The following is a 99,912-nucleotide window of genomic DNA, read 5'->3' as shown; positions in this document are numbered from 1 at the left end:
GGGCGAATCTAGCAGGGAGGGGGGGGGGGTTGGGGGAAGGGGGGGGGAGGTGGGTTTGGGGGGGGGGGGGGGGGCCGGGAAAACGAAGGACCACCCCCAACCCCCCCCCCGCCGCTGCGCGAGGGTCGAGGCGGATGCGAGGCCCGCTCCCGATCCTGTCCGGCATGACCACACGAACCGAGAACACCGACCACCCGGGCCGGTCCGGGGCCGATGCCCCGCGCGGGATCGTCGTCACCGGCGGCGGCACCGGCATCGGCCGGGCCACCGCCCGCGCCTTCACCGCGCACGGGGACCGGGTGCTTGTCGTCGGCCGCACCGCGGCCACCCTGGCCGAGACCGCCGACGGGCACCCGGGCGTCCACACCCTGGTCGCCGACCTCACCGACCCGGACGCCCCGGAGCGGATCGTCGACGCCGCCGTGCGCGAGCTCGGCGGCATCGACGTCCTCGTCAACAACGCCGCCGCGCTGGGGTACCGCCCGCTCGACGCCCTGGACCGGGCCGAGGCGCGGCGCCAGCTCGACACCAACCTGCTGGCGCCGGTGCTGCTCACCCGGGCCGCGCTCGTGCCGCTGGCCGCACGCTCCGGCACGGTGGTGAACATCGGCTCGGCCGGCGCGCTCGGCCTGCGTTCCTGGCCGGAGAACAGCCTGTACGGGGCCACCAAGGCCGGCCTGGACTTCCTGACCCGGTCCTGGGCCGTCGAACTGGCCCCGCGCGGAATCCGGGTGGTGGGCCTCGCGCCCGGGGTGACCGACACCGCCCCCGAGCCGGCGCCGGGCGGCCCGGGCGCCGATCCGCAGTACGCGGCCTTCCTAGAGCAGACCGCCGCCCGGACACCGAGCGGCCGGGTCGCCCGCCCCGAGGAGATCGCCTGGTGGATCGTCCAGCTCACCCGGCCCGAGGCCGGGTACACCAACGGCCTGGTGGTGCCTGTGGACGGCGGCCTCTCGCTCACCTAGACCCGGGCCGACCACCGCCGAACCGCCGACCACCGCGCCCGCCCGTCCGAGAGGGGAACGCCCAGATGCGGGTCCTGTTCCAGCCGTTCGCCGCCGCCACCCACGTGGCCGCCCAGGTGCCGCTCGCGTGGGCGCTGCGCGCCGCCGGGCACGAGGTGCGCGTCGCCACCCAGCCCGACGCGGCGGAGTCCATCGCGCGGGCCGGCCTCACCGCGGTGCCGGTCGGCGAACCGCTGTACGTCGCGGCCAAGATGAACCCCGACGAGACGGGCCTGCCGGAGGAACTGCGCGACGACGCCTGGCTGCGGGTCCTCGATCCGGGCGAGATCCGCCCGGCCCGGCTGTCCGCCGACCACCTGCACGGTGTCTTCGCCACCTGGACGCCGCTGGTGCACCGCAACACGGTGCCGGACCGGATGATCGACGACCTGGTCGCGTTCGCCCGGGACTGGCGGCCGGACCTGGTGGTCTGGGACACCATGACCTTCGCGGGACCGGTCGCCGCCCGGGTCTGCGGCGCCGCCCACGCCCGGCTGATGTTCGGCCTCGACCTGGTCGGCCTGCTCCGCGAGCGCTATCTGGCCGTGCTCGGCCGGCGGCCGGCCGAGCTGCGGGACGATCCGCTGGAGGAGTGGCTGGGGCAGGTCCTGGAGCGGTACGGGATGACCGGTCCGGGCCGCGGCTTCGACGAGGAGCTGGTGGTCGGGCAGTGGACGATCGACCCGGTGCCCACCTCCCTGGCCCTGCCGCTCCGCACGCCCCGCGTCCCGGTCCGCTACGTGCCGTACAACGGCCCGGCGGCGGTGCCCGGTTGGCTGGACGAGGCGCCCCGCCGGCGCCGGATCTGCCTCACCCTGGGCGTCTCGTTCCGCGAGGTGGTCGGCGGGGACCAGGCGTCGGTCGGCGACCTCCTCGCGGCCGTCGCCGACCTGGACGTGGAGGTGGTGGCCACGCTCGACTCCGAACAGCTGGCCTCCATCGGGCCGCTGCCGCCGAACGTGCGCGCGGTGGACTTCGTCCCGCTGAACGAGCTGCTGCCGAGCTGCTCCGCGGTCATCCACCACGGGGGCGCCGGCACCTTCCTCACCGCGCTGGCCCACGGGGTGCCGCAGGTCGTGGTGCCGGCCCGGATGTGGTGCAACACCCCGCGGGCGGAGCGGGCCCGGGCCGCCGGCCTGGCCCTGACCTGCCCGCCGGAGAAGCTGACCCCCGGCCGGCTGCGCGCGATGGTGACCAGCGTCCTGGAGGACCCCTCGTTCGCGCGCGCCGCGGCCCGGGTGCGGGCCGAGCTGCTCGGCACGCCGGCCCCCCGGGAGCTGGTGCCGGTCCTGGAGCGCCTGGTCGCCGAGCACCGCTCCGGTCGGTGCCGCAGCTGGACGTGACGTACCGTCGGAGGGGAAACGATCACGGCTCCCCCGGTTGAGGTGAACCGCCCTTGAGGACCCACATCCCCTATCTCCTGGCCGTGGCCAGCACGGTGGCGACGCGCCGGGTGGACGAGCGCCTGCACCACTACGACCTGACGGTCCGCCAGTACGGCCTGCTCACCCAGCTGTCCCAGGAACCCGGGCTGACCATGGCGGACCTGGCCCGTCAGCTCGGCATCGCCCGGCAGTCGGTGCACCGGCTCGTCGACGAACTGGTCGAGGCCGACCACGTGCGCCGCCGGCCCGGAGCCGACGACCGCTCGCGCCGGCTGGAACTCACCGACACGGCCCGCTACATGCTGACCCGGATCGACGGCCCGCTCGCACGGGTGGAGGCGGACCTGCTCGGCGACCTCGACCCGGACGAGGTCGAGACCCTGCGCGAGCTCCTCCAGCGGGTGCTGGCGCACGCCACCGACGACGAGGCGTGGCTGCCCGCCCGGTGACGCCCCCCGACGGACGGGGGCCGGGAACGGGGGTCGAGAACGCGTCGAGGAGGGGTCGAGGCCGCCTCCCTACGCTCGCCCCCATGCGAGTGCTATTTGTGACCGTGGCCGCCAAGGCCCACTTCCACGTCCAGGTGCCCTTGGCGTGGGCGCTGCGCGCCGCCGGCCACGAGGTGCGCGTGGCCAGCCAGCCCGACCTGCTGGACACCATCGTCGCGGCCGGCCTGCCCGCGACCGCGGTGGGACCGCCGCTCGCCCAGGAGGAGTCCGTGGCGGAGCTGCGGCGCCGGCAGGAGCGGGCGGCCGAGCGCCTGACGGACCCGCCCGACGCCCAGGAGCTCATGCGGATGACGGAGGACCGGCCCGAGCACCTGACGCCCGACTTCCTCGACGGCCTGTTCACCGTGATGACCTCCGCCATCTTCCAGAACTTCTCGGCCGAGGAGACCGTCGACGACCTGGTCACGCTGGCCCGGCGCTGGCGCCCCGACCTCGTCGTCTGGGACACCCTGCTGATGGGCGGGGCCGTCGCCGCCCGGGCCGCCGGCGCCGCGCACGCGCGCCTGCTCTACGGCCTGGACCTGGTGGGCACGATGCGGCAACGGCACCGGGAGTCGCTGACCGCCCGGCTCGGGGAGCTGCGCGAGGACCCGCTCGCCGAGTGGCTGGACTGGACGGCGGCCCGGTACGGCGGCGGGTTCAGCGAGGACCTGGTGACCGGTCAGTGGACCCTCGACCCCGCGCCGGCCGCGCTGCGCACGCCCACCGACCTGCCCTGGGTGCCGGTGCGGCACATCCCGTACAACGGGCGGGCGGTGCTGCCGCCGTGGCTGCTCGAACCACCGCGCCGGCCCCGGGTCTGCCTGACCCTCGGGATCTCCTTCCGCGAGGTGATGGGCGGCGAACGGACCTCCGTGCCGGTGCTGCTGGAGGCACTGGCCGAGCTGGACGCGGAGGTGGTGGCGACCCTGGACACGGTGCAGCTGGCCGAGGCCGGCCCGTTGCCGGACAACGTGCGGGCGGTGGACTTCGTCCCACTGGACGCGCTGCTGCCGTCCTGCTCCGCGATCGTGCACCAGGGCGGCTTCGGCACCGCGCAGAACGCGCTGGTGCACGGCGTCCCGCAGGTCGTCGTCCCCAACGACCTGTGGGACCTGCGCCCCCGGGCGGAGCTGATCGAGTGGTCGGGGGCGGGAGTGCGCTGGTCCGGCACCGGCCCGCTGACCCCGGCGGGGCTGCACGGGCTGGTGACCCGGGTGCTCGACGACCCGTCGTTCGCGCGCGGGGCGGCGCGGCTCCGGGACGAGATCGGGGCCATGCCCTCGCCCGCCGATCTGGTCCCGGTCCTCGAAGGGCTGACCCACCGGCACCGGCGGGCCGCCTGGACCGGCTGAGCCGGCCGCATCGGCACCCGGCCCCGCCGTCAGCGGGGCCGGTCCGGTTCCTCCCGGGGCGCCGCCGACAGCGCCTCGGCCAGCGCCTCCCGCCAGGGCCGGGGAGGCGGGATGCCCACCTCGTGCCAGCGGTCGTGGCCGAGGACGGTGTACCGCGGCCGGGGGGCGGGGCCGGCGACGGCCGCCGCGGGCACCGGCCGCACCAGACCGGGATCGGCACCGACCAGCCGGAACACCTCGCGAGCCAGCTCGTACCAGCTGGCCCGGCCGGCGTTGGTGGCGTGGAAAACGCCCCGCGCGCCCGGGGTCCGGCCGAGCGCGAGCAGCAGCCGCGCGACGTCCGCCGCCCAGGTCGGCTGCCCCACCAGGTCCGCCACCACGTCGACGGTCCGGCCGGCCCGGGCCCGTTCGGCCATCACCCCGACGAAGCTGCGGCCGTGCGCCCCGTGCAGCCAGGCGGTGCGGACCACCGCGCCGAGGTCCGGCAGCAGTGCGAGGACGGCCCGCTCGCCCGCGGCCTTGCTGCGCCCGTAGGCGTTGCGCGGGGCGGTCGGATGCCCCTCCGGGTACGGGGAGTCGGCGTCGCCGGGGAAGACGTAGTCGGTGGACAGGTGCAGCAGCCGGGTGCCGTGCCGGGCGCACAGTGCGGCCAGCTGCCGCGGCCCGTCCCCGTTGACCCGCAGCGCGCGCGCCTCGTCCGCCTCGGCGGCCTCCACCGCCGTGTAGGCCGCGCAGTTGACCACCAGGTCGGGGCGGTGCCGGGCGAAGGCCTCGACGAGCGCGTCGGGGTCGGTGACGTCCAGGGCCCGCCGGTCCAGGGCGACCGCGGTCACGCCCCCGGCGGCCAGCGCCGCCGTCACCTCGTGCCCGAGCAGCCCGCCGGCCCCGGTGACGAGCCATCTCGTCGGGGGCGGAAAGGGCGTCTTGGGCCGGCGGTTGGCAGGGTGCGAGGAGTTCACCCGGCCGAGCGTGCCCGCGCCCGGTCGAGCATCCGGCGACATGCCCTGGTCGCCCCCGGACCGTCCGCTCCAGCGGTCGTCGACCGATCGGTGACCGGGGCCGCCCAGACTCGGACGTCGAGATCCCGATCCTGGAGGAGCGATGGCGCTGTTCGCGGTCCTGGCGACCCAGTCCCCCACCGGCATTTCCGCCGACGACTTCCGCCGGCGGCTCCCCGAAGGCTTCGCGTACATCAAGGAGTTGGTGGACAAGGGCGTCATCCGACACAACTGGATCCGGGTCGGCGCCTCGGGCGGACTGCTGATCTACCGGGTCGACTCGCACGAGGAGCTCAACACCCTGCTGTACGGGAACCCGCTCAGCCCCCACCTGCGCTTCGAGGTGATCCCGCTGGCGGAGGTCGGCGGCTTCGACCCCAGGGCCTTCGAGTCCACCACCTTCGAGTCCGCGGCCGCCGAGCGGCTGGCCGGCTGACGCCCCGGGGCGTCAGCCGGCCAGCAGCGCGCGGGCGAGGGCGCGGTAGAAGGCCAGGACCCCGGCTTCCTTCGGGGACAGGTGGCCGCGCTCGGCGAACCGGGAGCCGGCCACCCGCTGGACGGCCTCCATCCCCAGCCGGTCCTCCCGGTTCACCACCGCGGCGCTGCGCGCGTTCTCCTCGCGGAGCGCGTCCAGGCCCTGGCCGTCGAGCGCGGCCGGATGCATCAGCACCCCGCCCCGGACCTCGATCCGGTCGATGGCGAGCGGGATCATGCTGATCCAGACCACCGAGTCCCCGAACGCCGCGAGGCTCGCGGAGGGGAACACCGCGCAGTTGTACATGGTGGCCCGTTGATCGGCGCTGAGCGGCAGCGCCGTGGACGCCAGCGGTTCCCGGAACGGGCTGAGCAGCCGGGTGACCCAGCGGGACTCGGTGCGCACCTCCATCGCTCCGCCGGGCGGGGTGATCAGCGCGACGGTCGTCGGGTGGAGCCCCATCGCGTGGTAGTTCTCGTGGGCGTTCTGCACCGCGATCTTCCAGTTGCACCACCACACTTCGGTGAAGCCGGTGACCGGCGTCATCTCCGTCAGCCGGTAGGCGGCGAGTTCCTCGCCGATCCGGCCCAGGTGGGGTGCCAGGGGCTCGGCATCCGGGTCGGCGTTGACGAAGACGAAGCCCTGCCACTCCTCCACCGACGTGGGCGGGCGGCGAGCGCCCGTAGCGGACCTGGCACGCAGGACCCCGTCCTCCTCCCTGGTCACGGTGACGGGCCGGCCGGCGGGCGCGAGGGTCACCGACGCGCCCGCCTCGGCCAGGTCGCCGAGGTGACCGGCCAGCAGCCAGGACCGTCCGAAGACCCGTTCGCGTTCGGCCGCCCACAGCTCCGGCGACGTGAAGGCCGCCGGGGACAGGCTCACCTGGGGGGCGTCCTCGTCCAGGTACCGCCCCAGCTCCGCCACGATCTCCGTGAGCGTCATGCTGCTCCTTCTCCCTTCCGATGACGGGCCGTGAGCCGTTCGATGACGGTGACGGCCTCGTTCGGTGTCGGCATCTCCTGGATCTCCCGCCGCAGCCGTCGTGCGTGTTCGGCGAACGACGGCTCGTCGAGCACCCGCGCGACCGTCTCCCGGAAGCGGTCGCGGGTGAACGAACGCAGCGGCAGGGCGGCGAGGTTGCCCTGTTTCTCGTACTCCTCACCCATGGCCTCGGTGACCCACTCCCAGCCGGTGAGGAGGACCTGGGGCACGCCGTGGAATTCGGCGGTGGCCTTGGTCTGGTAGCCGGCGTGGTGCACGACGGCCGCACAGGTCGGCAGCAGGTCGTGCATCGGCACGTGGTCGACCACCCGCACGGTGCCCGGGAGCCGCGGCAGGTGGGCGCGCTGCCGTTCGGAGAGCGCGGCGACCACCTCGACGTCCAGGTCGGCCAGGGCGTCCAGCATGCCGGCGAGCACCGCGTCGAGGTCCCACAGGCCGTAGCCGCCGTCGATGCTCACCCCGAGGGTGAGGCAGACCCGGGGCCGCGCCGGCGGCTCACGCAGCCAACGGGGCACGACGGAGCGGCCGTTGTACGGGACGTAGCGCGCGGGGACGGTGGGCACGCCCAGGTCCTCGCGCAGACCGGCCGGGCGGGTGTCGACGGTCCACTGGCCGGTGAGCACCGACTCGTCGAAGCGGGCCGGCGCGCGCAGGCGCTCCAGGGTCCAGTCCAGCCATTCCGCCGTCGGGTCCTCGCGGTGTTCGGGCGGCTGCTCGGCCGCCAGTCGCAGGAACTCCCGACGGGTGCCCAGTTGCATGGCCAGCTCGGGGCCGGACACCACGCGGGCGTGGGCCGCCCCCACCGTGAGCGCGGCGACCGGACCGGCCAGGCACAGCGTCTCCCAGATGACCAGGTCCGGCTGCCAGTGCCGGGCGAAGGCCACCAGCTCGTCGATCAGCCGGTCGCAGTTCAGGCGGGAGTTCAGGGCAGGGACGATGACGCTCTCGTAGCCGAGCTGGTCCGCCCAGGTGTCCTGGCGGTCCGGCTCCCGCTGCTGGTCGGCGGTGCCGAAGTGGGCGATGGCCTCCTGGTGGAACGGCCCGAGGCCCTCGTACCACGGCGGGCAGTCGAGCGGGACGGCCGTGATCCCGGTCCGGGTGACGGTCTCCACCACGTCGGGGACGCAGGCGGCGCGGACCTCGTGCCCGGCGGTGCGCAGCGCCCACGCCAGCGGGGCGAGCAGCTGGAAGTGGCTGCCTTCCAGCGAGGCGAACAGGACCCTCATCGGCCGCCTCCGCCCGTCGCGGCCGCGGTGGCCCGGACCGGCACCCGGGCCGGTCCCCGGGTCAGCGGCGCCCGGGGGCGGCGCACCGCGGGCCCGGCGGGGCGCAGCTCGGCGTACCGGGCTGCGAAGGCGGCGAGGGTGCCCTCGGCCAGGGCCCGGCGGAACGGGGCGAGATCCTGGCCGTGGTCCTGGCCGTGCCCGTGACCGTCGCCGATCAGCACCGCCACCCGCTCGCCGGCGGCGATCCGTTCTCCGGCGATCGGCACCTCGGCGCGGGCCACCAGCGGAGCGATCCACACCGGCGGCCGTTCCCGCAGCGCGTCCGAGACCGTCGGGCCGACCGCGGCGGGCGGCAGCGGGAACCGGGCCCGGAGCAGGGTCCGGACGATCAGGTCGGCGCCGGTGCGGGCGGCGGCCACCACCGTCGCCGGTACCGGGGCGCCGGGGACCGCGGCCAGCAGGGAGCGGAGCGCGTCGGCGGCCGCGTGCAGGCGCCGCGTGGTGTCCAGCCGCTGGGGGCACACCGTCGCGTCCAGGGCGGTGCCGCAGGCCGTGACGGCCCGCGCGAACCGCTCGTGCTCGTCCGCGGGGATCCCGCACGCCTCGGCCAGGGCCGCCGCGACCAGCGGTTCGGCCACCTCGGTGACCAGGTCGAACTCCGGCCCCAGAGCATCCGGTAGGCGGACCCGGACGCCCTCGGGCGGGGGCACCGGCCCAGCCGGGGGCGGGCCGTCGCCGTCACCGGGCAGGACCGGCGCGGGCGCGAGGCGGGGGTCGGCGAGCAGCGCGGCGCCCATGGCCGGATCCCCCGTCACCCACGGGCCGGTGGCGGAGCGCCACAGCGGTCCGACGGCGCGGACGCGCTCGCGCAGCGGCCCCGGGTCCTCGTCCACGTCGCAGAGCAGCGCCGCGTACGGGTCGCCCTTCATCCGGTGCAGCCAGAGCAGTCCCTGCTCGTGCTGGAGCCGCTCCCCGAGCCGGGCCGGCGCCGTGGTCACGAGGCGCCGCCGGGACCGGCTGCGATCAGCGGGAAGAGCTCGCCGTCGACCGGCGCGCCCGGCTCCAGGTGGGCCACCGGGTGGTCCTGCACCCCGGGGCGGTAGGTGGCGTCGGAGTCCATGTAGACGGCGGCGAAGGCGAGCCGGCGCTCGCCGTCGGTGTTGACGGCGGCCATGTGCACGGTGCGGAAGTCGTGGAAGACCACGTCGCCGGCGCGCATCGGAACGGCCACCCGGGGGCTGAACGAGAACTCGGGCCAGACCTCCTCCATCGGCCGGTAGTCCTGGAACCCGGCCAGGTGGACCTGGCGGTGCTCCGCCGGGCGCCGGTGCGAGCCGGGCACGTAGACCAGACAGCCACGGGCGGCGGGCACGTCCACCAGCGGGATCCAGGCGGTCAGCGTCCGGGTGAGGCCCGCGAGCGGCAGGCCCGGCTCGTCGTCGTGGACCACGGTGGGCAGGTGGACCCGAGGCTCCTTCTTCAGCACGTCGGTGCCGTAGAGGCGCAGCGGCCCGCCGGCCAGGGACTCGGCGAGCCCGGTGACAGCGGGGTGCAGGGCGAGCCGGCGCAGGTCCGGGTGCTTGCGCCAGGCCGCCTCCACGTAGTGGACCTGGGCCTGCTCCTCGGAGGCGCCCCAGGTCTGCGGGCCCTCCTCGGCGAGGAGTCGGTCGGCGGCGGCTCGGAACACGGCCACCTCGTCGGCGGGGAGCACGGACGTGAAGTGGACGAAGCCCTGGTCCCGGTAGCGGCGCAGGGCCTCCTCGGTGGGCCGCCCGGCCTTCGTCAGATCGGTCGTTGTCTGCATCTGTTCGGCTTCCTGGATCGGGTGGGCGGAGGCAGGGATGGCGGGCCGGGCGTTCAGCCGAGCGACTCGGCGAGCCGGGCCACCGTCTCGGCGGGGGTGGGCATGGCGAGCAGTTCGGCCCGGACCTGCCGGGCGTTCTCGCGCAGGCGGTCGTCCCGGAGCAGGGCCCGGCACTCGGCCGCGCCGAGGGTGGTGGCCTCGGCCACGAGCCCGATGCCCCGGGCCGGCAGCAGATCGGCGCCGGTCTGCTGGTACGAACCGCGGGGGATGACGCACTGCGGGATCCCGGCGGCGGCCGCCGTCAACAGGGTCCCGCTGCCCCCGTGGTGGACGATCGCGGCACAGGTGTCCAGGAGCTGGTCGAGCGGGGCCCACTCGACCAGCCTGACGTTGGACGGGACATCGCTCAGGAGCGCCGGGTCGCCGCCGCCGAGCGTGACCACGAACTCGGCGTCCGCACCCCGGGCGGCCTTCAGGAACGGCTCCAGGATGGCGATGCCGCCCCACTGGGCCTCGATGGTGCCGAGGGTGACGGCGATCCGCGGCGCCCGCGGGCGTTCCGTCAACCAGCCGGGCAGCACGGCCCCGCCGTTGTAAGGCACGTGGCGCAGCAACCCGGCCCCGGGGGTGCGGCGGTCTTCGGGGAGGAGCGCGGTGAGGCTCGGCGGGAGGGTGGTGAGCGCGACCGTGGCCGTGGGTTCGCCGGTGACGCCGTGGCGCTCCCAGTGCGGTGCCGTCCCGGCGCGGAGCAGGGTGCGCAGCCGGGCGCCGCTGTCGTACGACCCGAGCCGGGGCTCGACCAGCGGCACGCCCAGCGCGGCGGCGACGAGCCGGCCGGCCGCCTGCAGGGGTGGCGCGACCACCAGGTCGGGTGACCAGTCGTGGGCCGCCGCGAGGACACCGTCCACCATGACCCCGGAGACCCGGGCGAAGAGCGTGGCGAGTTCGGCGTCGTCGGGGTCCTCCGCGAACATGGGGTGGTCCGTGGGAACGCCATCCCCGCTCTCCTGGGGCAGGTAGACCGGCAGGTAGTCCAGGTCCGGGGTGACGTCCACGACGTCGAACCCGGCCTCGGCCGCGGCGAGGCTGAGCCCTCCGGTGGCGTAGCGGACCCGGTGGCCCGCGGCGCGGAAGGCCTGGGCGAGGGGGATGGTCGGGAAGAGGTGGCCGAGGCCTGGGGAGGTCACGAACAGGACGCGCATGCTGCTCCCAGGTTGGGTGTCGGATCGGTCGTCGTCGGGCGCGGTGCGGGTGTCACGGGACCACCGGGGCGGTCCCGAGGAAGAGACCGCGGCCGGCGTGCGGACCGGGGACGTACGTGACGTCGAGGCCGGCCGCGCGGAACGCGGCCTCGTAGGTGGCGCGGGGGAACAGCGAGATGCGGTGGGTCTCGGTGAAGTGCCGGACGCCGGTGCGGGCGTCGGCCACCACGTAGTGCACGTCCATCCGGCAGGCGTCGCCCGCCCGTGCGGAGTGCGAGACCCTGGCGATGGTGCGCCCCGCCACGGTGGCGACATCCCCGGAGACGTATCCGTCGAGGTAGGTCTCGGGGAACCACCAGGGGTCGACGGCCACCACTCCCCCGGACGTCAGGTGCCGGGCGAAGGCGGCCAGGGCGGCGTGGAGTTCGGCCGGGTCGGTGGCGTAGCCGAGCGACCCGAACAGGCAGGTGATCACGTCGAAGCGGGTGTCGAGCCGGAAGTCGCGCAGGTCTCCGGTGTGGACGGGAACGTCGGGCAGCGCCCGGCGCGCGGCACGGACCATCGGCTCGGACAGTTCGAGACCGGCGACCCGGTCGAAGAGGCCGGCGAAGTGGCGCAGGTGCGCCCCGGTGCCGCAGGCCACGTCGAGCAGGGAGTCGGCGTCCGGCCGCAACGCGCGCACCCGCCGGGTGAGGTCGTGCGCCTCGGCCGCGTAGTCCTTGCCGCGGCTCTCGTGGATGAGGTCGTGGATCTCGGTGAGGTCAGCCCCGTACATGAACGGGATCGTCGGAAGCCGCGCTGGAGAAATCGCCCAGGGCGGATGGAGGCGGTGCGCGGCGGCGGCGGGGCCGGGTCCATCGCGATCCGACCGGTTCACGAGTGCGCGCGGCCACCCTCGGCCGGAACTGGACGAAGCCGGACCGAGGGGAGGGCCGACGTGGACATCGGGGAGATCACGGCGGAGCTGGAGCGGTATCTGGGGCCGGATGCCGAGGATCTGAGCCTGCCGCCGGCGGCGTTCACGTCGCCCGAGTTGTGGGAGGTGGAGCGGCAATTGGTGTTCGGTCGCTCCTGGGTGCTGGTCGCGCACGTGGACGAGCTGACGGAGACCGGGTCCTACGTGTCCCTGTCAGTGGCGGGCGAGCCGGTGGTCGTGGTGCGTGGCGAGGACGGCTCGCTGTACGGGCTCTCGCCGGTGTGCCGGCACCGGCTGATGCCGGTGGTGGAGGAGGGCGCGGGGCGGACCGACGCCTTCACGTGCCCCTATCACCTGTGGCGCTACGCTCTGGACGGCCGCCTGGTCGGTGCCACCCACATGAAGCGCAATCCGGCCTTCGACCCGTCCACGTGCCGGCTGCCCGCCTTCGCGGTGGAGGAATGGCAGGGGTTCGTCTTCGTCAACCTGGACGCCTCGGCCGAGCCGCTGGGGCCCCATCTGCGGCGAATCGGCGAGGACCTGGTCAACTACCGGCTGCCGGAGCTGACCCAGGTGGCCGGCTGGACCGAGGAATGGCACTGCAACTGGAAGATCGCCGTCGAGAACGCGCATGAGAACTACCACGTCATGGGCTTCCACCCGGAGACCCTGCAACCGACCACGCCCGGGGGCGCGCGGACCACGGTCCGCGCGGACTCGCCGTGGGCCGACAGCATGCGGGTGCGCTACGCGGAGCCGCTGGAGCCGGTGGTCCTCGACCTCACCGAGGAGGAACGCGCGCACCTGTACGGCTTCTTCGTCTTCCCCTCGGGCAGTCTGGCCGCCTCCGGTGACATGGTGATCTGGCTCAGCCTCCTTCCGACTTCCATCGACCGCACCCTGGTACGGGGCGGGGTGCTGATGCCCTCCGCCCTGCTCGACGGCCAGGACCGCGAGGCCGTGCGGAAGGAAGCGGAGGCGTACGCCTCCCGGATCAACGGCGAGGACCGACACGGCCTGGAGGCAGTCCAACGAGGCGCCGCCTCGCGCTTCGCCGAGCGCGGCCACCTCTCCCCCAAGGAGCCCGGTGTCCTGCTCTTCTACCGCAGCCTGGCCCGCGCCCTGCTGCGTGACGACGCCGACTGGCCCGGCGAACTCTGCCCGCCCCCGGAGAGCGTGGCCCCGTCCCTCCCGCCCCGTCCGTGAAGGCAGGAAGGCCGCAGCCCTGCGGGCAGTCCCACCGGGGAAGACCTGTGTCGTAGTCGAGGACTTGAAATCTTCCCGGTTTGCGGATCGTAGCCGTAGTCGACGTGCACGAGTCTCGTCGGTCACGACGACTTGTCGGGCTTCTGAGCCGCGACCAACAACGACGGATCACGGTGCAGTTGTGCATGGTCCCGGTTGTGGGGCCGTGAGAGGTCAGCCTGCGGCGAGGGCCATCTCGAGGTCGGCCCGCGAGAAGGTGCTCATTGTGTTCTCCGGCGCGTTGCGGACGAGCTGGAACCTGCACCAGGTGCGAGACCTTGCCCACGTCCCCGTGGGTGTCGGAGACACGCGAACCCACCACCGCCCGAACCGGCAGCAGCGCTGTCACGCTGCTCACAGGAGGTCCCCTACGGCCCAGGCCGGCATTCACCCTCGAACACCCCACACTCGAACGGGTGGACCTTTTTCGAAAAGGGGTCGTTCCGCTGGAGGATCGACTATCTGGTGGCCAGTCGGAAACTCGCGGACACCGCCGTCAAGGCCTACGTCGAGCGCGCAGCCTCCCACGCGGAGCGCTGGAGCGACCACGCACCGGTGACGGCCGTCTTCGACCTCGACCAACTCCATTAATTATTTGCGAAGTTCGGGCAACTGGCTTCGGCTGCTGCGGTCGTCGCGCGACCTGCCGGGAGCGATGACCGCAGCTGCTATGGCCCGCGAATGGGGCTTCGCGGTGATCGCCATTCCCTGAGTGGAAGTCAGTTTCTTTTTCGGGAACGCGTCGGTTTGTAAAAGTCACGATCGGGCGGCCAGCGTACGCACAGGCCTTCGCAGAGCCGTGCCCCCCCGAAGGCCAAGTGCGCTCTCATCATGGGAGTGATCAAGGGCCTCAGGAGCTCCCTGCGAGCCCCTGCCTTCCTACTTCGACCCGCCGGTGATGGGCGCACGCTTCGTCCAGGACCGCATCGTGGCGGAGGGTGAGGAGGTCTGGTCCCTGCTCGAAGCCGGGGCCCAGGTCTACGTCTGCGGCGACGGCGCCCGCTTTGCCCCGACGTACGGGCCGCGTTCCGCGCCCTCCACCTGAACCACACCCCCGACGCACGGGAGAACGACGCCAAGACGCGGCTCCAGTCACTGAACTACGCCGGCCGATAAGTCCAGGACGTGTCCGCCGCTCGCCGAGGTACGAGGCGCCGGCGCACGGTGACTTCGGCGGGGAGGTGAGTGCGGGGGCGGTCGGCCGGGGACTTGTCGGTGGGACTCGCTAACGTTCCTCTCCTGATCATCAGTGCGAGGAGAGGGGCGGGGCTGTGCGGCGCTGGGAGTTCGTCGAGGGCGGCTCGGACAAGTTCTGGGAGGCCGCGGCCGACGGTGCCGCGGTGACCGTACGGTACGGGCGGTCCGGTACGGACGGGCGGGAGCAGGTCAAGGCGTTCCCGACCGTGGAGGAGGCGCAGGCGCACTTCGCCAAGGTGGTCGCCGAGAAGGAGCGCAAGGGCTACCGCGAGATCGGTGCGGGGGCGGGTACGGAGCCGGGTGCGGCGGCGGATCCGGTGCCCGTGGCGCAGCCCGGCGTGTCCGCGCCCACGGCCGAGGCCGCCGGTCCCGAGGCCGAGGACGAGGACGTCTTCGTCATGCCGGACGCCTGGCGTCGGGCCCTGATCCCGCGCCGGGGCGGCATTCCCCGGAAGCCGTCCGCGCCGGGGAAGGGCCCGGTGACCTCGTACCGCGACGGGCTGCGGCAGATGGGGGACTGGCTGGAGCAGACGCTCACCTCGGAGCGCAGTGACCCGGAGCTGGTCGCGGCCGCCCGCGCCCACCAGTCCGGCAGCCGGGACCCGGTCGGTGCGGCGGTGCTCGCCGCCGTGTTCTCGTCTCCCGGCAACAACGGGCTCCGCGTGGCCGTGGACGCCTGGGTGGCGGAGTTCGGCCTTCCGTTCGCGGCCAGGGCCACCGTCGAGCTGTTCACGACGGCCGTCGAGACCGACTGGATCCACCAGAGGTCCGTCCACCCCCGTGTCCGGCGCGGGGCCAACCAGAGGCACGGTGCGTACCGCCCCGCCGCGGACCGGGTCCGGTCGCTGCTGGCGGCGTGCGACGAGGAGACCCACCGCGCGGCGGTCGAGGCCCTGGCGGACTGCCGGAACAATCTGACCCGCCTGGTGGTGGCGGCGTACCTGGCGCCGTCCGAGACCGCCTGGGTCGAGGAGTGTGTCGCGTCGGGCTCCCGACTGGCCGTCGTCGAGTGGTCGATGCTGCTGTGCTCGCTCTCCTCGGCGGAACTGCTGGAGAAGCTCCCCTCGCTGCCGAGCCTGGGCTATGACGGGTGGTCCACCGAGATCATCGCGACCGTGGCGGAGGGCCTCGGCGGCGACGTGGCACCGGTGATGCTGCACGACCTGACCACCAGCTACCACCACAAGGACGGCAAGAAGCGGATCCTGGAGGCGCTCGCCGAGCTCCCCTCCGACGAGGGTTTCCGGGGGTTGCTGGCCCAGCAGGACGGCATCAAGTCCACCCGCGCCGCCCTCCTGGCCGGTCTCCGCCGGTTCCCCCGGCGTGCCCTGCGCCTGCTCGCCGAGGCCGCGGTGGCCTCCACCGACCCGGCCACGCAGCAGCTCGCCCGGCAGCTCCTCACCGGCCACGTCGCGGTCCACCGCGCGACCGCGCTCGAACTGCTGCCGGAGCTGACGCCGGAGCAGGCGGCCCTGGTCGAGCCGCTCACCGACCTCGGCGAGCGGGTGCCGGAGGTCGGCCCCGACTCGCTGCCGGAGCTGTTCACCAGCCCGCCGTGGACGCGGCCGCGCTCCGCCGGCAAGCCCCGCGTGCTGACCGGCCTCGCCGTGCCGCAGGAACCACAGATGCGGTGGCTGCCGGGTGAGCGCGAGGCGTGGGCGGCGACCTCCGAGTCCTGGTACACGAGCTGGTCGGACGAGGACTGGCAGCGGGTCGCGGCCACGATCCGGGCCAGGATCGGGCAGCCCGAGGGCGCGCGGCTGCGCGGCGGACAGCACGCCGAGCTCGCACTGTTCGCCTACGGCGACGAGGAGTTGGCCCGGCCCCTGCTCGCGCAGTGGCGTGCCGGTGAGCGCATCTGGCACTCCGGGGACTCCCTGCGCCGGGTCGCCGCCCGCTTCGGCACGGACGCCGTCGAACCGATCCGGGCCGCCGCGGTGGGGAATCCGGCCACGCACGCGCCCCTGCTCCTTCCGTACCTGGACGCCCGGGTGGCCGAGACCATGACGGACTGGCTGGTGCGCCTCAAGTCGGCCGGGAGCACCGCCCGTTCCTGGTTCGCCCGGCACGGCGCGGACGCGGCCCGGCTGCTGGTACCCGCCGCACTCGGGAAAGCCGGGGCGGCCCGGGCCGGAGCCGAGCAGGCCCTGCGAGTGATCGCCGGGGCGCACGGCGCGGCGGCGGTGCGCGCGGTGGCCGCCGAGTTCGGGCCGAAGGCGGAGGAGGCCGTGGGCACGCTGCTGTCGGCCGACCCGCTGGTGACCGCGCTCCCGGCGAAGCTGCCCCCGCCCTACGACTGGGCGGAGCCGGTGATGCTGCCGCAGCTGCTGGTGCGCGGCGACAAGGGCGCCCTGCCTGCCGAGGCGGTGCGGCACGTGCTCACCATGCTCGCGCTGTCGAAGCCCGGGGCGTTCTACCCGGGCCTCGACGAGGTGGCCCTGCTGTGCGAGCCGCGGTCGCTGACGGCCTTCGGCTGGGCGGTGTTCGAGCAGTGGCGGCTGGCCGGTATGCCGTCCCAGGACGGGTGGGCGCTGCACATGCTCGGCCGGTTCGGTGACGACGGGACGGTCCGCCGGCTGACGCCGGTGCTCCGCGCCTGGCCGGGCGAGGGGGCGCACCACCGGGCGGTGGACGGCCTGGAGGTGCTGGCCGCCATCGGCACCGACACGGCCCTGCTGCACCTGCACGGCATCGCGCAGCGGGTGAAGTTCAAGGCGCTCAAGGCGCGGGCCCAGGAGAAGATCGCCGAGGTGGCGGCCGGCCTCGGCCTGACCGGGGAGCAGCTGTCCGACCGCCTCGTCCCGGACTTCGGGCTGGACACCGACGGCACCACCGTCGTCGACTACGGCACCCGGACGTTCACGGTCGGCTTCGACGAACAGCTCAAGCCGTACGTTCGTGACGCGGACGGCACCCGTCGCAAGGACCTGCCGGTCCCGGGGGTGCGGGACGACGCCGAGCTGGCGCCTGCCGAGCGCAAGCGTTTCGCCGCGCTGAAGAAGGACGTCCGCACGGTGGCGGGGGACCAGATCCGGCGCCTGGAGGAGGCGATGGTCACCCGGCGGTCGTGGACGGCGGAGGAGTTCGATCAGCTCTTCGTCGGGCATCCGCTGCTGTGGCACCTGGTGCGCCGGCTGGTGTGGCTGGCCGAGGCGGACGGCGCCACGACGGCGTTCCGGGTCGCCGAGGACCGCACCCTGGCGGACGTCGCGGACGAGGTGTTCGTGCTGCCCGCCGGGGCCACCGTCCGGCTGGCCCACCCGCTGCTGCTCGGTGCGGAACTCGCGGCGTGGTCGGAGCTGTTCGCCGACTACGAGATCCTGCAGCCGTTCCGTCAGCTCGGCCGCCCGGTGTACGCGCTGAGCGACGAGGAGCGGGCCGGCCACCGCCTGACCCGCTTCGAGAACGGTCCGGTGCTGCCCACCACCCGGCTGGTCGGCATGGAACGGCGCGGCTGGCAGCGCGGCGAGCCGCAGGACAACGGCGTCGAGCGCTGGCTGTCCCGCCGGGTCGGGCCCGACCTCTACGTGGTGATCGCCCCGGAGGAGGGCATCGCCGTCGGCATGTTCGACTCGTACCCCGAGCAGCGCGTGGAAACGGTGTGGCTCGACAGGCGCCCGGGAGACTACTGGACCCACAACCGCACCTTCCCGACCTTCGCCGAGCTCGACCCGGTGATGGCCTCCGAGGTGATCGCCGACCTCACCGAGCTGACCACGCTGTGACCCCTCGCCACCTCACCGACGACCGCCCGGGAAAGGCCGCAGTGACCACGAACACCGCCGAGGAGGAGCTCCAGCGACCGCCCACCGAGGTCCGGTACGCGAAGGAGCTGGCCGCGCTGCGCGCCGAGGACCGCGACACCACCCGCCGGGCTGGAAGCTGACCCTGCGCGCGGCCCGCCGGTTCATCGTCGGCGACGGGACGGCAGGTCTTCCCGGATACCAGGACCTGCAGACACTCATCGACGATTGCCTGCGTCGCCACGGTCGTTCTGGAGATCAAGCCCGCCAGCCGGGTACCGCTGCCGCAGTGGCTCACGGGCCCGGCGGCCCCGGCCGCCGTACTCGCGCGGGACCTGCTACTTCGGACGCTGTTCAGCTGTGTGGTGGACGCCGACTTCCTCGACACCAGCGCACACTTCGCCGACCTGCCTGTCGCACTTCGCGAGGGCACCGACATGTCCGCTCTCGCCGACCGCTTCGAGAAACGCCGCCGCCCCGCCCTTGCCGCCCGCCCTCTCCGATCGACGACATCCGCCGGCGCATCTAACGAGCAGGCGCCGGACACCGCCCGCATGTATGTGCTCCACTTGTCCCGGTGCGTGCTGCGACCCCGCTTGGCCAGGAGTCTCCTGTGTGCTCTTGGCCGCAGCGCAGGTATCGGCGTCAACGTTTGGTCAACCCCCCTGCGGTCGACTCCCAAAGTCCACTCCGCCCGCGCGAAGACGGCCGGACGACCATCTGGACGTGAGAACAGTCCAACAGGCCTGCTTCGGCTACCGGAGCTTGTGGCGATCCAGGTGTCGTCGAAGATGAAGGATCTTCGCGTGAGTGGATTTCAGCCGGGCGACTGTGAGCTTGGCAGGGTAGCGGTGGGCTAGGTTCTCAAGCTTGCGGACGGCCGCGGGGTCGGTTTTGGTGTCGTTGTCCTGGTAGCCGTAGGCGATGTGGACGGTGGTGCCGCGCTTGAGCCGGTTCTCGCGTTCCTGATCGAATAGTTCGATGTAGCGACGGTACTGATCGTCGGCGGCTTGCCTGTTGCTGACGAGGGTGCCCTCTTCCATACGGTAGGTGCGGTCGGGGTCGCCACGAAAAGAGAGCCAATTGATGGTTCAGGTCCGCGAGGTGTGTCCAGGGGCGCTCGTGGATCGGCAGCAGGTGCTGCTCCGGTCCCGGCCGGTGAGCGAGGCGGCACAGGCCTCGTTCCCAAGCGCTTGCCTATGCTTCCTCCACCGATGCGCTGGCACTCGGCCCGAGGGCCGATCCCTGCTGGCCCGAATCACATCGTCGCACCACCCCGACGATAGCCCGCCGGATCAGCTCCAGGCAGACCGAGGTACACCGCTGCGTAGCCGTAGGACAGCACGCTCTGCCCCTCCAAGCCGAACAGGTGCTCGAGGAGGCGGTTGCGGCCTGCTTCGAGGACGCTTCCTTCCTCCTCGGCGCAGTCCTCGCTGTCCCTTCTCCAACGGCGGCCACGTCGACAGCGGCTGGGCCGGCGGCGAGGGCAAGTCCCGTGCCGTCACCATCTGCGCCCCCTCGAACAACCATTTTCATCAACGTCATCATGCGCTACATCGGCTGTTTACGCCGGGCGCCCCCTTCCCCGGACTGACCCGGAAATCATGTCGGCTCCCTCCGAATTCGGAGGGAGCCGACGCGCTACCACAGCGGGGCTCTATGCGCCGAAGGTCTCAGGCTGCCACTCGATGCATGTGGGACGCTGTCCACCCGAGATGAGGAACTCCCTGACCGCGACCGCCTGGCGGACGAGCGGTATCGGGATCTCCGAGTGGTCGGCGAACTGGGTCATGTTCGACACGAGCCCCAGGCCGAGGCTCTTGTCCGCACTGACCATGAGCTGGTGGTCGGGGAACCCCGTCGGATGCGGTACCCGGTCCTGTGAGTACACCTCGGCCAGAGTGCAGCACTCGTCCTCCCCGTCCAGGAGGTCATCAACGAGCGCGTCGACGCCCTCCGGGGTAGTGATGACGACCGGAACCTTCCCGTGGCCCTTCCGGTACCTTCGACGCCCTCCGTCAGTATTCGTTCGTCCATTTTGCTTTGTTCCTTTTGTGCGCCTTGCTCCGCCAGCCGTCGCGGCAGGCCGAGTCCGGCCAGACCACCACCAGATCCTTGTCGTCGAGCCGACAGTCGAGAATCGCAGCGCAACCGTCGTGATGAAGCCTCAGCCCCGAACGTGACGGCGCCGCCTCTCTGCAGCCCATGGGGGTGTGGAGAGGCGGCGCAGTGCGGTTTGAGAGTCGATCAGAGGTCGGTTCGCAGGGTGACGGCTGCGGCGACCAGGTCGTTCAGTCGATGGAACTGCTGCTTGTCTTCCTCAGCCTTCGAGAGCCACAGGAGGTAGGAGCCGTCGTTTTGCTGTCGGATCCTCAGCTGGCTGGGCTGTTCGTAGTAGGCGTCCTTCGCCAGGACCAGCGTCCACATCGAGAAGAACGGGAACATCTCCGCAAGGCTCGGCTCGGCGTGCAGTTCGGTGAGGAGGTCCCGGTAGTTCTCGAACTGCGGATTTCTGAAGAGAAGCTCCCACATGACGGCCTCCGGATTTCCGTCCTCATAGCCTTGGCTCAGCCTTGAGTAGGTCATGAAGGGGAATCTGTCAGAGAGCTCCTTGAGAGTGACTCCCTGTTGCCAGAACGCAGCAATTCTGGCGGTCTCGACAATGTCGGGGGTAGTTCCGCTAGCCGACGTCAGTAGCCCCCGCCCACCGCTCAGAGTAATAGAGAACCCTCGTTCTTCGAGTAGGAGGTTCACCTTCACCCGCCTGCCGGTCACCTCGAATGCCGCTACCTGCGGTGTCCAATCAGGAACTGTCGGACGGGACTCGCCTCCGAGACTGATGCCGCTTTCGGCGGCGATCGCAAGGATGGCGGCCGTCAAACCCCCGAACCTAGTAAGCTCCGGATAGTATCCGGACGGGTTGGCGCCGAACTCACCACTCTTGTCGGTCATACAATTCTCCCTTCACGCCTGTACTCACACGGGTCAACGTTATTCTCGTCGGGGCGGCCGCTTCCAGCGATCGCCCCGACAGGAAGAAGGCTAGTCAGCCCACTCGAAGATCCAGGCCTTCTGCCATTTGGATTCTTGCCACTTCGGTTCCGGGATACTGATCGACTTCCCGCTCTCGTCGTAGAACTTGAACTTACTCCACGAAACTCGCTCGCCGATTACCGCCCTGGCGATCCACGACATCTCCTCCTGCGTGGCCGTGGCGCCCACTGACGCTCCACCAAGGCCGGTCACCGCCATCTTCTCGAAGTCTTTGTCCTCGAATCCCTTCATGCTGACATGGATATCGACCGAAGGATCGTCGATGGCCTTACGGACGTATCCCCTCCAAGTATCCGCATACTCCGGCTTCATGAAGTGCGTGAAGCCCTGCTTCTCGGCCCATTCGGCAGTATTGGTCCACTGATAGCCAAGTGCGACCGCAGTGTTGCAGTTGTGGACGAGGACCGGGGTGTGGCCCGCCAACACGTAGAAGGTGTGGAGGTCGGCGACGGTGAGGTTGTAGGCGGCCTGAAGGCCCTCCCAGTACCTGGTCGCTCCGACGGTCGCCTGCCCCCCGGAGAGGGTCAGCAGGGAGTCCCCGGCCTGCAGACGCGAGGCATCGATCCAGGCACGCTTGGTGGGGTTCCAGAAGGGGTGGCTGCTGGTGGCGGTGAGTGAGCCACCACCGGCCAGGGTGACGGCCGTGAACTGCCGGTCGTCGGGCGTGTAAATGGTGGCATCGACGCGCCGCGGTCCTGTCAGGGACTCCGAGGGATCGGTGGACAGGACCGTGTCGCCGGTCCGGACGGCTTCGATGGGTCGGGCAGAGCCGTCCGCCATGAGGACGGGTGTTCCGGCCGGGAAGCTGTTGAGGCAGGTCGGGGGAACCCTGGTGACCAGCTTCTTGACGAACTCGACAGCCTTTTCGCCCCAGGCGCCGAACTTCTTGCCCCACTGCGCGAACTTGGCCATGGCCGCGCCGTCGCCGGCGATGGGGATCGCGCCCATGCAGGAGGTGATTGCCTCCGCCTTCTTGCCTTCGATCGCGTAGTAGGCGCAGTTGATCAGGTCAGCGATGTCAGCGAGGCCAGGAGCAATGACGCCGCCAGCACCTCCGATGACGTCCAGGGTGAGGTGGATGCTCTCGGAGACAAGGCTGTAGATGAAACTGGCCTTGTCCTTCTGCTCCTTCTGCTTCTTGATCTCCTCCTCGATCGCCGAGACCTGGTCCTGCTTCTCCTTGGCCGCCTGCTCGTCGACAGCCTTCTGCTCGGCGGCCTCCTGCTGGCGCAGCCTGTCCGCCTCCGCACGTGCCTGTGCGAGGGCGTCCTCCTTGGCCTTCTGCTCGGCTTCGTACTTGGCCTCGTAGGTCCCCCACGCGTCCTTGGAGGCGGCCTCGGCTGCCGTCGCGTCCTTGCCTGCGGCTTCGGCCGACGCCCGGGCCGATGCGGCGGAGGCGTACGCGTCGGAGGCGGAACGTCGAGCCGCGCCTGCCGACTGCTCGGCCCGCCTGGCCGAGTACACGGCCGACGCCGCGTCGCGGCGGGCCGAGGCTTCGGCCCCAGCGGCGGTCTTGGCGGCCCCGGAGGCCTTGGCGGCGGAGAGCTGGGCTGCGTCGGCGGCGGCCAGAGCCTTGGCGACGTGCTCGGTGGCGGTGTTGGCCGATTGCTGGGCGGCAACAGCGTAGCCGCCGGCCTCAGTGGCAGCGTCGCGGGCGAGGGCAGCGACGCGCTGGGCCTCGGCGGCGTTTTTCTGGGCTGTGGCCGAGGCCGCGGTAGCCTCGGCGATCAGACCCTTGACGTCGGCGATATGGACGGCCGCCAGGTAGTCCTTGCGCTGGGCTGTGTACTGGCCTTCGGCCACGAAGGAGCGCAGCTTCACGGCAGGGCCTTCGAGGGCGATCTTCGCGGCGGCCTTGAGCTCGGGCTCGGTGTTCGGGGCGTCCTCGAGGCGGGTGGCGACGAGGCGGTCGTCAGCGCTCTGCGCGTCGGTGAGGCCCTTGTCGAGGAAGTCGCGCAGAGCCTCGGGGGTGTTGATGCGCAGCGCGGCGTCGGCGGCCTCCTTGACGGCCTGGCCGGCCTTGTCGGTGAGGCGGGTGATCGCCACGCGGTTGTCGGGGGCTTCGGCCGTGTACTGGCCACTGGTCAGGAACGTGCTGATCTTGGTGGCGTCGGCGGAGTTGAGGGCGTCATATGCCGCAGCACGGACGGCGGCGTTCTCGGAGTTGTAGAAGAACTGCCGGGTCTGGTCACGGTCATCCTGGGCCTGCGCGTCGGCCCGTGCGGACTTCAGGTAGGAGACGACGGCAGCGTCCGGACCGGAAAGGGCTGCCTCGGCGGCCTTCTGCCCCCAGGTGCCGGAGATCTTCCGGGAGAGGATGGCGAGCTTGCGGCCGTCGGTGGCGACCTGCTCCGGGGTGGCGCCCGGCTGGTTGACCGCCTGGGAGAGGCGCTCGGCCTCGGCCTTGGCCTTCTGGACCTCCTGGCGTGCCTGCTCGGTCTCCTTCTGCTTGCTCTCCTCGTCCGCCTTGGCCTTGCGGGCTGCCTCGGTGGCGGCAGCGGTGCGGTTCGTCAGGTCCTCCGCCTCGGTGCGGCGGGCCAGGTCCTGGACCTGGTTGGCCTTGTCCACCGCGTCCTGGGCTTCCTTGGCGAAACCGGAGGCGGCGGCGGCGTGGTCGGTTGACTCCTTGGCTGCGTTGGCGCTCTGTCCGGCGTGATCGGCGGCGTCCCGAGCGGCCTGGGCTGCCGCCGTCGCGTGTTCGGCTGCGGTCTTCAGGAGGCCCATGGCGTCCTGGGCCTTCGTGGCAGCCTCTTCGGCCAGCTGCCGGGACGCGGTGGCCGCGCGACCGGCTTCCATTGCCTGGCGGCGCGTTGTCGCAGCGGCGCGCTTGGCCTTGTCCGACTGCGCACCGGCGCTGTCGGCATAGGCGCCTGCCTGGTCGGCCGAACCGGCTGCCGAGTCCGCGTTGAGCTTGGCGCTCAGCGCGGCTCCTGACGCTTCCTTGCTGCTCGTGGAAGCACGGTTCGCCTGGTCGAGCGCGCCTTGCGCTTCGGCTGCGAGCTTGGCTGCCGCAGCGGCGGCATCGGCGTCCACCCGTGCCTGGTGGGCCAGGGTCGCGTCACCCGCAGCTGCGGCTGCGGACGTACGGGCGCGCGCGGCAGCCCGCTGGGCGGCCGCGGCAGCAGCGGCAGCGTTCGAGGCCGCGTACGCCGCGTTGCGGGCGGAGGCGTTGGCGGCGCGCGCGGCGGTGACAGCCGTCTGCGCCGCCGTGCCGGCGCGCTCAGCTGCGTTGGCGGCCTTGTTGGCGGCCTCCGTGGCCTTGGCCGTGTCGTTGCCGGCCTGCTGGGTCTCGATCGCGGCCCGCGCGGCATCCGCCTTAGCGGTCTCCGAGTTCTTGACGGCCGTGTTCTTGGCCTCGGTCGCGGCGGCCATCTCCTGGGCGGACTGAGCGCTGGCGTCCTTCACCTGCTGGGTCAGCTGCGCGATGCTCGCGCGTTCCTGGTCGCGGCTCTGCGCGATGTACTGCCCGACCGCGAGGAATTCGCGTACGTCCTCGATCGTTCCGTTGAGTGCGGCTCGCGCCGCCGCCTGGACGTTGGAGCCGCCCACGCTGAGGATCTGGACGAGTTTAACCCGGTCGTCGGCGTCCTTGGCCGTGTACTGGTCCTCGGTCAGGAACCTTTGGACATCGTCACTGTTGCCGCGCAGTGCGGCATCACCAGCAGCCTGAAGGCCCCGGCCCGCTCCCGTCGCCGGGTCGGTGATCCGCGTCGTCATGATTCGCTGGTCGGTCTGGAGCGCCGCCTGCCAGCCGGTCTGCAGGAACGTGCTCAGATCTGCGGCACTTCCTTCGATCGCCTTGTCCGCCGCCTCGCGGACCGCCGGTCCGCCGAGGCTGGAAATCTGCGTGGCAGCGAGCAGGTTGTCCGAGTGCTGAGCCCCGGCCAGGTCGTACTCCAGGAAGCGCTTGACGTCCTGATCGGAACCGGCGAGCGCGGTCTCTGCGAGCGCATGAACACTGGAGCCTCCAGTGAGCCATGCCTGGACTGCGCGCTCGCGGTCGCTCAGCTGCATCTGCCCACCGACCGGCGCATCGGCGGCAGCACTCGGAAGACCGGCCCCCACGAGGCCAGCCGTAAGAGCAAGCGGAAGGAGGCTCAGGGAGAGCCTACCGAGCAGCGGCGGCCTGCCCCTTCCTCGTCGAAGTGATCGGGCTATCGGATGGTGCACCAGGGACCTCCACTGTTGATGTCGACCAGATCATGGCCACGGCGGAGTTTACCGGGAAATTACACCCCAACAGAAAGTATGCGAAGCAGCAGAGTTAAAAGCCTAGATAGACAGCCAGATATTCCACCTGGCCATATGTCAGCAAATCTACCTGCATCGGCAGCAAGCGCTCAATTTCACCAAAATCATGACATCATCGCAGGTCAGAGCAGCTCAAGAGTTGTCTTGACGTCAGATCATCTGGTTCGATGAAGGCTCCTCCCCCAGATCCACAGGGGGGGGAGGCGTCATTCCTTGGGGGCCGACCCATTGGTCGACCTGATGCATCGTCAAAATCTTTGGTTCGCCCACCATTCAGACTGGACACCCATTTGTTGGGCTACCAGACAGGGCATGAGACATTAAGAAAAAGGATTAGGTATGGCAAAGAGCATCCCCCGCTGGCTGGCCGCCGGCGCTGTCGCGGTGACCGCAACACTGGGCGCCACTGCACTCGCATCGGCAGACGGCACCCCCGAGGACAGCTCGTCCGCGCCGGTGGCGATCGAGGACTTCAACCACCCGGGTGCGGCACCGTTCCCGAACGTCAAGCTGCTGCGCGGGGACGGCCACATCCTGCTGTCCGACTGCACCATCGACGACCAGATCAGCGTGCTGAGTAAGGCTCTGCCCAACGAAAAGGGCAACCAGATCTGCTTCCGGGCCACCAGCAGCACCGGCTACCTCGCCCTCGAAGTACCCAACGCGTACCGGATCCGCACCGATGACTACTCGGTCAACGCCAAGCTCACGACCGTGGACGGTACCGAGAGCGTCGACATAGCCAAGGGCACCGCCGCCTCCGTCGGAATCGGCAGCGGCACCGGCACCGGCAAGCCCGCCGCCCTGCTCGAGCTGCGCATCACCGGCTGACCCGCGTCGGCATCGCTCCCTACCAGCCCCGCCCACCGTCCCGATGGAGTCCCAGGTGACCCACCAACCCCTCCGCGACGCCTGGAGGACCGATCGCACCACCGCACGCCGGTGGCTGGCCGCCGCCGTGACCGCCACGGTTCTCGCCGCAGCCACCACGATCGCTTCCGCCGACACCGCCCCGCCGCCCGCCGACAGCTCCGCCGCGTCGCCAGCCGTCGAGGACTTCTCCTACCCCAGCGGCGCCGACATCACCAAGGTGAAACTGCTGCGCGGCGACGGCCATGTGCTGCTCGGCGACTGTGCCAAACCCTCACAGATCCAGGTCTGGACTCGGGCCCCAGGCAACCCCGACAACAAGGTCTGTTTCACCGTCGCCGGCACATCCGGAACGCTCACCTTGCAGCTCCCCGATGCCTTCGCCGTCCAGACCAACGACGGCCGCTCGCTCCGGGTCGGTCTTACCGTCGGTACCACCCCGCAGAGCGTCGACGTCCCCAAGGACGGCTTCAAGGGGATCGGCGAAGGCACCAACGGCAGCCCGACGAACATCGTCGAAATATCCGTCACCGGCTGACCACCACCGCCTGCAGCTACCGCTCACATCTGGACGGGCGATCTTCTCAATCGTTCCGACCGCTGGCGGCATCAAGCGCGTCGCGCCAACAACAATCGGCGACACCACGCGCGTGTTCGCCGTCGGCAGTGCCGACGAGATCTGGACCGCCGACAAGACGGCCGACGGCAGCTGGACCACCTTCTCCCCCGTCACCGGCAGCGCCGTCCAGAGCACCGCCGCCGCCAGCACTGAGCGAGTCGACCCGTACCCGTTCTCTGCGAGGCCGTCAGCGCGAAGCCGGTCGCCCCGCAGGCTCCCACGCACTTACCCGAAGGACCATCCCCATGTCCCACAAGAACCCCTCCCGCTCCTGGCGGACCGGCATAGTGGTCGCGGCCGCGACTGCCGGCGCTCTGGCCACCGGCACCCCGGCCAGCGCTGTCCCCGGCGACGCCGCCGCCAACGGCTCCTACGCTTTCACCGCACGTCTGGTGATCGGCGACAACCTGCGTGCCTGCACCGGCACGCTTGTCGACCGCAACTGGGTGCTCACCGCCGCCTCCTGCTTCGCCGACGACCCGGCGCAGCCGCAGGCCCTGGCGGCCGGCGCGCCGAAGTGGAAGACCGTCGCCACCGTCGGCCGCACCGACCTGACCACCACCGGCGGCAGGACCGCCGAGGTGTCCGAGCTGGTGCCGTACGCCGGCCGTGACCTCGTCATGGCCCGCCTGGCCACGCCCGTCGACGGCATCGCCCCGCTGGCGGTCGCCACCGCCGCGCCGACCGCCGGGCAGACGCTGCGCGTACCCGGTTACGGCCGGACCAAGGACGAGTGGGTACCGCTCAAGCTCCACACCGGCGTTTTCTCGCTCGACACCGTGGCCGCCGCCGGCCTCGGCACGACCGGCACCGGCGGTGCGGCGATCTGCAAGGGCGACACCGGTGCCCCCGTGATCCGTGAGACGGGCGGCAAGGCCGAGCTGGTCGCCGTGGCCTCCCGCTCCTGGCAGGGCGGCTGCCTGGGCGTGCCCGCCACCGAGACCCGCACCGGCGCCTACAACACCCGCGTCGACGACATCGCCGGCTGGGTGCAGCAGACCCGTGCGAAGGCCCTGGGCTGGAAGACCCAGGCCCTGGTCCGCAGCGACAACAACCTCTACTTCGCGTCCCGTCTCTACGACGGTTCCTGGACCCCCTACGAGGACGTCCAGGCCGCGGCCGGCAACATCGGCGGGGTGCGGGCCGTCGCCACCGCCGGCATCAACACCTCCACGCACATCATCGCCCTGGGCGGTGACGGGCACCTGCACTACGCCATCCGCAACCTGGACGGCAGCTGGGCGCAGCGCTTCGTCGACCTCAACATCGCGCTCAACGATCTCGGCAACATCACCCAGGTCTCCATCTCTCCCATCGGCGACAACCTGCACGTGGCCGTCGTCGCCGACGACTTCCTCTTCCATACCGTTCGTAACGGAGCTGGCCAGTGGGGTGCCTTCGGTGTGGTCACCGATGTCGCGGGCCCGTTGAAGGGCATCACGTCCATCTCCGCCGCCGGGGCCGCCGGCGGTGACCTTCACATTGCCGCCGTGTCGGGCGGGAAGATCTACCACACCCTGCGCAACGCCGGCGGGAACTGGGGCGCTTGGGGGTCGGTCGCCGACGCTGCCGGTGCTACCGCGCCCGTGACCGCCGTCGCCATCTCCCGCCAGAATCTCGATCTCAACCTCGCGTTCATCGCCAGTGACGGCCAGTACCACACCCTGCGTTGGGCCAACGGCAGCTGGCAGCCCGTCGCCTCCCTCGGCGGCGTCATCGGGAACGTCACGGGCACCAGCATCAGCGCCGCACCCGTCGACACCGACGCCGTGTTCGCCATCGCCACCACGGACAACAAGGTCCTGCTCACCGCCCGCCACAACGACGGCACCTGGGCCGCCCCCGAGAACCTCGACCTCACCGCCATCCCCGGCAACCACACCGGAACCATGATCACCAGCAGCCTCTGATCACCACAACGTCAAGCAAGGCTCCGGTGGGTAGGGCCCTGGTTCTACCCACCGGAGATCTTGGTCTCACTCACTGGCGAGTGGCTCTCGGCAAGTAGGCCGCCGAGCGCAACCGCGAGGCAGTTCACCATGGAGAGGAAGGTCGGTCGCTCGGATCCGAGGTCAGCTGCGGCTGATCGGCTATCGCCTCGGGCGCCTGCCGGCTCATCGGGCGAGTACGACCTGGAGCTCGGTGTCCTCGCAGCCAGCAGCGAGCCGGTGCAAGGCTTCAGCCTCGCGTTGATCAATGCTCAAGTCCTAGCGGGTCTTCACGACGACCCAGTCGCTGACGTACGTGCAAGCAAAGCCCGTTGCCGGGGGCATCCAGTCCGCAGGGTCCTTGTCGGCTTCCGAGCGGTTGCTGCTTGCGGAGACCAGCAGCAGCTGGGGGCGGGTGACGTCGTTGGCGAAGGCCTGGCGCTGCGCGGTGGTCCAGGCCCAGGCGCCGGAGGCCCAGGCCTCGGAGAGCGGCACCAGGTGTTATCCGTACCTCATTGCGGGGTGCCGGCACCACCGACCGTCCCGACCCCACCGATATCGAGCGTGAGGAGTCCTCCATGACCGGATTGCCGGATCACCTCCAGAAGGCAACCCGATCCCGCAGCGAGGCAGCGGAAGAGCGGTCCCGCGCTGCGCTCTCGGGCCTCGTCAAGACCGGGAAGCCGATCAACTTCACCGCTGTTGCCGCGCCGCGGGCGTGAGTGAACGGGGCTGTCCAAGACGGCCCCGACGCCGTGATCACACCAGCCACGGCCGTGATCATCCCACCTTGGTGCAGGTCCACCGTGGGTTCTGTCACCCCCACGGCGACCTGTCGGCCAAGCGCCGGTACCACCAGAACTGCGTGCGCCACTGGCGCCGGTGCGCGAAGGGGTCCGGCAGAGTGCGGCGCAAGAACACCGCATCCAGAGGCTTCACAAGTCGGCCGAGCTCGACACGAGCCCGTTCTGGCAGCCTCTCCAGGACTTCCTCCAGCACATCGCGTGCATGCCTGACGTCGCCGAAGGAGCACCCGGAGCAGGAGCACACCGCCTCCTGCGGGTACAGCGGGCTTCTGCCCGGTGGGTGCAGGAACTCGCGGTAGCGCCGCAGTGCCCGGTCGGTGCAGCCCGGGTAGATGTAGAAGCTGGGGTTCAGGTGCTCGACCCGGTGCACGGCCAGGCTCGCCCCAGGCGAGAGTCCGTGAATTCGGAAGGGCGGGACTGGCCCCCAGACGCGGGAGACCGGTCGTTCAGCGCGCAGCGCGCGTGGCCGTCTACGCGGCATCGGCCTTTCGACACATGCTCACGGGAGCCATGATGCCAGGCACGACTGTCCCGCCGCACCCAGTTACGACCCTCTGCAAACAGCCCCCAGGCCCGTGAGGAAAGTTACGGGACATCCCTTAGGGCTTGCGGAGGAACAACGTGTTGCTTCCCGCTTTGCGGCTCGTTGGTCTGGTATGGGCGTATTGGAGAGGGCGAGGTCTCAACTCGCATCCAAGTTTGTGCATTGCTGCCGCATCTGGACGAGCAGCAGCGCCGTCTGACGATAGGAGCCGAGGCCCGGGCGCTGGGACACGGCGGGATCCGGGCCGTCGCCCGCGCGGCGGGCGTCAGCGAGGCGACCGTGTCCAAGGGCGTGACCGAGCTGGAGTCGGGCCAGGCCCCGTTGGGGCGGGTGCGCCGGCCGGGCGGAGGGCGCAAGCGACTGGTCGAACTCGACTCCGGGCTGCGGTCGGTGCTGCTGGCGTTGGTCGAGCCCGATGTACGCGGTGATCCGATGTCGCCGTTGCGGTGGACGACGAAGTCCACCCGCCGCCTGACCTCGGAGCTGACCAGACAGGGCCACCGGATCTCGGTCGACACGGTCGCCGACCTGCTCCGCGAGGAAGGCTTCAGTCTCCAGGCCAACACCAAGACCCTTGAAGGCACCCAACACCCAGACCGCGACGCGCAGTTCCGCCACCTCAACGAACAGGTCCGCGAGCACCGGGACGCGGGCCAACCGGTGATCAGTGTGGACACCAAGAAGAAGGAACTGGTCGGCGAGTTCAAGAACAGCGGCCGCGAGTGGCAGCCCGCCGGCGAGCCGGTGCGGGTCAGCGTCCACGACTTCGCCGATCCCGAGCTGGGCAAGGCCGTCCCGTACGGGATCTACGACCTCGCGGCGAACGCCGGCTGGGTCAACGTCGGCTGCGACCACGACACCGCCGCCTTCGCGGTGGCCCCGATCCGCCGATGGTGGCACGGCCAGGGCAAGGACACCTGCCCGCAGGCCACCCGCTTGCTGATCACCGCGGACGCCGGGGGCTCCAACGGCCACCGCACCCGGGCCTGGAAGATCGAGCTCGCCGCCTTGGCCGCCGAAACCGGGCTGACCATCACCGTGTGCCACCTGCCGCCGGGCACCTCGTAGTGGAACAAGATCGAGCACAGGTTGTTCTCCCACATCACCATGGACTGGCGAGGCCGCCCACTGACCAGCCGCGAGGTCATCGTGCAGACCATCGCCGCCACCACCAGCCGCAGCGGACTGCGCGTCCACGCCGAACTCGACACCGGCAGCTACCCGACCGGCGTCAAGATCGGCGACGCGGACATGGCCGCGCTGCCGCTTACTCGGCACGCCTTCCACGGCGACTGGAACTACGTCCTCCACCCTGCGCTGGTGGGCGTGTCCCCTGCCAAGGAGCATGTTCCCGGCGTCGCCTGGGACCAGGCCACGCTGTCCGATCCCACCCTGACCGGCATGTCCCAGCACGACCTGGACGTCCTCACCGCCAGCCTGGCCGCTCTGCACGAAGCACAACCCGGCGCCGGGATGGGCCGCCCGCCCCGGCTGCCCTTTCCCGAGCAGGTCCTGGCTACCGCCCTCCACCTGCGGCTCGGCCTGCCCGCAGAACCCCTCGCCGTGCTGTTCGGCAGCAGCCGGAGCGCGGTGCACCGCACCTTCCACAAGATCAGGCAGCTACTCGACCGGCACGGGGCCGAGATCCCGCCCGCACCATCCCCGCCCACCGCCCTGGCCGCCATCCACGCCCGCGTCGTCACACAAGGACGTTAGCCCAACTCCGCCACAAAATCAGCGTGTTAATTATCTGCAAGCCCTTAGGACGGCTCAGCTGGGAAGCCGAACGACGTGTAGACCTGCCACAGCTCGCAGCGCCCGGTGGAACCCACTACTCGCCCGACGAGGGACGGGCGTCGCGCATCGGCGGCGACCCGTTCAACAATCTCGGTGGCACGGGTCGAGACTTCGCCAGGATCTCCCGGCCAGATGATTGGCAGACCTTCCGCCGCTCCGAACTCGTCCTCCAGGGCAAGCGCGTCGTCCGCCGGGACCTCCGAGAAGGCGTAGAGGCACTGGTCGACATCGTCCGGATCGAATCGAGTGGCCAGCGTCCGGAAGTACCACCACGCCCCATGTCCAGTGTCCAGGCGAGCGAAGCCTTCCCGAGGACCGTCCTGCCAGTCGAAGATCGCGACCGCCTTCATGATGGGGCCTTGGTCCGAGGTCATCGCTTCTTCCTTCCGAACGCCCAGTTGAACGCGCCCTGAGCCTCTGCCTGAACAGGTTTCGGGAGAACGACGGTGTGGCGCATGTGTCGGCCCTTGTCGGTGTGTAGCGCAGTTCGAAGTGTGCCACGATCGCTCCCTTTGCGGCCGTCGAGGCGTCCGCGGGATTGTTCGACAGGGCCGCGCTGGACTCCGGCACGGTCACCGAAACCCCGTAGGGCAGGCGGCCAGTCGCCTCCGCCTCGCTGGCCATGCGCTCCAGACGACCTGTGCTCTCCCAGCTCGTGCCACGGCGGACGAAGACGTCGTCCATCGAGCAGGTACAGGGCAGGTTCTGCCCAGGTCGACCGCCCCCACAGTTGTGGACGAGGACCGCGACGTCGCCTACCACCACGAAGTACGCGTGGGTCTGCTCGACACTCAGGTCGTACGTCCGCTCGTGATCGTTGAAGGGAGTCACCCCTGTCACCACGACAGTCCTGCCGTCCGTGGTGCGCAAGCTCGTCCCGGGCGCGAGATCGGCCGCCTCCACCCAACGGTCCTGCGAAGCGCTCCAGAACGGGTGGTTCCCGGTCGAGGTCAGGTCCTCGGTGCGATCACCGTCAAAGACAACGATCCGGACGAACGCCTTGTCGCTTCCGGTGGTGATCACGTCGGTCACCGGCGCCGACATCCCCGCCGTGCCGCCCCCGTCTCCTGGCCTCACCTCGTCACCCGGCCGAACCTCGGAGATCCTCTTCCGGGATCCGTCGGCCATCACCACCTCAGTGTCGGCCGGGAAGCTGTGGCACACCCCAGGCTCCAGCCGGCTCCGAGGTCGATGGACATCTGGTTGGGCATCGGCGCCCCGGTCTCCTCCCCCACGCTCCGGAAGCCGTATGTCAGGCCGTCGGGCTCGTCATGGACCGCCTTGTTGCCGTCACCGCACGCCGATTTGAAGGCACACGCATTGATCATGACGCCCACATTGTGAAGCGGCGGCCCGCCGAACTGTCCGGGTCCGACGACATCCACTGCCCACAGGCCCTCGATCAGGTCCTCGAGGTCGTCGTTGCACGCCGGCCCGATGGAACGCCTCAGCTTTGAGCGTAGATTCGGTCAGGGCATCGTCTTCCGGCCTCGCAACGGGATGGGCGCCCACGGTAGAGGGGCAGGGCGCAGTCCGACCACGTCCTCAAGCGGCCCGACGCGGTAGCCGGCCCTGAGCATCTGGTCCCAGGGCCACCATGGAAGCACTTGACGGCTTTGTCGACCGCACCGACGTGTACGCCCTCTCAGGAGCACGGGTCGGTGCGCGCCACACCGGGGAGGAGATCCTTCCACCGGGCCTCGGTCATCCTGTCCGGCAGCGACCGGCAGAGCATGGCCGGCAGCTCCTTCCCGAGGTCCATGGGCACGATCAGCACCGCCACGTCGAGCGCCTTGAGAACATCGGAGTCGAAGGCCAGCAGCGCGGCGCCGTCCTCGGGGGTGAAGCCCAGGACGGACAGGGACCCCAGGTCGAGACCGGCGATCTGCCGGAGCCCCTCGGTGGATGCGAGGAGTTCGGCACCCTCCGCGCTGGCCTGCCCGTCCCCGGACGGCATGCGCCAGACCGTCAGTGAGCCGCCGCCCTTGGACTTCCAGCCGACCAGTTGCTTGTGCTCGCGGTCCGCCACGAAGCCCGAGACGCCCACGAGGCCGCCCTGGAGCGCCACCGGGCGGAGTTCCGGCAGCTCCAGCAGAGCCGGCCGCCCCTTCTCGCTCGCCATCGCCAGCAGCCGGTCCGAGAGCAGAGCGTTCGTCTGGCCTTCCCCGGCCGTGGTGCCGAGCACCCGAGCGCCGTCGCCACCGTCCGAGGAGGACCAGACTCGGACCGTCTTCTCGCCGATCGTGATCCTGCCCGGGCGGGGGTCCAGCAGCGGCGCGGTGACGAGCAGCCACCCGCCGTCGGTGTTGTACAACGACTGCGGGGGCTCGGCCACCTGGGCGGTGCGGCGTGGTTGCCGTGGATCCGTCACATCCCAGAACTGCGCTTCCTGCGGCCGCAGCAGCGCCACTGAGTGCGGTCCGGTGAACGCGAGCGTGATCTGGTCTCCGGCCCCGCGGATCGTGCCCACCTGCTGCGCCTGGTCGAGTCGCTCGATGTCCCAGAGGCCGACGTCCCCCGACTCCGGCCGGTGCAACGCGAGCAGCCGGCTGCCGGGGCCGAACGAGAAGCCCGGCGAGGCCCCGTCGTCGGCCGTGCTGTCGAACTCCTGGCCGGGCCGGAGCTTTCCGCCTGTGAAGTCCCAGAGCTTCAGCTTCTTCCCGTCCCGGTCCTGGCTGATCAGTGCTTCCCGTCCGGGCAGGAACCGCGCCCTCACCCATGGTTCGGGCAGGGCGGTGACCAGTGCGGGAGCGGTCGCCACGGAATCGCCCCCGGTGCGGCCGACCTGCCAGATGCGCGCCGCCCCGGCGCCGGCGCTCGTGCCCACGTAGTACCGGCCCTCCGAGGACAGGATCGAACCGGCGACCTCACCCTCGGCCGAGGCGAAGTCGGGGGCGGAACTCGGCAACGGGTTCCACAGACGGATGCCGCCGTCGTACCTGCCCACCGCCAGGCCCCGGTTGTCTGCCCGGTAGGCGACCGACTGCACCGCGAAGGGCGGCAGGGGCACCTTGTCCCGGTCACCGGGCTTCAGGGTGGCGAGGTCCGGGCGGGGCCCGAGCGGGCGTACGTCCTCCGAGGGCAGCTCATGGGCGGAAGAGAGGTCACCGTCCCGCTGGACGGCGAACAGCCGAACGCGGCCGTCCCATCCCGCGGCGGCCAGGTACCTGCTGTCACCCCGGAAGGACAGCGAAGGAAGAGTCTGCTTCAGTTCGAACGGGCTCAAGGTGTTCCTCGGGTGGTCCCGGTCCGTGATGTCCCAGGCCTTCACGCCGGTGTCGATGCTGCCGCCCGCCAGGGTCCGCCCGTCCGGGCTGATCGCGACGGACATCGCGAACGTGTCCTCGATCAGCGTCGCGGGGGTGGCCGTCCGCTGTTCCGTGAGGTTCCAGAGCCGGACGTTCCCTCCCCTCATGCCCACGGCCAGCGTGCGCCCGTCCGGGTGGAAGGCGACGCAGTTCAGGGATTCGGCCCCATCGGGGCCCGCGGCGCGTTCGGCGCGCGGCCGGCTCGGGTCGGTGAGGTCCCAGAGCACCAGCCCCTGGTCGGTGGCGACCGCGAAGGTCCGGCCGTCCGGGCTGACGGCCGATCCGTAGGCCATGCCCGATTCGGCGGGCACCGCCCTGGCCACCTCCCGTGCGTGGTTCGGGTCCGCCATGTCCCAGACGTAAAGCTGCCGGGCCGCCTGGGCGAACAGGTAGCGACCGTCCGGACGCCAGCCGATCACGGCCGTGCCATCGACCTGGAGGACCTCCCTGACCCGCGGATGGACCGGATCCTCGACGTTCCACGTCCGCACGGTGCGGTCCGCCGAGGAGCTGGCGAGCGTCCGGCTGTCCTTGTCGAAAACGAGGTTGAGGACCGCCTTGGTGTGTCCCTCCAACCGTACGGGCGCCGGTGTGAGCGCCGATCGCAGCAGGGCCGACCTGGCCTCCACGGTCGGCGACGTCCGGAACGCGGCCAGGCTCAGCTCCATCGCGGCCGCCGGGTCGGCGGACCGCAGGGCGTCCGCCACGGCGGCGATCTGCTTCGAGCGGACCTCGGAGGCACGGGTGTCGGCGAGATCGCGCTGGAACCACGCGATCACGAGGGCCGCCAGCACGGCCATCACCAGGCCGATCGCGCCGACGCTGAGGGCGATACCGCGCCGGCGTCTGCGTCGCTCGGCCTCGACGCAGGCCTCCAGGAAGTCCCGTTCGAGGGCGGTGAGGGCAATTCCCGCCCCGGGCCGGGCAGAGTCCGACAGGGGACGCACCTGGGCAAGCTGGTCACCCTTGACCAGGTAGTCGGGCTTGCGGTCGTGCTCCGACCAGCGCTCGGCGAGCTCGGCGAGCCGCTGGTGGGCGAGCAGCTCCGCCTTGAAGTCGCGCAGCCACGACCCGAGCAGCTTCCAGGCCCTGAGCAGGGCCTCGTGGGCGAGCTCCGCGCCGTCCTGGTTTCGGACGACCAGCCGGGCCCTGGTCAGCTGGTCCAAAACCTCGCTGATCATCTGCTGCTCGGCGCCGGGCCGCCCGTCGAGCAGATCCACCGGGTCGATCCGGCGGCGGACCGCCTCGCCGTCGGGGCCGATGCTGACCATACGCAGCAGCAGTTCGCGCAGCACCGCCCGGTGCGGCTCATCCAGGGCGTCGTGCAACTGCTGGGCGGTGAGCCGGACCGACTGCCAGATCCCGCCGGTGCGCTGGTAGCCCCAGAGGGTCAGCACGTGACCACTGCGGTTCACCCAGGTGTTGTGCAGGGCGTGTGCCAGGAACGGCAGGGCCTCACCGAGCGGCGGGACCTGCTCGTCGTCACGGCCGTGCCGCAGATCGTGCAGCAGCCGGTCGGTGAGCCCGTCCTCCAGCGTCAGGCCCGCCTCCCGGGCCGGGCCCTCGATCGCGGCGCGCAGCTCCGCGGGGCCCAACGGCGGCAGGTTGAGGACTCCGTGCTCCGCCGCCGGGTACAGGGCCGGGTGCGAGACCGCACCGTAGTGGTCGGCCTGCAGGGCCAGGACTACCAGCGGCCGGCCTGATCCGTCCGGTGAGCCGCCGGGGCCGGCGAGCAGCTCGATGAACCGCTCGCGTTCGGCCTGGTCCTCGCAGCGGGTGAACACCTCCTCGAACTGGTCGACCACCAGCAGTCGGGGCGCGTAGTACCCAGGGCGTGCGGTGGGGAAGACCCCTTCCGAGAGCATCCGCAGGACGTCGTCGGGAGCCCGGCCGGTGGCCTGCGCCCAACGCCCGGCGAGCAGGTCCAGCGGACGCGCCCCGGGAGCCGCGAGCAGCATGACCGGCCAGGGCACCTCCCCGGGGCGCAGCGCCCTGCGGTCCGCCAGCCCGGCGAGCAGGCCCGCCCTCAGCAGCGACGACTTACCGGCGCCGGAGGCCCCGACGAGGAGGAGCGGACCTCGGCGCCCTGGGGAGCAGACCGCCTCGATCAGCCGCTCGGTGAACTGCTCACGGCCGAAGAAGTACCCGGCCTCCGCCGCCTTGAACGCTCCCATGCCCGGGTACGGGCATGGGCCGGGGGCGGGTGGCAGCGGGTTCCATTCGGGCCGTTCCGGGTAGGCGCGGTTGCGGGTCAGTACCGCGGCGCCCATCGGGCCGTCGCTCTGTAGACGCGGGCGGGCGTCGCCTTCCCAGGGCATACCGCTGAGCGCTTGGTAGATGCTGTCGAGGGTCAGGTCGGGAGGGCCCGTCGGGTCCCCCTCGGTCAGCAGGCCGAGCAGCCGTCCGCTGAAGAGCGTGTGCGGCTGGCCGGGCGGCGAGTAGGCGAGCGCCATGCGGGAGGCCGCGCTGAGCAGCACGCTGCCTTGTGGCCGGGGGTGGACGAACGGGTCGCCCGGGCTGCCGGCAGGGACGGCGGCCCTGCCCGAGTAGCAGCAGTCGAGCACCACGATGCTGCCGTGGCGTGCGTTGCCCAGCAGGTCGGCGAGGGTTCGGTAGGGCACCGCGTGAGCGACCGACTGGTCGGACTCGCTGGCCCAGGTGGCGAGGTGCAGGTCTTCCTTCGGCCCGAGGATGCCGTGGCCGGCGTAGTACAGCAGCACCACGCCCTCCGCCTGCTCGACCAGCCGTTCGACCATCGCGACCACGTCGGAGGACGAGGCGTACGGCGAGACTCGGTGGATGCGGTCGCCGGTTAGGCCGCAGAGGTCCCGCAGCGCGGCCGCGACGTCGTCGAGCGTGGTCTCCACGGCGGGCAGCGGTCCTAGGAGGGAGCCGGCGCGGTGGGCTGCGGTGCCGATCAGGACGGCGTGCGCGCCCGGTCCGAACAGCCGGGATGGCCGGACGGTCACTGTGCGGGCCCCGTGCCGGCGCCCTCGGAGTCCGCGGACGGGGACGATGGGTCGAGCGCCGCCGTCAACTCGCGCGTCAGGTCCATGAGCTGTTCTGGCGTCAGGTTCTTCACACGGCTGGCGGAGAGGCTTATCCGGCTGCCGTCCGGCCGCGTGATGGTGATGGTGTGACTGCCCCTTCGAGTCTGCACCCAGGCGACCACCGCTCCGGCGAAGACCGAGGCCACACCCCCGGGTTCGAGCAGGGCGACCAGTGCTTCGGTGGCCGCGCCCATGCTTCCGGGCTCAGGGGGACTCACATCCCGGCCGACCCTGCCCCGCAGGGCCGGCGTCTCGCCAAGCCAGCGCCGCAGCCCGTGGATGTCGTTCGCCCCGACGGCGCGTCCGTCCGGCTCATCGCTCCGAACGGTGATGACGATGCGCATGATTCCCCCAGAGCATGTGCGATTCTGACACCCGATCAGCGTGCCCAGGCTACTTCGGGTCGGAGTCCGGGAACAGTACGCCCGGCGGGTCGCGCACCGCCCCTGAGCACGGCACGCTGCTGTCGACCAGCCCCTCGGCCAGAACCCGTGGACCGGCCACGAGCTCCTGGAACTGGCCGACGGCCTGCCGCCCGGAGTGAGGCACGCCGCAGCGGCGGCTGCGCAGAAGATCGGGCGAAGGGACCACCCGCGCCTACAGCCTGCGACCCACGCCCCGGCCGCGACCCGCGTCGGCCCGGTAACCACCGGGGGCGGCCTCGCCGTCGAGCCGTTCGAGCGCGAGAACGACGGCGCAGGCGCACACCCCGACCACGACGGAGTCCGGCTGACGCCTCGGCATGGCGTCGGACCGGAAGGTAGTATCGGTTTCCGCACTGACTGACTATCAAGTGCACGCTATTCATTGGACATTGCTGTCGGGGGCGTCAGCCGACCCCTCAGCTGGGGGCGACGTGGGAAGTCGCGCCGAGCCGCGCCCCCCTGTGCCCCACCCTCCGCACCGGAATCGACCTCCGAAACCGGTAAGAACCAGAAAGCGTCCATTGGTTACCATCGCACATTCCGAGCTCGACGTCTTTCCACTCTGCCTCGGCGGCAGCGTCTTCGGATGGACCGTCGACGAGCGGACATCCTTCCGCGTCCTCGATGCCTACGCCGCCGCAGGCGGGAACTTCATCGACACCGCCGACTCCTATTCCCAGTGGGCCCCCGGAAACACGGGCGGGGAGTCCGAGTCCATCATCGGCAACTGGCTGGCCGCGCGCGGTCAGCGGGACCGTTTCGTCATCGCCACCAAGGTGGGCCGACTGAACGGACTGTCCGGGCTCACGGCGAAGGTCGTCCACCAGGCGGTGGAGGAATCCCTGCGCCGTCTGCGGACGGATCATATCGACCTCTACTACACGCACGCGGACGACCCGGAAACTCCCCTCGAAGAGACCCTCGCCGCACTCGACACGCTGATCACGGCAGGGAAGGTGCGCCATATCGGTGCCTCGAACATCAGCGGCCCCAGGCTGGCCGAATCCCTTGAGGTCTCGAAGCGTTCGGGGCTCGCCTCGTACGTGGCGGTCCAGCCTCCCTACAACCTCATGGAACGCGAGCCCTTCGAGAGTGGGATCGCCCCGGTCTGCGAGCGCGAGGACGTCTCCTGCGTCCCGTACTTCGCCCTGGCGCAGGGCTTCCTGACGGGCAAGTACCGCGAAGGCGCACCCGCCGTTCCCAGCGTCCGCAGCGCCGCGGCACGACCGTACGGCGAAACGCCCCGCGGCCGCACGGTGCTCCGGACGCTGGACACGATCGCCGCCGAGCACGGCACCGCCCCCGCCGCGGTGGCCCTGGCCTGGCTGAGGGCGCAGCCCCATGTCGTCGCTCCGCTCGCCAGCAGCAGGACGCCCGAGCAGCTCGCCGAACTGACCCCGGGAGCGACCCTGGAACTCTCCCCGGCCGAGGTTCACTCGCTGGATCTCGCTTCACGGACCACCGCGGCGGACCACCATGCGCATGTCGGCTGAAGGAGGAGAATCCGCCGTGACCCTCACCCCCCACACCGCCCTGATCGGATTCGACGCCCTCAAGTCGTTCATCTCGGTAGCGCGCGATGAATACGAGGCCTGTACCCCGCAGGAACCACCCTCCTGTTTCGCCCTCCTGCTCGGCACCGTCGACGACGGTGTCGCGGCCGTCACCTCGGTCCAGTTCGCGACCAACGTCCGTGCCACCGACCCGATGGCGCTCGAAGAGTTCTCGACCTCCATAGAGCCGTGCTTCGGAAGCGCCTACCGAAACCCCCGCCGGGGATTCTGGTGCAGCTCGCAGGATCTGCTGCGTATTCACCGGCAGGCGGACCGTGACGGGGTCGAGATCCTGGGCTCCATTCATCTGCATCCCGACTGGCACCGGATCGGCCCACCCGAAGAGCGAGGGCTGCGAATAAGCGAGAAGCCGACACCGATGGACCGCTACATGTTCGACAACAGTCGGTACCCGGTGAACATGATCTGCTATCTGGAATCCGGCCCACAGGGGGTTTCCGCCGCACTCGCGGCATGGGGCCCTCCCCCTGAGGACGAGGTCGCGGCGCCGTGCCCCCGCCTCCTTCTGAGGTTCAGCGTGTCCTGAGGAACGGCAGCAGCCCGGTCGGCGTGGTCGCCGTGGCCTCGTGCCCGGCGACCGGCAGGGTGACCCGCTCGTCCCGGATGAACGTGTCGTGCCAGAGCATCATGGCCCCGATCCGGAGGCCCGACACCGTACCGCCCGCTGCCTGGGGGCCAAGGCGCCCGGCACAGCGGTCACACCGCCGCAGGAGAAGAATCAGAAGATACGCTGGCAAACCCCTCACATCCCCCAGTCTCTCGGAAAGATCCGCCCACTGAGGTGAACCTGCCGGAGACCCGGCTGCGTGGATACGCCTGTAGGGCAACTGCAGAGTGGCCCTACGTTCACTCAGCCATCCGGTAATGAAAGGGAGAACCAATGATGAAGATCCTGTTCGCCATCCGTGACGCGTCCTTCGCCAAGAAGAGCCTGAAGGCCAGCGCTTGGTACGTCTGGTACTAAGCCGACTGATCGGTACCTCCGGTACCTGAACAGCTGATCCGTCCCCGCCCCTGCCCCCTCGCGGCCTCCGCCGAGAGATCGGGCCCGGGCGGGGACGGAGACCGGCCCCGGCAAAGTCTCGGAGACATCACATGGCACTCTCCCCCGCCTCCGCCCGTTCGCGAAACACCGTGCTCTCCCCCCGACTTGAGGCCCTGCTCAGGGACCATCTAGGTAAGGACGCCGTCCGGCTCGAACCCGACACGATCGGGGTCGCCGGGCCCGAGCTCACCGACCGGATCCTCGCCGCCCGGCGCGCCACCGAGATCGAACGGCCCACATTCAAACCGCTGCACGGACGTTCGATCACCCGCACCGAGGCGTCCTCGGTGACGCGGACGATCGGCAGCGACGTGCGCGAGGCGCTGAAGGCCCCGCTGCCGCAGAACATCGACCTGTCCGGTCCGTGGCCGCTCACCGGTCATCTCTTCCTGCGCGACCTCATCCTCGGTCGGGACCCGCGCCGGCTGCGAATCCTGATGAGCCGCAACCTCGAACTGACGCCGCTGCTCACCTGGTTGGTCATCTCGGTCGGCGCCGCACTGCCCGGTAGGCCCAAGCCCGGCGACGACCTCACCGAACTCGGCAAGCTCACCGCCAAGGCGGCCGACTACCAGGATCGACGGTACGCGCTGGGCATGTACCGCCGAGCCGCCGCACCCGTCTGCTTCACCATCTCCACCCTGGTCGCGAACGCGCTCTGGCTCGGCTCGCCGTTCAACGACAGCACGCCGAACCGGAACATCATCCTCGAGTCACTGCGCATGCTGCCGCCGTCGTGGAACATCCTGCGCCGCGCATCGCCCGAGTACCCCGCTCTCGATCCACGGATCGGTGCGGGCGACGACGTCCTCGTCCTGCCGCTGCTCTCACATCGCGACCCGGCGCTGTGGGAGGCCCCGGACGAGTTCCGCCCCGAGCGCTGGGACCACCTCGACCCGGACAGCACTCCCGGCTACCTGCCGTTCGGGCACTCCTCCGAACGCTGCTGGGGCCGGCACATGGTGATGCCGCTCGCCGAACTGCTGCTGGACCAGATCCGGGCAGCCGGCCTGGTCGTCGACCCCGATCAGCGGACCGCCAAGGTGCCGCTGCTCGGCCTGCTCGGCGTCAGCGAGGTCCGCGTCCTGAAGGCACGCGATGCACGCTGATCACATACACACCGAACACGGCGTTACCGAATCGGAGTTCGCCGACGGCCGGTTCTACGCCGACCCGCACACCGCGTACCGCCGCTGGCGCACCGAGGGTGGCGCCCGCAAGGTCCGGTTCGGCGGCGCGGCCGGACTCGAAGGCTGGGTCGTCACGGGCCACGCCGAGTGTCGGAGCGCCCTCGCCGACCCCCGGCTGAGCAAGAAGGCCGTCACCGAGGCGTTCGCCCAACACGTCGGGAACTCCGAGGGAGGCCCGGGCCGCGACCTGATGACGCATATGCTCAACTCCGACCCCCCGGAGCACACCCGACTTCGCAAGCTGGTCCAACAGGCTTACACCGGGCGGCAGGTGGCGACCCTACGACCGATGGTCGAGCGCCACGTCGGCGCGCTGCTGGACCAGCTGGACGGGCTCGACTCGGCCGAGCTGATCAGCGAGTTCGCGCTGCCGCTGCCACTCGCGGTGGTCTTCGAGCTGTTCGGCGCGCCGCAGGCCGAACGGGAGAACCTCCAAGTCCGGGGCAACGCGGTCGATGCCGGCTCGGACGACGACGGCGGGGCGGACGGCGACGGCGGAGCGGACGGCGAGGTCTCGGTGGAGACTGCCGAAGGCATGGCGGACTACCTGCGCGCCCTGGTCGACCACAAGCGCACCCACCCGGGCGACGACCTGATCTCCGAACTGCTCGCCGCCCAGGCGGGCGGCGACCGGCTGACCGAGGCCGAGATCACCTCGATGGCGTTCCTGCTCGCGATCGCCGGCCACCAGAGCACCGTCAACCTGATCGCGAACGGCATCCATGCGTTGCTCGGCCACACCGAACAACTCACGACGCTGCGTGCGAATCCGGAGCTGCTTCCCGGCGCGATCGAGGAAGTCCTGCGCTACGAGAGCCCGTTCAGCATCGCCTCGCTACGCCGCACGACCGAGCCGGTGACGATCGCGGGCACCACGATCCCGGCCGGCGAATTCGTCCAGATCGCGCTGCTCGCCGCCAACCGCGACCCGGCCGTCTTCGCCGACCCCGACCGCTTCGACATCACCCGCCCGGACGCCACCCGACACCTCGCGTTCGGCCACGGCATCCACCATTGCCTCGGCGCACAGCTGGGCCGGCTACAGGCCGAGGTCGCGTTCAGCGAACTGCTGCGCCGCTTCCCGGCCCTGCGCCTGGCCGAACCGGCCGCCGCCGCGCAGTGGCAGGAAAACCCAAGGCACCGGGGACTGCTCAGCCTGCGGGTGCTGCTGCACTGACGACGGCAGGCGGGTACCGCCGGAGCGCGCGGGCGCTCCGGCGCCTCGGCCGCCAGGGGCACCACGCCGGCCGAGGTCCACCTCGAAGGCCCGGGCATCCACGGCCTCACGGCCGTGCTCCTCACCTGAGCCGGCGGCGTCGGCACGTACCCCGCGCGTACCCGGCGCCGAACCGATCACGTGGGTCGCATCCCACGACGCGGACGCCACCGGCGCGTTGCTCTTCGCCGCGACCAGGATTTCGGCCGTCCCGACCCGTGCCAAGGAGCCACAGGCGTCCGACCGAGCGAAGCCCAACCAGCGGACCATGGAGCGGACGAAGGCACTGGCGGAAACCGCGAACCTGATCGCCCGTGCCCGACGCAAGGCCGCGGCGGCCGGCCGAGCCCGCTCCCTCACCCCGTCTCACCCTGCCGCCGCTGCTCGCGCTCCTTGAACCGGAGCTCCGGTTCCTCGTGCCGGCGAGCCGCGTTGCTGCCGTCCAGCTGACCGGCGAAGGCTCGGTAGGCGGCCGGCAGCAGAGCCTCGCGGTCGGCGGGCTCCGTCGAGGCGATCGCCCGGAGCGCCTCGGCGGTGCCGTCGTCCGGTCCGGTGCAGGCACGCTGTCCCCCGCCCGTGGGCAACCCCCGCCCGGCCACCCGCCACCGGTGCGCTGGAGCTGGTGCGGGCCGACGCGGCACGCGGCGCCGTGCTCGACTTCGAGCTGCTGCGCGGCTGGCGGCAGCACGGACTCGGCACACCCGCGCCACCGCCGCTCGGTGACCGCCGCAGGTACGGGAGCGCCGCCACCCGCTCGGGTCGAGCGGGGACGTGCCGGAGGCACCGCACGACGTGCGGTGCCTCCGGTGCAGCGGACGTGGCGCGGGGTCAGGCGCTGAGGAGGTAGAAGCCGCCGTGGCCGGTGCAGCCGGCCCCCCATCTCGCTCTCCGAGGCCCAGTGGTCCCTGACCATCACCATGCTGGTCGGAGCGGTCACCACCCCGGTGCTCGGTCGTCTGGGCGACGGACCGCACCGCCGTACGGTCACCCTCACCGCCGCCGCCGTGGTGGTGCTCGGCAGCGTGCTGGCCTCGCTGCCGCTCGGCTTCGGCTGGCTGGTCGCGGGGCGCGCGCTGCAGGGGGTCGGGCTCGGACTCACCCCGCTGGCCATCGCCACCGCACGGGACAACCTTCCCCCCGCGGCCTCCCGCTCGGCGGTCGCGCTCCTGTCCATCACCACCGTCGCCGGCGTCGGCCTCGGCTACCCGATCACCGGCCTGATAGCCGAATCCTTCGGCATCCACGCGGGCTTCTGGTTCGGCGCCGTGATCAGCGCCCTGGCCCTCCTGCTGGCCGCCCTGGTGCTGCCCCCGACCACGGACCGTGAGAGGCGCCCACTGGACGTGCCCGGCGCGGTGCTGCTCGGCCTGACCCTGGTCGGCCTCCTGCTCGTGCTCAGCGAGGGCGAGACCTGGGGCTGGGACAGCGCCCGGCTGCGGACGGTGGCGGTCCTCTCCCTCCTGCTGCTGGCCGGCTGGCTGTGGCACGAGCTGCGCACCGCCCACCCGCTGGTCGACCTGCGCTCGCTGCGCAATCCCGTCGTCCTGACCGCGGACGTGGCCGGGCTGGTCGCCGGCGTCGGGATGTACCTGCTGATGTCGCTGGTGATCCGCTACGTCCAGACCCCGACCGCCGCCGGCTACGGCCTCGGCGCCTCGGTCGTGGTCGCCGGCCTCGTCCTGCTGCCGTTCTCGGCGGCCAGCCTGCTGTCCAGCAAGGTGGTCCCCGGGCTCGCCCGGCGCACCTCCTCCGCCCTGGTGCTCCCGCTGGGCTGCGCGGTCTCGCTGGTGTCGGTGCTGCTCTTCCTGTCCGCCCGCGACCACCTCTGGGAACTCATGGTGGTGATGGCGATCGCCGGACTCGGTGTCGGCTGCACCTTCGCCGTCATGCCGGGGCTGATCGTCAACGCGGTGCCGGCCCACGAGGTCGGCAGTTCGGTCAGCTTCAACCAGGTGCTGCGCTACGTCGGCTACTCCACCGGCAGCGCGCTGTGCGGCGCCGTGCTCCAGGCGCACACCGCGCCGGGACGGCAGCTGCCCACCGACAGCGGCTACCGGGACGCGGCGCTGATCGGCTGCGCGGTGTGGGTGGTGATCGGCCTGGCTACGATCGTCCTGCCGCGGCTCGGTGCCGCGACCGGCTCCCGGAAGGGTGCGCGCGTGGACGAGGGGCTGATCGTGGAAGAGAGCATCGACGACATGGTTGTCGGCGGGAGCGAGGCACCCGTCCTGCGGGCCGGGGCCGAGCGGTGACCGACGCCACCCCCGAGGCCGGCGCCACTCCCGAGGCCGGCGCAGCCCCCGAGGCCGGCGGGTCCGCCGCCACGAACGGCGGCGGACCGGGGTCCGCGGCACCCCGGCGCCGCGACGCCGCCCGCAGCCGGGAACTCCTGATCCGGGCGGCGACGGAACTCTTCGCCGAGCGTGGATTCGAACGCACCACCATCCGGGAGATCGGCGACCGGGCCGGCGTCGACCCGGCGCTGATCGCCCGATACTTCGGCGGGAAGACGCAGCTCTACCTGGCCGCCGTCCAGATGGAGCTGGGCGACACGGCACCGGCCGACCTCCTGGAGGAGGACCGGCTGCGCGGCCTGCTGGAACGCTTCTCCCGGCGCGGCCCCGGCCCGACCTTCCAGGCCGCGGTGCTGCCCGGCGACAACACCGAGGTGCAGCGGGCAGCGCGCACCTACCTCCACGAGCGGCTGGTGCAGCCGCTGCAGGACCGCTTCACCGCCGAACAGGCCGACCGGCCCCGGCTGCGGGCCGAACTGGCGGCGGCGGCCTTCGCCGGGATCGTCCTGGCCCGCACGAGCGGCGCGTTCGGCGAGCTCGCCGAGGCCGACTCCGAGGACCTGCTCCCCCTCCTGCACGACCTGCTGGCCGCGAGCCGGCCCGCCCGGTAGACCGTCCGCCGCTCCGAACCTCGCCGCGGGCGGCCTGCCGGGCCGCCCTCGCCGCTCGCGCCCTGACCGCGCCGGGCGGTCCGGACCGCCGTGACAGGCGGTCCGGCGGTCGGCCTGTCGGTGGGCCTCGCTACTGTTCCTCCCCTGATCAAACGTGTCGAGGAGAGGGGCGGAGCTGTGCGGCGCTGGGAGTTCGTCGAGGGCGGCTCGGACAAGTTCTGGGAGGCCGCGGTCGACGGTGCCGCGGTGACCGTGCGCTACGGCCGGTCCGGCACCGCCGGGCGGGAGCAGAGCAAGGAGTTCCCGACCGCGGAGGCCGCGCAGGCGCACTTCGCCAGGACGGTCGCCGAGAAGGAGCGCAAGGGCTACCGCGAGACCACGGCGGGCGCGGCGCCCATCCCGCCGCCCATCGCCCGGCCCGTCGCGCCGACCCCGCCGACCGCCGCCCCCGAGCCGCCGGACGCCCCGGACGGCCCGGTCGACGAGGACGCCTTCGTCCTGCCGGAGGCCTGGCGGAGGGCCCTGCTCCCCCGCCGGGGCGGCGTCTCCCGCCCGCCGGCCGCCGCGGTGAAGAACGCGGTGGACGAGTACCACGCCTCGCTGAGGCGGATGGACGACTGGCTGGAGCAGGCGCTCACCTCGGACCGCAGCGACGCGGACCTGGTGGCGGCCGCCCGCGCCCACCGATCCGGCAGCCGGAACCCGGTCGGCGCGGCGGTGCTGGCCGCGCTGTTCGCGGTCTCCGCCGACAACAAGGTCCGGACGGCCGCCGACGCCTGGGTGGCGGAGTTCGGCCTGCCGTTCGCGGCCAGGGCCACCGTCGAGCTGTTCACGGTGGCCGTCAAGACCGATGGGAACGGCTCACGCGCCCTGAACCCGCGCGTCCGACGCGCGGCCGTCCGGACGGTGGCGGCGTACCGCCCCGCCGCGGATCGTGTCCGGTCGCTGCTGGCGGCGTGCGACGAGGAGACCCACCGCACGGCGGTCGAGGCCCTGGCCGGATGCCGGACCGACCTGGCCCGCCTGGTGGCGGCGGCGTACCTGGTGCCGTCCGAGTCCGACTGGGCCGAGGAGTGCGCGACGTCGGGCGCGCGGCTGGGCTCGGCCGAGTGGTCGATGCTGCTGTGCTCGCTCTCCTCGGCCGAGCCGCTGGAGAAGCTCCCCCAGCCGCCGAGCCTGCACTGGGACGGCTGGTCCACCGAGATCATCGCGACCGTGGCGGAGGGTCTCAAGGGCGGCGCCGCGCCGCTGCTGCTGCACGCCCTGGCCAACAACCACCTCTACAGCGACAAGCAGAAGCACCTGCTGAACGCGATCGCCGAGCTTCCCTCCGATCAGGGCTTTCGGGGGCTGCTGGCCCATCAGGAGAACGGCAAGGCGGCCCGTGGAGCCCTGGTGGCGGCCATGCGCCGTTTCCCCCGGCGTGCGCTGCGCCTCCTCGCGGAGGCCGCGGCGGCGACCGCCGATCCGGCCGCGCAGCGGCTCGCCCGTCAGCTCCTCACCGCCCACGTCGCCGCCCACCGCGCGACCGCGATCGAGCTGCTGCCGGAGCTGACGCCGGAGCAGGCGGCCGTGGTCGGGCCGCTCACCGATCTCGGCGACCGGGTGCCGGACGTCCCGACCGGTTCGCTGCCGGAGCTGTTCACCAGCCCGCCGTGGACCCGGCCGCGCTCCACGGCCAGGCCCCGCGTGCTGACCGGCCTCACCGCGCCGCAGGAGACGCGGCTGCGGTGGCTGCCGGGTGAGCGGGAGGCGTGGGCGGTCTCCGAGTCCTGGTACGCGAACTGGTCGGACGCCGACTGGCAGCGGATCGCCGGCACGATGCGGGCCGCGGACGGGCAGTCCGGCGCCGCGCGGCACCGTTCCAACCGGCACGAGGAACTGGCGCTGTTCGCGTACGGCGACGAGCAGCTGGGCCGTCCGCTGATCGCGCAGTGGCGGGGCGAGGAGTACATCTGGGACGCCACGGGCGCGCTGCGCCGGGTCGCCGCCCGCTTCGGGCCGGACGCGCTCGGGCCGATCCGGGCCGCCGCGCTGCAGAACCCGGCCGCGCACGCGGCGCTGCTGCTGCCGTACCTGGACGCCCGGGTGGCCGAGACCATGACGGACTGGCTGGTGCGCCTCAAGTCGGCCGGGGACACCGCCCGTTCCTGGTTCGCCCGGCACGGCGTGGACGCGGCCCGGCTGCTGGTTCCGGCCGCGGTCGGGAAGGCCGGAGCGGCCCGGCGCAACGCCGAGCAGGCCCTGCGGCTGATCGCTGCCGCGCACGGCGCCCCGGCGGTGCACGCGGTGGCCGGCGAGTACGGGCCGCAGGCGCAGGAGGTGGTGGGCGCACTGCTGTCGGCCGACCCGCTGGTGAACCTGCTGCCGGCGAAGCTCCCCCAGCTCGGCGACTGGGCGGAGCCGATGATGCTGCCGCAGCTGCTGGTGCGCGGCGGCGAGGGCGCGCTGCCCGCCGAGACGGTGCGGCACGTGCTCACCATGCTCGCGCTGTCGAAGCCCGGGGCGTTCTACCCGGGCCTCGACCAGGTGGCGGAGGTGTGCGAGCCGCAGTCGCTGACGGCCTTCGGCTGGGCGGTGTTCGAGCAGTGGCGGCTGGCCGGTATGCCGTCCCAGGACGGGTGGGCGCTGCACGCGCTCGGCCGGCTCGGTGACGACGGGACGGTCCGCCGGCTGACGCCGATGCTCCGGGCGTGGCCGGGCGAGGGGGCGCACCACCGGGCGGTGGACGGCCTGGAAGCGCTGGCCGCGATCGGCAGCGACGTCGCCCTCCTCCATCTGCACGGCATCGCGCAGCGGGTGAAGTTCAAGGCGCTCAAGGCGCGGGCCCAGGAGAAGATCGCCGAGGTGGCGGCCGGGCTCGGCCTGTCCGGGGAGCAGCTGTCGGACCGGCTGGTGCCGGACTTCGGGCTGGACGCCGACGGCACCACCGTCGTCGACTACGGCAGCCGGACGTTCACCGTGGGCTTCGACGAGCAGCTCAAGCCGTACGTTCGTGACGCGGACGGCACCCGCCGCAAGGATCTTCCGGTCCCCGGGGTGCGGGACGACGCCGAGCTGGCGCCTGTCGAGCGCAAGCGTTTCGCCGCGCTGAAGAAGGACGTCCGCACGGTGGCGGGGGACCAGATCCGCCGGCTGGAGGACGCGATGGTCACCCGGCGGTCGTGGACGGCGGAGGAGTTCGATCAGCTGTTCGTCGGGCATCCGCTGCTGTGGCACCTGGTGCGCCGGCTGGTGTGGCTGGCCGAGGCGGACGGCGCCACGACGGCGTTCCGGGTCGCCGAGGACCGCACCCTGGCGGACGTCGCGGACGAGGTGTTCGCGCTGCCCGCCGGGGCCACCGTCCGACTGGCCCACCCGCTGCTGCTCGGTGCGGAACTCGCGGCGTGGTCGGAGCTGTTCGCCGACTACGAGATCCTGCAGCCGTTCCGTCAGCTCGGCCGCCCGGTGTACGCGCTGAGCGACGAGGAGCGGGCGGGTCACCGCCTGACCCGCTTCGAGAACGGTCCGGTGCTGCCCACCACCCGGCTGGTCGGCATGGAGCGGCGCGGCTGGCAGCGCGGCGAGCCGCAGGACGCGGGCGTGGAGCGCTGGCTGTCCCGTCGGGTCGGGCCGGACCGCTACGTGGTCCTCGCACCGGAGCACGGCATCGCGGTCGGCATGCACGACGTGTATCCCGAACAGCGCGTGGAGACGGTGTGGCTCGACACCCGCCCGGGCGACTACTGGACCCGCAACCGCACCTTCCCGACCTTCGCCGAGCTCGACCCGGTGATCGCCTCCGAGGTGATCGCCGACCTGACCGAGCTGACCGAGCCGACCACGCCGTGACGGCGCACCACCTCGCCGACAGCCACGCGAACCACCCCGGGAGGGCCGCCATGACCACCACCGCCGAGGAGCAGCTCCAGCGGCCGCCCGCCGAGATCCGGTACGCCGAGGAGCTGGCGGCGCTGCGCGCCGAGGACCGCGACCCGCGCCCGCCGGGCTGGGAGCTGAGCCTGCGCGCCGCCCGCCGGTTCGTCGTCGGCGACGAGAAGGCCGGCATCGACCGCAAGTTCGTCGGCGATCCGGCGCTGGTCGAGCGCGCCCTGGTGACCCTGGCCACCAACCGCGGCCTGCTGCTGGTCGGTGAGCCGGGCACCGCCAAGTCGCTGCTGTCGGAGCTGATCGCGGCGGCGGTCAGCGGTACCTCCCGGCTGACCGTACAGGGCGGCGCGGCGACCACCGAGGACCAGATCAAGTACTCGTGGAACTACGCCCTGCTGGTATCCGAGGGCCCCTCCACCCGCTCGCTGGTGCCCGCGCCGATGCTGCGCGGCATGGCCGACGGCCGGCTGGTCCGGTTCGAGGAGATCACCCGCTGCCCGCTGGAGGTGCAGGACTCGCTGCTGTCCCTGCTCTCCGAGCGCGTGGTGGCGATCCCCGAACTGGACGGGCCGGAGGGGATGGTCTTCGCCAAGCAGGGCTTCAACGTGATCGCCACCGCCAACACCCGCGACCGCGGGGTGAACGAGATGAGCGCGGCGCTCAAGCGCCGGTTCAACTTCGAGACGGTCTTCCCGATCCCCGACCTGGACACCGAACTCGCCCTGGTGGAGGCCGAGTCCGCGCACCTGCTGCGCCGCTCCGGGGTGGCCGCCGCGCCCGACCGGGACCTACTGGAGGTCCTCGTCACCACGTTCCGCGAGCTGCGGGCCGGTGAGGGCGGTGACCGCCTGTCCGCGGTGATGAGCACCGCGGAGGCGGTCTCGGTCGCCCACGCGGTCGGGCTGCGCGGCTGGTACCTGCGCGGCGAGGCCGGCAACGCGGCCGACCTGGTCGCCAGCCTGGCCGGCACCGCCGCCAAGGACAGTCCGGAGGACCTGGCCCGGCTGCGCCGCTACCTGGAGCAGCGGGTCCCGCGGCGGCGCGGCCCGCACTGGCACGCCGTGCACGAAGCCCGCCACCTGCTGGCCGGCTGATGCCCGCGGTCTTCCTCGGGGTCCGCCACCACTCCCCCGCCTGCGCCCGTCTGGTGGCGGACACCGTCCGACGGCTGCGGCCCGCGTACGTGCTCGTCGAGGGGCCGGCCGACCTCAACGGCCGCCTGGACGAGCTGGCCCTCGGCCACGAACTGCCGATCGCCGTGTTCAGCCACTACCGCGACGCCGAGCGCACCGCCACCACCTGGACGCCGCTGTGCGACTACTCGCCCGAGTGGGTGGCGCTGCGGGAGGGCCGGGCGGCCGGCGCGGAGGTGCTCTTCGTCGACCTGCCGTCCTGGCACCCGGCGTTCGAGCTGCGCGCCAACCGGTACGCCGACGCGGAGGCCCGGTACGCCGAGGCCACCGCCCGGCTGTGCTCGCGCTTCGGCACCGGCTCGGTGGACGCCCTGTGGGACGGCCTGTTCGAGGTGGCACCGGCGGACGGGCTCGCCGGGCGTCTGGACGCCTACTTCGACCTGGTCCGCGGGGACGCCGAGGCGGACGAGGGCGACCGGGCCCGCGAGGCGTACATGGCGGCCTGGATCCGCGCTGTCCTGGCCGAGGCGGGAACACGGACCGTGCTGGTGGTCACCGGCGGCTTCCACACCCCCGCGCTCCGCACCCTCGCCGAGCGGCCCGCGGAGGTGCCCGGCCGGCCCGCGCTGCCGGCGCCGCGACCCGGCGCGGTGTCCGGCAGTTACCTGGTGCCCTACTCGTTCCGGCAGCTGGACGCCTTCGCCGGCTACCAGTCGGGCATGCCCTCGCCCGCCTACTACCAGCGGCTGTGGGAGGACGGCCCCGAGGCCGCCGCCGACCATCTGCGGCAGTCCGTGGTGTCGCGGCTGCGCGGGCGCCGCCACCCCGTCTCCACGGCCGACCTGGTCGCCGCCGCCGCGCTCACCGGCGGCCTGGCCGCGCTGCGCGGCCACCCGGTGCCGGCCCGTACCGACGTGCTCGACGGCCTGGCCGGCGCGCTGGTCAAGGACGACCTGACCCAGCCGCTGCCCTGGTCGGAGCGCACCCCGTTGGCGCCCGGCAGCCACCCGGTGGTGGTCGAGATGGTCGCCGCGTGCAGCGGCTCCCGCACCGGGCGGCTGCACCCCGGTACCCCGGCCCCGCCGCTGGTCCACGACACCGCCGCCCGGCTCGCCGCGATCGGGGCCACCGGCACCCGCCCGCTGACCTGCGAGCTCACCACCGAGGACGGTCTGACGGCCAGCCGGACCCTGCACCGGCTGCGCGTCCTCGGCGTGCCCGGCCGCCACCGCACCGCCGGACCCGCCCACGGCGCCGACCCGGTCACCACCGAACGCTGGGAAGCCGGACCGGACACCGGCCGCGACGCCGCCCTGATCGAGGCGGGCGCGTACGGCGCCACCCTCGACGAGGCCGCCGCGACCGTCCTCGCCGAACGGGCCCGTAGCACCGGGCCCACGGACACCGAACTCGCCACCCTGCTCCTCGACACCGTGCTGTGCGGCGCCACCGCCCTCACCGACCGCCTCCTGACCGCGCTCACCGCCGTCCTCGCCCGCCACCCCGACCCGGGTGCCCTCGGCTCCGTCCTCGCCACCGCGCTCGGCCTGTGGCGGCACGACCGGGTGTACGGCACCGCCCGCAGCCCGCTGCTGGCCGCCGTCATCGACGGCGCGGTCGCCCGCGTCCTGTGGCTGGTCGAGGGCGCGCACGGCCGCTCCGGCACCGACCCGGCGCGCCTCGCGGCCCTCGCCGCCGTCCGCGACGCGCTGTGCCACGCCCCCGACCTGCTCACGGTCACCCCCGAGGACGCCGCCGCCCTCGCCCTCCGCATCGCCCGCGACCCGCACGCCCCCGCCGACCTGCGCGGCGGCGCCCACGGCCTCCACCTCGCCCTCACCCCCACGGCCGATCCCGACCTCGCCTCCGCCGCCCTGCACGCCGCGGGCGACCCCGGCGCGCTCGGCGACTGGCTGGCCGGCCTGTTCGCACTCGCCCGGGAGGAGGTCACCGCCGACGCGGGCGACGGCTCCCTGCTGGCCGCCGTGGACTCCGTCCTCGCCGAGCTCACCGACGCCGAGTTCCTCATCGCCCTCCCCGCCCTGCGCCAGGCCTTCGCCTGGTTCCCGCCGCGCGAGCGCGAGCGGATCGCCCGCCGTCTGATCGAGCGTCGCGGCCTGCGCGGCTCCGCCCGCGCCCTGCTCCGCACCACCGCCGACCCCGTGCACCTGGCCGCCGCCCGCGCCCTGGAGGAGAACGTGACCGCCCTGCTCGACCGCCACGGCCTGCGAAGTGCCCGGTGACCGCGCCCGAGCCGGCCCCCGCAACGGCACCCGACCCCGCCCTGGAGCGCTGGCGCCTGGTCCTCGGTTCCCCCGCCGAGCCCTGGACCGGCAGCCCGGGCGCCGACGGCGCCGCCCGCGACGCCGCCCTGGAGTGGCTGTACGGCCGCGACGAGGACCTCGACCGCCGCGGCATCCGCGGCGCCGGCGCGGGACCGTCCCGGGTCACCGCGGTCGACTGGCTGGACGACATCCACCGGCTCTTCCCGCGCGAGACGATCGAACGCCTGGAGCGCGACGCCGTCGAGCACTACGGCATCGACGAGATCGTCACCGACCCGACCGTCCTGGAACGGGTCGAGCCGAGCGCCGCCCTGCTGCGCGCCGTGCTCCGCACCAAGCACCTGATGAACGAGCAGCTGCTCGGCCAGGCCCGCCGCATCGTGGCCGCGGTGGTCCGGCAGCTGATGGAACGCCTCACCCCGGAGCTGCGCCAGGCGTTCACCGGCGCCCGGTCCGCCCGCCCGAGCCGCCGCCCGCTCGCCCGCGACTTCGACTTCCGCCGCACCGTCCGGGCCAATCTCGGCCGCTACCGTCCCGCCGAGCGGCGGATCCTGATCGAACGCCCGCACTTCCACTCCCGCACCCGCCGGCACCTGGAGCAGTGGCAGCTGATCCTGCTCGTCGACCAGTCCGGTTCCATGGTCGGCTCGGTGATCCACTCCGCGGTCACCGCGGCCTGCCTGTGGAGCCTTCCCGGCCTGAAGACCCATCTGGTCGCCTTCGACACCCAGGTGGTGGACCTCACCTCCGACGTCACCGACCCGGTGGAACTGCTGATGCGGGTCCAGCTCGGCGGCGGCACCGACATCGCCCGTGCCGTCGACTACGCGGCCGGTCTGGTGGAGAACCCGCGGCGCACCGTCCTCGCGGTGGTCAGCGACTTCTACGAGGGCGGCGACCGGTACCGGCTGCTGCGCACCGTCCGCTCGCTGACCGGGCAGGGCGCCACCGTGCTCGGACTCGCCGCACTGGACGAGGAGGCCGCCCCCGCGTACGACCGCGAACTGGCCGGGCAGCTCGCGGACGCCGGCGCGCACGTGGGCGCGATGACGCCGGGGATGCTCGCCGAGTTCGTCGCCGAGCGGCTCGGCCGATGACCGCCGCGACGCGGGCCGATCTGCTCGCCCTGGACACCGACACGCTCGCCGCACTCGCCAATCGCGGCCTGGTGAAGCGCGCCGCCCGCGAAGTCGCCGCGGGCGACGGGCCGGTGCCCGACCTCGACCCGAACGGCACGCTTCGCGGCACCTGCCCGGACGGCAACTCCGTCGTCCTGCCGCCCGGCACCGGGCTGGACGGTGGCAGCTGCACCTGCGGCGCCCCGGGCGTGTGCCGCCACCGGATCGCCCTGGTCCTCGCCCACCAGCACGCCGCCGCCGACGCCCCCGCACCACCGGGTCCTCACCCCGGCCCCGCCACCCCCGCGCCCGCCCCCGCGTGGTCCCCCGGCGCGTTGGACGACGAGGCGCTGACCGCCGCCGTCGGCGCCCGCGCCGTGGCCGCCGCCCGCCGGACACTGGAGCGCGGTTATGCCGCGCGGCTGCACCACGCGCGCCCGGACGATCCGCAGCCGGTCGCCGAACTGGCCGCCTGCACCGTCCGGTTCCCCGTCCCCGGCGAGCTGGGCTTCGCGGTGACCGACGCCGCACAGGACCGCCGCGGCGAGATGATCGCCCTCGCGGTCTGGGCCTTCCGGGCCGCCGACGGCCGCCCGGCCGTCACGCTCGGCGGCCGTCCCGAGCCCGATGCGGGCATCCCGCCGGTCCTGGACGCCGCCCTCGGTCTCGCCCGCGAACTGCTGCTCGACGGCGCCGTGCACGCCGGGCCGGTCCTCACCGCCGACCTCCACCGGGTGCGCGAGGAACTCGCCGACCGTTCCCTGCACTGGCCGGCCGGCCTGGTCGCCGACCTGATCGGCCAGCTCGACGCGTACGCCGCCCGGTCCGCCGACCACCGGCCCGAGGAGCTGGCCCTGCTCCTGGCCGAGCTTCACGCCCGTCACCGCGCCGCCGCCCGCCCCGGCGCGTCCCGGTCGGAGGTCCTCGGTGTCCGGGAGACCGCCGAGACCCCGCTGCGCCGGATCCGCCTGACCGCGCTGGGCTGCCGGATCCGCGGCACCGCAACGACCCGGTCCGCCGAGGTCTACCTCGCCCACCCCGCCGCCGGCACCGTCCTGGTGCTCCGCCGCAGCTGGGACGTCCCGGCCGACGGCCGTCCGCCGACCGGGCACGCGCTGGCCGCCCGCCGGATCGCCGGCCACCGCCTCGACGCCCTCGCCGCCGGCAACGTGGTCAGCGAAAGCGCCGTCCGCAGCGCCGCCCGTGAACTCCGCCTCGGCCGCGGTCGGACCGCCGCCACCACCGTCACCCCGGTCGGCGGCTCCTGGACCGACCTGCCCGCCCCGCTGCTGCTCACCGACCTCGACGCCCACCTGCGCACCCTGGAGGGCCGGCCGCCGCGGCTGATCCGGCCCCGCATCGCCGCCGAGTCCCTGCACGTGGTGCGGCTCTCCGCCGTCGAGGGGGTCCGGTACGACGCCGCCGAGCAGCGCCTGGAGGCCGCGGTCCGCGACGCCGCCGGCAACCCGGCCACCCTCGCCGCCACCTACGACCCGGCCTGCCCCGGCTCCCTCGACGCGCTCGCCGCGGCGCTCGGGTCCGGCGCCGTCACCCACGTCAGCGCCACCCTCCGACGGGCGGCGGGCCGCACCGTCCTGGAGCCCGCCGCACTCCTCGCGGGCGACACCGTCGTCGTCCCCGACCTCGCTCCCGGCACCGCGTCCACGGCCTTCGGCCCCGCCGCGCCGCCGTCGGCCGACCCCGTCGCCGCCGACCTCGCCGAGGCGCTCGCCGCCCTCGCCGACACCGCCCACCGGGGCCTGCGCCACCCGGACGGCCCCACCCTCACCCGCCTGGACCGCACCGCCGCCCGGCTGAACCGCGGCGGCCTGGCCACCACCGCCGAACTCCTGCGCGCCCTCGCCCACGCCCTGCGGGCGGGCGACCCGGACGCCGCCGCCCGCACCTGGTCGGACGCGGCCGTCCGGCTCGCCGTCACCGTCGAGGCACACCGGGAGACCACCGGCCGCCCCTGAGCACCTCCGCCGAGGGCGCCCCCGGGGTCCGCACCGGACTTCGCACTACCCCTGGGCCCTCCACAGCCTGCGAGTCGAATCGACCAGCCTCTCCCATGAGCGGAGAGGGCCGGCCACCGAAGGCCTGTGCGCTGTGCGGGCCCGGGGTCAGAGCCTGGCGTGGGTGCCGATGTCGGTGTGGAAGGCCTCGACCATGGCGGCCGTCACCGTCGGGCGGCTCGCGCCGATCGCGGCGAGGTGGTCCGCGGTGGTCGCCCCCGGTACGGCGTCGTCGCGCTCGAACGCGGTCTGCGCCGCCAGGCGTGCGGCGTGCTCGATGTCGGCGGGGGAGAAGTGCTCGCTCGCGGCCACCAGTGCGGGAACGTCCACGTCGAGGCGGTCGGTGCCGAGCGCGTAGCGCGACCAGATCGCGGCGCGGGCGTCCGGGTCGGGGGTGCCGATCGGGATGACGTAGTCGAACCGGCCGGTGCGCAGGAACGCCGGGTCGAGCGAGCGGACGGAGTTGGTCGCGCAGACCAGCAGTCGGCCGTCACGCCCGCGGAAACCGGGGATCAGCTTGAGCAGTTCGTTGGTCACGCCGTGCATCGTCCCCGTCCGGCCGGCCTCGCCGCGTACGGGGGCGATCTCCTCCACCTCGTCGATGAAGACCAGCACCCGCTCCAGCTCGCCGATCCGGGCGAAGGCGCTGCGCAGCGCGGCGGCGAGGTTGCCCTCGTCGGCGAGCCGGGAGGGCAGCAGTTCGACGAACGGCCAGCCCAGGCGGGAGGCGATGGCCCGGGCGAAGGTCGTCTTGCCGGTGCCGGGCGGCCCGAACAGGGTGATCGCGCGTGGCGATCGCCCCGCCCGCGCCAGGCCGGGGCGATCGCCACCCGCATCACCCACGCCCGCTCCCCCGCCACCTGCGCGAGCGCGGCACCGATCGGCGTACCGTCGTGCACCGCGACGACGGCGGGCTGGCGCGCGGTCAGCGCGGCGATGCACTCGGCGAGCGAGAACACGGACTCCTGCCCGAGCCCGGCGGTGCTGTCGATCAGGTGGACGACGGCAGCCAGGTAGTCCTCCCGATAGTCGTGGATCAGCCAGTTCACGTGCGTCGCTCCCTCGGGTCTCCGGTCGTGCGGGTCGCGGAGAACGTAGGCGCGCCGGGCCCGGCCCGTCGTGCGCCGCTCGGGACAACGCGGCGTGGACGAACCGTACGCGGCAGCGGGTTGCGCGCCGGGGCTCCGCGGCCCGTCGGTACTCGCACCCCGGCCGCTCGGGCCCGGGGACGCTCAGGATCCGCCGCTCCCCCGGCGGCACGCGACGCCCGACCCGGCCCCCTCCCCGTCCTACGCCGTGCGGCGCTCGACGCCGTCGAGCAGCAGGCCGAGCCCCAGCCGCGGACCCCGCGCCTTCCGACGGCCTGACGATTCGTCAGACTTGCTTGAAGGGGCCTTGATTCAGCTCTTCGTGATCACCGGATCACGGATCGGGAGGCCGTTTCCACCATCGGTGGAGGCGGCCTCTCCGGCCTCCCGGGCTCCCGGGCTCCCGGGCTCCCGGGGAGCCGCTCGCCCGCCCCGCTCACAGCCCCGGGATTCCGGCCCGCCGCACATGCAGTTCGGAACGGACGAGTTCGAGGAGCCGGCCCGTCCAGTTGCGGCCCCGGCCGGCGTTGTCGCCCCAGAAGTCCGAGGCCATGTCGTCGTAGATCACGGTGGCGTCGTCCGTCGCCAGCAGGATCTCGGCCAGCTCGGGATGCTGGTCGTACTTGGCGCGCAGCAGCCGCGTCATGACGGCGGTCCGGGCATGCTCCCAGCCCTCGCGACGAGGCGCCTCGGTCGCGAGCTTGCGCGCTGCGGCGGCGGTTTCCGCCGTCGCGATCGCGCTCCGGGCCTCGGGCTGGGCCGCCGACAGGGCCCAGTAGGCATGGGCGACGGAGGGGTAGGTCACGTCCGCCACGGTGATCGGGGCGGGGTGGTCGTTGCGCAGGCCGCGCTTGCCGGGGTCGGCCGGCGGCTCGTTCAGATGCCACTGGTAGAGCCGGACCGCCGGGGCGTGCGGGGCCGCCGGCCCGTCCGCCGGGACACGGGTGGGCCGCTCGGCCTGCCAGCGGGCCCGCTCCTCGAAGTACGCGAGGGCGCCGTCGTAGTCCTCCTGCGTGACCGTTCCGTCGAACGACAGGTAGGTCCGGCCGCCGGGTCCGGCCACCAGGATCCGCAGCGGCCGGTCCTTGCTGTCCATGTCGCCCAGGGCGTAGCGGCGCTGCGACTCCGGGACGGCCAGGAACGCGGCGCGGGCCGCGGCCCGGTTCTCCTCGGTCCGGTCGGCGAGGAAGGTGTCGACGGCGGCGAGGCAGCGGCCGGTCGAGTCGGGGCGCCCGTTCAACTGGTCGATGGTGTCGCGGATTTCGGCGACCAGCAGCTCGGGTGTCAGCCAGCTCTCCGGCTCGCCGAACTTCCAGTCCGCCAGGTCGTGCGCGGAGGCCTCCCCGCCCTCCGGGAGGGTGGTGGCCACCCAGCCGGTGCGCAGCTTCTCCTCGAACTCCTCGACCGTGACGAGTTCCCAGCAGTCGATGAGCCCGTCGGCGTAGATGAAGAGGTCGGTGAGGAAGTAGTGGCCGCCGTTGTGGATGAAGGCGTGCCGCCAGGTTCCGGGTATGCGGACGCCGTCCGCGGTGCGATGGGTGATCCGCTTGCCGATCATCCCGTGATTGTGTCGCGGTGGACGCCGAACGGCTCCCGGTTTTCCTCCGGGCCGGGTGGAGGCCGGGTCGGCGGCCGCAGCCCCGCGCGGGCGACGCGGGTCGGCGTCGGGCCGGCGGGTCGGCGTCGGGCCGGGGCCGCGACGGCCGCGGGCCGGTCGTCGTCGCCGTGCCAGGTGGGCCGGCCGAGCAGGCGGGGGCGCTCGATGACCCAGGCGCGGGTGTCGGTGCCGATCTCGGCGGTGATCAGGTCCTCCAGCAGGGTGCTGTAGCGGGCGACCAGTTCGCGGTGGGCCGGGTCGGCGGCGAGGTTGCACGTCTCGGTGGGGTCCTCGGCGCGGTGAGTTCCCCCCTCCCTCCGGACGGGACCGACGGCGAGGAGGGGATCCCCGGGACGGCCCGACCGGCGAAGGAGCCCCGCCGGGGAATCCGGCGGGGCTCCTTCCTTTCCACGGTGGTCCCGTGCGGCCCAGTGGTCCTTTCCGGTCCCCGGGGGGGGTGCGCGACGGCCGGCTGCTGCCTCAGCCCGCGGTGCCGACGAGGCCCGCGGTGCCGGTGAGACTTGCCGTGCCGGTGAGGCCCGCGGTTCCGGCGAGGCCGGTGAGGCGTTCCGCGACTGCCGGCGGGCTCGGCATGGCCGCGATCTCGGCGCTGACCTCTCGCGCGGCCCGGCTGAGCCCGGTGTCGGTGAGCAGCCGGGTGAGCAGGGCCGGGCCGATGTCCTCGGCGGCGGCGCGGAGGCCGGCGCCCCGGTCCCGTACCGCGTCCGCGTTGATGAAGCGGTCGGACCCGTCGGGGAGGACGAGCTGCGGGATGCCCGCGTCCAGTGCGCCGAGGGCGGTGCTGCTGCCGCCGTGGTGGATGGCGGCCGCGCAGGTCTCCAGCAGCGCCCGCCACGGGACCCAGCCGTAGGCGCGGACGTTGTCCGGCAGGGTGTCGAGCGTGCTGAGGTCGAGGTCCCCGGTCGCCAGCACGAACTCCGCGTCGATGTCGGCGGCCGCCTCGATCACCCGCTCGATCCTGGTCAGGCCGTCCGTCTTGGGCGGAACGGTGCCCAGCGTCACCGCCACGCGCGGGCGGTGGGCGGGCACGGCCAGGTCGGCGGGGAGGTCGCCTTCGCCGTTGTAGGCGACGGGCCGCATCGAGCAGCCGTACCGCTCGTCCCCGGCCATGCTCGGTGGCGCGAGGTCGATGACCTCCGCCGGCTCGGGCAGCCGGTCGATTCCGTGCCGGGCGAAGGTGTCCGCCATCTCCGCGAGCATCAGCGCGCGCAGCTTCGGGGTGCGGACGAACCCGAGGTCGTGCTGGACCGCGGGCACGCCGAGGCGGGTCGCCGCGAGCAGGGCCACCGGGAACTGGTAGTCGTACACCACCAGGTCCGGCCGCCACCGCGCGGCGAGCTCGACCACGTCGTCGGCCACCCGGTTGTTGACGAGGGCGGCCAGCGGGACGAACGCCTCGCGATCGGCCGAATTGCTCTCGACCACCCGCTGCATCAGGTCGGGCCGCTGGGTGCGGCCGGCCTCCCTGATCACCTTGCGCCAGTCGAGCCCCGGCGCGATGGGCAGGTACGGCAGACCGGCCCCGGCGACGTCTTCGCCACCGTCCATCGAGGCCATCGCGACCTCGTGGCCGAGCTCGTGCATCGCCCTGGCCAGCGGGACCAGCGGGAAGAGGTGGCCGATGCCGGGTACGCCGGCGAACAGTACACGCATGGAGGAACCTCGCTCGGAGGGATGGGAGTTGGGGATGAGGGAGGTGGCGGGGTTCAGGAGGCGGCCCGGTGCAGGGCGGCTTCCATGCCGTTCAGCACGGCGTTGCAGTCGCGCTGCAGGGTGGCGGCGTCGACGGCGCTCAGCAGGTAGACCCCGAGCCAGTTGCGCGACCCCGCGGACGGGTCGAAGGCGGGGACCGTCCGGCCCGCGGGCATCGCGAAGGCGGGCACGGCCTCGATGGTGCTGCCCGGGGAGAGCAGGCTCTGCCAGTCCACGGCCTGCGGGTTCCAGACCGGGCTGCTCCGCCAGGGCGCTCCCGACGCGTCGGCCGGGACGACGGCCAGCGACGCGGCGGCCCTGACCCCGTCGGTGAGCATGGCCGCCGGGTAGTCCACCCGCTCGCCGAGCAGCTGCCGGACCAGCATGCCGATCGGGTCGAGCCCGAAGACCTCGTGGACCTGCCTGGTCGTCAGCAGGCCGCCGAACCTGGCCGCGGTCTCGATGACCACCAGCTCGCCGTCCTTCATCAGCTTCAGCTCGGTGTGGGTGCCGCAGTTCTCCAGCCCGAGCGCGTCGACGGCCTGCCGCGACACCTCCTCGATCCGGCGTTGCAGCGGCACCGGCAGGACGGAGGGCGAGGTGCTGGCCACCTCGACGAAGGACGGCACGGTCGGCAGCTTGGCGGTCATGGCCAGCGGACGGTAGACGCCGTCCGCGACGATCCCCTCCACGCTCACGTAGTCGCCGTAGCCGGGCTCCTGGTACCAGCCCTCGGTGGAGCCCTGGGCGATCGTCTCGACCAGGCGGTCCCGGTCGGTGTCCTCGGCGTACAGCTCGTTCATGCCGACCTGGCTGCCCGCCCGCAGTCCGCTCTCGATCCCGGCCCATGCCGGGGCGGCCTCCTCGACCGAGTCCAGCACGATCTGGGCGACCGACCCGGCACCCCAGGCCGGCTTGAGCAGCAGCGGGGCTTCGAGTTCGGCCAGTGCGGAGGTCAGGTCCCCGAGGCTGTCGACCCGGCGGAACGCGGGTATCGGCACCCCGGCGGCGGCCCAGGCCTCCCGCATCAGCCGCTTGTCCCTGGCACGGACGATCCCCTCCCCCGGACCGGCCAGGTGGAGCCGGCTCGCGGCGTGCGCGACGGCCAGGACCGCGAACTCCGAGAGGGTCAGCAGCGCGTCGGCCCCGATGGCCTTCGCGTACTCCACGATCAGCTCGACCAGTTCGTCGCCGCGCGGCGCCTCGGGCACCAGCTCGATGCTGGTACAGCTGGGCCGCCACACGTCCTCCCCGGACGTGGGCAGCGGCGCGAGTGCGAGGACGTGCAGCTCGCCGCAGGCGGCGATCCGCGGGAAGGCGTACTCCAGCGGGGCGCCGCCCTTGACGTAGACGTACAGGATCTTGTTCAACGTACTTACTCCTGAAGGAAGTTCAATCGTTGGCGGGCGTGCCGGAGCCACGCCGCACCGGCCCGCGGCAGGTCGGCCCGCGGCAGGTCGGCCCGCGGCAGGTCGGCCCGCGGCGCGTCGGCTCATGACACGCCGGGCCGCGGCACGCCGGGCCGTGGCCGGTGCGGCGCGGTGCGGCGCTCCGGCAGCGTCAGCCGGCGGTGCGGAAGGGGCGCAGCTGCAGCAGGCTGACCCGGTCGCCGTCGATCGCCCACTCGATGTCGACCGGGGCCCCGTACGTCTCGTCGGGCGAGAAGTGCGACTGCAACAGCCTGCTGATCAGGGCCAGTCGGCGCACGAGGTCCTTGGTCGCGGCATCCAGGTCGGTGGCGGCGGTGCCCAGCGAGATCGTCCGGCTTCCGCCCTCCATGGTGTTGCACAGGTACTGGAGCGGGGCGCCCCGACCGGTCACCACGTCGGCCACCGAGCGCGGCGAGATGTTGAGGTAGACGTCGCGGAAGTCCTGCGGGCTGAGCGGGTTGCAGGTGACCAGGACGCCGCCGACGGTGGATCCGACCTGCTCCTGGACGACCACGCCCATCCGGCAGTGGTCCAGGGCGATGCCCGCCTGGCACCGCAGCAGCACCGCGCGCGGCGAGAACAGCGAGGCCCAGACCTCCCGGACGGCGTCGAGGACCGCGCCCGTGCCGCTGACGTGCGCCACCGATTCGTAGAGTCCGGCGGCGGAGAAGCCGGACAGGTCCTCGGCGTTGGAAGAGCTGCGGACGACCTGGACGGTGGCGCCGTACAGGTGGCGGTCGATCGCCCGGTCGACCTCGGCGCGGATCGGGTCGGGCAGCGGGGTGCCGCGGATCAGCCGCTGCACGTCGAGGCAGAGTTCCTCGATCCGTGACGTCTCCGCGTGGAGCGACGTCCGGCGCGAAGTCCCCCCCCGGAGCGACGTCCCCTCCTGGGGTGAAGTCCCCTCCTGGAGAAGGGAGTCCAGCCGGTCGACGGCGTCCCGGAGCTCCGCCGAGGAGTCGAGGAAGCGCTGCTGGAGGGAGAACGGCAGCACGATCCCGCGCGGCACCTCGGCGTACTCCTTCACCAGGAGCTGCGCGGCGGCGTTCAGCTCGGCCCCGTCCGCGTCCTCCGGGAGGCCGAGTTGCCGGGCCAGGTAGCGCAGCAGGTCGGCCCGGGGCGGCCGGGGCACCTGGTAGAAGCCGAGCCAGCGGGGAGAGCCGTGCTGCAGCAGGTGGGTGAGTTCACCGAGGTTGGCGGCCTTGGTGCCGAACCGGACGTGGTCCCCCGCGCGCAGGTCGGACAGCGGGGTGATCGGCGTGGGCGTGAGGTCGGGCCGGTCGACGACGATGTGATCGGCCGGCGGAGTCGGCCGGACTCCCCCGTGGCCCTCGTGGCCCTCGTGGCGCTCGCGGCCCCCGTCGCCGTCGTGGTCCCCCGGCCGGGCGGCCTCCAGGAGGAGGTCCCCGCCCTCGGCCTCGACCCGGTAGCGCACCCACCGGCCGTCCAGCCCGTCGCGGTCGATCCGTTCGACGGCGCCGATGCCGACGGCGTTGGGGATCCGCCACCCGGCGGCCATCACGTTGATGTGGGAGAGCGGCGTGGTGTGCTCGGTGTGGATGATGCCGGACACCCGGGGGATGTCCTCCGGCACCCGGGGCATCACCACGATGTCGTGCCACTCCAGCGGTTCGGCCTCGGCCCGGTACTCCTCCTCCGAGCGGAACACCCGCAGCCGCCCGTGGGCCTCCCCGGGGTTCAGCGGCACGAACGAGGCCACGGAATAGAGCTCATGGGACAGGACGCGCGGAATCTCGTTCTCCGGAATTCCGGCGAGGTAGCCCTCCTGCTGGTGGCCGGCCGGCTTCAGGACCAGCCGCAGCGAAGGATCGACGTGCTCGCGCACCCGGTGATAGAAGAAGCGCAGCATGTCCTGGGACATGGTGTCGACGTCGACCGTTTCCAGGGACAGGAAATCCTCGGCCTCGTGGCCGCTTTCCGTGGACCGGCCGGCGCGGCCGGTATGGCGGGCGAGCGTGCCGAGATAGAAGCGGCGGTCGGGATTCCGGTAGACGTCGTCGTTGAACGAATCGAGCCTGCCGGCGAGTTCGTCGATCGACATGCCGAGGATCTCGCACGCGATGTAGCGGACATGGAGAGTGCCGTCGGCACTGTCGATGAAGTGAAGCACCGACTCGTCGCAGTCGAGCACGATCTTCACATAGGGATAGCCGCCGACCTGGCCGGCGAGCTCGGAGAACTCCTCAAGGGTGAGCTTTTCGTCTAAGAAGCGGGGCCGCGTGGTCGCGTCGTTGCGATCCGAACGGGTCATGCGCACAGAGTTCAGCCATTCGTCATCGTGTACACGATCCGTGCACACCTGTTGCAGAAGGGTCGGGTACGACCACGCCCACACTGCCATTCGGTATGAACGTTTGACGAATGATCATGCGACATCTGGCCATCATGCATCGATCCGGCCATAAGAATCCGTCAAGGAAGCCACGGCTCCGCATAAAGCTGTGGCAAAGGTCACAGCACGGGACGGCGGGCACGTGACGGGCAATCGGGGATTTCCGGAAGTGTTGATTCCTGAACGACTGTACGACCTCGGAGGGCTGCGCACTCGCCCACCTCACCCGTCGGCAATGCCGACAAGTGGATCGAATCATTCCTCCGAATTCCGGGCTTCCCCACCGCGCCGAATGTCCGCCGTTCCGGACAGGGCGCGGCATTCGTCAACCGAGCGTGCGGTCCAGGTTGAACGCGGCGCTGATCAGCGCGAGATGGGTGAAGGCCTGCGGGAAGTTGCCGAGCTGCTCACCGGTCGGCCCGATCTCCTCGGCGTACAGGCCGAGGTGGTTGGCATAGGTGAGCATCTTCTCGAAGGCCAGCCGGGCCTCCTCCACGCGTCCGGCGCGGGCGAGGGCCTCGACGTACCAGAACGAGCAGATCGAGAAGGTGCCCTCGGCCCCGCGCAGACCGTCCGGGCTGGCCTCCGGGTCGTAGCGGTAGACCAGCGAGTCGGAGACGAGTTCCGCACTCAGCGCGTCCAGGGTCGCCAGCCACTTGGGGTCGCTCGGCGAGATGAACTTGGCCAGCGGCATCATCAGCACGGAGGCGTCGAGGACGTCGCCGCCCAGGCTCTGGGCGAACGCCCTGCGGTCGGCCGACCAGCCGCGTCGCATGATCTGCCGGTAGATCGCGTCCCGGCTCCGCTGCCAGCGCGGGAGGTCCGCCGGCAGCCCGCGCCGGTTCGCCAACCGGATGGCCCGCTCGATCGCCACCCAGCACATCAGCCGTGAGTACAGGAAGTCCTTCCGGCCGCCCCGGGTCTCCCAGACGCCTTCGTCGGGCTGGTCCCAGTGGTCGCAGAGCCAGTCCACCACGGCACCGACCTCGTCCCAGTGATCGCTGCTGATCGGCTGCCCCCACTTGTCGTACAGGTAGACGGAGTCGATCAGCGCTCCGTAGATGTCCAGCTGGAGCTGGCCGGTGGCCGCGTTCCCCACCCGCACCGGGGCGGAGCCCAGGTGTCCCTCCAGGTGGGACAGCTCGCGCTCGGGCAGGTCGCTGCGCCCGTCGATCCCGTACATGATCTGCAGCGGTCCCGTGGCGCCGGCGCCGCCCCGCAGGATGCCCCGGTCGGAGAGGAAGCCCATGAAGGCCTCGGCCTCCGCGGTGAAGCCCAGCCGGAGCATGGCGTAGACGCAGAAGGCCGCGTCCCGGACCCACGCGTACCGGTAGTCCCAGTTGCGCTCGCCGCCGATCCGCTCGGGCAGGCTCGTCGTCGGCGCGGCCACGATCGCACCGGTCGGCGCGTAGGTGAGCAGTTTCAGCACCAGCGCGGAGCGGTGCACCATCTCACGCCACCGCCCGTGGTAGCGGGACCCGGCCAGCCAGCGGCGCCAGAACCGCACCGTCGCCTCGAACTGCTCCTCCGCCTCCGCCCGGGGACACGCCCGCGGGGCCAGGTCGCCGCCGACCCGGTCGAGGGCGAACACCGCCGACTCGCCTTCGAGGAGCTTGAAGTGCGACCACACGTCCACGCCCTCGCGTTCGAGCGGCACGGTGGCCGTCAGTGCGAGCGCCATCGAGGGGGACTCGAAGACGGCCTCGTGGGCCCGGACACTCACGGTGTGCGGTTCGGATCCGTAGTCGAAGCGGGGAGCCACCCGCGCCCGAAACGGAAGCGTTCCCCGGGCACAGACCACCCGCCGGATCAGCCGGTGCCGACCGGCCTCGCGCGACTCGTCCACGACCGGCATGAAGTCCTGGATCTCCGCCACCCCGTCGGTGGCGAAGAACCGGGTGATCAGGACGTTGGTGTCGGGGAAGTAGAACTGCCGGGTGCGCGTAGGCACATCGGCGGCCAGCTCGAACGACCCGCCCCGGTCGGCATCGAGGATGGACGCGAAGACGCTGGGGGCGTCGAAACGCGGGCAGCAGTACCAGTCGATCGTGCCGTCGGTCCCCACCAGCGCGGCGGACCGGAGATCGCCGATCAGGCCGTGCTCGGCGATCGGCAGATAACGCGAGCCGTCCGCCGGCCCGAATCCGGTGCCCTGCAGTGCCATACCGGCCTCCCTACCGCCGCGGCGTGGACGCCGGGCAGAGCCGTGCCCGTTGCCCGTGGAACACCGTCGTCGCGGACCTTGTTCCGGCTCACCCTGCGTATCGGGGGCAGGAACGGCCACGGGCCGACCCGCAGGGTGCCCCGAACGCAGGGGTCCGCTCACGCAGGGGTCCGCTCACGCAGGGGTCCGCTCACGCAGGGTCGGTGAACACCGCGAGGGCGGCGTCCCGGACGTCCGGCCGCGGGTGACGGCGCAGCGCGTGCAGCACCTCCCGCCACTCGGCGGGCCAGCCGAGCTGCGCCCCCGTGTTCGTCAGTGCGACGGCGAACAGGCCGGGCGCGAGTCCGTCGTCGGCGGCCAGTCGGCGGGCGGCCGCCAGCGCGTGCTCCGGTGCCTCCCGTCGTCCGTTGCCCTGGCGGTTCAGTGCGTCGGCGGCGGCCACCGCCAGCACCGGACGGTCGGCGACCAGGACGGCCAGCTCGGCGACGCGCTCGCCCAGGTCCGGTGCGTCGAGGTCGAGCGCCTCGACCAGTCGGCGGGTGGCCTCGGGCAGCAGCGCGGGTTCGGTGAGCAGAATCGCGGCGACCTCCCGCCGGGTGGCGCGGACGGCCCGCGCCGTGGCGTTCGGGCTCCACATCCAGCCGGTGAGCGCGTCGATCCGCCGCCGGGCCGGCTGGTCGCGGCCGGGAAGCGCCGGTTCCCCGGCACGCAGGGTCTCGATCAGGGCGGTCAGGGCGTCCGCCAGGACGCTGCCCGGCGCGCAGCCGCCGAGCGGGTGCGGGGCGTCCGACAGTGCCATTCCGGTCAGCGCGCGGGCCGCTCCCTGGCAGCGGTCCTGCTCGGCGAGGTCGGTCACCAGCGGGACGAGCGCCCGCACCGCCTCCGGCGCGTACCGGCCCCAGGAGACGAGCTGCCCTTGCGCGGGTGAGGCGGTGAGGAGGTCGGCGTCGACCGCCAGCCGGGCCATCAGACCGGCGAACGCCGGTCGGTGCTCCGCGGCTGTCCGTTCCCCGCTCAGGTGCAGGACCAGTGCGTTCCGCAGTCCCTCCGGCCCGTCGGCCGCGTCGGTGAGCACGTCCCACAGCGGCAGGTCGGCGATCCGGTCACCGACCGTCGCCAGCACCGCGGCGCGGACGTCGTGGTGCTGCCCCGGCGCGGTGTACACCTCGCGCAGCAGGGCGGCCGCCTCGTCCAGGACCAGGTGCGCGGCGGCGAGCCGGACGGCCTGCTTGCGGCTGGTCACCTTCGCCGCCGGATCGAGCGCGATCCGCCGCAGCGCGGGGCCCAGTTCGGAGCTCCCCGCGAACCGGGCGGCGCGGCCGGCCGCGTGGAGGGCGACCCGGGCGCGGTCGTCGGCGGCGTGGGAGAGCAGTTCGGGCAGCGCCCCGGCGGGGCGCTCGGTCCAGGGCAGCGCGGCGAGCGCGGCCTCGGCGAGGACGGTCTCGGCGGAGTCCGCGTACCGGCGCAGCAGGGCCTCGCCGTGGACGGGGATCCGGGCCGCGGCGCGCAGGGCGGCGGCGCGCTCGGCCAGGGCCCGGGTGGGGTCGCCGACCGTACGGGCGAGCCGTTCGGCGGCCGCGTGCTGCTGTGCGGGGAGCCAGCGGTCCGCGTCGACCAGGTCGGTCGCGGTCAAGGGGGTGTCGAGCAGGGGCCCGAGCAGATCGGTGCGGATCCGGGTCAGGACGGCCCGCACCGGGGCCAGGGTGACGGCCGACGGCCTGAGCGCGAGCAGCCGGGCCGCGCGTTCGCCGCCGGTGGCGGGGTCGCGCAGCAGCGGTGCGGCGGCCCGTTCGACGGCACGGTCGCCGCCCGAGTGCAGGACGCGCTCCAGCAGTTCGGCGAGGGCGGGAGCACGTCGCGCCCGGTCGCCGAGCGTCCCGGCCAGCGCGAGCAGCAGTGCGGCGTCGCGGGATCGGGCCGAGCGTTCCAGCGCGGCCCACAGCGCGTCGACCACCGCCGCCTCGCGCCGGGGCGGGACGGTGAGGCCGGCGCCGTCGGTCCGTTCGAGGGTGCGGACGGCCCAGGCGAGCAGTTCGCGGGCCGGCCCGCCCACGTGCTCGCCGAGGACGGCGCCGGCGAGGCGGCCGAGTGCGGTGCGCGTGCGCGCCGAACAGTCCCGGGCGGCCAGGGCGTCGTCGGTGAGCCGCTCCAGCGGGCCGGCGGTGGCGTCGTCGAAGAGCCGCGGCGGCACTGCCGCGACCTCCTCCAGCGCCGTGCCGCGGACCGGGTCCTGCTCGTTGCGCAGTCGGGTGAGCAGTTCGAGCGCCTCGGGCAGGGCGCCCGGTTCGCCGGAGAGTGCGGCCTGCCGGACCAGCTGTGCCCAGGCCCAGCCCCGGTCCCAGGCGTCGGCCACGCGGGTCTCGGCCAGCAGCCTCGGCCGGGCCTCGGCGACCGGCAGCAGGACGAGCGGGACGACGTCCTCGCTGTCCGTCGCCAGCTGGGCCCGCGCCCGCACGTGCCGCTCCTTCGCGGGCAGCACGGCGAGGACGTCGACGGAGTACCAGGAGCGGTACGGGCCGGGCTGCGCCGCCACCTCGTCGTAGAAGGCGGCCCGCCGGGCCGGGGGCAGCTGCCGCAGCAGCGCGAGGTGGCTCTCGTGGTGGCGGTGCGCGAGCGCGGCGAGTCCGTCCGGCCGGGCCGCGGCCAGCCGACGGGCCACGCCGGCGCGCAGCGGCGGCTCGTGGCGGTGCCGGTCGATCGCGAGCAGCAGGCGGACGGTCCGCCCGGCGGAGACGGCGGCGAGGCCGGCGAGCCGGTCGCGCAGCGGGCCGGGCAGGCCGGCCACGGGGTGGCGCTCCAGCAGCTCCAGCATCCGGGCCGGTTCGCGGCCGGCGGCGGCGGCCAGGCCGAGGGCGTGCCGCTGCCAGAAGGTGCGCCTCAAGCCGTACGGCAGGTCGGCGAGTTGGCGCTCGGCCTCGTCCAGCACCGCGCCCGGGTGGCGGTGTCCGAGCGAGGTGGAGAAGGCGATCGCGTGGGCCAGCGCGGGCAGTTCGGCGGCGACGGCCTCGGCCGAGCAGACCGGCAGCAGCCGGGCCGCCTCGGCGGCGCCCCAGCGCTCGCGGACGACCGGCACCAGCCGCTCGGCCACCGCTGTGCGCCCGGCCCGCAGGACGGCGCGGGCCAGCTCGTCGCGGACCGCCTTCGGGGCGCTGAGCATCGCGGCCTCAAGGTCGCCGTCCGGGAACGGCAGCTCCCCGATCGCCCGGTGCGCGTAGCGCCGCACGACGGGGTCGGGGTCGTCGATCCGGTCGATCAGATGGCGCGCCCGCCGTCCGGCGAGGGCGGCCAGCGCGGCGAGTCGGCGTTCGTACGGGCCACGGCCGTCCAGCTCGGCGAGCAGGGCCGTCAGGTCGGAGGGGGCGAGGGCGGCGGCGGTACGGGCCACCTCGCGCAGCCGGAGCGGGTGGGGCAGTGGTTCGACGGCGGCGAGCAGCCGGTCGGCAGTCAGGTGAGGCATCGGCGCCGATTGTGCCCGACGGGCGCGGCCCGGGCATCCGGTTTTTCACGGCGGTGCGCCGGCCGGCGGCCCGGGCCGGGTTCAGGCCGGCCCGGGTCCGGGTCGGTTCGGCGGGGTTCGGCTCGGTCCGGGGCTGCATGCCGACGGGCGTCCGGTCATTCCGGCTCGGTCGGCAGGGTCCGGGCGAGCCACTCCCGGACGGCCTTCGCCGTCGTGCTCACGTGTTCGTCGAGGATGGAGTAGTGGTCGCCCGGTACGTCGCCGGCGCGCAGGTGCAGGGTCGGGACGGCCGGCTCCGGCTCCTGGCGGTCGAGGAAGATGCGGGCGTAGGCGCCCATGGCGGCGAGGGCGGGCTCGTCGAGCCTGGTGGCGCTGCGGACGGCCAGTTCGGCGAGTCGGCCCTCGTCGCGGACGGGGAGGGTGTCGAGCAGGACCACCGCCTCGGCGCCGACGCGTTCCGCGACGGCTTGGGCGACCAGCCCGCCGGTGGAGCGGCCCAGGAGCACGACCGGGCGGTCGAGTCGCCCGATCGAGGCGGCGTGGGTCCGGACGAGGCTCTCCACGTCCTCGGGGACGGGACCGCCGTCGTACCCCGGGTGTGGGAGCAGCCACAGGCCGGGCAGGTGCCGGGCGAGGAGGGCGTACTCCCCGGGGGGAGAGGTGAGGGCGGGGAAGCAGACGACGGCCGGGCCTTCGCCGGCGCTGAGCCGCTGCGGGGCGACGGACGGGAGGGTCGCCGCCGACGGCAGCGCCCAGGAGGCGGAGACGAGCAGGTGCATGGCCTCCCGGGGCCGGCCCAGCTCGCACAGTTTGCGGTACAGGAAGGTGAGCGTCCCCGGGGCCGGCGGTGGGCGCAGCTGCTCGGCGAGGGCCCTCGGCGTGGCGGCGTCGAACACCACCGTGGCGGGGAGGCGCAGGCCGGTCCGTTCCTCCAGTCGGTTGCGCAGTTCGATGGAGGTCAGCGAGTCGAAGCCGAGGTCGGGGATCGGGGTGTCCGGGTCCACGTCCGGGTAGCTGAGGACGGCGGCGACCTCGGCGCGCACCATCTCCAGCGTGCTGGCCGGCGGGGTCGGTTCCGGTGTGCTCCGCGGTTCCGGACGGTGCGGGTGGTGGGGCTGGTTGGGGTAGGTGGGCTCGGTCGGACCGTTCGGGTGGTCGAAGGCGATCGGTACCAGGACGGGTTCGTCGGTGCCCAGTGCCGCCTCCAGGAGTGCCAGGCCCTCGGCGGGCGCGAGGGGCAGCAGGCCGGCGGCGGCCGTCCGGTCGGCCATCATGCCGATCGTCCAGGGTCCCCAGGCCAGGGAGAGCGCGGGGAGTCCCAACCGCCGCCGGTGGCGGGCGAGTTCGTCGAGAGAGCTGTTGGCCGCCGCGTAGTTGGCCTGCCCGGCGTGGCCGAGCACACCGGACGCCGAGGAGAACAGCACGAAGGCGTCCAGGTCCCGCTGTGCGGTCAACTCGTGCAGCTGCCAGGCGGCTTCGGCTTTGGGGCGCCACACCGTCGCCAGGCGGGCCGGGGTCATCGACGTCAGGATGCCGTCGTCGAGCACTCCGGCGGTGTGCACGACGGCCCGCAGGTCCTCGATGGAGTCGACCAGTGCGGTCAGCGCCGCCCGGTCGGTGACGTCCAGGCGTGTCTCGCCGCTGCGGCCGGCGACGACGACGCGCACTCCCCTGCCCCTCAGGTGCTCGGCGACCGCCCGGCCCAGTGCGCCGCCGCCGGTGACCAGGACGGTGCCGCGCCAGGTGAAGGTGCCGCCCGGCACGGGGACCAGGTTCGCGCGTTCGGCCACCATGTCGGTCTGCCCGTCGCCGATTTCGGCCAGGGTGAACCGGCCCGGGTGCTCCGTCTGCGCGACCCGCACCAGGCCGGCCACCGCCGCGCCCGCCGGATCTCCCGGCCGTACCAGGACGGTGAGGTGCTCGTGGTCGGCCTGCAGTTCCCGCAGTGCGAGCGCCAGGGCGGCGGGGGCGTCGCCGGGCCGCACCTCGTGGACCCGACCGCGCGGCCGGCCCGGGGTCCGCTGCCACTCCGGGCGGAACAGCGCGCCCCGGCCGGCCCCCGGCACGAGGTGGCCGGTCGAGCGGGTACCGATCGGACGGGTGTCGGCCGGACCGGTTCCGGAGGGACGGGTGTCGGCCGAAGGGGTACTCGTCGAACGGGGTCCGAGCGCGCGCACGGTGAGTGATTCGACGCAGGCCACCGGCCGGCCCTCCTGGTCGGCGACGGCGATCCGCCCGTCGCGGATGCGGACCCGCAGCCCCGTGGCCCCCCGCGCCAGCAGGTGCACCCCGCGCAGGGCGAACGGCACTCCCCCGCCGAGCAGCCGCGCCGGGTGCAGCGCCGCGTCGAGCAGGGCGGGGTGGAGCGCGAAGCGCCCCGCGTCCGGGAAGTCCCCGCGCACCTCGCCGAAGAGCTCGTCACCGCGGCGCCACACCCTGGACAGCCCGCGGAACGCCGGTCCGTACTCGGCGTGGTCGACGTCGAGCTCCTCGGCGTCCGGCGGGGGCCACGGGCCGATGTCCACCGGCGGCGCGGGGCGGGAGTCCAGCCGACCGCTGGCACAGAGGACGCCGTTCGCGTGCACCTCGAACGGCCGTACGCCGTCGGTCCCGGGACGTACGACGATCTCGGCGCGCCGAGTCTCCGGCAGGCGCATCACCGTGTGCAGGACCAGGTCGTCGACGGTGCCGCAGCCGGCCCGCTCCCCCGCGTACAGCACCAGTTCCAGGATCGCCGTGGCGGGCACGACCGCCGTTCCGTCGACGACGTGGTCGAGCAGCCACACGGGGGTGAGGTCGGCGGTGCACACCACCTCCCCGGAACCGGGCACGACGACGGTCGACTCGATCAGGGGGTGCTCGGCGGCGCGGTCGAGCCAGTAGCGCCGGCGCTGGAAGGCGCGGGTGCCCCGCAGCCGGGCCGCCGTCCGCTCGGGGTCGGTGGTGGGGATGACGCCCTCGATGCCCTCGATGCCCTCGGCGCCCTCCCTGTCCCCGACGCCCGGGCCCAGGTCGACGAGGGTGACGCCGTCGACCGCGGCCACCTGCTCGGCGAGGCCGACCGTCTCGTGCCGGCGCCGCACCCAGTGCTCCGGATCGTCCGGGCGGGCGCCGATGACCGGAACGAGCGGCGGGCGGTACGTCAGGCTGCGTGCCGTCTCCGCGAACTCCTCCGGCTCACGGGCGGTGAGCAGCCTCGCCGCGTCGGGCAGGGACAGGACGCCGGCCACGTGAGCCGCCGCGATCTGCCCGGCGCCGTGCCCGATCAGCGCGTCCGGGCGGTACCCCCAGGACTCCAGCAGGCGGAACAGCGCCACCTCGTGGGCGAACAGGGCCGCCCGGGCGAGGTCCGTCCGGTGCGCCGGGTCCGGTGTCGTGTTCAGCACCGGATGCAGCTGGGCGCGCGCCTCCTCGAACGCGGCGGCGAACACCGGGTACTCGGCCGCCAGGTCCCGGGTCGTCCCGCGCTGCCGCGCCCCCTGCCCGGGGAACAGGAACGCCACGCGCAGCTGCTCGTACTCCTCGACGATCACATGCGCGTTGGTCCCCGAGATCCCGAAGGCCGACACCGCGGCCCGGCGCGGACGGTTCTGCGTCGGCCGGGACGCCGACCGGGACGCCGATCGGCCCACCGAGCGGGACGCCGGCCGGCCCGTCGGCCAGGGCGTCGGCTCGGTGACCAGCCGGACGGCCCCGGCGGACCAGTCGACGTGCGGGCTGGGCTCGTCGACGTGCAGCGTGGCGGGCACGGTGCGGTGCCGCATCGCCATCACGGTCTTGATCACGCCGGCGACCCCGGCGGCCGCCTGGGTGTGCCCGAGGTTGGACTTGACCGTACCGACCAGGAGCGGCGCCGACCGGTCCCGGTCCTGGCCGTAGGTGGCGAGCAGCGCGGCCGCCTCGATCGGGTCGCCCAGGGCGGTGCCGGTTCCGTGGGCCTCGACCACGTCCACGTCGGCGCCGGTCAGCCCGGCATCGGCCAGCGCCTGCTGGATCACGGCCGCCTGCGCGGGGCCGCTGGGCGCCGTGAGGCCGTTCGACGCCCCGTCCTGGTTGACCGCGGAGCCGCGCAGCAGGGCCAGGATCGGGTGACCGTTGCGCAGCGCGTCGGACACCCGCTCCAGGACCAGCAGTCCCACCCCCTCCGACCAGGCGGTGCCGTCGGCGGCGGCGGAGAACGGCTTGACCCGTCCGTCCGGGGCCAGGCCGCGCTGCCGGCTGAACACGACGAAGCTGTCCGGCGTGGCCATGACGGTCGCGCCGCCCGCCAGGGCCAGGTCGCACCGGCCGTCGCGCAGGGAGTCCGCCGCGAGGTGCATGGCGACCAGCGAGGAGGAGCAGGCGGTGTCCAGGGTGAGCGCCGGGCCGTGCAGGCCCAGGTGGTAGGCGATCCGCCCCGAGGCCACGCTGCCCGCGGCGCCCAGGGCGAGCTGGGCCTGGAGCTGGTGGGCGCTGCCCCGGAAGCGGCCGGCGTAGTCGTTGTACATCAGGCCGACGAAGACGCCGGTGTTGCTGCCGCGCAGCGATTCGGGCGCGATGCCCGTCCGTTCGAACGCCTCCCAGGCCGTCTCCAGCAGCAGTCGCTGCTGCGGGTCGGTGGCCAGGGCCTCGCGCGGCGACATGCGGAAGAACGCCGCGTCGAAGTCGGCCGCGTCCTTGAGGAAGCCGCCGCGGGTGACGTAGCTGGTGCCGATGTGGTCGGGGTCGGGGTGGAACAGGTCGTCCAGGGGCCAGCCCCGGTCGGTGGGGAACTCCGTGATCGTGTCCCGGCCGGCGGCGACCACGCGCCAGAGGTCCTCGGGGCTGCTGATCCCGCCGGGGTAGCGGCAGGCCATGCCCACGATCGCGACCGGCTCGGTGGCCGTGGCCCTGCGGGCGGGCGGTGGCGGGCCGGCGGCCGCGCCCGTGAGGTAGTCGGCCACCGCGCGGGGCGTGGGGTGGTCGAACACCAGGGACGGCGGCAGGGCGACGCCCAGGTCCGCACCCAGCCGGTCCCGCAGTCGTACGGTGCCGAGCGAGTCCAGACCGGCTTCGGCGAACGGCTGGTCCGCCCCGGGTGGCCGGCCGGTGATCCCCGCGGTCTCCCGTCGGACCACGTCGAGCAGGTACTGGTGGCGCAGCCGCCGCCGCGCCGGTTTGCCCGAGGAGGTCTGCGGGATCCGGCTGACGGCGCGGATCTCCTGCGGCACCCGGTGCGGTGGCAGCAGGCCGCGGCAGAAGGCCAGGAGCGCCGCCGGATCGGCGTCACCCACCACGTAGGCGACCGGCACCTCGCCGAGCACCGCGTCGGGCTCTCCCGCCACGGCCACGTCCCGGACGCCGGGGCAGCGGGCCACGATCTGCTCGATCTCGGCCGGGTGGACGTTCTCTCCGCCCCGGATGATCACGTCGCTCGCCCGCCCGGTCACCACCAGCCGGCCGTCCTCCTCGTGGCCGAGGTCCCCGGTCGCGTGCCACCCGTCGGCGCCGGGCATCCGCAACCGGAGCTCACCGTCGACGAACCGGGTGTCGATTCCGGGCAGCACGACGCCGTCGACGGCGATCTTTCCGGACGCCTCGGTGCTGCCGTAGCCGTCGTGCAGCTCACGCCCGAACGTCCGGCGGAACCGGGCCCGCAGCTCCTCCGGCAGCGGGGCGCCGGCGGACAGGCAGCGCGGCGGCAGCGGCGCCCCGGCGTCCAGGAGCTGGGTGAAGACCGTCGGGACGCCGCCCAGGGCCGTGAACGGCGTCCGGCGCAGCAGGGCGGCCGCCCGGTCCGCGGTGAAACGGTCCATCACGTAGGCGCTCGCGCCCAGGGCCAGCACGCCCACCACGCACATCGAGTGCCCGAACGCGTGGAACAGCGGCAGCGGCCAGAGCAGGTGGTCGTCGCCGGACATGCCCAGCAGTCCCCGGTGGGCGAGATCGGCCGACCGCAGCCAGGGCCCCTGCGCCGACAGCACGCCCTTCGGGTCCCCGCCGGTCCCCGACGTGTAGTGCAGCCAGGCGGGCTCGTCCGCTCCGAGGTCGTCCCGTGGCGGCGTACGGGTGGCCCCGAGCAGCTCGTCGACGGTCACCACCCGGGCTCCGGCCACCCGCTGGACCCGCGCCAGGTGCTCGCGGTCGGTGACCACCACCTCGGCGCCGCTGTCCTCCACCCGGAACCGGAGGTCGTCCTCGCCGCTTCGCGGGTCGAGCAGGGCGCCGACGGCGGCCGCGCGGGCGACGCCGAGGGTGGCCGCGACGGCGGGCACCCCGCCGGACAGGCACAGCGCCACCCGGCCGCCGCGACCGACCCGCAGGTTGCCGGCCACCCGGGCGGTGCGGCGGGCGAGTTCGCCGTAGTCCACCGTGCCGTCGGCGTCGGCGAAGGCGATCTTGGCCCCGCGCTCCGCTGCGTGACGGAGGATCAGTTCATGCACCTTGCACCCCTGCGGTCGGTCACGTGGCCACTCCGTCACGCGGTAACCCGGTGACGCGCCAACGGTGTTCACCGTAGCGAATTCGGAGCCCCGGTCACTGCGCACGCCGAGCCCGTGTCTCCCGGCGACCACCACGACGAGTTGCGGGACGGCGAAGCCGCCGGGCCCGCTGCCCGATCAGGCCCGCAGGCCGGCGAGTTCGGCCGCGACCGACGGCGCCTCCCGGGCGCCGAGGCTCTCGTACACCGCCAAGGCCTCGCGCAGGCGTCTCTCGGCCGCGTCGACCCGACCCAGGTCGCGCTCGCACCGGCCGGCGCCGAGCAGGGCCGCGCCCGTCTGGCGCGGGTTTCCCAGTTCGCGGGCCAGTGCCAGGGCCGACTCGTGGTCGGCCAGCGCGGACGCGGGGTGCGACGGACGCCGCAGTCCGCCCCGGGCGTTGAGGGTCTGCGCCTCGCCGTGCCGGTCGCCGATGGCCCGCGCCAGGTCGAGCGCGTCGTCGAGGTCGCGGGCCGCGAGTTCGCGCTCGCCCGAGGCCAGTCGGACCTCGGCCCGGGTCCGGAGGGTGTTCCCCTGCCCTCGCCGGTCGCCCAGTTCCTCCGCGATGAGCAGGGAGCCCTCCGCCGCGGTGCCGGCCGGGAAGAGTTCGCCCTGGAGCCGGTGGGCCGCGCTGAGGTGGCGCAGCGCGTGCGACTGGGCCCGCCGGTCGCCCAGCTCCCGGGCGAGGTCCAAGGCCTCCTGGTGCGCCCGGGCGGCGGCGGCCGGATTGCCCATGGACCGGTGCACCGCCCCCAGGTAGTTGAGGCTGTAGACCTGGCCGCGGCGGTCGCCCAGCTCGCGCGCGATCTGCAGTGCCTCGTTCTGCAGGTCGAGCGCCTCGTCGGCCCGGCCGGTCAACGACCGCAGCACGCCGAGGGCGTGGATGATGTAGGTGCTGCCGCGGCGGTCGCGGATCCCGCGGGAGAGCGCGAGGGCCTGTTCGACGAGGCGGGTCCCGGAGTCGTAGCGGCCGGTCTGGCGGTGAACGATCCCGAGGTTGGCGAGGGCCACGGCCTCGCCCCGCCGGTCGCCGAGGTCGTGGAAGAGTTCGGCGGAGCGGGCGAGTTCCGCCATGGCCTCGTCGTAGCGGCCGACCAGGCGGTGGGCCACGCCGAGGTAGTTGAGGGCGCTGGCCTCGCCCGCGCGGTCCCCGTTCTCGCGGAAGATCGGCACGGCCTCGTCGTGGGCGGCGATGGTGGCCGGGTAGTCGCCGGTCTGACCGTGGACCGCGCCGAGGTCGTTCAGCACCCGCGCTTCGAGCCGGCGGTCGCCCACGACCTGGGCGACCGCCGTCGCGGCGCGCAGTTCGTCCGCCGCGCCCCGGTAGTCGCCGCCCAGCCGCCGCACCAGGGCGAGGTTGGTGAGGGCCTCGATCTGGAGGGTCGGCTGTGCCGACTGCCGGGCGCACTCGGCCGCCGCCGAGTGCAGGGCGACGGCCTGGTCCCAGGGACCGACGAACCGCAGGAACCCGCTGAGCGCCCGGGCCAGGACGACGACGCGCTCGGGGTGGCCGTGGTCGGCGCAGTACCGGGCGCAGGCCAGCAGGTTCGCGATCTCGGTGTCCAGCCAGTCCCGGGCCGCCTGGGCCTCGCGGACCGCGTCCGCGCCCCCGGGCGCCGCTCCGGGCGCGATGGCGGCGCCGGCGGCCACGGCGCGTTCCTCCAGGAACGCGAACAGCCGCTCCCGTGCCGCGTCCCGGTCGGCCGGGTCGTCCTCGTCGGTGAGCAGGCCCGCGTACTCCCGGACGAGGTCGTGCATCCGGTAGCGGCCGGGCGCGGACTCGATGAGCATGTGGTCGTCGTACAGGTACTCCAGTTCGTCGGCCGCGTCGTCGGGGTCGCTGCCGTGCAGTGCGGCGGCGATCTCGGCGTCGCACTCGGTGCCCGGGTTCAGGCTGAGCCGGCGGAAGAGTGTCTGGCGGTCCTCGGGCAGTTCCCGGTAGGAGAGTTCGAACGCCGCCGCGACGGCCACGTTGCCGGCGCGCAGCCGGGAGAGCCGCCGTCTGGCCCTGCCCAGGTCGGCGGCGAGGTGGGCGAAGGACCAGCTGGGGTGGTTGCGCAGGCGGCCGGCGACCAGGCCGACCGCCAGCGGCAGCCGGCCGCAATGTTCGACGACAGCCGCCGCGGCGGCGGCCTCCGCCCCCTCCGCCGTCCGTCCCGAGCGCCCACAGAGCATCTCGACGGCCGTCGACTCGTCCAGGATGTCGAGGGACAGCACCACCGTGTCCGGCAGCGCCGCGAGCCGGCGCCGGCTGGTGATCAGCACCAGGGACTCGGCCGCGTTGGGCAGCAGCGGCTCGACCTGACGGTGGTCGACCGCGTCGTCGAGGACGAGCAGGACGCGCTTCGAGGCCATCCTGTCCCGCCACAGGACGGCCCGGGCGTCGATTGTGGACTGGCGGTCGGGGCCGCCGGGGATCAGCTCGGGCGACACGCCGCTGGCCGACAGCAGGGCGACCAGCCCATCGGCCGGATCCACCGGGGACTGTCCGGGGGTGTGCCCGTGCAGGGGCAGGAACAGCTGTCCGTCCGGGAAGCGGTCGGCCAGCCGGTGGCCGAGGTGGACGGCGAGCGCGGTCTTGCCGACGCCCGGCATGCCGCCGATGGCGTGGATGTCGATGACCCTCCCGGCGCCGCTCGCCCCGATGACCGCGTTGCTCAGCCGGGCGAGTTCGCGGTCCCGGCCGACGAAGGCGGAGAGGTCTCGGGGAAGGGTTCGCATGGCTGCCGCCAGTGTCGATCGGATGGCTGACGAATGGTCAGTACCCGAATACGATGACACGTTGATGTCGGCCAGGCCATGTCGGCGAAGGATTTCGGCCACGGCGGCGTCCGCCAGAACGGCGTCGACCGGAACAGCGGCCAGCCGGTCCGAGTAGCGCAGCGGGTCCACCACGACCACGGCGAGCAGGGCCGACGGGGCGCCGTCGCGGGCCACGGTGCAGACCGGCCCGCCCGAGATGCCCGCCCAGCCCGACCGTCCGTCCCTCGTCCGGATCGGCGCGGACGCCACGGTGAGCTGGAGCCGTCCGGAGCGGGCCCCGCTGAGCGGGTTCACCGTCGCGAGCACCTGGTCCACGTCCCGCCGGCGGCCCGCCATCGCGTCGGGGAAACCGCCGACCTGCACCCGGTGGCCGGGCTCGACGTCCGCGATCCGTGCCCACGCGACCGGAACCGGCGCCGACGGCGGCACCCACCGCGGGTCGACGATCTCCAGCAGCGCCGCGTCGACGCCCTCCTCCGGCCCGTCGTAGCGGATCCACCGCGTCCGGGCCCGTACCGGCCGTTCACCGTCCAGGGCCTGCACCCGGGGCTCGGCGGTGAAGACCTCACCCGACCTCAGGACGTGGGCGGCGGTCAGCACCAGCCGGTCGGCGACCAGATAGCCGCTCCCCCTGGACTGTTCGGACAGCACCTCGACGACCCGGCAGCGATCCATTCAGCAAGCCCCCGACTCTCCGGCGCGTCACCCGAGTTCGGGGTCGGTCCAGCGGGAGGCGACCTCCGCTGCCCGGCCGGTCGCGGTGTCGGTCGGCTGGAGCACGAGCTTGATCCGCTGACCCGAACCGTGGGCCAGCTCCCCCTTCGCCCCGGCCGACACGATGCCCCAGCGCAGGCCCCCGTCCGCCGACCCGGTCCGTTTGAGCTCCACCTGGAACTCCAGCTCGATCTGGCCCAGTTCGAACCGGAGCCGCTTCCCCTCGCCCTCGGCTGTCGCCGCATCCAGTTCGGCGCGCAACTGCTGGATCGCTTCGGCAAGACCGGTCCACGCCGCGTCCACGTTCCTCCCCCGATGCAGAACGTTCCTCCGGCCGGCCTTCACCGCCCGGTCGAGTGATACCCGCCACCGTCCGGTCGCAACACACAACTGCCGTACTGTACGGAGTTTTTGACATCGGTTCACGCCACCGCGCGCTCCCGCCCCCGGCGCGCGACGGGGGCGGGGCGGCCAGGCCCCCCGGAGTTCGACGTCGCCGACGTCACGGGGCAGGTGAGGGGCGGCCGACGGCTGACGGCCGGGGTGCGCCGGCGCTGGGAGCGGGCCCGGTCAGCCGTTCCAGGAGCCTGCCGTGGTGGCCGTCCGGGCGGGGGCGGTCGTCCCGCTCGTCCCGCTCGTCCCGCTCGTGCCGGTGACCCGGCTGCCCGGAGCGGCGGCGGGCCGCAGGAAGTCCGACCCGGCGCCCGAGGTGGTCGCCCGCACGCCCGGCGACGAGCTGCCCGAGCTGCCCGAGCTGCCGCTCGTCGTCCCGGCCGAGGTACGCGGCGCCGGGGCCGGGACCGCCGGAGCGAGGTGCGCCGCGCCGGTCCGGCGCGCGGCCGGGGCGGCGGGGGCGATCGACGGGTCGTCGCCGGCCGGCGCGACCCGCTCGATCCGCAGCACCAGGTTGCGGTCCTGTCGGTCGCCGGCCAGGTCGCGGTTGCGGCTGTGCACGACCTGCGTCAGCACGCCCCGGATCTCCTGCCACCGGCCCTGCACCGCACGGATGTTGGGGCACCACTCGCCCTGGTCCCGGTGCTCCAGGTCGAGCTGCCAGCGCTCCGCCTCGACGTGGTGGACGGCTCCGACCTCGCCCGGGATCTCCACCGGAGCGGCGCCCCGGACGGTCACCACCGCCCGCTGCGGAAGCCGTCCCTCCACCGCCGTCACCGTGATCCGGCTCGACCCCTGGTACCAGGCCATCGCTGTCCTCCCTCGTCCGTGCTCCGGGCCGGCTGCCGACCGTCCCCAGCCGATAGCACGGACGGCGCACCCTCCGGGGTTCGATCCGCCCGCGTCCGGTCTGAACCCGGCGGCCCGCGCCTTCCGTTCAGCGGGACGGATCCCGGCCGGCAGACCGCGGCGGACGGCGCCGGTCGCCCGGGGAGCAGCGCCTCACGCGGGCGGTGCGCCGTCCGGTGCACCGCCCGAGGGGCCCTCACCCCCCGCCCAGGAGCGGTAGGCGGCCACCGCCGTGGGCAGGGTGGGGAAGATCCGGTCGGCGCCGACGGACTCGCTCAGGCCGTAGGCGTCGAGTTCGTCGCGCAGGTCCTGCTTGACCCGGGCCAGGGCGAACACGATGCCGCGGGCTTCGAGTTCGAGGCGCAGGGCGTCCAGCGAGTCCAGCGCGGTGATGTCCACCTCGACGTTCGCCTCGGTGTTGAGGACGAACCACCGTACCGGCTCCGGCTGTTCGGCCAGGGCGGCGAGCGCCCGGCGCCGCAGGTTCTCCGCGTTGGCGAAGAACAGCGGGGAGTCGTAGCGGTAGACGAGCAGTCCGGGGACGGTCCGCGCCTCGGGGTAGTCGTCGACGTCGTGCATCCCGGCCACGCCCGGCACCAGGCCGAGCACCGCGTCGTGCGGCCGCGCGACCCGGCTGAGCAGCTCGATCACCGACAGTCCCACCGCGACCAGGACCCCGTAGAGGATGTCCAGGGTCAGCACGCCGACCATGCATCCGAGCGCCAGCAGCAGTTCACGGCTCCGGAAGGAGGCCAGCCGGCGGAAACCGGCGAGGTCGATCATCCGGAGTGCGGCGAACACGACCAGGGCCCCGAGCACGGCGTCCGGGGTGTCGTGCAGCAACGGGCTGAGGAACAGCAGCACGGCGACCACACCGAGGCCGGCCGTGAGCGCGTACAGCTGGGTGCGTCCTCCGGCCGACTCGGCGAGCGCGGTACGGCTGGCGCTGCTGCTCACCGGGAAGCCCTGGAAGAAGCCCGCGCCGAGGTTGACCGCGCCGAGGCCCAGCAGTTCCTGGTTGGCGTCCAGCCGCCGTTCCTCCCCCGATCCCTCGAAGGCGCGCGCGGTGAGGATGAAGTCGGTGTAGCCGACCAGGAGGATCCCCAGCGCCGGCAGCAGCAGCCGGTTCAGCTCGGTGAGGTCCGGCAGCACGGGACGGGGCAGCCCGGCCGGGATCTCGCCGATCACCGCGAGGCCGTGGTCCTTGAGCGAGAACGCGGCCGAGATCGCGGTGCCGAGCACGACGGCCAGCAGCGGGCCGGGCAGGCGCGGGAGGAAGCGGGCCGCCAGGAGGAGGAAGAGCAGGGTGGCGGCGCTGAAGGCGACCGTCGGCAGGTGGGCCTCGGTGAGGTTCGACGCGAACGACGTCAGCTGCGGGAAGAACCCCTCCCCCCGCACGTCGATCCCGGTGAGCTTGGACAGCTGGTCCACGATCATGATCAGTGCCACGCCGGCGAGGTAGCCGATCAGCACCGGTCGGGAGAGCAGGTCGGCGACGAAGCCGAGCCTGGCCAGCCAGGCCAGCACGCACAGCAGGCCGACCACCACGGCCAGGCTCGCGGCCAGGACGGCGTAGCGGGCGGTGTCGCCGCCGGCCAGCGGCCCGATCACGGTGGCGGTCATCAGCGCCGTGGTCGACTCGGGCCCGACCGAGAGCAGCCGGGACGAGCCGACCAGGGCGTACAGCACGATCGCGGGCAGGATGGCCCACAGCCCGGTGACCGGCGGCAGCCCCGCCACGCTCCCGTACGCCATGACCTGGGGCACCAGGTAGGCCACCACCGTGGCACCGGCCACCAGGTCGCCCCGCAGCCAGTCGCGCCGGTAGGAGCGGAGCACCGTCAGTCCCGGCAGGGCGGGCACGAAGCGGTGCCGTCGTCGGTCGGGGGGAGCACCGGCGGCCATGGATCTCCTCAAGGGCTCCGCAACGCCGTCACGGACGGGGGCCGGCCGTCGCGGCGCCGCGGCCGGCCGCCGCCCCGCCGCCGGCGCCGGACACTCTGCGGGCGACGAACTTGCCCAGTTCCCACAGCAGCAGGAGCGCGACGGCGGCCAGCAGGGCCCAGCCGAACTGCCGGGCGGTGAGGTCGGTGGTCCCGAGGAGGCGGTGGAAGGCGTCCATCTGGGTGACCAGCACCGCCAGGGCGAACTCGCCGAGGGCCGCCAGGTTCATCTGCTTGCTGTCGAAGGTGCGGACGGTCAGCGCGGAGCCGCGCTCGCTGCGGCACTCGTAGGCCGCCACGATCAGGCAGAGGGCGAAGGCGGTGAACGCGATCGAGTTGCCGAGGGGCGCGCTGTGGTAGTGCGCCTCGCCCAGCTTGGTCAGCCCGAGCAGGGCGACCGTGACGGCCAGCCCGGCGAGCCCGACGGTGATCATCACGGGCCCGGTCAGCACCGTCTCGCCGCGCGGGCGCGGGGTGCGCCGCATCAGGCCGGGGCTCTCCTGGTCGAAGCCCAGGGCGAAGCCGAAGGGGGCGTTGACCACGAAGTGGACCCACAGGACCTGCGCCGGGGTGAACGGCTCGCCGGCGGCGATGTTCAGGAGCGCGGCGCCGAGGAAGGTCAGCACGAACGTCACCAGCAGCACCAGGACGAACCGGATGTACTTGGTGAGGTTGTCGTAGAGCTTCCGGCCCTCCTCGACGGCGTACACGATGGTGGCGAAGTTGTCGTCGGCGAGGACCATGCGGCTCGCGTTCTTCGCCGCGTCGGTGCCGCTGCCCATGGCGATGCCGATGTCGGCGGCCTTGATCGCCGGCGCGTCGTTGACGCCGTCGCCGGTCATGGCGACCACGTCGCCCTTCCGCTTGAGCGTGGCGGCGAGCAGCACCTTGTGCTCGGGCGCGACCCGGCCGAGGACTCCGATGCCGTCGATCCGGGCCAGCCGCTCGTGCTCCGGCAGGGCGGCGAAGTCGGCGCCGAGGACGGCCTCCCCCTCGATGCCGAGTTGACGGGCGATGGCCGCTCCGGTGGTGACGTCGTCGCCCGTCACCATGCGGACCCGGATGTGGGCGGCCTGCGCGCTGGCGATCGCGGCCCGTGACTCCTCGCGCGGCGGGTCGACCATGGCCACCAGGCTGGTCATCCGCAGGTCCTCGACGAACGCCAGCAGGTCGCCGTCCGGGTCGAAGTCCGCCGGGTCCAGGTCGCGGACGGCCCCGGCCATCACCCGCAGCCCTTCGCCGCCCATCCGCTCGGTCTGCGCCTGGGCGCGTCCGCCGAGTTCCGCGTCCCAGGGGACGACCACGCCGTTCGAGTCGGCCGAGGAGGCCCGGGCCATGACCGCGGGGGCCGCGCCCTTGACGAAGCACCGCACCACCGCCCGGCCGTCCGCGTCCTTCGCCTCGTTGAAGCTGGCCATCAGCTTGTAGGTGGGGTCGAACGGCAGCGTGGCGAGCCGGGGGAGGCGCTCCCGGGTGGCCTCGATGTCCAGCCCGGCCTTGTGGCAGAGGACGAGCAACGCGCCCTCGGTCGGGTCGCCGACGACCTCGCCGTCGACCAGTTTCGCGTCGTTGGCCACCAGGTGGGGCAGGACGGCGTCCTCGATGCCCGGGGCGGAGCCCGCGGCGTGGTGGATCCGCCCGTCGAGGCGGTAGCCGGTGCCGGAGACGGTGTAGCGGTCGGCGGGGGTGAGCACCTCGACGACCGTCATCTGGTTCATCGTCAGGGTGCCGGTCTTGTCGGAGTTGATGGCCGAGGTGAACCCGAGGGTCTCGACGGACGGCAGTTCCTTGACGATCGCGTGCCGCTTGGCCAGGTTGAGGCTGCCGACGGAGAGGATGACCTGGCTGACCGTCGGCAGCGCCTCCGGGATGGCCGCGATGGCCAGCGAGACCGCGCTGACGAAGAGGGCGTCCCACGCCTGGTCGCGGCTGCGGCCGAGCGCGAACATCACGACCATGGTCAGGCCGGCCGCCGCCGCGATCCACAGCGTCAGCGTGTTCAGCTCCCTGGTGAGCGGCGACTGCTCCTTCTCGGTCGCCGACAGCATCCCGGAGATCTTGCCCAGTTCGGTGCCGGAGCCCGTCGCGGTGATGACGAGCAGTCCGCTGCCGTGGGTGACCGGGGTGTCCATGAACGCCATGTTGGTCTGGTCGCCCGGGCCCAGCGCCCCGGCCGGCAGGGGGCCGGTGTCCTTGGCGGCGGGGACGCTCTCGCCGGTCAGCGCCGACTCGTCGATCTGCAGCGCGCTGGCCTCGACGATCCGTCCGTCCGCCGGGACCTCGTCGCCCGCCCGGACGAGCACCACGTCGCCCACGACCAGCTGTTCGGCCGGGATCTGCGCCTCCGTCCCGTCCCGCCGCACCCGCGCGGTGGCCTTCATCATCGACCTCAGCGCGTTCATCGCGCTCTCGGCCTTGCCCTCCTGCCGCAGGCCGACCACCGCGTTGAGCAGCGTCAGGACGATCAGCAGGATCCCGGTGGTCCACTCCTTGATCGCCAGGGAGACCACCGCCGCCGCCAGCAGGATGATCTGCATGTAGCTGCGGTACTGGTCGAGGAAGCGCAGCCAGTCGGGCCTCGCCTTCTCCTCGGGCAACGCGTTCGGCCCGTTCGCGGCGAGCAGTTCGGCCGCCCGGGCGGCGCTGAGCCCGGTCGCCGGGTCCACCCCGAGCGAGGACGCGACCTCGCGGGGAGGTCGCGCGTACCACGGGTCCGGGGACTCCTGCGGGCCGGACGGCCCAGCCTGCTCCGCCATTCTTCACTCCTCGGGATCCGGGAACGTCCCCCCTTGGACGTCGGTCGGTCCGACGCGTCACCACGGACGGATCACGCGCGAACGGATCACGCGCAGCCGCCGGATCACGTGCGGACGGATCACGTGCGGACGCCCCGTGGGGCCTCCGTCTCCAGCAGGCGCTTGGCCGCGCGCAGGTCCTTGCGGATCCGCTCGTCGACCGTGGGGAACTGCGGATCGATCTCGATGAGCGTGTGCGCGAGCACCGCCGCCGCGCAGATGCGCGCGAACCACTTGCGGTCGGCCGGCACGACGTACCAGGGTGCCCACGGCGTGCTCGTGGCCGACAGCATGTCGGAGAACGCCTCCTGGTAGTCGTCCCAGCGCTCGCGCTCGCGGATGTCGGCCTCGGAGAACTTCCAGTTCTTCTCGGGCAGGTCGATCCGCGCCAGGAAGCGCTTGCGCTGCTCCTCCTTGGAGAGGTTCAGGAAGATCTTCACCACCTTGAACCCGTTGTCGGTGAGGTAGCGCTCCCAGTCGTTGATCTCCCGGTACCGGCGGTGCCAGACCCCGGGGCCCTTCGCCTCCTCCGGCAGCTTCTGCCGGTCGAGGTTCTCCGGGTGGACGCGCACCACGAGGACCTCCTCGTAGTGCGAACGGTTGAAGATCCCGATGTCCCCGCGCGCCGGGAGCCGCTGCGCGTACCGCCACAGGAAGTCGTGGTCGAGCTCCTCCGTGGAGGGCACCTTGAAGCTGCTCACGTGGACGCCCTGCGGATTCACCCCGCTCATGACGTGACGGATCGTTCCGTCCTTGCCACCGGCGTCGAGCGCCTGGAGGCAGAGCAGCACGCCGTAGGTGTCCTGGGCCGCCAGCCGGGCCTGGTACTCCGAGAGCAGCGACACGCCGGTGCGCAGCAGCTCGACGCCCTCGCGCTTCTTCATGCCCGCCTTGTACCGGGGGTCGAAGTCCTCCGCGAGGTCCACCCGCGACCCCGGTTTCACCCGCAGCGGCTTGATGAACTTCGCAATGCGTTTGGCCGTCCGTCCGTCCGACATCGCCTGTACCAGCTCCTCTCGGGTCCGGCGGGCATCGGGAGGCCTGCCGAGCGCCCCGTCCGCACAGGCGTCCTCGACGCGGCGGAAACCGGGACCGACCAGCACGGAAGAGTGCTACCTGCCACGCTGTGGCCGCCGGTCGGCCGTGTCAATCCGACGGTGTCCTTCCGGAGCGGGCCCACCCGCGCCGCCCGGCCGGAGCGCTCGCGGCCGGTTCGCCCGTCCGGCGTCCGCGTGTGGCAGCGCCCGCGGCCCGTGCCGACGATGGGGCTGCCGGTGCAGTACCCCCGCGATCGGAGGCCGTGATGGCGACCCTGACGGTATGGCGCTTTCCCACCGCGAACGGAGCCGACGAGGCGCTCGCCACCCTGAAGAGGCTGGGGCGCCAGGAGCTGATCAAGGTCCAGGACGGAGCGGTGGTCACCTGGCCGGAAGGGGCCAGGAAGCCGAGGACCCGCCATCTGAGCGACATGACCGGCATGGGTGCCGTGGGCGGCGCCTTCTGGGGCTTCCTCCTCGGAATGATCTTCTTCGTGCCCGTGCTCGGCGCGGCCCTGGGCGCGGCCGGCGGCGCGCTGGGGGGCCACCTCGCCCACGTCGGCATCGACGAGGACTTCGTCAAGCGACTGCGGGAGAAGGTCACTCCCGGCACCTCCGCCCTGTTCGTGCTCAGCTCCGACGCCGTGCTCGACCCGGTGAGGTCGGCGTTCGAGGGCCTGCACGCCGAGCTCCTGGAGACGAACCTCTCGGCCGACGAGGAGGCCCGGCTGCGCGAGACGTTCACCGAGGGCGAGTGAGGCGACCGCCGACGCGGGCCGGACCCGGGGTGGGGCCGGCCCGCGGACGGGGTGGAGTGCGGACGGGGTGGAGTGCGGTGCGGTGGCCCGACGGTCAGTCGGCGGCCCCGACCCGCGGGGCGGAGCCGCCCGGGCGGACGTCGTCCCTGTCCTCGTCCCGGCCCTCGTCCCGGCCCTCGACCAGGACGGCGGGCTCCAGCGGCGAGGCGATCTCCTGCGGCTTGCTGCGGGACGCCCAGTCGCGGATGCCGAGCAGCACCATCACGAAGAAGATCCCGTAGACGATGCCGGAGAAGTACAGCTCGGAGTGGACGGCGAGCGGCACGCCCACCAGGTCGACGGCCAGCCAGACGAACCAGAACTCCACGTAGCGGCGGGCCTGGCTGTACATGGCGAGGATCGAGCCGACGAAGATCCAGGCGTCCGCGAGGACCATCCACCACGGCGCTCCGGGGTAGAACGAGGCGTCCGTCCCCTTCAGCACCGCGCCGAACGCGGCCGTCCCCGCCACCATCGCGGCGATCAGCACGGCGCGCTCCCGCCCCGACGCCCAGCGGACGTTGATGGCGCCTTCCTGCTCGCGGCTGCGCTTCCAGGTCGCCCAGCCCCAGGACGCCGAGACGATGATCACGATCTGTCGGGCGGCGTTGCCGCCGAGGTGCACGTTCAGGCTGGCGATCAGCAGCAGCACCGAGCCGAGGATCTGCACCGGCCAGGCCACCAGGGACCGCCGCAGGGCCAGCCAGACGGTGGCGAGCGCCAGGATGTTGCCCAGGAAGTCGGACCAGTAGACGGGGAGACCGAAGAAGTCGAACTGCTCGTTCAACCAGTGGAACGCGCTCATGACTCACACCTTTGTTCGTGCGGAGCGAGGTGGGGGAAGGGACGGTCGGCCCCGCCGAAGCGGGGGGTGCGGGGCCGACCGGGCTCGGGGCGCAGGGCGCGCGGCCGCGTGGGGAGCGGGTGTGCGCGCCGGCAGGTGAAGGCGGTGCCGGTGGATCAGGAGTGGGGAACGGCGGTGCCGGTGGATCACAGCGGGGAAGCGTGATGCCGGTGGGTCAAGAGGGGGAACGGCGCTGCCGGTGGGTCAGGAGAGGGCGGCCAGGACGTGCCGTCCGTGCGCGGAGTCCAGCAGGGCCTCGGAGCGGCGGACGTCCTCCCGGGCGGCGAGCAGCAGCTCGTCGACGGAGGCGAACCTCTCGGTGTCCCGGATGCGGGCGACGAACCACAGGTCGACGCGCTCGCCGTACAGGTCGCCCGGGGCGTCGTGGCAGTACACCTCGGTGTGGATCTCGGAGGTGTCGCAGAAGGTGGGGTTGGTGCCGATGCTGATCGTCGCGCGGTGCACGGTGCCGGTCGCGCGGCGGGCCAGCCAGCCGCTGTAGATCGCGGGCGGAGGGACGGGTGTGCCGGGCTCGGCGGCGATGTTGGCGGTGGGGAAGCCCAGCCCCCGCCCCCGGCCGGCACCGTGCACCACGGTGCCGGACAGGGGGGTCGTCGGGGCGTCAGCCATGGGGGGTGAGCTCACGGAACTGGCTGGTGTGGAAGACCAGCGGCTCCACTCCGGGGAACAGCTCGACGGTGAGCAGCTCCATCAGGACGATCTCGTGGTCGCCGCCGTCGTACACCGCGCTCACCCGGGCGGTCAGCCACAGCGCCGCGTCGTGGATCAGCACCGCGCCCTCCGGCGTGGCCTGCCATCCGGTGCCGTCGAAGCGGTCGCCCTCGCGGGAGGCGAGCCGCCGGCAGAGCGCGCCCTGACCGTGGCTGAGCACGCTCAGCCCGAGCTCCGGTGCCTGTGTCAGCCTGGGCCAGGTGGTCGAGGTGCGGGCCACGCTGACCGCGACCATCGGCGGCTCCAGCGAGATCGACACGAAGGAGCTCACCGCGAGCCCGACCGGTTCGCCGTCGCGCAGCGCGCCGAGCGCGACCACTCCGGTCGGGTAGGCCCCGAACGCCTGGCGCAGCGCCGCGGCGTTGGGCTCCGCCCCGGTCGGCTGCTCCGTGTGCGGCCGCCCCGCGGTCGGGGGCTGCGCGGACGCGGCGGCGGGCGGGTTCGGGTGGTGGGTGGGAGTGACCATGGTCGTCGCCGTCCTCTCGTCGCGAGTGGGTTCAGTGCCGGTACTGCGCGGCCGGGTGGCTGGCCGGCAGGGCCCGGTCGGACGCGCCGGTGAGCCGCTCGCGCAGCGACTCGCCGTCCGCGTAGGCGCCGCGGAAGACGCCGCGGGCGCGCAGGATCGGCAGCACCGACTCGACGAACTCCGTGGTGGAGGCCGGCTGGACGGTCGGCGAGAGCAGGAAGCCGTCCAGGTCGGCGCCCTGTGCCAGGGCGCAGATCTCGTCGGCGATCTCCTCGGCGGTGCCGACCACCGGGCGGGCGCCGACACCGTGGGTGTGCCAGTCGGCGAGCACGTCGCCGACGGTCCGGCCGGCGAACCGGGCGACCTGGGTCTGCGACATTTCGGTGGACAGCTCCGACATCGGGGTGTCCGGCGCGTACGAGGACAGGTCGAGGCCGGTGAACATGGCGTAGCTGGCGACGGTGACCTCCGGGCGCTGGGCGTCCAGGACGCGCTGCCAGCGGCGCTCGGCGTCCGCGGTGGTGGCGCCGACCACGCTGGAGAACGCCGACATCACCTTGACCTCGTCGGCGCGGCGGCCCGCCCGCACGGCCTCCTCGCGGATCGCCGCGGTGTGCCCGGCGAGCTGCCGCACCGAGCCGCTGCCGACGAACATGCACTCGCCGTGCCGCCCGCCGACCCGCCGCCCGGCCGGCGAGGCGCCGGCCTGGAACAGCACCGGGGTGCCCTGCGGGGAGCGGGCGGTGTTGCCGTAGCCGTGCGAGCGGAAGTACGGGCCCTCGTGCTCGACCGGGTGCACCTTGGCCGGGTCGGCGAAGCGGCCGCCCTTGTCCTTCTCCAGGGCGTCCGGCTCCCAGGCGCCCTCCCAGTACTTGTAGACCAGGTCGAGGAAGTCCTCGGCCATCTTGTACCGGTCGTCGTGCGCCACCATGTCCATGCCGAAGGCCTTGACCGCGGTGTCGGCGGTGCCCGTGGTCACGATGTTCCAGCCGAGCCGGCCGCCGGACAGCTGGTCCAGGGTGGCCAGCCGGCGGGCGAAGGCGTACGGCGGCTCCACCAGCACCGAGCCGGTCACCACCAGCCCCAGGTCGGTGGTGCTCGCCAGCAGCGCCGAGGCGATCACGAACGGGTCCAGGCGCGGCAGGTCCAGGGTCTCCTCGGTGGCGATCGGCGGGCGCACCCCGTCGATCTCCGACCAGCCCCAGGCGTCGGCCAGGAACAGGAAGTCGAGCTTGGCGTCCTCGCAGACCTGCGCGATCTCGCGCCAGTACCCGAGGGTGTCGAACAGGTGCCGGCGGCTGTCGGGGTGGCGCCAGGTGGCGGTGCCGCTCGCGTTGGTCTGGGCGTTCTCGAACAGGCCGAGCTTGAGGTTGCGCATGGGGTGTTCTCCGTTGAACTGGTGATGCGGGGGGTGGGGGGACCTGGGGTCCGTCACAGCACGGGGGAACGCGGGGGGAACAGGGGGACGGCGGGGTCCGTCAGGATGCCGCGGGGACGGTGGGGGCGTCGAGGACCGCGGCGTCCGCGTCGAGCTGCGCCGCGGACGGCATGGAGGACTGGGCGCCGAGTCCGGTCACGGCCAATGAGGCCGCGCGGACGGCGCGTCGGGCGGCGGCGAGCAGGTCGGCGCCCCGGGCGAGGGAGTCGGCGAGGGCCCCGCAGAAGGTGTCGCCGGCGCCGACGGTGTCGACGGCGTCCACGACGGGGGCCGGCAGGTGCACGGCCGGGCGGCCGGGCTGTTTGACCAGCGCCCCGTCCGCGCCGAGCGTCACCACGACCGCCCGGCAGGGCAGCGCGGCCCGTTCCAGCAGCTCGCGCGCGCCGTCCGGGCCGGCCGGCGGCTCCGCGCCGAGCAGGGCGGCGAGTTCACCGAGGTTGGGCACCAGGACGTCGACGGCGGACAGCACCTCCGGGGCGACCGGCCGGGCCGGCGCCGGGTTGAGGACGACCGTGCCGCCCTGTTCCCGGGCCCGCAGCACGGCGGCGGCGACCACCTCGGCGGCGATCTCGTGCTGCACCAGGACCACCTCGTCGGCCGAACGGGCCAGCCGCCGCGGCAGGTCCGCGACCGTCAGCGCGGCGTTGGCGCCCGGGTTGACCACGATGGTGTTCTCGCCGGCCCGGTCGACCACCACGGAGGCGATCCCGGTGGTGCTCTCCGGTGCCGGGCGCACCGCCCCGACGTCCACCCCTTCGGCGGCGAGCGCCCGCAGGATGGGGGCGGCGTCCGTACCGACCCGGGCGACCAGACGCACCCGCGAGCCGAGCCGGGCGGCCGCGACGGCCTGGTTGGCGCCCTTGCCGCCGACGCCCTCCACGAAGCCCCGCGCGAGCACGGTCTCGCCGGGTCGCGGCAGGTCCCCGACGGTCAGGACGAGGTCGCGGTTGATCGAACCGACGACGGTGATGAGCGGCATCCGCACTCCTTGGGAGATCGATCTCCCACACTGTGGACCAGCCCCCGGAAACCGTCAAGTACCCTCGTGCTGCGTATTGCGCCAGCTCAGCCCAGCCCTCTCCGACCGCGAAGGACCGCCCCACGTGACTGCGCCCCGACTCCTCGACGTGGCCGCGGCCGCGGGCGTCTCCCGCGCGACCGCCTCACGCGTCCTGGCCGGCACCCCGCGCAACGTCGACCCCGAACTCGCCCGCCGCGTCGAGGAGGCCGCCCAGCGCCTCGGCTACCGCATCAACCACTCCGCGCGGGCGCTGCGCACCGGCACCACGGGCACCATCGGCGTGGTCGTCCCCTCGCTCGCCAACCCCTACTTCGTCCAGCTCGCCGACGCGCTCGCCCAGCAAGTCCGCGCCGCCGGAGGGCAGTTGGTGGTCTCCGACGCCGCCAACGACACCGCCGTCGAGGCCGAGCAGATCGAGACCCTGCTCGGCGGCCGGGTCGACGGACTGCTCGTCGTCCCCGTCTCCGCCGGCGCCTCCGGCCCCGCCGTCCGGGCCGCCGCCGAACGCACCCCCGTCGTCCTCTTCGACCGCTGGGCCACCGGCTCCGGCACGGTGGCCGTCACCCTCGACAACACCGCCGCGATGCGACTGCTCCTCGACCACCTCGAAGGCCTCGGCCGCCACCGGATCGCCCTGGTCGCCGCCGACCAGGCCTCCTCCTCCGGCGCGGAACGCCTCGCCGCCTTCACCGAGGCCCGCGGCGCCGACGCCACCACCGTCCTGCTGCCCAGCTTCACCACCGACGCCGGCCGCACCGCGGGCCGGCGCATCGCCGAGCGGCACACCGGGATCGACGCCGTCGTCTGCGGCGCGGACGTCCTCGCGGTCGGCCTCGTCAGCACGCTGCAGCGCTCGTCGGTCCCCGTCCCCGGGCGGATCGCCGTCACCGGCTTCGACGACACCGAGATGCTCGAACTCCTCGACCCGCCCATCACCTCCATCCGCCACCCGCTCACCGCCATGGCCGAGCGCGCCCTGACCCTCCTTCAGGCCCCCGCCCGCGAACGGACGGAGCGCGTGGAGCGCTTCGCCCCGCAGCTGGTGGTGCGCTCCTCCACCGACGCCGACGCCTGACACCGACGCCTGTTCCCTGACACCCAACACACCCGGCGCCCGGCCCCTGATGCCCGGCGCCGGGGAGCCGGGAACGGCCGACGGCCGGCCCCGGGCGGACTCAGGTCCGCCCGGGGCCGGCCGTCGGGTACGGCTCAGCGCTCCTTGTCCACGGCCGGCAGCCCGGCCTGACCGGCGGTCAGCCGGCCCTCGGCGTACAGCCAGCGCACCGTGTCCGCCATGGTCTCGGCGGTCGGCCTCGGCGTCAGCCCCCCGGTGCTCGCCGCGGGGTCGACCGGGGTCGCACAGGCGCAGGTGTAGACGGCCCCGTACTCGGCGGGGATGTGCCAGGGCCATCCGCGCTGGAGCAGGGTGGCCAGGGCGCCGACCGGCAGCATGGCCCGGGCGGGGAGGAAGGCCGCGGGCAGCCGCCGCCCGGTGACCTCCCGCAGGGTCCGCACGTACTGCCGGGTGGGCAGGTGGTGGCCGGGTCCGAAGTGCCGGTCGGAGCCCGCCCTCGGCGTGGTCAGCAGCCGGGCGTGCAGCTGCGCGGTGTCCCGGACGTCGCCGACCGGGAAGCCGCCCAGCGGCCAGATCGGCATCAGTCCGCGCAGGGTGTTGCGCAGCCGGGCGTTCTGGTCGCCCAGCCCCGGGTCCTGCGGGCCGAGCAGCGCGGGCGGGTAGCTGATGACCACCGGCGCGCCGTCCCGCTGGTGGCCCCGCGCGATCCGCTCGGCCGCCGCCTTGGTCGCCATGTACGTGTCCCGGGGACGACCGACCGGGGAGTGCTCCCCGAGCGGCCGTCCGGGGGACGGCAGCAGCGCGACGATGCTGGAGACGTGGACGACCGGGTCGGCGCCCGACCGTCGGGCGGCGGCCAGCACCAGTTCGGTTCCCCGCTCGTTGGTCCGGCGCATCTGCGCGTTGCGCCGGCTGTCGAAGGAGTACACCGCGGCCGCGTGCAGCACGGCGTCGGCGCCGCGCACCGTGCGGGCCGCGTCGCCCTCGTCGGTCACGTCCCCGACGACCAGGTCGACGGCGCCCGGGTCCACCTCCAGCAGGCCCAGGACCCGCTCCGCGGCGGCCGGGTCGCGGACCAGCATCCGCGCCCGGTGGCCGCCGCGGACCAGCGCCGCGACCGAGTGGATGCCGACGAATCCGGTGCCGCCGGTCACGCTCACCAACATCGGACCATCCCCCCGCTCAGCCGATCTCTTCCGGTTTCCCGCCGATGCCCCGGTGGAAGGCGCCGCCGTAGAACAGCAGCGCCTCCCGGTGGTCCGCCCAGTCCGAGGCGAGCACCTCGCCGAGGAAGATGGAGTGGTCGCCGCCGTCGTACTGCTCGGCGAGCTTGCACTCCAGCCAGGCCAGCGAGTCCGACAGCAGCGGGGCCCCGGTGAACGGGCCGGGCTGCCAGTCGAGGCCGTCGAACTGGGCGGCCCCGCGCGGCCTGCTCTTGTTCGCGAAGTACCGTGCCAGGTGCTCCTGTTCGGCGCCGAGCACGGAGACCGCGAAGGACCTGGACGCCATGATCGCCTCGTGCATCGTCGCGGAGCGGGCCACGCAGCACAGCACCATCGGCGGCTCCAGGGAGACCGAGCTGAACGCGTTGGCGGTCATCCCGTGGACGTACTCGCCGCCGGTGGTCAGGACCGTGATCCCGGTGGCGAAACGGGCCATCGTCTCGCGCAGGGCGCCCGGCAGGACCGCGCGGTTCGCCGCGGCCGCCGACGTCGCGCCCGGCGCCTGGGCGGGGGCCGGTGACCGGCCGTTGCCGATCACAGCGCCCGCCCCGTCCCGACCGGCCCGCCGGGCGGGACCTGCGCCGCGAGGGCCCGCGCGACGGCCGGCCCCTCGGCGTACGGCACCAGTGCCAGGCGCAGTTCCTCGGGCACCCGGGCGGGGACGGTGGCCGTGTTCGGCCCGCGCATGCACGCGATCCGCTGCCGGCCGCGGGCGACCAGGTTCTCCTGCTCGCCGTCGATCCGCAGGTAGTCGAAGCTGAACTGGATCTGGGTCTGGGTCAGCTCCTCCAGCCGCATCCGGACCGACAGCTCGTCGAACGAGGTGATCTCGGCGAAGAAGTCGCACTCCACCTTGAGGGTGAACAGCTTCAGGTCGTCCCGCAGCTCGGCGAGCACCCCCGGCGCCTTGTCCTTGAGGAACATCTCTCGGCAACGCCCCTGCCAGCGCAGGTAGTTCACGTAGTAGACGTTGCCGACGAGGTTGGTCTCCTCGAAGCCCACGGTGTGGCGGATCTCGTAGTAGGCCGACATCAGTTCTCCTTCCCGACGAGCACCGCGAAGAGCACCGGCTCCGTCCGGTCGTTGACGGTGGTGACCCAGGTGGCGACGGCCGCGTCGCCGGCGGACAGGACGACCCAACCGCCCGGGTGGACGCGGTCGAGCGTCAGCGCCTGGGTGGTCGCGCCGGACTTGCGCAGGCACTCCAGCGCGCTCCAGACCCTGGTGCCGGCCACCGCCGGGCTGCAGCCCGCCTCGGCCACCAGCAGGTCCCGCAGGGCGAGTTGACCGGCGCCCAGCAGGGCGTCCCAGTCCTCGGTGCTCCGCTCCAGGACGGTCTCGACGTCGCAGGCGAGCCGCCCGGGTCCGGCCACCGCCAGGGTCAGGCCGGGGCCGTGCGAGGCCGAGACCGTGATCCCGTCGAGTCCGGGCCCACCGGCGAGTTCGGGCTTGCCGTCCGGCCGGTGGCGCAGGTCCACCGGCCGTCCCAGCGCCCGGCCGAGAGCGGTCGCGGTGCGGGCCCGGCGGTCCCCGTCGGCGGACTCCGCGGTGGATTCCGCGGCGGGCTTCGCCGCGGGCTCGACGACCACCGCGCGGCTGCCGCCCAGCACCCGTTCCAGGCCGCGTTCCAGGTACGAACCGAGCATCGCGGGCACCCACGGTCCGGCTCCGTCGCGCTTGCGGACGGCGACCAGGGTCAGCCCCTCCCAGCGCTCGACGACCTTCCCGGCCGGGGTGCGCACGTCGAGGTCGTAGACGTAGCTGTCCCCGTCCTGGGAGCGCTCCCTGGCGTCGAGCACCACGTACTCGGCGTCCTGGTCCGCCGGGTCGGCCAGCCAGAGCCGCTCGATGCTCTGCGGCAGCAGGGTGGCGTCCGGCACGCAGCACTGGATGGCGTGCATCATCGCGTCCCGGGTCCCGGGGTCGGCCAGTTGCTGGTCCTGCGGCAGGAAGGCCGCGAACCACGGCGCCGGGGCGGTGGTGGAGATCTCCGCCAGCGCGTGCCGGGCGCTCGCCCGCCGGTACTCCAGCAGGCGCTGGAACCGCTTGCCCTGGAAGAGCACGCTGCCGTACAGCTCGGTCACCGGGTCCACCGGCACCGCCGGCAGGCCGAATTCGACCGGCACCGGCGTCCCGGGCACCTCGGGCCGCGGGTAGCGCAGCCGGGCCCGGAAGTGGTCGGCCGCGAACTCGGTGCCCTCGCTGCGCAGCACCACGTCCACCGTCCCGGGCTCCCGGACCAGCGCCGCGATCCGGATGGTGGTCGAGCCGCCCGGCCGGACCACCACGGGCCGGCGGAACTCGACGTCCTCCAGCAGCGGCGGGCCCTGGTGCCCGCTCACCGCGGCGGCCACCTGGGCCATCGCCTCCATGCCGAGCACGGCCGGGAAGAGCAGGTCGTCCTGGAGCCGGTGGTCGGTCAGATAGGGGTCGCCGCCCTCGGTCAGCTCAGTCTCGGTGATCAGCTCGATGTCCGGGTGGTGCACGACCACCCGCTCGACGAACCTGGTCAGCGGCAGCTCGCGCCGCTCGGTGGTGAGGGTGGGCAGGCCGCCGGCCCGCCCGCTGACCACCAGGACGGGGCCGGCCGAGGGGTCCGCGAGCACCTCGCGGAGCACCTGGATGCCGTTCTCGGTGGAGATCGGCGTGATGCCCTCCCGGATCAGCGCCTCGACGACGCCGAGCCGTTCGCCCATGCCCGCGCCCGACCAGACCGACCACTCCAGCGCGACGGCCCGGGCCCGCGGGTACCGGTCCTGGAAGCGGAGGGTCAGCTCGGTCATCCAGTCGTTGGCGGTGGCGTAGTGCGCCTCGCCGCGCAGTCCGGCCCGGCCGATGATCGAGCCGAACGTGATCAGCAGCTTCAGGCGTTCCGGTTCGACGGCCGCCAGGACCGCCTCCAGACCGTCGGTCTTGGGCGCCAGGGTCCGGCGGAAGTCCTCGGCGCTCAGCGCCTCCAGGGCGGCGGGCTGGTTGCGGCCGGCGCCGTGCAGCACGGCGGTGACCGGGCCGAGCCCGTTCTCCAGCAGGGCCACCGCGGCGGCGATCTCCTCGGCCGAGGTCACGTCGGCGCGGGCGTACCGGTGGCGCAGGCCCGCGGCCTCCATCCGGGCGAGGTTCCCGGCGAGTTCGGGGTCGGTGGCCGGATCGGCGCGGCCGATCAGGGCCAGGGCCGCCCCGGAGTCCTGGGCCATCGCGATGGCGCACTCGGCGGTGATGCCCTTGCCGCCGCCGGTGACCAGGAGGACGTCCCCGGCGTCGAGCGGGGACCCGCCCTCGGTCGCGGGGCTCAGCTGCAACGGCCGGAGCACCGGGACGGTCCGGCGCCCGTCCGGCTGGTAGCGGACCTCCGCGAAGCCGGCCGTGGCGGCGGTCTCGGCGACCACGCGGGCCACCGCCTCGTCACGGGCCGCGCCCTCGGGGGCGGTGTCGGCCAGCTCGACCACCGTGACCGGGACCGACGGGTGCTCCAGGTGCAGGGTCTTCGCCAGGCCGGAGGCCCCCAGCCGGTGCTGGACCACGACCAGCCGGGTGCCCTCGGGGGCGGCCAGGACGGCCCGCCCGGCGGTCAGGAAGAGCTCCGCCTCCTGCGGTCCGCACGCGTCGGGGAGGCAGAGCAGTACGCCGTCCCCGACGCCCGCCGCGGCGAGCGCGGTGCCCAGCGGTTCGGCGAGCGGGTGGCCGGGGGTGCTGTGCACCGTCCACCGCCCGGCGGGGGCGGGGTCCTCGGCGGGCTGCGGCCGGGCCGGCAGGACGGCCTCCCGGTGCTCGACCGCGAAGGGCCGCACCCACGGGGCCACACCGGCGACCTCGCCCGCCGACTGGCCGCCGTCCTGCGCGGTGTCCGCCAGCTGGTCGATCAGCTCGGCGATCCCGCCCAGGTTGACGGTCGCGTAGTTGGGCGTCGCGGCGAGCACGGGCCGGCCGAGCGCCCGGGTGACGTCGTTGACGATCTGGCCGATGGTGATGGAGCTCAGGTGCAGGTCGTCCATCGGGTGGGTCTGCGCGGTGACGGAGTCCAGCGGCAGTTCGACCCGCTCGGCCGCGAGCCTGCGCAGCAGCTCCAGGGTGGAGTCCGGGCCCTCACCGGTGTCCGCGGACACCGCCGCGCCGGCCCGCTCGTCCCGGCCCGGCCCGCCGTCCGCCGCCAGCTCCGCGTCGATGGCCGGAGCCGCCTCGCAGGGGTTGGCCAGGAAGGTCATCGCACCGTCCGCCGGCAGCTGCCGGATCAGGCGGTCGCCGAACAGGGTCTCGGTCCGCAGCGGTACGCCGAGCACGAACGCGGCACCGGCGACCCTGAGCAGCGGGCCGAGCGAGGCGCTGTCGGTGTCCACCGCCAGGGTGGTGAGGTTCGGGGCGATCTCCGCCAGCAGGCCGGACAGCACCCGGCCGGGGCCGACCTCCACGACCAGGTCGGCGTCGGCGACCGCCACGGCGGCGGCCTCCTGGAACCGGACCGGGAGCAGGACCTGTCCGCGCAGGACCTCGCGCAGGTCGGCGGACGGGTCCAGGAGCCGCCCGGTGACCGTGGAGGCGATCG

At 73.2% G+C, this 99,912-nt stretch carries 65 protein-coding genes and 4 pseudogenes (1 of these 69 running past the window's edge); 28 read left to right on the top strand and 41 right to left on the bottom strand.

Annotation, left to right across the window (positions count from 1 at the left end):
* Positions 1-164 precede the first annotated feature (164 nt).
* From ACZ6EM_RS23635 to ACZ6EM_RS23620, 4 genes are all read left to right on the top strand, one after another.
* On the top strand, positions 165-965 hold the full coding sequence (locus tag ACZ6EM_RS23635) for an SDR family NAD(P)-dependent oxidoreductase (RefSeq protein WP_465773177.1): 801 nt from the start codon (positions 165-167) through the stop codon (positions 963-965).
* A gap of 65 nt (positions 966-1,030) precedes the next feature.
* Positions 1,031-2,347, top strand: coding sequence for an activator-dependent family glycosyltransferase (locus ACZ6EM_RS23630; RefSeq protein ID WP_465773176.1), 1,317 nt, complete (start codon positions 1,031-1,033; stop codon positions 2,345-2,347).
* Positions 2,348-2,400: 53 nt separating this feature from the next.
* Complete coding sequence (locus ACZ6EM_RS23625; protein ID WP_452183524.1) at positions 2,401-2,838, top strand: MarR family winged helix-turn-helix transcriptional regulator; 438 nt, start codon at positions 2,401-2,403, stop codon at positions 2,836-2,838.
* A gap of 83 nt (positions 2,839-2,921) precedes the next feature.
* A complete protein-coding gene (locus tag ACZ6EM_RS23620; RefSeq protein WP_465773175.1) occupies positions 2,922-4,232 on the top strand; it encodes an activator-dependent family glycosyltransferase in 1,311 nt (436 codons plus the stop codon).
* A 29-nt stretch (positions 4,233-4,261) separates the two neighbouring features.
* Here the strand turns inward: ACZ6EM_RS23620 and rfbD are convergent, their stop codons facing one another.
* A complete protein-coding gene (rfbD, locus tag ACZ6EM_RS23615; RefSeq protein ID WP_465773174.1) occupies positions 4,262-5,191 on the bottom strand; it encodes a dTDP-4-dehydrorhamnose reductase in 930 nt (309 codons plus the stop codon).
* Between the two features lie 142 nt (positions 5,192-5,333).
* Between rfbD and ACZ6EM_RS23610 the strand changes: the two genes are divergently transcribed.
* Positions 5,334-5,666: a muconolactone Delta-isomerase family protein gene (locus ACZ6EM_RS23610; RefSeq protein WP_465773173.1), complete on the top strand. Its 333-nt coding sequence runs from the start codon at positions 5,334-5,336 to the stop codon at positions 5,664-5,666.
* Between the two features lie 12 nt (positions 5,667-5,678).
* Here the strand turns inward: ACZ6EM_RS23610 and ACZ6EM_RS23605 are convergent, their stop codons facing one another.
* The 6 genes from ACZ6EM_RS23605 to ACZ6EM_RS23580 are packed head-to-tail and all read right to left on the bottom strand — an operon-like array spanning position 5,679 to position 11,714.
* Positions 5,679-6,647 (bottom strand): SRPBCC family protein, encoded by a 969-nt coding sequence (locus ACZ6EM_RS23605; RefSeq protein WP_465773172.1) that lies wholly within the window; start codon positions 6,645-6,647, stop codon positions 5,679-5,681.
* Entirely contained in the window at positions 6,644-7,933 is a 1,290-nt protein-coding gene (locus ACZ6EM_RS23600; RefSeq protein ID WP_465773171.1) for an activator-dependent family glycosyltransferase, read from the bottom strand. Before ACZ6EM_RS23600 ends, ACZ6EM_RS23605 begins: the two co-directional genes overlap by 4 nt.
* Positions 7,930-8,931, bottom strand: coding sequence for a cytochrome P450 family protein (locus ACZ6EM_RS23595; protein ID WP_465773170.1), 1,002 nt, complete (start codon positions 8,929-8,931; stop codon positions 7,930-7,932). Before ACZ6EM_RS23595 ends, ACZ6EM_RS23600 begins: the two co-directional genes overlap by 4 nt.
* A complete protein-coding gene (locus ACZ6EM_RS23590; protein WP_465773169.1) occupies positions 8,928-9,737 on the bottom strand; it encodes a phytanoyl-CoA dioxygenase family protein in 810 nt (269 codons plus the stop codon). Before ACZ6EM_RS23590 ends, ACZ6EM_RS23595 begins: the two co-directional genes overlap by 4 nt.
* Before the next feature lie 53 nt (positions 9,738-9,790).
* Positions 9,791-10,939, bottom strand: coding sequence for a nucleotide disphospho-sugar-binding domain-containing protein (locus tag ACZ6EM_RS23585; RefSeq protein WP_452190387.1), 1,149 nt, complete (start codon positions 10,937-10,939; stop codon positions 9,791-9,793).
* A 52-nt stretch (positions 10,940-10,991) separates the two neighbouring features.
* Positions 10,992-11,714, bottom strand: coding sequence for a class I SAM-dependent methyltransferase (locus ACZ6EM_RS23580; RefSeq protein WP_449807796.1), 723 nt, complete (start codon positions 11,712-11,714; stop codon positions 10,992-10,994).
* A gap of 162 nt (positions 11,715-11,876) precedes the next feature.
* On the opposite strand from ACZ6EM_RS23580, the gene ACZ6EM_RS23575 reads away from it, so the two are divergent.
* From ACZ6EM_RS23575 to ACZ6EM_RS23560, 4 genes and pseudogenes are all read left to right on the top strand, one after another.
* Complete coding sequence (locus tag ACZ6EM_RS23575) at positions 11,877-13,061, top strand: aromatic ring-hydroxylating oxygenase subunit alpha (protein WP_465773168.1); 1,185 nt, start codon at positions 11,877-11,879, stop codon at positions 13,059-13,061.
* Positions 13,062-13,547: 486 nt separating this feature from the next.
* Positions 13,548-13,691, top strand: a pseudogene (locus tag ACZ6EM_RS23570) (exodeoxyribonuclease III); the annotation flags it as partial.
* Between the two features lie 307 nt (positions 13,692-13,998).
* A complete protein-coding gene (locus ACZ6EM_RS23565) occupies positions 13,999-14,145 on the top strand; it encodes a hypothetical protein (protein ID WP_452179564.1) in 147 nt (48 codons plus the stop codon).
* Between the two features lie 226 nt (positions 14,146-14,371).
* The gene (locus tag ACZ6EM_RS23560) at positions 14,372-18,022 is read left to right on the top strand and encodes a WGR and DUF4132 domain-containing protein (protein WP_465773167.1); all 3,651 of its coding nucleotides are present in this window, start codon (positions 14,372-14,374) and stop codon (positions 18,020-18,022) included.
* A gap of 773 nt (positions 18,023-18,795) precedes the next feature.
* Here ACZ6EM_RS23560 and ACZ6EM_RS23555 read toward each other — a convergent pair.
* The 4 genes from ACZ6EM_RS23555 to ACZ6EM_RS23540 all read right to left on the bottom strand — a co-directional run bounded on the left by ACZ6EM_RS23555 (position 18,796) and on the right by ACZ6EM_RS23540 (position 25,108).
* Positions 18,796-19,083: a hypothetical protein gene (locus ACZ6EM_RS23555; RefSeq protein ID WP_465773166.1), complete on the bottom strand. Its 288-nt coding sequence runs from the start codon at positions 19,081-19,083 to the stop codon at positions 18,796-18,798.
* 614 nt (positions 19,084-19,697) lie between these two features.
* Positions 19,698-19,931: an Imm1 family immunity protein gene (locus ACZ6EM_RS23550; protein ID WP_465773165.1), complete on the bottom strand. Its 234-nt coding sequence runs from the start codon at positions 19,929-19,931 to the stop codon at positions 19,698-19,700.
* A gap of 356 nt (positions 19,932-20,287) precedes the next feature.
* Positions 20,288-20,992, bottom strand: coding sequence for a DUF6193 family natural product biosynthesis protein (locus tag ACZ6EM_RS23545; protein ID WP_465773164.1), 705 nt, complete (start codon positions 20,990-20,992; stop codon positions 20,288-20,290).
* Between the two features lie 90 nt (positions 20,993-21,082).
* Positions 21,083-25,108 (bottom strand): polymorphic toxin-type HINT domain-containing protein, encoded by a 4,026-nt coding sequence (locus tag ACZ6EM_RS23540; protein WP_465773163.1) that lies wholly within the window; start codon positions 25,106-25,108, stop codon positions 21,083-21,085.
* Positions 25,109-25,684: 576 nt separating this feature from the next.
* Here ACZ6EM_RS23540 and ACZ6EM_RS23535 point away from each other — a divergent pair.
* From ACZ6EM_RS23535 to ACZ6EM_RS23525, 3 genes are all read left to right on the top strand, one after another.
* On the top strand, positions 25,685-26,176 hold the full coding sequence (locus tag ACZ6EM_RS23535; RefSeq protein ID WP_465773162.1) for a hypothetical protein: 492 nt from the start codon (positions 25,685-25,687) through the stop codon (positions 26,174-26,176).
* Positions 26,177-26,219: 43 nt separating this feature from the next.
* A complete protein-coding gene (locus ACZ6EM_RS23530) occupies positions 26,220-26,753 on the top strand; it encodes a hypothetical protein (RefSeq protein WP_465773161.1) in 534 nt (177 codons plus the stop codon).
* 326 nt (positions 26,754-27,079) lie between these two features.
* Positions 27,080-28,744 (top strand): trypsin-like serine protease, encoded by a 1,665-nt coding sequence (locus ACZ6EM_RS23525; protein WP_465773160.1) that lies wholly within the window; start codon positions 27,080-27,082, stop codon positions 28,742-28,744.
* Between the two features lie 297 nt (positions 28,745-29,041).
* Here the strand turns inward: ACZ6EM_RS23525 and ACZ6EM_RS23520 are convergent, their stop codons facing one another.
* Entirely contained in the window at positions 29,042-29,257 is a 216-nt protein-coding gene (locus ACZ6EM_RS23520; RefSeq protein ID WP_465773159.1) for a GmrSD restriction endonuclease domain-containing protein, read from the bottom strand.
* Positions 29,258-29,340: 83 nt separating this feature from the next.
* Here ACZ6EM_RS23520 and ACZ6EM_RS23515 point away from each other — a divergent pair, with 83 nt between their 5' ends.
* Together ACZ6EM_RS23515 and ACZ6EM_RS23510 are read left to right on the top strand one after the other, a co-directional pair.
* The gene (locus tag ACZ6EM_RS23515) at positions 29,341-29,484 is read left to right on the top strand and encodes a hypothetical protein (RefSeq protein WP_465773158.1); all 144 of its coding nucleotides are present in this window, start codon (positions 29,341-29,343) and stop codon (positions 29,482-29,484) included.
* 740 nt (positions 29,485-30,224) lie between these two features.
* Positions 30,225-31,828 (top strand): annotated as a pseudogene (locus tag ACZ6EM_RS23510) (ISAzo13 family transposase).
* Positions 31,829-31,872: 44 nt separating this feature from the next.
* On the opposite strand, the gene ACZ6EM_RS23505 reads toward ACZ6EM_RS23510, so the two are convergent.
* The 5 genes and pseudogenes from ACZ6EM_RS23505 to ACZ6EM_RS23485 all read right to left on the bottom strand — a co-directional run bounded on the left by ACZ6EM_RS23505 (position 31,873) and on the right by ACZ6EM_RS23485 (position 39,011).
* Entirely contained in the window at positions 31,873-32,283 is a 411-nt protein-coding gene (locus ACZ6EM_RS23505) for a hypothetical protein (RefSeq protein WP_465773180.1), read from the bottom strand.
* Positions 32,284-32,641: 358 nt separating this feature from the next.
* Positions 32,642-33,037, bottom strand: a pseudogene (locus ACZ6EM_RS23500) (Hint domain-containing protein); the annotation flags it as partial.
* Between the two features lie 517 nt (positions 33,038-33,554).
* Positions 33,555-38,186, bottom strand: a complete 4,632-nt coding sequence (locus ACZ6EM_RS23495; protein ID WP_465773157.1) for a caspase, EACC1-associated type — start codon at positions 38,184-38,186, stop codon at positions 33,555-33,557.
* Entirely contained in the window at positions 38,183-38,611 is a 429-nt protein-coding gene (locus ACZ6EM_RS23490; protein ID WP_465773156.1) for an effector-associated constant component EACC1, read from the bottom strand. The genes ACZ6EM_RS23495 and ACZ6EM_RS23490 overlap by 4 nt, the downstream gene beginning before the upstream one ends.
* A gap of 253 nt (positions 38,612-38,864) precedes the next feature.
* Positions 38,865-39,011 carry a hypothetical protein gene (locus ACZ6EM_RS23485; RefSeq protein WP_465773155.1) on the bottom strand — a complete coding sequence of 49 codons (147 nt, stop codon included), beginning with the start codon at positions 39,009-39,011 and terminating at the stop codon, positions 38,865-38,867.
* A 202-nt stretch (positions 39,012-39,213) separates the two neighbouring features.
* Here ACZ6EM_RS23485 and ACZ6EM_RS23480 point away from each other — a divergent pair, with 202 nt between their 5' ends.
* The 5 genes from ACZ6EM_RS23480 to ACZ6EM_RS23460 all read left to right on the top strand — a co-directional run bounded on the left by ACZ6EM_RS23480 (position 39,214) and on the right by ACZ6EM_RS23460 (position 43,678).
* Positions 39,214-40,185, top strand: coding sequence for an aldo/keto reductase (locus ACZ6EM_RS23480; RefSeq protein ID WP_452179566.1), 972 nt, complete (start codon positions 39,214-39,216; stop codon positions 40,183-40,185).
* Between the two features lie 16 nt (positions 40,186-40,201).
* Positions 40,202-40,792 (top strand): MPN domain-containing protein, encoded by a 591-nt coding sequence (locus ACZ6EM_RS23475; RefSeq protein ID WP_465773154.1) that lies wholly within the window; start codon positions 40,202-40,204, stop codon positions 40,790-40,792.
* 354 nt (positions 40,793-41,146) lie between these two features.
* Entirely contained in the window at positions 41,147-41,230 is an 84-nt protein-coding gene (locus ACZ6EM_RS23470) for a tryptorubin family RiPP precursor (RefSeq protein WP_401044834.1), read from the top strand.
* 131 nt (positions 41,231-41,361) lie between these two features.
* Positions 41,362-42,420, top strand: coding sequence for a cytochrome P450 (locus ACZ6EM_RS23465; RefSeq protein WP_401044819.1), 1,059 nt, complete (start codon positions 41,362-41,364; stop codon positions 42,418-42,420).
* A complete protein-coding gene (locus ACZ6EM_RS23460) occupies positions 42,410-43,678 on the top strand; it encodes a cytochrome P450 family protein (RefSeq protein WP_401044816.1) in 1,269 nt (422 codons plus the stop codon). The genes ACZ6EM_RS23465 and ACZ6EM_RS23460 overlap by 11 nt, the downstream gene beginning before the upstream one ends.
* Before the next feature lie 395 nt (positions 43,679-44,073).
* On the opposite strand, the gene ACZ6EM_RS23455 is transcribed toward ACZ6EM_RS23460, so the two are convergent.
* On the bottom strand, positions 44,074-44,301 hold the full coding sequence (locus tag ACZ6EM_RS23455) for a hypothetical protein (protein WP_401044813.1): 228 nt from the start codon (positions 44,299-44,301) through the stop codon (positions 44,074-44,076).
* A gap of 294 nt (positions 44,302-44,595) precedes the next feature.
* Here ACZ6EM_RS23455 and ACZ6EM_RS23450 point away from each other — a divergent pair, with 294 nt between their 5' ends.
* The 7 genes from ACZ6EM_RS23450 to ACZ6EM_RS23420 all read left to right on the top strand — a co-directional run bounded on the left by ACZ6EM_RS23450 (position 44,596) and on the right by ACZ6EM_RS23420 (position 57,004).
* Complete coding sequence (locus ACZ6EM_RS23450; RefSeq protein ID WP_465773179.1) at positions 44,596-45,969, top strand: MFS transporter; 1,374 nt, start codon at positions 44,596-44,598, stop codon at positions 45,967-45,969.
* Positions 45,966-46,622, top strand: coding sequence for a TetR/AcrR family transcriptional regulator (locus ACZ6EM_RS23445; protein ID WP_465773153.1), 657 nt, complete (start codon positions 45,966-45,968; stop codon positions 46,620-46,622). Before ACZ6EM_RS23450 ends, ACZ6EM_RS23445 begins: the two co-directional genes overlap by 4 nt.
* Before the next feature lie 177 nt (positions 46,623-46,799).
* Entirely contained in the window at positions 46,800-50,453 is a 3,654-nt protein-coding gene (locus tag ACZ6EM_RS23440; RefSeq protein WP_465773152.1) for a DUF4132 domain-containing protein, read from the top strand.
* 50 nt (positions 50,454-50,503) lie between these two features.
* A complete protein-coding gene (locus ACZ6EM_RS23435) occupies positions 50,504-51,586 on the top strand; it encodes an ATP-binding protein (RefSeq protein WP_401047410.1) in 1,083 nt (360 codons plus the stop codon).
* Entirely contained in the window at positions 51,586-53,868 is a 2,283-nt protein-coding gene (locus ACZ6EM_RS23430) for a DUF5682 family protein (RefSeq protein WP_465773151.1), read from the top strand. The genes ACZ6EM_RS23435 and ACZ6EM_RS23430 overlap by 1 nt, the downstream gene beginning before the upstream one ends.
* Entirely contained in the window at positions 53,865-55,007 is a 1,143-nt protein-coding gene (locus ACZ6EM_RS23425; RefSeq protein ID WP_465773150.1) for a VWA domain-containing protein, read from the top strand. The genes ACZ6EM_RS23430 and ACZ6EM_RS23425 overlap by 4 nt, the downstream gene beginning before the upstream one ends.
* Positions 55,004-57,004 carry a hypothetical protein gene (locus ACZ6EM_RS23420; RefSeq protein WP_465773149.1) on the top strand — a complete coding sequence of 667 codons (2,001 nt, stop codon included), beginning with the start codon at positions 55,004-55,006 and terminating at the stop codon, positions 57,002-57,004. Before ACZ6EM_RS23425 ends, ACZ6EM_RS23420 begins: the two co-directional genes overlap by 4 nt.
* A gap of 147 nt (positions 57,005-57,151) precedes the next feature.
* Here the strand turns inward: ACZ6EM_RS23420 and ACZ6EM_RS23415 are convergent.
* The 14 genes and pseudogenes from ACZ6EM_RS23415 to ACZ6EM_RS23350 form a co-directional block, all read right to left on the bottom strand.
* Positions 57,152-58,092 (bottom strand): annotated as a pseudogene (locus tag ACZ6EM_RS23415) (AAA family ATPase).
* A gap of 475 nt (positions 58,093-58,567) precedes the next feature.
* Positions 58,568-59,689, bottom strand: a complete 1,122-nt coding sequence (locus tag ACZ6EM_RS23410) for an NADAR family protein (protein ID WP_465773148.1) — start codon at positions 59,687-59,689, stop codon at positions 58,568-58,570.
* 519 nt (positions 59,690-60,208) lie between these two features.
* Entirely contained in the window at positions 60,209-61,402 is a 1,194-nt protein-coding gene (locus tag ACZ6EM_RS23405; RefSeq protein WP_401053952.1) for a nucleotide disphospho-sugar-binding domain-containing protein, read from the bottom strand.
* Positions 61,403-61,455: 53 nt separating this feature from the next.
* Positions 61,456-62,811, bottom strand: a complete 1,356-nt coding sequence (locus tag ACZ6EM_RS23400; protein WP_401053954.1) for an ATP-grasp domain-containing protein — start codon at positions 62,809-62,811, stop codon at positions 61,456-61,458.
* Between the two features lie 190 nt (positions 62,812-63,001).
* Positions 63,002-65,143, bottom strand: a complete 2,142-nt coding sequence (locus ACZ6EM_RS23395) for a PEP/pyruvate-binding domain-containing protein (protein ID WP_465773147.1) — start codon at positions 65,141-65,143, stop codon at positions 63,002-63,004.
* 406 nt (positions 65,144-65,549) lie between these two features.
* Positions 65,550-67,388, bottom strand: a complete 1,839-nt coding sequence (locus ACZ6EM_RS23390) for a glycoside hydrolase family 15 protein (RefSeq protein WP_465773146.1) — start codon at positions 67,386-67,388, stop codon at positions 65,550-65,552.
* A 190-nt stretch (positions 67,389-67,578) separates the two neighbouring features.
* Entirely contained in the window at positions 67,579-70,845 is a 3,267-nt protein-coding gene (locus ACZ6EM_RS23385) for a hypothetical protein (RefSeq protein ID WP_465773145.1), read from the bottom strand.
* A 155-nt stretch (positions 70,846-71,000) separates the two neighbouring features.
* Complete coding sequence (locus tag ACZ6EM_RS23380) at positions 71,001-77,246, bottom strand: beta-ketoacyl synthase N-terminal-like domain-containing protein (protein ID WP_465773144.1); 6,246 nt, start codon at positions 77,244-77,246, stop codon at positions 71,001-71,003.
* A 177-nt stretch (positions 77,247-77,423) separates the two neighbouring features.
* Entirely contained in the window at positions 77,424-80,720 is a 3,297-nt protein-coding gene (locus ACZ6EM_RS23375; protein ID WP_465773143.1) for a tetratricopeptide repeat protein, read from the bottom strand.
* 27 nt (positions 80,721-80,747) lie between these two features.
* Positions 80,748-81,062, bottom strand: a complete 315-nt coding sequence (locus tag ACZ6EM_RS23370) for a trypco2 family protein (RefSeq protein WP_401048788.1) — start codon at positions 81,060-81,062, stop codon at positions 80,748-80,750.
* Positions 81,063-81,329: 267 nt separating this feature from the next.
* Entirely contained in the window at positions 81,330-81,962 is a 633-nt protein-coding gene (locus tag ACZ6EM_RS23365) for a hypothetical protein (protein WP_465773142.1), read from the bottom strand.
* Between the two features lie 192 nt (positions 81,963-82,154).
* The gene (locus tag ACZ6EM_RS23360) at positions 82,155-83,906 is read right to left on the bottom strand and encodes a SulP family inorganic anion transporter (protein ID WP_465773141.1); all 1,752 of its coding nucleotides are present in this window, start codon (positions 83,904-83,906) and stop codon (positions 82,155-82,157) included.
* A 28-nt stretch (positions 83,907-83,934) separates the two neighbouring features.
* Positions 83,935-86,700, bottom strand: coding sequence for a cation-translocating P-type ATPase (locus ACZ6EM_RS23355; RefSeq protein WP_452180154.1), 2,766 nt, complete (start codon positions 86,698-86,700; stop codon positions 83,935-83,937).
* Between the two features lie 119 nt (positions 86,701-86,819).
* A complete protein-coding gene (locus tag ACZ6EM_RS23350; protein WP_401050697.1) occupies positions 86,820-87,737 on the bottom strand; it encodes a polyphosphate kinase 2 family protein in 918 nt (305 codons plus the stop codon).
* A 305-nt stretch (positions 87,738-88,042) separates the two neighbouring features.
* Between ACZ6EM_RS23350 and ACZ6EM_RS23345 the strand changes: the two genes are divergently transcribed.
* Positions 88,043-88,534 carry a DUF1269 domain-containing protein gene (locus ACZ6EM_RS23345; protein ID WP_401050699.1) on the top strand — a complete coding sequence of 164 codons (492 nt, stop codon included), beginning with the start codon at positions 88,043-88,045 and terminating at the stop codon, positions 88,532-88,534.
* 94 nt (positions 88,535-88,628) lie between these two features.
* Here the strand turns inward: ACZ6EM_RS23345 and ACZ6EM_RS23340 are convergent, their stop codons facing one another.
* From ACZ6EM_RS23340 to ACZ6EM_RS23320, 5 genes are all read right to left on the bottom strand, one after another.
* Positions 88,629-89,378, bottom strand: coding sequence for a nicotinamide mononucleotide transporter family protein (locus ACZ6EM_RS23340; RefSeq protein ID WP_401056258.1), 750 nt, complete (start codon positions 89,376-89,378; stop codon positions 88,629-88,631).
* Positions 89,379-89,621: 243 nt separating this feature from the next.
* Positions 89,622-90,047: a riboflavin kinase gene (locus ACZ6EM_RS23335; protein ID WP_359898440.1), complete on the bottom strand. Its 426-nt coding sequence runs from the start codon at positions 90,045-90,047 to the stop codon at positions 89,622-89,624.
* Complete coding sequence (locus ACZ6EM_RS23330) at positions 90,040-90,615, bottom strand: flavin reductase family protein (protein ID WP_465773139.1); 576 nt, start codon at positions 90,613-90,615, stop codon at positions 90,040-90,042. The genes ACZ6EM_RS23335 and ACZ6EM_RS23330 overlap by 8 nt, the downstream gene beginning before the upstream one ends.
* A 31-nt stretch (positions 90,616-90,646) precedes the next feature.
* Positions 90,647-91,993 (bottom strand): NtaA/DmoA family FMN-dependent monooxygenase, encoded by a 1,347-nt coding sequence (locus ACZ6EM_RS23325; protein ID WP_465773138.1) that lies wholly within the window; start codon positions 91,991-91,993, stop codon positions 90,647-90,649.
* Between the two features lie 100 nt (positions 91,994-92,093).
* A complete protein-coding gene (locus ACZ6EM_RS23320; RefSeq protein WP_465773137.1) occupies positions 92,094-93,032 on the bottom strand; it encodes a ribokinase in 939 nt (312 codons plus the stop codon).
* A gap of 124 nt (positions 93,033-93,156) precedes the next feature.
* Here ACZ6EM_RS23320 and ACZ6EM_RS23315 point away from each other — a divergent pair, with 124 nt between their 5' ends.
* Positions 93,157-94,149 (top strand): LacI family DNA-binding transcriptional regulator, encoded by a 993-nt coding sequence (locus ACZ6EM_RS23315; RefSeq protein ID WP_452180152.1) that lies wholly within the window; start codon positions 93,157-93,159, stop codon positions 94,147-94,149.
* A 134-nt stretch (positions 94,150-94,283) separates the two neighbouring features.
* Here ACZ6EM_RS23315 and ACZ6EM_RS23310 read toward each other — a convergent pair whose 3' ends face one another.
* The 4 genes in view from ACZ6EM_RS23310 to ACZ6EM_RS23295 are tightly spaced (at most 16 nt apart) and all read right to left on the bottom strand, a layout consistent with a single transcriptional unit that may run on beyond the window.
* Positions 94,284-95,315: an NAD-dependent epimerase/dehydratase family protein gene (locus tag ACZ6EM_RS23310; RefSeq protein WP_401053357.1), complete on the bottom strand. Its 1,032-nt coding sequence runs from the start codon at positions 95,313-95,315 to the stop codon at positions 94,284-94,286.
* Positions 95,316-95,331: 16 nt separating this feature from the next.
* Complete coding sequence (locus ACZ6EM_RS23305; RefSeq protein WP_401053359.1) at positions 95,332-95,910, bottom strand: flavin reductase family protein; 579 nt, start codon at positions 95,908-95,910, stop codon at positions 95,332-95,334.
* Positions 95,907-96,404, bottom strand: coding sequence for an acyl-CoA thioesterase (locus tag ACZ6EM_RS23300; RefSeq protein WP_401053362.1), 498 nt, complete (start codon positions 96,402-96,404; stop codon positions 95,907-95,909). The genes ACZ6EM_RS23305 and ACZ6EM_RS23300 overlap by 4 nt, the downstream gene beginning before the upstream one ends.
* Positions 96,404-99,912: the 3' portion of a type I polyketide synthase gene (locus ACZ6EM_RS23295; protein ID WP_465773136.1), read on the bottom strand. It continues 2,368 nt past the right edge of the window; the window shows 3,509 of its 5,877 coding nt (coding positions 2,369-5,877); its start codon lies beyond the right edge, outside the window; it ends in the stop codon at positions 96,404-96,406. Before ACZ6EM_RS23295 ends, ACZ6EM_RS23300 begins: the two co-directional genes overlap by 1 nt.

The sequence above is a fragment of the Kitasatospora sp. NPDC041917 genome, assembly GCF_055589745.1.
This window is presented reverse-complemented; position numbering and strand designations above follow the sequence as displayed.

What these genes read in the sequence shown, in the direction of transcription:
- ACZ6EM_RS23545 (WP_465773164.1), bottom strand. Translation starts at nt 20,992, where the DNA reads ATGACCGACAAGAGTGGTGAGTTCGGCGCCAACCCGTCCGGATACTAT.
- ACZ6EM_RS23335 (WP_359898440.1), bottom strand. Translation starts at nt 90,047, where the DNA reads ATGGCTGACGCCCCGACGACCCCCCTGTCCGGCACCGTGGTGCACGGT.
- ACZ6EM_RS23420 (WP_465773149.1), top strand. Translation starts at nt 55,004, where the DNA reads ATGACCGCCGCGACGCGGGCCGATCTGCTCGCCCTGGACACCGACACG.
- ACZ6EM_RS23345 (WP_401050699.1), top strand. Translation starts at nt 88,043, where the DNA reads ATGGCGACCCTGACGGTATGGCGCTTTCCCACCGCGAACGGAGCCGAC.
- ACZ6EM_RS23610 (WP_465773173.1), top strand. Translation starts at nt 5,334, where the DNA reads ATGGCGCTGTTCGCGGTCCTGGCGACCCAGTCCCCCACCGGCATTTCC.
- ACZ6EM_RS23580 (WP_449807796.1), bottom strand. Translation starts at nt 11,714, where the DNA reads ATGTACGGGGCTGACCTCACCGAGATCCACGACCTCATCCACGAGAGC.
- ACZ6EM_RS23365 (WP_465773142.1), bottom strand. Translation starts at nt 81,962, where the DNA reads ATGGCCTGGTACCAGGGGTCGAGCCGGATCACGGTGACGGCGGTGGAG.
- ACZ6EM_RS23320 (WP_465773137.1), bottom strand. Translation starts at nt 93,032, where the DNA reads ATGCCGCTCATCACCGTCGTCGGTTCGATCAACCGCGACCTCGTCCTG.
- ACZ6EM_RS23635 (WP_465773177.1), top strand. Translation starts at nt 165, where the DNA reads ATGACCACACGAACCGAGAACACCGACCACCCGGGCCGGTCCGGGGCC.
- ACZ6EM_RS23310 (WP_401053357.1), bottom strand. Translation starts at nt 95,315, where the DNA reads ATGTTGGTGAGCGTGACCGGCGGCACCGGATTCGTCGGCATCCACTCG.
- ACZ6EM_RS23325 (WP_465773138.1), bottom strand. Translation starts at nt 91,993, where the DNA reads ATGCGCAACCTCAAGCTCGGCCTGTTCGAGAACGCCCAGACCAACGCG.
- ACZ6EM_RS23485 (WP_465773155.1), bottom strand. Translation starts at nt 39,011, where the DNA reads ATGCCGAGGCGTCAGCCGGACTCCGTCGTGGTCGGGGTGTGCGCCTGC.
- ACZ6EM_RS23505 (WP_465773180.1), bottom strand. Translation starts at nt 32,283, where the DNA reads ATGACCTCGGACCAAGGCCCCATCATGAAGGCGGTCGCGATCTTCGAC.
- ACZ6EM_RS23430 (WP_465773151.1), top strand. Translation starts at nt 51,586, where the DNA reads ATGCCCGCGGTCTTCCTCGGGGTCCGCCACCACTCCCCCGCCTGCGCC.
- ACZ6EM_RS23350 (WP_401050697.1), bottom strand. Translation starts at nt 87,737, where the DNA reads ATGTCGGACGGACGGACGGCCAAACGCATTGCGAAGTTCATCAAGCCG.
- ACZ6EM_RS23630 (WP_465773176.1), top strand. Translation starts at nt 1,031, where the DNA reads ATGCGGGTCCTGTTCCAGCCGTTCGCCGCCGCCACCCACGTGGCCGCC.
- ACZ6EM_RS23605 (WP_465773172.1), bottom strand. Translation starts at nt 6,647, where the DNA reads ATGACGCTCACGGAGATCGTGGCGGAGCTGGGGCGGTACCTGGACGAG.
- ACZ6EM_RS23600 (WP_465773171.1), bottom strand. Translation starts at nt 7,933, where the DNA reads ATGAGGGTCCTGTTCGCCTCGCTGGAAGGCAGCCACTTCCAGCTGCTC.
- ACZ6EM_RS23395 (WP_465773147.1), bottom strand. Translation starts at nt 65,143, where the DNA reads ATGACCCGTTCGGATCGCAACGACGCGACCACGCGGCCCCGCTTCTTA.
- ACZ6EM_RS23620 (WP_465773175.1), top strand. Translation starts at nt 2,922, where the DNA reads ATGCGAGTGCTATTTGTGACCGTGGCCGCCAAGGCCCACTTCCACGTC.
- ACZ6EM_RS23535 (WP_465773162.1), top strand. Translation starts at nt 25,685, where the DNA reads ATGGCAAAGAGCATCCCCCGCTGGCTGGCCGCCGGCGCTGTCGCGGTG.
- ACZ6EM_RS23340 (WP_401056258.1), bottom strand. Translation starts at nt 89,378, where the DNA reads ATGAGCGCGTTCCACTGGTTGAACGAGCAGTTCGACTTCTTCGGTCTC.
- ACZ6EM_RS23405 (WP_401053952.1), bottom strand. Translation starts at nt 61,402, where the DNA reads ATGCGTGTACTGTTCGCCGGCGTACCCGGCATCGGCCACCTCTTCCCG.
- ACZ6EM_RS23375 (WP_465773143.1), bottom strand. Translation starts at nt 80,720, where the DNA reads ATGGATCGCTGCCGGGTCGTCGAGGTGCTGTCCGAACAGTCCAGGGGG.
- ACZ6EM_RS23470 (WP_401044834.1), top strand. Translation starts at nt 41,147, where the DNA reads ATGATGAAGATCCTGTTCGCCATCCGTGACGCGTCCTTCGCCAAGAAG.
- ACZ6EM_RS23330 (WP_465773139.1), bottom strand. Translation starts at nt 90,615, where the DNA reads ATGGTCACTCCCACCCACCACCCGAACCCGCCCGCCGCCGCGTCCGCG.
- ACZ6EM_RS23490 (WP_465773156.1), bottom strand. Translation starts at nt 38,611, where the DNA reads ATGCGCATCGTCATCACCGTTCGGAGCGATGAGCCGGACGGACGCGCC.
- ACZ6EM_RS23465 (WP_401044819.1), top strand. Translation starts at nt 41,362, where the DNA reads ATGGCACTCTCCCCCGCCTCCGCCCGTTCGCGAAACACCGTGCTCTCC.
- ACZ6EM_RS23390 (WP_465773146.1), bottom strand. Translation starts at nt 67,388, where the DNA reads ATGGCACTGCAGGGCACCGGATTCGGGCCGGCGGACGGCTCGCGTTAT.
- ACZ6EM_RS23435 (WP_401047410.1), top strand. Translation starts at nt 50,504, where the DNA reads ATGACCACCACCGCCGAGGAGCAGCTCCAGCGGCCGCCCGCCGAGATC.
- ACZ6EM_RS23460 (WP_401044816.1), top strand. Translation starts at nt 42,410, where the DNA reads ATGCACGCTGATCACATACACACCGAACACGGCGTTACCGAATCGGAG.
- ACZ6EM_RS23565 (WP_452179564.1), top strand. Translation starts at nt 13,999, where the DNA reads ATGGGCGCACGCTTCGTCCAGGACCGCATCGTGGCGGAGGGTGAGGAG.
- ACZ6EM_RS23540 (WP_465773163.1), bottom strand. Translation starts at nt 25,108, where the DNA reads ATGCAGCTGAGCGACCGCGAGCGCGCAGTCCAGGCATGGCTCACTGGA.
- ACZ6EM_RS23360 (WP_465773141.1), bottom strand. Translation starts at nt 83,906, where the DNA reads ATGGCCGCCGGTGCTCCCCCCGACCGACGACGGCACCGCTTCGTGCCC.
- ACZ6EM_RS23590 (WP_465773169.1), bottom strand. Translation starts at nt 9,737, where the DNA reads ATGCAGACAACGACCGATCTGACGAAGGCCGGGCGGCCCACCGAGGAG.
- ACZ6EM_RS23410 (WP_465773148.1), bottom strand. Translation starts at nt 59,689, where the DNA reads ATGATCGGCAAGCGGATCACCCATCGCACCGCGGACGGCGTCCGCATA.
- ACZ6EM_RS23530 (WP_465773161.1), top strand. Translation starts at nt 26,220, where the DNA reads ATGGAGTCCCAGGTGACCCACCAACCCCTCCGCGACGCCTGGAGGACC.
- ACZ6EM_RS23300 (WP_401053362.1), bottom strand. Translation starts at nt 96,404, where the DNA reads ATGTCGGCCTACTACGAGATCCGCCACACCGTGGGCTTCGAGGAGACC.
- ACZ6EM_RS23555 (WP_465773166.1), bottom strand. Translation starts at nt 19,083, where the DNA reads ATGGAAGAGGGCACCCTCGTCAGCAACAGGCAAGCCGCCGACGATCAG.
- ACZ6EM_RS23515 (WP_465773158.1), top strand. Translation starts at nt 29,341, where the DNA reads ATGACCGGATTGCCGGATCACCTCCAGAAGGCAACCCGATCCCGCAGC.
- ACZ6EM_RS23525 (WP_465773160.1), top strand. Translation starts at nt 27,080, where the DNA reads ATGTCCCACAAGAACCCCTCCCGCTCCTGGCGGACCGGCATAGTGGTC.
- ACZ6EM_RS23385 (WP_465773145.1), bottom strand. Translation starts at nt 70,845, where the DNA reads ATGCCTCACCTGACTGCCGACCGGCTGCTCGCCGCCGTCGAACCACTG.
- ACZ6EM_RS23355 (WP_452180154.1), bottom strand. Translation starts at nt 86,700, where the DNA reads ATGGCGGAGCAGGCTGGGCCGTCCGGCCCGCAGGAGTCCCCGGACCCG.
- ACZ6EM_RS23585 (WP_452190387.1), bottom strand. Translation starts at nt 10,939, where the DNA reads ATGCGCGTCCTGTTCGTGACCTCCCCAGGCCTCGGCCACCTCTTCCCG.